Here is a 115,343-nt window from a genome sequence, read left to right as displayed (position 1 = left end):
ACATCTAACAAGATCATGTATGTGCTATGTCGCGGGTTGTACTCTTTGAAATAATTTTGGCGTTGTAAAAATTGCCGGTAAAGTTGTGCGTTGATATCCATAATCTGTCATTAATAATATCAATACCTGATTTATTGCAGTGGTAATGATTATAATTATGAATCGATATCTATTAACTGTACGTACTGCTTATCGGATTGTTTTCATCTAATTTTTCTTGTTTGATGTTTTTAATTATGAATAATATGACCGTTTTCTTTTTTGATAAGATAATAACTAAATCAGTAAATTAATCGGCCATATTCAATTTAGTTTTTGCAGTAATAACTAAATAATCAATGAAAGCGCTCTTGATTGCTCTGGCAGGTAATTTGGTATTTCTCTGTCTTAGACAGTTCTGCATATTAATAAGGCTCAATGCTTATGTCGCTATTCTTCGTGTGAATCTGGTTAAACACGCATGAATACTGATTAGCTCTAGTTACTTTGGCATCAGAGTAATCTATAAAATTAATTCTGATTGGTTGATTGTGTCTCTTTTTAAATAACTCGGATGCATTGTACATTTTCATTACTGGTACAGTAGAACCGATGTCCGCGAGTTTGGTACCACACACGTAGGCCACGGAGCGTTGATAGTGAATACCAAGAAGTTATATCTGTGTTTATTCATCTTTATCATGTATATTTTATCGGAAGCTTTGTCAATATTGGAGATCTATGGGGGTTTTAAGGTAATTTAGGTGATTTGATCACATCAATGTCTTATGCAGTTACTAATGTCCATTGTTCCAAGATATTAGTAGTAGTATTAAACAGATGAGTTTTGCACTGACATCTAGAATTAAGTAATGACAATATCATATATCTTAATTATATATCTTAATAAAATATTTTATGCGAATTTCGGAAAAATCGTGTGAGTTGGATAGTTTCTGTAACTTCAATGATGATCGGGACAGGATGTAGTGCTAGTGTGAGGACAGGATGTTTAATACAAATTTCTGATAATCAGTCCACATGTATAAACAATAATTCCGACTAGCCATTTAATATTTTTAACAGGCCATACGTTTTCCATTATATCTTCCTCGCTGTACTTGATCATCTTTTAAGACCGCAAATAATGTGCGCGTTTTTATAGACGTATATTCCTAATTTAACAGACACAAGGACAGCTCCTCTTTTTTAGAAATCAGGATAGTATTTTAATGTACTTAATTAATATTTACATTTGGAAAATATTATGATGAATGCAATGGTATATAGTTTTTATTATTATAATTATAATTGCCGAATTACTAAAAATAATTGACCTGAATCTCGTACAACCCTTAATAATAATTGTCTCGGTTTACTTTCCGCAATTTCTATCAATTTAGTTATGGTAGATGTATTCTCGCCATTGGCACTTAAAATAATATCACCGACCTGTAATCCTGCTAGCGCACCATTGCTACCATCAGCAATAGCAGAAACTAATATACCATTAAGAATCGTACTATCTGGCTCCAGATCGTTAAACTTTTGCAAACGCATACCGCCAAGGAAAGGGAGTGAATGTTCCGGTAATATATCTTTAGGATCTGCTACCACGGTTTTAAATTCATGTGTTTTGTTATTACGTAAGATAGTTAAGTGAATCATTGTACCTGGGCGTATCAGTCCCAACATATTGTGTAACTCAGCTGAACTGTGAATCATGGTGCTATTCACAGACTCAATAATATCTTGTACTTGAACACCTGCTTTTGCAACAGGACTACCAAGCATAACTTTTGTAACTAATACTCCTCGATTATACTTTAAGCCCATGGCGTCGACTAACTCAGGTGTGATGTTTTGTACAGTAACCCCTAGCATCCCTCTCTCAACCTGACCATACTTAATTAATTGTTTGATCACATTTTTTACCATATTACTGGGGATCGAAAAACCAATACCAATATTGCCCACTGAAGGTGTTACAATAGCGGTATTAATACCCACCAGCTGACCTTGTAAGTTAATGAGTGCCCCGCCGGAATTTCCCGGATTAATGGGAGCATCTGTTTGAATAAAACTTTGGAAGTTATCAATGTGAGGTTCTTGGCGATTTAAAGCACTAATGATGCCGGAAGTTACCGTTTGAGTTAAACCAAACGGACTGCCGACAGCTACGACGAAATCACCAACTTTTAATCGATTAGAATTCCCAAAGGGAAGTTGGATTAAATGGTTAGCGTTAATTTGAATAACGGCAATGTCAAATCCATCATCTTTTCCAACGATTTTTGCGCGATAGCGACAACCGTTTTTTAATGTCACGATCATGATATTTTGATCTTTTATAACGTGAGTATTGGTTACAATATAACCTCTTTTAGCATCAACAACGACTCCAGATCCGACACTAAGGATTTTTATGGGAGTCGTATCTTGATCAGCGTTCGGTTCGTTGGGATTGATTAGACTAGGGATCAGCTTTTCTACAGCAATATTGACGACACTTGGAGTTGTTTGGTCTAGCATGGGGGCTAAACTGGATAACGTCTTACTATCTGTTCTTGCAAGAAAATTGGCATACGTATCTAGTGATAATACTAGATGGAATGTCGCTATGATAACACCGTTGAGAATAACACATGATAATCTGTGCATAGTTTACTCTGTAATTTTTATAGACTCATAGTTTAACGTTTTCTTAAGGCTTGATCCACAAAAACTAAAACACTATGAAGCTTTTGATCTTGTTAATTCATCGTAATATGCCTTGTTTTCAGCAATAGATGCTGTAATGTATAAAATATTGAGCTATTAAATGAGTTTTTTTCTAGTTAAATAGGAGTTTAGGTTACACTGCTATAAACATTATTCTTCTGTATAATAAGTAACTGTAAACCCGTAAGTATTTCATAATATTGATCTAGCTTTTTGTGAGATAAACGAGAGAATAATGGCAAAGGACATTTATACATGATAACATCTGTCATACGAACGCCCGTTACCAACTTATTAAGCCGATTTATAAGTGTTTATTAAACCTTTTTCTTCCAAAAAAGACTATTTTGGATTGGGGAAATGGAAGTTTTACTATTGCACTTGTTTGGAATGCTGAAAATAAGTCACGAACGCATTATGATTAGTCAAAGATATACAAGTTGCTTTTGACTAATTAGTATTGTATAGATGAGGGTAGAAAGTATTTTGATAAGGTGATATATCACAATACAAGAATGTATAAACATCTAAGTTATGAAATAAGCACGTTTGATAGTGTCTATACTACAAACTAGCTGCACTTCACATCAAAACAGATTTTACCAGCAATAGCGTTGCCACTATGTTGCCACTATATTATACTATATTATTCTATTCCGTGCCCATTTATCCTTAATAAGGACTATGAATTTAATGTTCGTTAATATTTTGTTTAAGTTTTAGTTAATGATATTTTCATAAGAGTATTACTCTTAAAAGGAAGCATCGTGCGTCAACATCTAGATTTAACAGAGTTGCTAACAGGTCATTGATTACTAATTTAGAGCGACATATGAAAAGCCAAGTGTTCATTTAAAGATTACAAGATTGCAGCAAATTAAAACAATTAAAATTTAAAGAATTCCTAATGAGTGCTTTTCCGATCAATATCATCCTATTGTTTGAGAATCAATATGATGATACAGAAAAATATCTCAGATTCCATCATCACTTCCGAAACTTGGGTAGTGATGGGTTGCGCTTAACTAAATGAAGCAGTTTGGTGAATGAGCTTTAAAAGAGCGCTAGAGTCTAATTGATGATACCGCCCCAAGCCTCATCAACCGAATGTTGCTGCCATTTCTTTTTCTTATTTATCAATGAATAGGCTATTCGTAGCATTAGGTTGGATTGACTAGTATAGGGATAATAGTTTGGAATAATCAAATTATTTTACATGATGTTGTTCGTCGTCATTTAAACACTGGATTAAGTACACCATATCTTTTGGAAGAGGAGTGTGACATTCCATCGGTTGCTGAGTAATCGGGTGAATAAAACGTAAAGTTGATGCGTATAGCGCCTGGCGATGTAGGGCTCTTAATGCCGTTTTGAGTGGAGTAGAAAGACAATGTGGAATACTACTAATGTGAGTACCGTAGACAGGATCACCCACAAGAGGGTGATGGATATGTGCCATGTGGACGCGGATTTGGTGAGTACGGCCAGTGTCCAAACGTAAGCGAATATGGGTATGAGCTCGATATCGATGAACGATGCGAAAATGTGTCGTAGCAGAGCGGCCACCTGATGCAACAACCGCCATCCGTGTTCGATTCGTAGGGTGGCGCCCAATTGGTGCTGAGATGACTTGACCAGAAATCAGAATCCCTTTAACGATGGCTTCGTATTCTCGGGTGATTTGTCGCATTTTCATGGCATTAGTCAGATTAAGGTAAGCAATCAGTGTACGGGCGATAATAAGCAGTCCGCAAGTATCTCTATCTAGACGATGGATCATCCCTGCTCGAGGAATAACTGCTAGATATGGGTCATAATACAACAGCGCATTAGCTAAAGTGTGATCAGGAATTCCTGCGCCGGGATGGACGACTAAACCCGGGGGTTTATTAATAACAAATATTGCTTCGTCTTCATAAATAATATCTAAAGGGATGGATTGAGGAATCCAAGGTTTAGAAGGTTTTAGCTGAACAATGATTTTGATAACTTGATTGGTCTGAACTGTTTCTTTAGCTAATATTTTTTTCTGATTATTCACAGTTACATAACCAGCTTGGATCCAATTTCGTAATTGTGAACGAGAATAATCTGGAAATAATTTAACCAATGCCTGATCTAGTCGAGTCCGATTTAAACCAGCAGGAATAACATTTTTTAAAACGATTTTTTGTGGGCTACTCATTGATATATAATATATCTCTCTTGTTAGCTGCGCACTCTTTATATGTTAGCTGCTTTAGTTTTATGAGGTAGGTTATCCATTAATAATAAATAGTGGCTGCATTTATGCGGTGTAGTATAAGGAAGAACTTATGAAAAAATTGATTTTTATCGTTGTCTTTTTGCTTTCTTTAACTAGTTACGCTGAAAAGGATGTGGATCTTTGTCACACATTTTGTAACAAAATTCCAATGGGATTACTTAATGCCGGAGAAAAAGCGTTAGCGAAAGAGAATTATGCCGAAGCAATTAAAAATTTTAAAGCGTTAGATGCTGTTTATCCTTTTGGACCATACGCCAAACAAGCTGCGCTTGATATTATTTATGCTTACTATAAAAATTGTGATACAGCTTTTGCGATTGCGGCTGCCAAGCGATATATTCATCTTTATCCTCGAGATTCACATGTAGATTATGCATATTACATGCGCGGTATTATTGCTTTCGATTTAAAATTATCCTGGCTGCAGGAATTAGCTGACATTAGTCCTGCTGCTCGTGATGTCAGTACCTTACAACGATCGTTTATTGCATTTTCTACACTTGTCCAAGTTTTTCCACATAGTTTGTATACACCTGATGCGCTTGCTCGTATGCGATATATTCGTAATTTAATAGCGCAACGCGAAATTACAATCGCAGAATTTTACATGAAAAGACATGCTTACATGGCAGCAGCTAATCGGGCTAGTTATGTTGTTCAACATTTTCAAGGATCACCTCAGGTTATTAAAGGTTTAATTATCATGATATTAGCATACCGAGCGCTAGATTTACCAAAAATGGCAGATTCAATTTATTATTTATTGCAGACTAATTATTCTAATACACCTGAATTAAAACATTTGAAAACCTAACACTTCGTTTTTCAAGTTTTTATTAAGTTTTTTGATGAGAGTAATACCTTTCAGCACATTGATTAAAGCTTTTTTATGGAAGCATTTAAATTTTCTTTTTAAATGTTTAACGTGATCTTCAATGGAACGAATCGAAATTGATAGATATTCTCTTGTTTTATAATCATTTTCTTACATTAGCAAAACTATCATCTCAAGTTCGCGTTGAGTTAAATAAATTTCAGGATATGTATATGTAGGATCAACATAATATCGTTTGAATGACAAATTTGCGCAAGAGTATTTTTTCCTTAGTTTTTATCTTTTTTTCGTGAAGAGCAATTTCTTTTAGTAACTGATAATGAAAATCTATCAGTTTATTCCTCCTGTATTTGTTAGGGACAGCTTAAGTTTGCTATTTAATCTTAGATGAGACAAAAGCACTATGCGAAGAAGCTATAATTTTAATCTCCTTGGTGTCTTTGATATCAATTACACTTTCTGCCTATACTGGTCCTTCATTGGTTATTGAAACATATTTGAAATAATTGCTAGAAGAATCATATTTTTTATTTCACTCTTTAATTTTTTATGATTCCATGGAACCGCACTTCGTTCCAGGTGAAATTGTAGTAGATATTTGTTATATGAAAAATGTATTTAGAAAAATTAATTAGATTAGACGTTCGTACTTACAAGGAGTGTTTTTCTAACACAGGCTTTTTAAAAAGAAATGTTGAAGATTATTGTTATTTCAGATACACTGCTACGTCGATCATATGATCACGAAGGAAGTAGTAGCCCTAGTAATCTGATCCGGGCGAAAATTACCACTTTCTACGTTAGATTGGTTCCTTGTGCTATGTGCCACATGCAAATAGCTAATGGTTTAAAAGTTCGTATTTTTCGTCGCTTCCTTCATGTAGGAATTTTTCTTGTTTCCTTGTTTTATTTCACTTACGCTAAAGTGATAGCTCGATTTACCAATTTATCCACAAAATATTTACTGCTGATTATTATTATATTGGTTATTATGTTTGAAATTGTGCGATTAAAAAGTGGACTAGTCTTATATGGGCAGCGTGAAAGAGAAGCTAAAAATATTTCCTCTTTTTCATGGACTGTAGTTAGTCTCTGCGTAGTTTTATTATTGGCACCGGGGAAACAATATGCCATCCCGATTACTGCATCGTGTGCCTTTGTTGATCCTTTACTAGGAGAGTTACGTCGAACCCAATTAAACAGGATATTGATTTTCTTTATTGGTGTAATTGTTGCAATGTTGATTTGGTTGGCAACTTTTTTTTGGCTTAAAATCGACTGGTTATTGATTTTATTGATGGGACCACTGGTAGTTATGTTAGAATGGCCTAATTTTCGATGGGTTGATGATAATGCTTTGGTACAATTGGGGACTCTTTTCATCATCTTAGTATTGTATAAGTGATGGAGGAAATATATCTTTTAGAATTCTTCAATACTAAACAAAGAGACAAGAGGAGCTATTATAGTTATTTTTATTATATGGGTCACTTTATTTCTTGGTACTAACGCATTTATGGTGGTACCATAGCATGGTAGCTTTTGGTATTCAATCAGATTAATTTGCTTGTTTATTTGATAATTAATAACACAATTCCTCTTGTTATACTTTTTTTCTTATTTACTTTTATTCTAATATTAAAGTAACATCAAAGGATTTATATTTGTCGTATTTTATTAAATGTTTTGCTAATGTGTCGCTGGATTTTTTGGTTGACAAAACTGATAACAAAATCTAATATTAGCGCTATAAGGACTGTAGAGCTGCTTATGATATGAATCTAAATCAGTCGAAATAAAGATCATCTACATTAGCACCGTTATTAAGCTTATTGGACTATATTACAATTATATAATTTCGGATAATTTCGGTCACTTAATCGGAGTGCTTAATTATTTTATTATTCAAGAATAGGTGTTGTTAGACATTATCCTTATGTATTAAAAGAAATGAAGATGGCAAACAGACGCATTACAATATTTAACCTAATATTCACGAAATACAGTCCTATTGATTCAATCAATGAGAAAAAAATTATTGCTGTTGAACTGTTAGAAAAAATATAGGGTGTTTATAATAAGCAGATTAAAGGTAAGATCTATATTGATTGAAAAAAATAGTAAGTAATACAATGACGAAATTAATCACTACCGATAGAATTAATCGGTCGTGAGTATGTTTGACACTAGCATATAATATGTTTCAGAACTTCCAATTAAAATATTATTGAGATTAAGTAAAGTTAATTATTTTTGAAAATTTTGTGAAAACAATTGCATATCTATTACAAAAATTTTTATTAAACACACAAATTGTGACGAATGATTTTGTCGTTAAATAAATCAAAGTATAATTCTTAATTGGGATATAAACTTCTTTTAAAAAGTATGAAAAAATCACCTAATTATCTTTGCAAAAGTAGCATCAAACAGCGACGACATTACTTTTTATAATCGTAGATGAAATGTACCATTGGTGTAATCAAACATCAATGCCTATTGCAACGTTAACTAATAGTAAATGATAAAATTTCATTGGTAGCGCTTAGCTTTATAGTGTTTATTAGCAGCTTTTTTCTTTTATTTTATATATTTTATAGGATTTATTTTGTAGGATTATTTTATGGTATTGGGTGTGCTTTCATATACCAACTTTTACTTTTAAATTAATCAGTTAATGCAATATTTCAAGATGTTTACAACGTGTTATTTTTACAATATGCGATACGCTAAATTATTATACGATTCATAAATCGAGACAGGGTGCCGTAGCTAATTTTTATAAGCAAAATGTATCAGAATCGACGGAAAAGAATAACTAAAAAGCGATTGGGGTGCTAATAATTTAGCTGTTGCACAGCTTATCACAGAAATGCTATGTTATTGTTATCTCTCTTGTAGTGGGCACGTAGCTCAGTGGTAGAGCGCCACCTTGACGTGGTGGAGGGCATTGGTTCGATACCAATCGTGCCTACTGTACATTCCAGGATCGAGTGTAGTAGTCATTTTTTAGGCTCTAGATTTTGTACCTAACTTTCTATTTTAACTATTTTAATGAGTAAGCTATTAAGTAGTATTGTTCTCATATCTATTTCATAGATATGAGAACAATACTACAATGCATCATCTCTCGTACAGTTATTGCTAAATGATATCTTTAGTAGAGAGAGGCTTTATCAACTTTTTCAAAAATAATTCTACTACGACTTTATTTAGTTTATCAGGCAATACTATGATGGTGGTTTTCTATACATATTTTGCATAGAATTGATATTAATAACGTGCTGTTGATTAATGAGGTACTTGGTACTTTATAGGTTATTCTCGTACACCAAAAAAGGTATTTAAAAAAAGCTCTTAAATTCTTATGTAGAATAGACATGTTGTTAAGAGTTAAACGACCTTTTTAGACTATAGCACTTTTTTTAGAATTTAAATACAATGGTTAAATATAAAGATTATTACCACCTATATTATTTAATCTCCTAATAGGTAGGTTGCATAGTAATTGAAATTTTGAAACAAAACTAGATTAACACTGCAGGTATATAATCCACTAGGTTTAGAACGCGATATGCATATTGGCCAATAAAATAGAACATTAAGTATTCGATACATTATTTAGAAAGAATTTTAAATCTAATTTTACTTATCATAAAATTGGAATATGTAATTGATTCATACAATTACACGGTAAGTGCTGAAAAATAATTGTTTTCATCTAAAGATTTAACATAATTAACATAAAGAATACTTCTTGGATGTGATATAGTATTTTCCGCAGACATATCAAGAGATTTCTCACAGTCCTGTAAAACGAGGAGCATAATCTTTGTACATCTACTAATGTAGACACACGTGGTACATATGAAATACGAATAGTGTGTTGATCGAATTTATAGTTCAATAATAAGTTGATATTAAATGTACCGACTAAAGCTACCCATAAAGACTTAAAAAAGACTTGATATTTATTTCATGATAGAATTTGAAAAACGAACCTAATGAGATAAATTGCTTAATTATCTTTACAGTAAGGTTTTTAAAGGTTTTTAATGGAATTTTTCTATATTTAAATTTTCAAATCGAGCTTGAGTTTGGTTGTTTTTTTAACTATATATCTCCATGCTAAAAGTAGATAGCATGCTAAATGTTTTATTCTTCTCGCCTTGTTCTCAAAGAAAATCTAATGCTACAAATTACGAAGATTCTATAATCCAAAATAAATTTTTGTACTTTGTTGATAAAGCTTAAAAATCTTTAATCTTTTGTAAGAATCTTGCATAAAAAAATACTTTGTATTTTTGGGAGAATAAGCGTGAACAGGTTTGATATACGTTCGTACATTACTTTTACCTATACCACAGAATAATGGTAAAAGAGTTATAGTTATTCTTGAAAATTATAACATTTTTCTTCTAACAAGCATATATTGGATTAAAGAATTACAAAGAATTATAATGTTAAAATCAAGCCATCAGTTGGATTTCCAAAAGTATTACTTTTAATGGTTGATTTACGTACTGCAGTAAGATGATCAATAATATATTAGTTTTTCTTTTCCTATCAATGCTTCTTTGATAATGAAGCCGTCATTTTATGGTATAAATAAACAAAGTTTCCTGGTCATCAATTAAGAATCATACAGAAATAATTAAACGTAAGGCCATCTGCTTTAATAAGTCTTCCTTCTTTTTAATTAACTACTTTTACTGCTATATAAAATCTTGAGAACTAAATCATTCGATAATTGTGGTTCTTCATTCATCATGACATTTGCTATAAAGAGAAAAAACAATAGTCATTAGTTTTTAATCAGCACTAATAAGAAAAATTTAACTTTACTTGTTTTTGTCAAATGTTATTAGTATACGATATAACGCTTCAACATAACATAAAAGCGCTTGCCGTCTTGTCTCGTTTAATTAAGCTAGTATCGTGAATAGACTTGGATGTATAGATTTTATCCATCTAAGAATTATCGTATACTACTTTTACTTTTACAGGCATAAATTTTGCAAGTATAAAAACGCTAGTAGTAAATTTTTCTTGTGGAAAATAAAAGATTGAATGAGTTGTATTTATATTTTTAATTTTTGTGCCCACTTCTTCTTCTACAGAAGAATGATTTTTCTTTGATTTTTTGTCAAGCGCATGAAGAAGCACATTAAGTATTTTGGATACTTCTTGATATAACGTTTTTTACACTCTAATATAGATAATCTTAACCAGAGATTTACCGTTATTTTAGTATATTGTTTCACTTCCAAGAGATATTCTACATTTTTCTAAGAAAAATAATGAGTATTGTAGAAAGTTTGTTTTTAAGGAATGCATTAAATTTTCTGCTAATCCATTTTTTCGGCTTCTAAACGAAAATATGTTAGAATTAGTGAGCAAACTAAATATAGTAGTATCCATCTTCGATACTACGTATCTTCTAGAAATTAGTTTATATTTATCAAGAAATGCAATTTTTCTACGTAATCTTTTGCATCGAAAGTTGCTTGCTTGTACAATGGAAGTCCCATCAAACAATTTGTTACTTTTTGGATAGAGATTCGATAACACTATCTTATCCATTTTATCCTCCGTCTGGTTAGCTAATGGAAAAAACGGATTATTGAATTTATATCTATCAATAATGAAAAAATAACATCTTAATAATCCAACTAAAGCGTCTAACGCATTGACAAGACATGACAAAACACTCGCCAACTTTCAGGAAAATAATTGATTGAAAAAGGAAGCACTAAGCAGACTCCATTCTCTAATTTCGTAAAAATGGACAACTTATGCTACCATTTTGAATTTCTTGAGGAAAGTTTATTATGCCAATGGTCCGATTTCCTGACGGGAGTGTAAAAAAATTCGTAAAGCCGATAACCATTCAAGCTATAGTAGAATTCATCGAGCCTTCGTTTTTGAAAGCGGCATTGGCTGGTAAAGTAGACAATCAATTAGTGGATTTATCTTATCTTATTGATAGAAACGTTGCACTTGAAATTATTACGGATAAAGAGCCCATTGGATTAGAAATTATTCGCCATTCAACCGCGCATTTGTTAGCACATGCTGTTAAAAAGTTATTCCCTACGGCTCAATTGACCATTGGTCCTGTGATCAAAGATGGTTTTTACTATGATTTTGCTTTCGAGCGATCTTTTACGCCAGATGATCTTGAAAAGATCGAAGAGAAAATGGAAGAATTAGCCAAGGCTAATCTGGACATTGAGAGAAAGGTATTAACCCGCGAAAAAGCCATGACCCTTTTTAAAAAACGGGATGAGAAGTATAAGATCCAAATTATTCGTGAGATTTCCAAAGAGGAAACACTTACCGTTTATCAACAAGGAGATTTTATCGACTTATGTCGCGGTCCACACGTTCCTCATACTGGCTATTTAAAAGCCTTTAAACTTACGAAACTAGCAGGTACTTATTGGCGAGGAGATAGTAATAATGAAATGCTACAGCGGATTTATGGAACTGCCTGGCCTAATATTAAAGCTTTAAAAATTTACCTCTATTATCTTAAAGAAGCCGAAAAACGAGATCACCGTGTGCTTGCAAAGAAAATGGATCTTTTTCATTTTCAGCAGGAATCACCAGGCAACGTGTTTTGGCATCCTAATGGCTGGAGCATTATTCTTCAAATGCGGGACTATATTCGTTATATGACACATAAATATGGTTATCAAGAAGTAAACACTCCACAGCTTATTGACAACATTCTTTGGGATAAATCCGGACATCTAGAAAAATTTAGCAATGATATTTTTACGTTACCTTTGAATTTTCAGCGGTATGCTATCAAACCGATGAGTTGTCCTGCACATGTACAAATATTTAATCAAGGCATTAAAAGCTACCGCGATTTGCCAATTCGTTATGCCGAGTTTGGTACATGTCATCGTAATGAACCTTCAGGTACATTACATGGTTTAATGCGATTAAGAAGTTTTGTGCAAGATGATGCGCACATTTTTTGCATGGAAAATCAAATTCAGTCCGAAGTACTTGCTTTCATTAATCAATTACACGAAGTTTACGCCGATTTTGGATTCACCGAGATTATTTATAATCTTTCTACCCGTCCTGAGAAACGTGTTGGTAGTGATGAGGTATGGACCAAAGCAGAGCAAGCGCTAACAAAAGCTTTAGATCGAAATGGAGTCGAATGGCGTATACTACCAGGTAAGGGTGCTTTTTATGGTCCTAAAATTGAATTTTCCTTACGAGATTGTTTGGGACGTATATGGCAATGTGGCACAATCCAAGTAGATTTTGCTGTACCCGAGCGATTAAGCGCTTATTATATCACTGAAGATGGCTCCAAAAAGCCGCCTGTTATGATCCATCGTGCCATTTTAGGGTCTTTTGAACGGTTTTTGGGGATTGTATTAGAAGAGTATGCTGGTAAATTACCTTTGTGGTTGGCGCCCGTTCAGGTTGTCGTAATGAATATCACGAATTGCCAAGCGGATTATGTACGTCAAATAGTAGCGAATCTTCAAAATCTCGGTATTAGAGCTAGATTAGACTTGAGAAACGAGAAAATCAGCTTTAAAATTCGTGAACACACTGTTGCGCGTGTGCCTTATCAGGTTATCATTGGTGATAAGGAAGTTGCTAATAAACTGCTGGCAGTACGAGAAACATTAGGGAATAATAAAAAAACGATAATAATAACGCTTGAAGCGTTTACACATCAATTGCAGACTGAAATTAGTCAGCGAAGTCGAAAGAGGAGATAACGTATCAGATCAAAACGAATACGTGCCAACAATCAAATTCGTGTCTTGGAAGTTCGGTTGATTGGTAAAAACGGTGAGCAGGTCGGGGTGATAAAAACTGATCGAGCTATCATGATGGCCAAAGAAGCTGGGCTGGATTTAGTTGAGATTTCTCCTACTGCAAAACCACCGGTTTGCCGTATCATGAACTTCGGTAAATACCAGTTTGAGCAAAGTAAACAAAAAGCTGTGCAAAAGAAAAAGCAGCGATTAATTCATCTCAAAGAGGTGAAATTTCGTCCCGCCACGGATGTAGGTGATTATCAAATAAAATTGCGTAAAATCGCTGTATTTTTGGAACGTGGTGATAAGGTAAAGGTAAGTTTGCGTTTTCGAGGACGTGAAATGCAACATCGTGACTTGGGGCTTGAGCTGTTAAATCGGGTGAAGCGGGATTTAGGAAGTATTACTATTGAACAGGAGGCAAAGCTGGAAGGTCGCCAAATGGTAATGATAATTATGAAAAGTAAAGGCGAAATTAACATTAAAAAGAAGAGCGAGAATTATGCCAAAATTGAAAACTAACCGAGGTGCTGTAAAAAGATTTGCACGCACAAGCTCTGGTGCTATCAAGCGGGCATCTTCGAATCATAATCATATTTTAACAAAGAAATCGCAGAAGCGCAAACGCCGCTTGCGTGCATTACATACAGTTGCTAAAAGTGATTTAAAAGCGATTAAGGAAATATTGAGGAGTTAAGTGAGTGATTACTTGTAGTTTCATCATAAGATCGAATGCATGTCGCATTTGGATGTTTTTGTGCCCGTGTTAGATCGCGATAAGATAGCAGCAAAGAGGATAGTGGAGAAAGAGTTATGCCAAGAGTGAAACGAGGGGTTAACGCGAGAGCGCGGCATAGAAAAGTATTCAGTAAGGCAAAAGGTTATTATGGTGCGCGTAGCCGGGTATATCGAGTTGCAAAACAAGCGACGATTAAAGCAGCGCAATATGCTTATCGCGATCGTAAGCAACGCAAGCGCCAATTTCGCGCTTTGTGGATTGTGCGTATAAATGCAGCTGCTCGTGAGTATGGACTTTCCTATAATCGCTTAATTAATGGTTTAAACAAGGCTGGCATTCTTATTGATCGAAAAAATTTGTCCGATTTAGCAGTCAATGATAAAATCGCCTTCGGTGAGTTAATAAAAAAAGCCAAATTTTTATTAGCTGGATAACGACACGCAACTTATGTGGCATCGACTGACCTCTCTTTTACAATCTAGCAAAAAAATGATTGAAGAAACGCAAGATGAGACTGCACTTGAAAGAATTCGTTTAGGTTTTTTGGGAAAAAAGGGAGAATTGGCTGCATTGTTGAAATGTATGAGCGAGCTACCAGTTAGAGAACGACCACTACTTGGAAAAGCTATCAATGAAATTAAGTATGAAGTTCAAGCCTTACTCAATAAAAAATCATCTCAGCTTTGTGAACGAAAACTCCAGGAACAATTAATCAAAGAAAAAATCGATATCACTTTACGTGGTCGATACGATGTTCAAGGAACAATTCATCCAATCACTCGTGTTGCAGAACGAGTTGCCCAACTTTTTATGACATTAGGATTTAAAATCGTGGAAGGTCCTGAAATTGAAGATGAATATCATAATTTCGAAGCATTGAATATTCCCCCTGAGCATCCAGCCCGCACTATGGCAGATACATTTTATCTTTCGAGTGGTAAATTACTGTTGCGAACACATACATCAAATGTTCAAATTCGGGAAATGGAAAAACAAGGTGTTCCAATTTGGTTAATTGCAATAGGACGTGTTTATCGTCGCGATATTGATCCAACACACACACCGATGTTCCATCAAGCAGAGGGACTGGTGGTAGATAAACATTGTACTTTTTCCGATTTGAAAGGTTTATTACAGCAATTTTTGAATTGCTTTTTTGAAGCAGAATTTCGTTTGCGTTTCCGTCCCTCTTATTTTCCTTTCACAGAGCCATCGGCTGAAGTTGATATCTATCAATCAAGCGCAGATAGATGGTTGGAGGTGTTAGGTTGTGGTATGGTGCATCCCAATGTTTTATATAATATGAATGTAGATCCGGATGAATATAATGGATTTGCTTTTGGCATTGGTTTAGATCGACTTGCTATGTTACGGTACAACGTGCCAGACTTGCGTTCATTTTTTGAAAATGATCTACGATTTCTAAGGCAATTTTAGTCTATGAAGTTTAGTGAAACATGGCTGCGTGAATGGGTGAACTTACCTATTGATACCGAACAACTAGTAAAACAATTGACGATGTCTGGATTGGAAGTTAATTCTGTGCAACCAGTTGCTCGCCACTTAGAAAAGGTAGTTATTGGAAAAGTAATATCAAAGGCAAAACATCCAAACGTAAATGAATTATCTTGTTATCAAGTTGATGTTGGTGAACATGAGCCTTTAAAAATTATCTGCAGTGCACCCAACGTTCGTGTAAACTTAAAAGTAGCTGTAGTTTTGGTAGGAGGTCGTGTTGGTGACCGTAAAATCAAAAAAACTAAATTGTGCGGCGTCACATCAGATGGCATGATTTGCTCAGAACGCGAGCTTGGATTATGCAATGATTCAGCTGATGTCATGGAATTACCAAGCGATGCTCCTATTGGAAAAGATGTTTGTAAATACTTACAACTTAATGATCATATTATTGAAATTGGATTAACACCAAATCGTGGTGATTGTGCCAGTTTACGAGGTATTGCCCGCGAGCTAAGTTCGATTAATCAGCTGCTTTTAAGAACATCAGAATTGATAACTATTTCGCCTACGATTAATGAAATTTTCCCGGTCAATGTAGAAGCAACAAAAGCATGTCCGCGTTATCTGGGGCGAATTATTCGCAATATTAATAGTGGTGTATCGACGCCGCTCTGGATGTGTGAACGATTGCGCCGTTCGGGATTCCATGCTATGCATCCAGTGGTAAATATTACTAATTACGTTATGCTAGAATTGGGACAACCGATCTACTCTTTTGATTGGGATCGATTGTCAGGAGGCATTGAGGTGCGCTTTGCGAAATCTAATGAAAAAATCATTTTAATTAGCGAAGCAGAAGTAAAGTTAAACGAGCATACCTTGATCATCGCTGACAAAAATCAGCCTAAATCTATCGCAGGGATTATGGGTAATCTTGAGTCCGCTGTTAGTGAAAAAACGAAACATATTTTTTTGGAAAGTGCTTATTTTTCGCCATCGAACATCGCATTAACTGCACGACGCTACAATATGCATACAAATTCTTCCTATCGTTTTGAACGTGGTGTTGATTTTGAACTTCAAATCCTTGCGATGGAAAGAGTGAGCAAATTACTATTATCCATTGTTGGAGGAGAAGCAGGGCCCATTGTTGAAAAATGTACTAATGAAACTCTTCCAAAAATATCTACTATCACACTGCGACGCAAACGGATTAAACATCTACTTGGCATTGAAATTAATGATAACGAAATTCAGCTCATTCTCGAATTGTTAGGGATGACAGTAGTTAAATATCAAAAAGGATGGCAAGTCACAATTCCAAGCTATCGGTTTGATATTACCCAAGAAGTTGATTTAATCGAAGAGTTAGCTCGTCTGAAAGGTTATGAGCAAATTCCACCAACCTCTATGAAACGTTCCCTAACGGTGCCTCCTTTATTGAAAGAGCAGCATGTGAATACCGCGCGGATTCGACACTTGATGGTAGATCGCGGTTATCATGAGATAATTACTTATAGTTTTGTTAGCGATAAGATTCAGTATATGCTCAATCCTGGTATTATCGCGCTGCAGCTTGCGAACCCAATTACTCATGACATGAATGTCATGAGGAACAGTTTATGGCCGGGGCTTATTGCTGTCCTTAAATACAATCAAGCTCACCAAATTCAGCGCGTTCGGATTTTTGAAATAGGAAGATGCTTTTTTACAGAAGAAGGTGAGAGGAGGCAGATAACAAAATTGGGAGGTTTGGTATTTGGTAGTGTACATAGTCCTCAATGGGGACAGCGCGAGCGTTTGGCAGATTTTTACGATTTAAAAGGAGATCTCAGTGCACTTATCTCCTTGACGAGAGCTGATTTTTGTTTTGTTCAAGATAATCATCCGGCTTTACATCCAGGTCAATGTGCAGCTATTTATCGAGAAGATCGTTGTTTTGGTTATTTGGGTGCTTTACATCCTACTTTAGTGCGAGAATTAGGCTTAACAAGGACCCCTTATCTCTTTGAGATTGAGCTTAAGGCGATAGAAACAGCTATGTTACCTCGGTATGAAGCCTTATCAAAATTTCCGATGATACAGCGAGATATCACGGTCATAGTGGATTGGGATATAGAAGTAGCGAGTATTGAAAAAGAAATTGTTAAAAACGCTGGGCAATTATTGATCATGACAGAAATTTTTGATATATATAAGGACGCTGAACGTATTGAATTTGGCAAAAAAAGTGTCTCTTTGAGGTTGACCTTTCAAGATTCATCACGCACTCTAAGAGACGAAGAAATCAATCAAGTCATTGAACGAATAGTTGTTAAGCTTCGGCACAGGTTCAATGCAACGTTAAGGACATAGCCCAAATGGCACTTACAAAAGCTAAGCTTGCAGAGCATTTGTTTAATGTTATTGGATTGACTAAACGAGAAGCGAATGAAATAGTCGAATTATTCTTTGAGGATATTCGTCTTGCACTAGAACAGGGAAAGCCAGTAAAATTGTCAGGATTTGGTAATTTTAATTTGCGCGATAAAAGGCAGCGCCCCGGCCGCAATCCCAAAACAGGTAAAGAAATTCCCATTACGGAACGACGCGTAGTAACATTTCGTGCAGGGCATAAACTAAGATCTAGGGTAAAGAAGAATGTTCAGCCACAAGAAATGGGTTTTAATAATCGATTGATTTGACCCACATTTCTGAAGCATTACATTTCACCATAGGCGAGATTAGGAGACTTGGTCATTTACGTCCCCATGTTTTGCGTTACTAGGAACAAGAATACAATCAACTTTCTCCATTAAAGAACGCAGTGATCGTCGTTATTATCAATTGAAGGGACCCTCATTATACAAAAATTCACCTCTTGCTTTATGAAGAGGATTATACGATTGAAGGAGCAAAGCGAAAATTGTTCAAAAATACTTCTAAAGATTGTAGCTGGGCTAGGAACAGTTAATAACCGACTGTCTGGATGGAATGCACTGTTTACAGCTCTCCACTAAGACACCATTGTTCATAGTCTCCTCAAAGTTTTTATAAATGGCAAATTTGATAATATATTACCGGGAATGATACTACGCACATGTATTCGGGGCGTAGCGCAGTCTGGTAGCGCACTTGCATGGGGTGCAAGGAGTCGCAGGTTCAAATCCTGTCGTCCCGACCAATTGATCATAGGGCTTGTCTTGTAGTAGTTTTATGTACTATGATTGATTAATCTGTTAAAACTTATTCCAGTTCATCGTTTTTAACAATGATTCTGGTGGAACTTTACATGTCGGTTGGGACTTTACATGTCGGTTTGAATCGCAACCATTCGTTATCATTAGAGTTATTTAACCTTTCTTATTTGAAATTCAATTGTTTTTAAATCGGTTATGCCTTTGATAGAGATTGTCTTTTAAGACAATAAAAAAGTGTTTTCAATTGTCGTATTTGTAAGCATATTTAATTTATATCTTCATATAAGAAGCCTTATACTTTATATATGATATTTCATATATTTTATCATTTGCTTGCACGAAATGCTGTATTTAGTATTTCCATATTATATAAGATAAATCTTATTTTTAAAACTATCGAATATTTTAAAAGTAGAATAAGGATTAATTTTTTTCTTCGCTAAACATCATATGTACGGTACGGTGTATATGCATTAATTGTGATTAATAGTTTCAGATGCATTTAGTTTAATGTTTAATGGGATTTTTACAGGGATATTATTTCTCTCTTTAATTACAAATTACGATGAATGACGACGAATTATTTTGTGTGTTTATGTACAAATTTTTTTAATTTTATAGCAATTGAAGCAATTTTTGGTAAGGTAGTTTTCTAATACAGATTTATCACGAATTTCCCAATTTATGAGCAAAGGTCATGGTGAGTTACAATACATATTTTTTTAGCATCTAATCATCTCATTATCTTTAAATAAGTATTAAAAGCACCTGACACTGATCTGAAACCGAAGGTATCTTAAAAAGTAATTTGCTTAAACCTTTATATCTCGAAATGGTCATATTTTGTGCTAATGAGTAATTACTATAAAGACAAATTAAGAGAGAATATCTGTTTTCAACTAAAAATAGTCATTTTTTAGATCTAAAAGATACATGTAAATATTAATGATATTTCCAACACTATCAGCAATTTTCAATTTTTAAGTAATGCTTTCAATTAATATTTGACTTTTATCTATAAGTTTTACTGTAGTTTTAGGATTGAAGTTTTAGGATTGAAGGTAGGCATTAAATTTACTAATAGTTACAGATGTAAAATAAGTTTTCTTGCTTGAATAGCCTTGTCAAAGATTTTTGAATGTAAAATGAGTGCATTTGTATCATTATCAATTAGGTTAGTGGAAGATGATAAGCCAATATTCCAATGAAGAAAATAGTAATTTATTTATTGATGAGTAGTAAGACAGTGAAGAGTACTACTATATACTACATTGGCTACTATATACCACATTGGATAGTATCAGGTGGTTCATTAAAGGTGTGAGTATGATAAATTTTCTAAACCGTTATTAACAGAGCAACTATAATACTACATAATACTAGTTACTAGTCTTGCAATTCGAGAACTGTATTGTTTAAATTAATACATAGTTTCTTTAAAAAAGAAAAAAGTGGTAATAGTGGTGAATTGTAATCTGCTATTCTATAGATAGTATGGCCTGGAAGAACTATATCACTAAACAGTGATTCGATTAGGAGAAAGTTGTTGGTAGTTGGAAGAAAAATAGAAATAAAATGAAGTACCAGTATGATTAGCATTTTAATAGCTATGTTTATTTCCACTAGTACATTACTCTCAATGAAACAAAATAAATTTTTAAAAATAATTTAGTATTAAGACCTCTAATAAAATTATAATTATATTTCGTATTAAAATTAAGAGTTTTACTATAAATTTTAATCTAATAATAATTTAGAATATAAAGATTATTATATTATTAGGGAAATTATGTGGTTCACTTCTTATATTCTTTATCCTCATCCTCTACGTCTTAAATATCTTCTGCGCTATTCATATCTCTATTTCAGAATTCTCGCCGGCATCACTTTGACATTTTCTCTTAAGAAACTTTAAGTATCATTTCTTGCTATACCGGATTTATGGGACACAAATACTAAAGATAAGATTTTCATTGTAATCATTATAATAAAAAGTAAAAGCGTTTTAAAAGAGTCTTAACCATCAGAGATATTAGGTTATTTTTTTGTGAGTAGGTAATTTGCTTTAGACGTGATTAATTTAGAAATTGAATATTGACATAGCTGTAGATAATACGACCTCTTGTTTCTTCTTTTAAAGATGATAAATTATTTTCGTTAATATTTCCGTGAGGTAATATATGGATAAAAAGTTATTAAAAGTATTAGCTTGCCCAATTTGTAAAGGAAAGTTGATTTGTAGGCAAGAACAAGATGTAGAAGAGCTAATCTGTCATTTTCATAAACTAGCTTATCCTATCTGTAATGGTATTCCTGTTATGTTAGTTGACAGAGCTCGTCGATTAATTGAGGAAGTGTAAAATGGATTTTCGTGTCATCATACCTGTTCGTTATAACTCTTCTCGCTTACCCGGTAAAGCGCTTGCTGATATCGCTGGTAAATCTATGATGCAGCACGTCTATGAATCCGCTATGAAAAGCGGAGCTGAAGACGTTATGATTGCTACTGATGATCAACGGATTTGCAAAGTAGCAGAAAAATTTGGAGCTACCGTCTGTATGACTTCATCGGATCATCAATCTGGAACAGAACGCATCGCAGAAACGGTCGTTGCCTTAGGGCTGGAGGATAACGGAATCGTGGTATGTTTGCAAGTGGACGAACCACTCATTTCACCAGAAACTATTCGTAAGTTGGCTAAAGATTTAGATGAGCATGACAATGTAAAAGTCGCCTCACTTTGTACAGCTCTAACAAGTGTAGAGGAGTTATTCAATCCGAACACGACGAAAGTTATTTTGAACCGTCGAAATTATGCCCTTTATTTTAGTCATGCTCCTATTCCATGGGATCGCACTATGTTTGTTAATAAGAAAAATGTAAAATTGAATGGTGCTCACTATCGCCATATTGGCATCTATGCTTATCGTGTAGGCTTTCTAGCAGAATATCTTTCCTGGGATGCTTGTTTTGCAGAAAAGTTGGAATCTTTGGAACAATTACGTATTTTGTGGCATGGAGGACGTATTCATATGGTTGTTATTAAAGAAAAATATTTTTCTGGCGTTGATACGAAGGAGGACCTCGAGAAAGTCAGGGCATACCTAGACAAATAAATGAGTTGATTACCTTAAGTTTCTACATTCCCGAATAATGCTTATATTGCTGTAAGCGCTTTTCGAATCTGTTTAATAGATTTTAGTTCGATAAAATTGGTATCGTCACCAACAATGGTGGCGAGATATAGAAGAATCTTTTTAGTTACAATCAAGCAATATGACAGTCAACGAAGCTGAATTCAGAATTAGTTTTGATAAATATTAATGTTTCATTAATCATGATCTTAAGAATCAATTGAGTTAGAGAGTCTTTTGTAGAGGAAGGAACGGGTTCTTAAAGCAAACTATAAACGGTTTATCCAATTCCATTTTTGACCCCCATTGTTGTATGTTGATTAATGAGCTTGAATTTCGATTTTCATCTTCAACAAAAATCAAATCGACAAAGGCTCATCAATTTACGCAGTAAAGTGGGAATGATATTCCAACAATTTCATCTTTGGACTCATCAAAAGATTTTGCAGAATTTAATCGAAGCGCTATGTCAAGTGTTAAAAATGCCAAAATTACGGGCGATCACGAAAGCTAAGATATTGTTCAACAAGTAGGATTTTATCAACACAAAGTGAACATCCAGCACGATCAATCATGGGGCAGCAACGAAGAACTGATATTGCGTGTGCGGTTAATGATGGAACCTGATTATGACATAACAAAGGAAGATGCTATTTGCAGTTGATCGTAATATTTGTGTTTCATCAAAACGTGATAAAAATTTCTTTGTTAAATAAGGAGATTCTATCTTAAATAGCGCATGGTAGTTTATACAGGATCTTCCAAAGTAAGATTAAAAGATCTGATATGATATGTTGTCTAAATGTGCATCTTTTCTTCCTGAAAAGCAAGTTTATCGAATTTTGAATATAGGTAGTTGATGCAGATCTCTGCTCAAAGGACAACGAGCACACCATGATGCGATATGAAAATTTTTCAGCACAATTTGTTATCAGAGATAGCGATTAATGTTCATGTCAGTGTCGGCTCTGGTATTCCGATGTAATGTGTTACTTACTGATTTTCCAGATTAAATTATTGACATCATTGCCTTCATCAATATTTTTAGAATTACTGTCAGTACCCAAGTCATTGTGACGTAGGCAATTTTCGGCTTTGCTATAAAAGTCAACGGAAGAAGCAAGTGTCATTGGTACTGGCAATTTATTAATGTTAGCCATCTCTATCGACATTACTCTACAGAAGGTATGCGAAGATGGTACATAATAATCAAAACTAGCATCCCCTCCTCTTCCACAATCGCGTTGACCACCACGTGGTGCTCTACGTGAATGCCATCTCCTTCCCTCTCGCGAAGGGCGGCGTCGTGGACTTTGATGATTTCCAGTGCCAGTTGGTTGTCTCCGTTTATTGTCGCTACTACTTTGGTAGCTTTGCTGTTGAGGTATATGCTCTGTTGTTTTCGAAGCAGGTGGTTTTGGAGGTTCGTCACTACCAAACATCTTCGTCATCAATCGCTTAAATAAACCCGTACTTCCTGATTTGCGAGGAGGCGTTATTATTGATGTTGATGTAGTTCCTGTTGTCGTTAAAAATCGTTGAATGACTGGTTCAGTAAATGGTTTGATTTCCTGTCTTTGTGGGACTTCAGTTTTATATATTTTAGCGAGTTTATAACTGGGCATCCCTTTAGCGTGATTTAAATTGGATGGATCAATTTTAATCTGCTTCAGTTGATATGTCGGCGTTTCCATATATTGATTAGGAATGACCGTAATTTTCACTGGATAATGTTTTTCAATATTTCTCAAAACTTCGCGCTTTTCATTAATTAAATAAGTAGTAACATCCACAGGAGCTTGTAATTGGAAGTGAATATTTTTTGCTTTAGAAGCTTGTTCTTGAATTACATGAACGATTGATAAGCCTAATGATTCAATGCTTCGGATTGTGCCTTCACCATTGCATCGTGGACAGGGTACCTGAGTCGATCTTGTAAGAGAAGATCGTAAACGTTGACGTGACATTTCCAATAAACCAAAACGTGAAATCCGACCAATTTGAATTCGAGCGCGATCTTGTTTTAATGCTTCACGAAGACAACCCTCGACGTCACGCTGATTGCGTATAGGTGTCATGTCAATAAAATCAATAACGATTAAACCACCAATGTCACGAATACGCAATTGACGAGCAATCTCCTCAGCTGCTTCTAAATTAGTTGAAAATGCTGTCTCTTCAATGCTGGTTCCTCGTGTAGCACGGGCGGAGTTAATATCAATGGCTACTAGTGCTTCTGTTTGATCAATAATTAAAGATCCACCTGATGGAAGGTAAATTTCACGTTGGTGAGCGTTTTCAATTTGCTGCTCGATTTGAAACCGACTGAAAAGAGGCAAATAGTCACGATAAAATTTTAAACGTTCCACCAAATGAGGACGTACCTGACTAATATAATGTCGAGCATTGTTACATGCTTGTTCATCATCAATAAGAATTTCCTCGATATCTTGACGTAAGTAATCACGGATGGCACGAATGATTACATCGCTTTCTTGATGAATTAAATAGGGTCCTGATTTTGCCACAGCTGCTTGTTTTATCGCTTCCCAATAACGCAGCAAGATTTTCAAATCCCAATCTAATTCTTCTCTAGGACGACCCAAGCCTGCCGTTCGAACAATGAGACCCATGCCTTCCGGCAATTCCAGTTTACTGATTATTTCACGTAGTTGGTCTCGCTCTTCTCCTTCGATTTGCCGCGAAATCCCGCCTGCTCGTGGATTATTAGGCATCAGAACCAAAAAAGAACCAGCGAGACTGATAAAAGTCGTTAGGGCGGCTCCTTTTGTACCACGCTCTTCTTTATCTACCTGAACGACCAATTCCTGACCAACTTTAAGTACCTGGTTAATATTGGTGAAATTGAAATCCTGCTGGATTTCCTGAAGAAAGTATTCCCGTGAAATTTCTTTTAATGGCAAGAATCCGTGACGTTCACTTCCATAATCAATAAATACTGCTCCTAAGCTAGGTTCTATACTACTAATGACACCTTTGTAAATGTTCGATTTTTTTTGTTCTTGGCCGGAAATTTCGATATCAAGATTAATTAGCTTAGAATCATCCATAATAGCCACGCGCAACTCATCTGGCTGAGTAGCGTTAATCAGCACTCTTTTCATTATCAAAAACCTATCTCTTCATAAGGCGCTCAACCGCAAACTTAAAAAAGCTTATGGGAGTTCGCCAGAAATTGCTCTCGGGAGCGTGTATTAATCAAAATTGATTTAACCAGCACAAGGTGGTTATCGTTGTTTATAGTAATTTTCATTTTGAGTTTTTTGTTGTTATTTTGCTATTTGTTATTTTGTTATTTTGCTATTAAAGTAAAACCCAGAATGCGAATGCGTCATCCGCCTTCCTCACAACTCATTGGATCCTTATTTTACATAAGGAAGGTGAATCTCAAGAGTAAAATAAGTACTGTTATTTCATTCGCACCAATTTCTCATGTCTGTAAATCATGATATTATGATTTACAGGCGATAATTATAACAGGCTTTACTAAATAAATCCATACGCATTATCTCTATTACAGGATATAGTTTGAGTGTAACTCTTATTAAAATCAATAAAGCACATGCTTGGCAACGTTTAGATAACTTCCTTATTGGCCAGCTTAGAAGTGTTCCTAAAACTCGCATTTATCGAGCTATTCGCAATGGTGAAGTGCGTGTAAACAAAAGGCGGGTTCATGCAGATTATCGTTTACTTATAGGCGACATTGTTCGTATGCCACCAGTACAAAAAGTAGAAGGGAGAGTCTTGTCAATATTAGATCAAAGTTTATTGCTTACATTGGAGATGCGAATCCTTTGCGAAGATTCAGATCTTCTGGTTATTAATAAGCCTTCAGGATTGCCGGTACATGGAGGTAATAGAGTGGTTCAACCAGGTTTAATTGAAGCATTACGTGTCATGCGTCCCGGGGCGCGTATGGTAGAGCTTGTGCATCGATTAGATCAAGAAACATCAGGTTGTTTAGTAGTAGCTAAAAAACGTAGTACACTTATCGCGTTACACGCGCTTTTAATAAAACGGAAGATCAATAAGCAATATTTCTTGCTCGTCAAAGGTCATTGGCAAGGAGGTAAGCGGCGACTTGAGGTGCCGCTTCAAAAAAATATTTTACAAAGTGGAGAACGAATAGTGAAAGTAAGTCAGAATGGAAAATCTGCCATTACATTTTTTCGACCACTTAAATTTTTTTCCAACTCCACTTTGTTGGAAGCTAGACCACTCACAGGAAGAACACACCAAATTCGCGTTCACGCTGCTTATATGGGACATCCTATTGCGGGTGATGAAAAATATGGAGATAAATCATTTAATCGAGAAATGCGGAAGCTCGGTTTGTGTCGGTTATTTTTGCATTCTGCTGGGATTTATTGTAAGTGGGAAAATAAATCTTTAGGTGTGTGCGTTATTTTAGATATTGATCTAATTAATTTTCTGAAAATTTTTAACGCAACAGATTCGACAAGTATAGATTAAAACTGTTTTATCTTAAAGCATCAAGAAAGCAATCATGAAAGAAGCATTAAATTTTAAAAAAACCACAAAAAAGGCCCTAGTGATGAAGTATGCAGATATACAGCGTTAAACGAATTTGTTTTTAAAGTCTACTCAGTGTAGACCAATGATTGGTCTATGAACTTAGAATCTTACAATGTCTTCTAAAAGCTATCCTGAATTTCAATTCAATGTACATTGTCAACTGCAGACTATTTTTACTTACACTAGTTTTAGTTTACCCTAACAATCCTTTGAAAATAAAAGAAAGAATACTTATTGTAGATTTAGAGCGAATTTTTATATTCCATAACACTCCAAAGAAAGTTTTTAAAAACTGACCTTCTATGGTTATGAGATAAAAAACCTGACATTTACTCCTATTGTATCTTAACGAATAAAATACAACCATTTTCATACCAGAAAACTGGTTTACGTAGTATTAAAAGCAAAAGACTTTTTACAATCAAAAACTCTAAATAATTCTTAAGTTAAGAGAACAAAAATAATAAAATAGCGATATTAACACACTATTAAAGACTAAAAACATAGAGGGCACGTAGGTTGATAAAACAGTTACTATAACAACCTCATACTCCAATACTATAATATGTGTGGTGATGGTACTATCGCATTCTACTATTAAGTATGTATGGTTGTTAAGAAGCACTGTGATCTAATTTGAAACTAAAATTTATATCTTTAAATATCCAGCTTATAGCAAGCGAACATAAAATCAATAGCTGATTTAAATTCTCTTTATTTAGACTCTCTTTAAATTATCTTTCATGACTATTTAACCAATAAATAATATTAATTGTTTCTAATGTGTTGAGAAAAACTATCCATAAAAATAGTTAGGGTTCATAATTAGTTTCCAATGTAATGATAAAATTGTTAATTTATAGAGAATTAGTTGTGTTTTAGGATGCATTCAATGAAATTGCATTATTAAATCAAATTTGTGCATACTGTAAAGAAAAATTGAAAGCTCGTTTGATTTTGTAAGTTTGTGATATCGAATTGGTTGATTATTTAGATCATATCATCTTTATAGATTTGATAGTAGCACAAGTAGGCTCGCAAAAAAGATTGACTGCGCATGTTTCCATAATCTAGCGTTAGCGAGCCCGTCTGTCTTTCAATAAAGATTGTTAAACCCGCTTTCACGAATCTAGCATTGTGTTTACTTGAATTGTAGAAGATGAAATTACATTTTACGAACGGTTATATAACGAAATATCTAGCTTTTTGAGCGTATCATTTAGTGAACTCTAAATGGTTGATGCAAGCAACATGTTGAAGATTAGTGATTTTTTTCCATTATTCCCACCCATTTCCTTGCATGAGTGTCATAACAAAATCTTTCAAAGACTTAAGTGGAAATATAACTACTATAAATCTAACTACTATTATTGAATATTTGGACCTTATGAATTAGGTGAGAGGGATGACGGTAACACTCGATCCTACCCCAATTAATATACTTTATTCTCAATATGCCATTTGTTATCAATCCATTTTTCTATTTTTCGTTATAAGTGATTGTCCTTAAAAATAAATCTTTTTAAATTCTGTAGTAGATAGGTCATGCTAGAAGGTTAGTTGCCTTTGAAAGCACTTCCTCGTATAGTACTTCATCATTGAAAATTTGATGACTATGATGGAGGTTCATTCAATATGTTCTTACAAGACATGAGTTTAAAAAATGAATGTATAAAAAACTATTTAGTGCTGATATGTTAGTGTATGATCGCCTCACAAATTGTTATTGTGATATAAACGTAAGCCTTTAGCTAACATAATAGTACTAGTGAACGATGCTATGACAAGGCGATTATCGAAGGTTTGTCAACTGTTTCATGACTGATGAAAGGATAGTCATTGCATACTTTGTAGGAGAAAAATTATTGTCTAGTTACTAATGGCTTTCGACAGTATGAACAAGAAGGATATGTCCCTTAAGTATTGGAGTAGAGAAGATGGCAGTACAAAAAAGTCGTAAAACACGTTCGAGACGTGACATGCGTCGCTCGCATGATGCACTGCGCCCTAAAACTTTATCAAAAGATCCAGTAACTGGTGAAACGCATTTGCGCCATCATGTTAGTCCAGAAGGTTATTACAAAGGCCATCAGGTTATAATACCAAAAGAGTCTTACAAAGACGAAGAGTAGTGCAATGATAAAGACAATTGCGCTCGATGCCATGGGAGGAGACCACGGTCCAAAAGTTATTGTACCTGCTGCCTTACATACTTTAAAAAAGCATCCTAATGTCAATCTCATCTTAGTCGGAAAAGAGGCTCAATTGGTGCCGCTTTTTCAAGAAACAGGAAAGTCTTTTGAAAATCGTTTGGAAATTGTTCATGCCAGTGAAGAAGTAGCCATGAATGAATCACCTTCTCAAGCATTGCGTAGTAAAAGAGATTCTTCTATGCGTGTTGCAGTCAATTTAGTCAAGGAAGGAAGAGCGGAAGCTTGTGTAAGTGCAGGAAATACTGGTGCTTTAATGGCAACTGCGCGTTATGTACTAAAAACTCTCCCAGGAATTGATCGGCCTGCGATTATTGCTTCTTTTCCTACGAAGAATGAACACGAGGTGCGTGTGTTAGATTTAGGAGCGAACGTTGACTCAAGCCCTAAGAATTTATATCAATTTGGCGTCATGGGTTCTATTTTAGCTTCTGCAGCAGATAACATTCCGAATCCGAAAGTAGGTTTATTAAATGTCGGTGAAGAAGCAATCAAAGGTAATGAACTAGTAAAAAAAGCGCATGAGCTTTTGGGGAAAAGTAAGGCTATTAATAATTATATTGGTTATGTAGAAGGAGATACAATTTTTGATAATGTCGCTGATGTTGTTGTTTGCGACGGATTTGTAGGTAATGCAGTCTTAAAAGCCACTGAAGGTGTAGTGAAAATGATCGCACAATACGTAAAAACGGCTTTTAAAGAAACCTGGTGGATAAAATTAGCCTTGATGCCCGCTTTTCCTATTTTTAGACGCTTAATTAAACAACTCGATCCTGAACGCTATAATGGGGCAACATTGCTAGGACTAAATGCAATTGTGATTAAAAGTCATGGTAGCGCTAATATCAATGCGTTTACTTTTGCTGTGGAAGAGGCGATTTTTGAGATTGATAAAAATATTCCGCAATTAATTAAGGATAAAGTTAGTAATCTTTTAAAGGAAGATCAATGAATTATTCGCGCATTCAAGGTATCGGTAGTTATATACCAAACCAGATATTAAGCAATGCCGATTTGGAAAAATTAGTGGATACATCACATGCATGGATCATGCAGCGAGTTGGTGTGTGCGAGCGTCATATTGTGGCTAACAGCACTGATAATACAACTACAATGGCGGTTGCTGCATCTCAAAGAGCTATTGAGATGGCAGGCATTAGCTCAAAAACTATTGATAAGGTGATTGTTGGTACAGCGACCGCAGAATATTTTTTTCCGAGCACTGCTTGTTTAGTTCAGCGACATTTAAATTTAAGAAATGATATCCCTGCATTCGATTTAAATGCGGCTTGCGCAGGCTTTATATATGGTTTAAGCGTTGCTGACCAGTATATTCGCACAGGTGAAGCTAGAACGGTTCTTGTTATCGGAGTTGATACGTTATCTAAGGTAGTGGATTGGAAAGATCGTAGTACATGTGTTTTATTCGGTGACGGTGCAGGAGCTGTTATCTTACAGGCAGACAAAAAACCTGGTATTTTAAAAACTGTTTTGCATGCTAATGGTAATTATGCTGATTTAATTACTTCAAAAAGTACTATCTGGAATTCGGAATTTTCATCCTTCCATCTCAAAATGCAAGGTAGTGAAGTATTCAAAACGGCCGTTACTAAATTAGGTGAAATTGTGGATGAAATCATCGAAAAAAGCGGCATTAAAAAGTCTGATATAGATTGGTTGATTCCACATCAAGCCAATATGCGTATCATTAAAGCGACAGCTAAACGGCTAGATTTACCACTAGAACGCGTCATCTTAACCATCGAAGAACACGGCAACACCTCTGCAGCTTCGATTCCTCTGGCCTTAGATGCTGGAGTTCGAGCAGGCAAAGTAAAACGCGGTGAAATGCTATTGCTTGAAGCATTTGGAGCAGGCCTCGCATGGGGAGCAGTGTTGTTAACTTTTTGATATACAGGATTAATAATGTTGGAGTCATTTGCTTTTGTATTTCCTGGTCAGGGATCTCAGCAGGTGGGTATGCTGGCCGAATTGGCAATGGAACACCCTATAGTTAAAGAGACCTTCCAAGAAGCATCTGTTTTACTAGGTTATGATCTTTGGGAATTATCTCAAAAAGGACCAAAGGAAAGACTCGATCAGACTGAATTTACTCAACCGGCTTTGTTAGTGGCGGGTGTTGCTATTTTCCGTTTTTGGGAAAGTTTGGGTGGTGAAAAACCAAAAATGATGGCAGGACATAGTTTGGGTGAGTATATTGCTTTAGTATGTGCTGAAGCCTTAACGTTTAAAGATGCAGTCCTATTAGTGGAAAATCGGGGACGTTATATGCAAGAAGCGGTCCATCCAGATGAAGGCGCGATGGGCGCTATTATTGGGATGGATGAAGCACAAGTGCAAACCGTATGTAAGCGATCAGAGAAAGGAAAAATCGTGAAGCCAGCAAATTTAAATTGTCCAGATCAAGTCGTAATATCTGGTCACACTGATGCAGTCGATCGTGCTCTTGCATTAGCTAAAGCAGAAGGGGCAAAAATAGTGATCAGGATTTCAGTTAGTGTACCTTCCCACTGCCCATTAATGCAGCCTGCGGCCGATCGTTTAGCTCAAGATCTCAAAAAAATCACGATTTCTTCACCTGTAGTACCGATTATTCATAATATGGATGTAACTTTCCATGTAGAACCTGAAGCGATTCGTGAGGCTTTAGTCCAGCAATTAGTGAATCCCGTACGCTGGATAGAGACCATACAGATGATGGTGAAGCGAGGTATTAAGCTCTTTATAGAATGCGGGCCAAACAACAAATTAGCGGGATTAAACAAACGAATCGATCCACATACTGAGACTCTGTCGTTAAAAACAATGAATATGATTTCAGGAATCATTCGGCGTTTAAGCTAATCATGATAAGTGGGGTATATAAATGTCTGTTCAAGGAAAAATTGCTTTTGTGAGTGGAGCATCGCGAGGTATCGGAGCTTCTATCGCAGCAGAATTAGGTCGACAGGGAGCAGTAGTTTTGGGTACTGCAACGACAAAATCAGGAGTAGAAAAGGTGATGCAAATATTGCTTAAGGAGGGTGCCAAAGGTAAAGGCTATCTATTGGATGTTTGTGATAAAGAAGCAATAAAAGTTACTTTAGCGACAGTACAAGCAGATTTTGGATCACCAGAAATTTTAGTAAATAATGCTGGTATAACCCGAGATAACATCATGCTGCGCATGAAATCGGACCAATGGAATGCGGTCATTGAGACAAACCTAAATGCTATTTTTCATCTGACCAAAGCTTGCTTAAAATCAATGATCAAAGCTCGTTTTGGACGGATTATTAACATTAGCTCTGTGGTTGCCGTTACAGGCAATATGGGGCAAGCAAATTATGTTGCAGCAAAAGCAGGGGTAATCGGTCTCACTAAAGTTATCGCTATAGAGTATGCTGCCTATGGCATCACCGCTAATTGCATAGCCCCTGGGTTTATTGAAACTGAAATGACAAGGGCATTCTCACGGAAACAGCAAGAAGTTATTCTTGCCAAAGTACCTATGCAACGAATGGGGAATTCACGAGAAATCGCTCAAGCAGTGGCTTTTTTGGCTTCTGGAAATGCAGGTTATATCACTGGGGAAACATTGCATGTTAATGGTGGAATGTGTATGTTATAACATGTGGATTAGAGGCTTATGGATAAAAAGGACCAATCTCTATGTCTGCTAATTGATTGAATACCAGTGCCAAAATGTTATCATTCATCGAGTCAATTTTAAGTTAAAAAGGGGAGCCCAAACATGGCAACAATTGAAGAGCGAGTCAAGAAGATCGTCATTGACCAATTAGGTCTAAGCGTTACTAAGGAGCATGAGGTATCTAACGATGCTTCTTTTGTTGATGATTTAGGGGCAGATTCTCTAGATACCGTAGAGTTAGTAATGGCACTGGAAGAAGAGTTTGAAACCGAGATCTCTGATGAAGCAGCAGAAAAGATAACAACAATCCAGCAAGCGATCGATTATATAAAAACGCATTCGGCGAATGTATCAACTACTGATTGATGAATTACCGATTTGGTAAAGAACACACAAAAATTTGCTCATGAAATCGTCTTCTCTTAGTCTATCACCGCGAGAAGGGATAGGAATTTTGAGACGGTGGTATATTGTCAAACAGTTCTTGATATAAAACTGAAGAATACGTTTCTCTAGAAACTACTTTGAGGAGTACGGTATTGGAGGGCCGACGGGTTGTTATCACCGGCTTGGGAGCAGTCACCCCTCTAGGGAACACCGTTGCCGATACATGGTGTTCGCTTTTGGAGGGAAAAAGTGGTGTGGGACTCATCACTCGTTTTAACGCTTCTGCTTTTTCTACGAAAATAGCAGCTGAAGTGAAGAATTTTGATCCCACTTTAGCGCTGACACCGAAAGAGGCTCATAAAAATGATGTCTTTGTGCAATTTGCAGCAGAAGCTTCTCGACAAGCATTTGAAAGTTCAGGATTAGTGATTGATGATAAGAATGCACATCGTATTGGTGTTGCCATTGGTTCAGGGATTGGTGGTATGCCGTGGATTGAAGAAAGTCACAAGAGACTGCTGGAATTAGGTTCTCGAAAGATTTCTCCATTTTTTATTCCTGGAGCTATTATTAATATGGCTTCCGGCATAGTTTCGATGAAATTTAACCTTAAAGGACCGAATATTTCGATCGTTACTGCTTGTGCTACTGGTCTTCATAACATCGGGCACGCGTTTCGAATTATTGCCCATAATGATGCAGATGCAATGATTGCTGGTGGCACTGAAATGGCAACTACACCTTTGGGTATTGGTGGATTTGCGGCAGTACGTGCTTTATCTTGCCGGAATGATGAGCCAGAAAAAGCGAGTCGACCGTGGGATAAAAACCGTGATGGATTTGTGTTAGGAGAAGGGGCAGCTTGCGTAGTGCTTGAGGAATTAGAATATGCAAGGAAACGTAATGCGACAATTTATGCTGAAGTGATTGGCTTTGGAATGAGTGGAGATGCTTATCATGTGACAGCACCCAATCCGAACGGCGAAGGTTTTCAGGCTTGTATGAAAAATTCTCTCATAGATGCCGGTATTTCTTTAGAAGGTGTTGATTATATCAATGCGCATGGCACTTCAACTTCAGCTGCAGACCCTCTTGAAGCATTAGCTATCAAAAAAACCTTTGGAGATTATGCCTATAAGTTAGCTATCAGTTCTACAAAATCGATGACAGGACATATGCTTGGGGCAGCAGGGGCTGTTGAAACGGTCATTTCTATTTTAGCCATTCAAAACAACGTTGCTCCCCCAACCATCAACCTTGAAGATCCAGCTGACGATTGCGATTTGGATTTTGTGCCTAAAGAAGCACGTCAAATGAGAATTGATACAGTGATGTCTAATTCATTTGGATTTGGTGGAACTAATGGAACAATCATACTAAAAAGGACGTGATATTTGTAGGTATTTGTATTGGTAGGAAAATTGTTCTAATCATTCCTACTATCATAAATAGTGATCCTACTTGGAAATGTGGTTTACTATACGTATGTTTACTATACGTATATATTTAATCAGAAAAAGAAGTCAAATAGACAATAAATAACTATCTAAATATCATCTAGAATAGGATTGTGCTACTTCACTACTCCTAACAAATCATTTATTCCTAACAAATCATTTATATTAACTCGTATCACTTCAATACCCCCAATTCCATCTATAAATTAGCCAGGATTAGCCAGAATCGATAAAAGACCCGCTTTAAAACGAGGCACATCAAATAACACGAGCGTGACACCATGAAATTTATCCGGACAACACTGTGCTGTAAAATCAAAATAGCACAGTTCTGCTTGTATTGAAAGAGGTAGACATTGAAGATTGTAGATATTCCATTAGGAAAAAGCAACACTTAATGAAAATTCACATCTTTTTAAACACATAATCACTATCCTAACAAATTAATAATGACCAAATTAGGTCATTTCAATTAGCTAGTATCCGAAAAATTATTTCTCCTGACTCGTGCTTGTTTGCTCGAGATTATGCTCTAGATTATGCTCTGTAAAGTTTGTTAATATACGCAGCAATCTTAATATCACAAGGCAGAACACAAAAAAGTATTGTGCTAAATTAGCTCGTATCATAACCTACACATCATGCAAATTCCTATCAAGTTTCGATTGTGGTTTTATTAATGAAAAAATTGCATTACCAACTATAAGTTAGAAGATCACCCAAAATTTCCCTGGAATTTTTGCGTTTCTTAAGAAAGAAAAATACCGTCATACAAGCAGATCTGGTGATTTTATATGGTTTAGGTCACCTTACCGATAGCCTTTTGCGCAAGATTATATATTTTAAAGAAGATTTAATAACAAATACGGCTTATAATGTCTACTGGCATTATAGCTTAAGTACCTACGCTGACGCTTATTGATATGTCGTCGTGTGTATCCGCACTCCGGCTGCGCTCAAGTAGCAAGAGGTGATGAAAGTCATATCTTTTAGTAAGATATAGAAATCACTAGGTAGTAAATAATGTAGATAAGGAGAAGTACGTATGGCACTATCACCTTTTTTAGGGGCAATTTTTAGGGGCAATGCTATTTTGAATTGATTGGGGAGAAGGATGGAAAGAACTGAAGGAGGTCGTTTTATTTCATTTGAGGGAATTGAAGGGGTTGGAAAAACAACAGCACTTAATTATGTGCGTGAGCAACTGGATTTAATGAATATTCCTTATATCATTACGCGAGAGCCGGGAGGAACGCTGATTGCGGAAGCAATTCGTCGTATTTTATTGGATCATTACACAGAAATGATGTGTCCTGACACCGAATTATTACTCATATTCGCGGGACGTGCACAGAATATTGCGCAAGTGGTTTTGCCTGCTTTGCGGAGAGGGAAGTGGGTATTATCAGATCGTTTTACTGACGCCAGTTTTGCGTATCAAGGTGGTGGACGTGGAATTCCTGTTAACCATATTAAAAAATTAGCTAAATGGGTGCATGGAGACCTAAAACCAGATATAACACTATTATTAGATGCGCCAGTTTCAGTAGGGTTAAATCGAGTTAACAATCGAGGAGCTAAAGATCGTATTGAAACTGAAGGTTTGGAATTTTTCAAACGTGTACGAAAAAGCTATTTAAAAATGGCCAGACAGGAGCCTCAGTGGTTTCGAGTAATTCATGCCGATCAAAAAATATCTTTAGTTAAAGAACAAATACTAAAAGCGATTAAACCATTACTAACATTATGAAATAATCTGAGAGAAACATGATTTATCCCTGGCAACAAAAACAATGGCAAGAAATAAAGTCGTCTTATCTACAAGGACGGCTGCCACATGCGCTACTTTTAGTAGGTAGTCGTGGTTTAGGTAAAGTTGGATTTGCGAAAAAAGTAGCAAAATTTATACTCTGTGAAAACAAAAAGGAAGTGGCTTGTGGTACTTGTCACAGTTGTCGACTATTTTGCGTTGGTAATCATCCTGATTTTTTCATTGTGACACCGGAAGAGAAGAGCAAAATGATTAAGATCGATCAAGTGCGGGCTCTTATAAGCGATCTTAATCAAACATCTCATTGTAATCATCATCAAGTAGTCATTATTCATCCTGCCGAAGTAATGCACCACGCCTCTGCCAACGCTTTTTTAAAAACATTAGAAGAACCCACTGGACAGATACTATTACTTTTAGTTAGCCATCGGCCAGATACATTGTTACCAACTATCACTAGTCGTTGTCAACGATTGACATTTAACCCATGTGTAAGTGCTGTTACTACTCAATGGCTGCAAAAAAAGATAAATATCGATCTTTCTCAAGCTGTCCAATTACTAAAAATTGCTAATCAGGCTCCCTTATATGCACTTGAATTAGGGGTAACAAACTTTTTATCATTACGCGACCAATTGTTCAACTTAGTATTAAATAGTGTTGAACAACGCGAAAATGCCATTGATATAGTGGATACTATATTAAAAGAAAATCTCCAGCTAATTTTACAAATATTAATAATTATTTTCATGGATATTTTACGGCTTCAACTAAACGCTGATGATTTTGTTGTAAACAAGGATCGTTTAGCGCTATTAAAAAAACTAAAGATGGTATTTCCTCGAAGAAAAACGCTTTTGCTACTCCAACAGTTGCAAAAAGCATGGCAGCTAGTGGAAAGTGTGGTTGCAGTCAATCTACGGTTATTATTAGAAGAAATATTTTTAACTATAGAAATAGATTATGTTTGTTGATTCTCATTGTCATTTAAATATGCTTGATTTGAGGCCTTATGAGGGAGATCTAGGCGCGTTAATTGAAAAAGCAAAAATTGAAGGTGTAGAACATATTCTCTGTGTGAGTGTTGATTTAGTGGATGCGCACACCATCATTGGAATTGCAGAACGTTTTAAGAATGTATCTGCAAGTGTTGGATTACATCCCAGCAAAAAAGTGAATTATGAACCTAAGGTGCAGGAAATAATAGAACTAGCAGATCATCCTAAGGTTGTTGCGGTTGGAGAAACAGGCTTAGATTATTATTATCATACCAGTAGACTAGAAATAATGCGTGATCGTTTCCGATCTCATATTCAAGCAGCACTGCAATTGAGAAAACCCTTGATTATTCATTCGCGCGGTGCACCTGTTGATACAATGCAAATCATGCAGGAAGAAAATGCTAAGGTGGTGGGTGGAGTGATACACTGTTTTACAGAAAGTTGGGATATGAGTAAGCAAGCACTGAAATTGGGTTTTTATATTTCTTTTTCGGGTATTGTCACTTTTAAAAACGCAACCAATGTTGCTGAAATTGCCGCAAGAACACCGCTTGAGAAGATGCTTATTGAAACGGATGCGCCTTATATAGCACCAGTCCCTCATCGAGGTAAAAAAAATGAGCCACGATATGTACGTTATATAGCAGAGCATATTGCTAAATTGAAAAATATTACGGTTGAAGAGATCGCGCGAAAAACGACGGAAAATTATTTTAATCTCTTTAAATCCTATTATCCTAGCGCTTTTTGATGTAAGTATAGCGGAACAGACATAATTTTTTTATCAAGTATTATATGTTTTCGAGATTTATTGCTGATAATCCGATTTTATAAATTATCTTCAACAAAATAGTGACAATTTGATAAGAATCCGTATTGGCACTAAGTCATTGATCTTCTGAATAGCCGTATCCGAAAGTTGCTATCGAGCAGAGAATTCAAATCTAGGAAATGTGAATGAGATTTTCATCGAACCAGCCGCTAACAAGCGTTGCTTTTTCCAAAAGGGAGCCGTGTTCATAGATAGCAATATGGGTTCTCATGGCACTTCGATAATCATTCAATAGCCTTCTCTCTCAATGTACCTTTCACTGTACCTTTCACCAATTTTTAATGTAGAATAGTGATGATGTTACAGTCTTCGCTGATTCGATACAATACGCTAAACGTGCTAAAATGTTGCACGGGTGATTTGATTTTGGAATAGATAACACCCGACTTTCGAATGTATGGCAGCTAAAAAAAGTGAATACAGCAGTAATTATCTTAGTTCCAACAGTGATAAAAGTAAGGACCTAACTGCATACCTATTGAATGAAGCTTGTACACTACCTGGAGTAAGGAGACCATCTAAATTGACGCCGATATAAAGCAAGGTGAATCCTGCATTCCGGAGAGGATCGTCTTCGCAATAAAATTCCCATAAAAAATGGAACTACTTGGTTTTAAAAGTTTATTACTGATGACTAGAACGGAAATGATGCCCAAATAAACCAAGTAAAAAATAATCGATTCCTAAAAGATAGTACCAACCAGGATGGAATAATGAAGACCTAGAATTCGGTCTGAAAAGTCTTCAGCAAAAGGTGCAATATAAAAAATAATAAACTTAAGGTGATAAGCTCACTGAGCATCGTAAGCACGTGAGTTGAAAAAATTAAGCGTACTGGTGAGATATAGAATTAATAGGCCTTGAATAAATAAAACGTTTTCATATCTCAGTGAGATACAAGGAAATAAGTACGTGTGGTTGTCTCATCAGCGGCCCTTGCTATTTATTGCCAATGTGAGGGAAGAATTTTGTTGGATTTTTTATCCGAGATTCAATGGTGAACATCTCAATATCATAGGAACGGCCGTTGAAGTAACGATAATTTTTCATTGAACCTTCATATACAAATCCCACTTTTCTAAGTGTCGTAACAGATGCGCTATTTTCTTTTAATGTAACGGCTTCGATTTGCTTAATAGGAATGTGATGGAAAGAAAAATCAAGAACTATTTTAATGACTTTTGTCATAATGCCTTGATTCCAGTATTGATGGGAAAGATCGTAACAAATTTCAGCCCGATCATGCTGATTATTGATGTAAAGACCGATAGCACCAATCATATAATCATCTTCTTTTCGGGCTAATGCCCAATAAATTCCACATTCATTCTTGAATAAATTTCGACAGTAATGAATTTCAGCGATAGCTTCAGTTAAGTTTCGAGGATTAAAGGCAAGAATATAACGAGTTACTTCAGGATGTGTATAGTACTCGAAAAAAGCTTCTGCGTCTTTAATAAATTGTTCGCGCAAGAAAAAATTCTCATCAACATCTAAGATGGGGAATTTTTTATTATAGAAAGTACTAATCATGACGAATCAAACTCACTTCATTTTTTAAGCTGTGCGTCACAACTCTTATAGCGTAAGAGCATAATCTAAAAACTTAAAGAAATACTTCAATTGGAGGGGTCTCAATTGACATTTCCCACACGACAAAACACAAGTATGTCATATTTACTTATACAATAATATTATTTACTCACACAATAATAATATTGATCAAAACTACGACATACCTGTTAATGCTAAATATTGCACTGAAATTTATTTCAAGAGGTTTACCTTTAATAAAAATAAAGTTTTAAAAAGTAAACTTGAGTAATAAGGTTGTGTTTTAAGCATAGTTATTGCTACGATATCACGATATTTAGAATATCAAAATGATGAAAGTTAAATTGATGAAAAAGGAAAGAGAAGTGCTTGTGTATAAGAAAGTTGTACGACGTATAATGCCTAAATCGAATGGTAGATTTAAGTATTTTCATCCTGTCTTACAACGAATTTATCAACTGCGAAATGTAGGCTCTACTAATGAATTATCCAGAGATCTAAACAGTTTATTATCGTATTCATCGTTATCTAATATTGATAAGGCGGTCTCTCGCTTGATACAAGCGTTAAAAAAACAAGAACATATTGTAGTTATTGGCGATTTTGACACCGATGGCGCGACAAGCACTGCGTTAATGGTCAGCTCATTGCGCGCATTTGGAGCAGAAAATGTTTCCTATTTAGTGCCAAACCGATTTACGTATGGTTATGGTTTAAGTACTGAAATTGTTGATATTGCCGCATCTGGTCGATCAGAATTAATTGTTACGGTTGATCATGGGATTTCAAGTCATGCTGGTGTAGCCCGTGCCAATCAGTTAGGGATAGATGTTCTAGTAACTGACCATCATTTGCCTGGGGCGGTATTACCAGCTGCTTATGCTATCGTTAACCCTTATTGTAAAGGAGATCAATTTCCTAGTAAATGTTTGGCAGGAGTTGGTGTAGCTTTTTATCTTATGCTTGCTGTTCGCGCACAACTTAAAAAAAATAACTGGTTTAAGTGTCATGGTATTGATTCTCCCAATATGGCTAGATTTTTAGACTTTGTAGCGTTGGGAACTATCGCTGATGTCGTCCCACTTGATAAAAATAATCGAATACTGGTTTATCAAGGATTACAACGTATCCGCGCGGCCCAAACACATCCGGGAATTTTAGCTCTTCTGGAAGTAGCTGGACGAAAGTATGAGAAGTTACGATCCGTAGACTTAGGCTTTGTCATTGGCCCACGATTAAATGCAGCGGGACGACTGGATGATATGAGTTTGGGTGTTGCCTGCTTATTAGCAGATAATATGGACGCTGCTTTGGATATTGCTTATCAGTTAGATGCTTTGAATAAAGAACGTCGGTTAATTGAGTCACAAATGCAAAAGGAAGCTTTTGAAGCAATCGATACATTATATTTAAATCAAAACTTACCTGTTGGTTTATGCTTATATCGTGAAGAATGGCATCAAGGTGTCGTAGGATTGATTGCTTCGCGAGTTAAAGAACGCATCCATCGTCCAACGATTGCCTTTGCAAAAACGAACGATGATACTCTAAAAGGTTCAGCTCGCTCGGTGACTGGACTACACATTTGCAATGTATTAGAAGCAATTGCAACAAAATATGCTGGATTAGTTAGTAAATTTGGAGGGCATGCAATGGCAGCAGGTTTAAACTTACCTGCTAGTCGATTTAAAGAGTTCCAGCAGGCATTTTCTCAAGAAGTTGCAAATCAATTGAGTGAAGATGATCTTCAAGCCAAGTTAATTACTGATGGTGAGTTAACTTCGGATGAGCTAACACTTGAGTTGGCATTACTAATACAGAATGCAGGTCCTTGGGGACAAGGATTTCCTGAGCCTCTCTTTGATGGACATTTTAAATTAATTAGCCAGCGTGTAGTAGGACAGCGTCATTTAAAACTCATTTTTCAACTACCTGGTGATAGCTATTGCTTAGATGGTATTGCTTTTCATGTTGATCTTAAACAGTGGCCTAATTTTCAGTGTGAATATGTTCATTTAGCTTATCGTTTGGACGTTAATGAATTTCAAGGTTATAGAAAATTACAATTGTTTGTAGAACACATGAATATAGTAAATTGACTTATTCATCTAGTATTGTCTAATATTCCCTATAGAAACAGACAATGTTTATAAAAATAAAATTAAAATTTGAACATGAAAAGGTTGAAATGTGGTCCAATTGTGTTAAAAACGGGAGTAAAAATCTGATTGCATGAATCATTTGATTTCTTCATGACGGAAGAAGAAAAATAGCTAGTTATGCATACGCAGTTAGTTTGGTGATTGCTGAAAGTAGAAAAATACAGCATGAAATTTTTTGGTGGTTTAAATATAACATTGCAAACATTATTCGAGAGTTATTACAATATCTACTAATAATAGAGTAAATTGTGTTAAAAGATCATTTGTAGTTTTATAGAGGTCATATCATGAGTACTTTAGGTAAGAAATTTGATTTTCAAAATATTTTAAATAATATAAAATCAATGATTAGCCCAGAAGAAATGATTCCTAATCCCAATCCTGATGACGCTATTGGAATAAAAATTGCTGAATTAAGTGTGCTGACTCAACAGTTAACGAAAGTGCATGAAGAACAGGTAAAAGAATTAACGAAAATGAATAGATTGCTTAGTGAGTTAATGAGGGATGTTGAAACGTTACGCAATTCTCTGAAACCTGAGCAGGGAACCAAAGAAGAAAAAAATAAAATTTAAAATGAATTAAAGGAATGCTCAATGGTTAACACGATTAGTACATCAAAATCGGCGTTGTATTTGTGCTATCTAAAAAGATTGTCCTTAAAGTATAGCAATTAGAGTTTTATCTCAGTGTCAATGTGATGGGTTCCATTTTTTTGCGCGCCAATGCCAATGAAATCCTAAAAAATAAATGCTGATTCTAAATTAGCTTCAGCAGAAGATGTCAACTGAGTAAATAAAAGTTGTGGGTCTATAAGCGAGAACTAGTAGAGGACATTTGTGTCCGAATTCCTGTGTATTTTGCTACACCTATTGCGAATCTATTGCGATAAGCTACGCTGAGCTGATAGAGAAAAATATTTCTGAATTCGCAGAAAGACTAACTAGGCATTCATAACCAATATCAAGCTGTAGTTCACTTTTAGGGATGTGGTGGGTGTAGAATATGGTTAAGTAAGATATTATTAATCATGAAAGCCTTAATGAAAATTCTTGTTTTTAAATAGGTAAATTACGTTCCTTTACTCAATAATTTAATAAAATGAAAAGGAATAATATATCGTTACTTATTGATTTTCCAAGGTGAAAAATACTAAGGGTGATTTGTAAATGAAGTTGTTTTAGGATTAAGCAACTTCCAACAGTTGCTGTATGAAGATTTACTTTGGAAAAACATTATTATCAATTTTTGTGGGGAGTGCTGCAAGATATCGTTAGCTTTTAAATTCGAATCCTATATAGGTGCTACAATCAGTGTTAGTCATACGGATTATTGTGGAATTTCTTTAGAATGTGAATGTCAATCGATTTCTTGCTTTTATAGGAATTACAGAGCATACCCCGACAAATCTGACCTGTTAGGAATTACAGTAGTTGTGTTACCTTCTGAGATGATGACTAATTTTGATGCATTGGATGCGGAAAACCAGAAAATCATACTTTCAAAATTTCGCTTCTTAAACAACCAGTATTATGACCTATTTAAAACCGATTTAAAACCGAAGGATTTAGTGTGCGCTAAAAATCTCATAACAATTGCCATTACAACTAAAAATACTGACTCACAGAAAAATTATATCTTCAAAAGCTGCTGCTGGTGAAATTATCTATGTTAAAATAAGTGTTTTGTAGATATTTATTTTAACTAGTTGAGTTATAAAAAGCGATAAGGGAATACTATTCATTAAAGTCTGGTTTTAATACCGAGAGGGGGAATCGAACCCCCACAGCGTTGCCACTACCGAATTTTGAGTCCGGCGCGTCTACCAGTTCCGCCACCTCGGCTGATGGAGTGAGTTGGATAGGAAGTATATCTTAACATCTAAGTAAGCTCAAAAATTCAGAGCGAGTGCGATCGTCTTTTCGAAACATGCCAAGCATCATGGAAGTCTTCATATCTGAATTTTTTTTTTGAACACCACGCATGATCATACATAAATGCTTAGCTTCAATAATAACACCAACTCCTTTAGCCTTTGTTACGGTTAATATTGATTCGGCGATTTGCTTTGTTAAATGTTCTTGTACTTGAAGACGTTTAGCAAACATATCGACAATACGGCCAAGCTTTGAAATACCGATAATTTTTTTGTTCGGTAGATAAGCAACATGACATTTACCAAAAAAAGGCAATAAATGATGCTCACAAAGAGAATAAACCTCAATATTTTTAACGATAACCATTTCGTCCATATCAGATTGATATATGGCTTCATTAATTAAGGTGTCAAGACTTTCCTGGTAACCCTTGGTAAGATGTTTTAACATTCCTAGAAAACGCTTAGGTGTTTTTTTTAAACCTTCGCGATCAGGATTTTCTCCAAGCGATGCGAATAACGTTTGAATATTTTTTTCGAGTACATCGTTCATCATGGATAATCCTCAACCAGATAACTAGCACATTTGATGGCCACCCATTAAATGAAGATGGATATGAAACACTGCTTGTCCTCCACCACGATTACAATTTAACACTAGACGATAGCCATTTTCCGCAATATTATTTTCTTTTGCCAATTGTGTTGCGATAACTATCATATGCCCTAAAAGTGTTTCATCATGGTAAGTGCTGTCATTAATGGTGTTGATATGGCGATACGGCATTACAAGAATATGTACTGGCGCCTGTGGATTAATATCGTGGAAAGCCACAACCTGATCGTCTTTATAAATGAGTTTGACATCTTCTTCACCGTTAGCAATTTTGCAGAATAAGCATGCCATTCATTTCTCCTGCTACGCAATTCGATTATCTTTATCAATAGAATAATGGTATCAATAAAAGAAGCACAATAGCAACGTTTCTAAAAGCAATTAGAATTAACACATTAGATTTTTCTTGAACATTAATGCCTAATCGTACAATATTCTCTAGAGGATATTTAAATAGCAGTTGCCGATGACTAATTTATTGAGCAGAAATGCCGACATAAAGTTCCTAGCATAGAATGAAGGTTTAAAAAGCATCCTTTGTCGTGCCAGTTGTGACTTTTATTACTAAAGCAGGCGATCTAGTGTATCGTGAGCTTGTACTGAACTTCAATCTTTATTGATTAGAGACGTGTCTAAGTTAGAATTTCATTAATCATATGTAATACATCAGCAGTGTTAAATATTATACCGTCAAAATAATTTTTAATATTAATTTATAGCACACTAACGTTGGATATAGTAGTAATATACTAGAGAGACAAAATTAAGTATTTCATGTTTTCACTAATCATATCACTGATAACAGTGTTGCCTTTTCTAGGGCATGAGGAATAAGGAGATTTAGATTGGTAGAAGATAATGTCTTTTGTCGAAAAGTGCTGCGTTACTTATAATCTGATTTCTGGAAGAAAATTATTGTACGGATTGATGTTTTTCTTTACATCGTCCAGTGCTGTTACTTTAACAGCAATGTTTGACTGTTATAAGACCAATATGAAAGACACAGCATTAGTTTCAATAAAGATATCTTTTCCATGTTTTCGTGATTTCAGACATGCATTATGATTTAAAATTATAATCTAACGTGCCATTACTTCTGCGAAGTAATATTACTAATATTTACTTGTGCAGATAATATGCTTCCTGTACATAGTTGTTGGATATCTTCTGTATTTCAAGGTATTGTTATTGATATCGCTAGTATATAAGTATACAGGGTACCTCGAGTGGCTTTTTAAGGAAAATGGCTTTTATGAGGCTTCTCTGAAAATACCCATTCTATAAAGTTCCGTCGACTAGAAATTAACTGATGTTTAGATAACCAACGGAAATAATTAGAGAAAGTGATTTTTCCCACACTTTTATCTGAGAAGACAAAATTCCAAATAGAAAATTGTTGTTGACTTTTTGAAAATGGAGCATTTTGTTCTAAAGTCATTGCAACAGCAGAGGCAAATCCTGAACGATCGGCGCCGCCAAGGCAATGGATGAGGATAGGTTTAGGTGCATATAGTAAAAGTGAAACTAATTCTTTTAAACGTTTTTGAGAGGGTAGGTTACAAGAAGGAAGTGGAAGATTAAAATATTTTACTCTCATTACTTTTGCAAGTCTTAATTCGTTCCAATACCATTTCCTACAAGGTTGAGCTCCGCGCAGATTAATTATTGTCTTTATGTGTTTTTCTTGAATAATTTCTTTTAGTTGTTGGAAATTAAGTTGACCACTACGATAAATTTTCTGTTTAATAACTGCATGAACGGTATTGCGCCACCAGAGATAATCTATCCCAAAAAAGCTCAATAATAATAATAACGAGCTAGTCACTATACCAAACCAAATCAGCCAATTTCGTTTATTTTTTTGTAGAAATGTCATAATGTTACTTCAGATGTAATTTCTCTAATTAAAGTGAAATAGCTTAAGAGATTTAAATTTTTATTTAATTTTAATAATTTTAATAAAGTTATGAAAAGATATCTTGATAATGGTTGGTTTGGTAAGCGTAACTATTTGCAATTGATGGACATTGATGTCTGGCAAGTCCGAACTTTCCCTTCGATGAATTATTATTGCTATAGTTTATATAATTTAAAAAATCGTCTAGTAGGGGTTTTGCTAGCTGATGCGATAGTTCGGAATGATGCTGAAAATCAACTCATTAAAAACATTGCTAAAGCAACTAGAAGACAAGTTTGCGAAGGTTTTCGATTAAAATTATTAAATCACAATGATCTCAAAGAGTGTATTATGATTTTATTAGGTTCTCGTGTATCTCAATTATTTTCTCATTTCGATCCTTTGCGAATGATTGTTAGTTATGCACCAGCCGAATTATTGCGTGATGCAACATTAAAAGTGAAAACATGGAATGCTTTAAAAAAAGCAATGCGGTTGATGGAATTTTAAAATTTGGCTTGTTTACCTTGTTAATTTAAAGAGGCTATAAAACACAGTAGATGCAATACCAAAGTCAACGCTAAAATTAATATGCTGCTTCGATAAGATACTATGGCTATTAGGTTAAGTATCATGATTAGATTATGAGGTAGTGATCATAAGAACCTATTAATGCGTTAGAAAGAGGACAATCTACAAAAATGTTGCTAAAGATGAAAAAGTATATAACTTAAAATAAATGAATCAACTGACTAGATTTTTCGAAACTTGGTAGCATTAAGTTAAAGCCTAAATTAGAAAAGATCTTATCTTAGCCTAAAATAAGACGTAAGAGCACAGCACGTCGTCGTATATTATTTTAATAATTTAATACAAGTGTGAAACGAAGGAAGCATAGCGCCAAAACCGCATCAGCTTCAATGCAGCTCTTAGCAGATACTGGAAATACTAACCACCATCTCTATAGAAATCTATAATTCTATATAGCAATCTATAGTCTATTACCGATTCTGAATTCTATTCTCTCAAGAAATACACTCTATTTAAAATATAAGTATTAAACCAATCTGCTATTACGGCATATTTTTAAATTGTGAGTCGATATATTTGCTAAAAGGACGTAATACGGTGAATGAGTTACCAAAACAACATCCCGGAACAAATAGTGAGTTGTCCAATTTCTAAATTATTATGTATTTTACCAACAAAAGCTTTCTGATCTCTTCTATATTTATTATATGAAAATATATGAAAATAATCGAACCGGTCGAGGGGAATTTTTGAATTTCGAAAATGTCTTTCGGAATGAGTAATCCCTTAATTAAGTTGCGATCTTCTTATACATAAAGAAGATTATTCAATTTCACTAAAAACATTACGATTCACTGTCTTCAATTTATACTAGAAGTATGTATCAACAGTACTCATTTTTATGGCATCATTCCTTATTTATAGATCTCACAGCAGCAATTCATTCACAATTTCTACCTCATCTAGAGCACGTTGCTTTGCTTTTGCCGCATCGTTACGTAATTCAGCTAATTCATCTAAATATTCCTTAGTGATGTTACCAACAATATAGTTTCCAGTAAAAACACAATCTTCAAAGCGCTCAATTTTAGATTTATTAGGAACCATAGTAGCATTGTTAATCGCTTCATAGACATCTTTGAGATTTTGATAGATCAACCAATCTGCCCCAATTAAACGTATAATATCTTCTTCTGATTTATCATGTGCAATCAATTCAGCGGCCACTGGCATGTCGATCCCATATACATTGGGGTAACGAATAGGTGGTGCTGCTGAAGCAAAATACACTTTTTTAGCCCCGGCATTGCGTGCCATTTGAATAATTTCTTTAGACGTCGTTCCACGCACCACCGAATCATCTACTAACAAAACTGTTTTATTCACAAATTCGGACTTAATGGCACTTAATTTTAAACGTACTGAACTACGTCGCATTGCCTGTTCTGGCATGATAAAAGTTCGACCAATGTAGCGATTTTTGACAAATCCTTCTGAATAGGGAGCCTTCAAACTGTGTGCTAAGGCATGAGCTGCATTCCGACTTGTGTCAGGAATGGGAATAACTACATCTATGTCATGATTAGGACGTTCACGCAAAATTTTCTTTGCCAGACTTATACCCATCCCTGCACGTGCTTGATAAATGGAGATTCCATCCATAATGGAATCAGGACGTGCCAAATAAATATATTCAAAAATACAAGGAGAGTAACTAATTGGTTTTGCACATTGTTGTCGATGCATATTCCCATTAAAATCAAAATAAATAACTTCTCCCGGTCCTACATCATCGATAAGTTTAAAACCTAACACATCCAATGCAATACTTTCAGAAGCAAACATATACTCAAATCCATTACCATTTTCCCGTTTCCCATATACCAAAGGACGAATAGCATGAGGATCACGAAATCCCAGCAAACCATAACCTGTGATCAGTATCACTGCTGCAAAAGCACCTTGCACACGTTTATAAACTTTACTCATTGCTTTAAATAATTGTCTTGGTGTGAGCTCAATCCCTCCTACTCTCTGCAACTCATGAGCTACAACGTTAAGTAAAATTTCAGAATCAGAAGTAGTATTTAAATGACGTAAATCTGTTCGAATTAAATCGTTCATTAAGTTTTTTACATCAACAAGATTACCGTTATGCACTAAACTTAAACCATATGGATAATTGACATAAAAAGGCTGCGATTCTGATGAACTTTCAGAGCCGGCTGTAGGATAACGAACATGTCCAATACCTATGTTGCCTCTTAAATGTAGCATGTGAAACGGACGAATCGCATCTCGCACCAACCCATTCGCTTTACGTAGAAAAACCTGTTCGCCATCACTGGTAATGATGCCGGCTGCGTGCTGACCTCTATGCTGTAAAATAGTGAGGGCATCACAAAGCGCTTGATTGACAACACCACTAGTAAACATGCCTACAATTCCACACATCGTTAAGTACACTCATTTGTCTGATTAAACAACCATTGAAAAAAACATTTAAGTTGATGTGGTAAAAACTGCTTAAGCCAAATAACCGTGGGCTTAAAGTCGGGGACAAGTTGCGATTGTGCTAATGCACTGCCATCCTGAATATTTCTTACATTTATAAACATCAATAAAATGACAATAATGAGTAAACCCCGAACCGTTCCAAAGAAGATTCCCAATAATCGATCAATGATCCCAAACTTTGATTTATTAACTAACGCATGAACCAGCATATTTAAAAACATACCTATGATAAAAACAGTTAAGAATAATCCTATCAAAGTTGTTGCATATCGCACAGAATCTGATGTAATCCAAGATTTTAAATCTACCTGTACAAAGTTAACATATTTAAATGCGACTACAACGGCAGCTATCCATGTGATTAAGGAAACTACTTCACGTAAAAATCCACGGAATACACCGATGACAATAGAAAAAAAAACAATACCAATAATTGTAAAATCGACCCAATTAAAATACGACATATTTTCCAATGGCACTATTTAACTGTAATTATTCTTTTAACTGCTCTGAATCTGATCAATTTTATTTTATGATCAATGACAGAGCTAACGAAAATTCTAATATTTAATAATCATGTGTTTTCCTTTATTCTGAAAGAGATAAACATCAAATTGTTATATTCATCGGAATCTAAGAAACTTACTATATGGATTATCCACGCTGCCAACAATGGGATAAATAAAAACAATTGGATAATAATGTGACACTTTGATTTTTCAGAGTTTTTTACATTTTACTCTCCATGGCACTAAAACTAATACTGTCAACACGGCTCTTTCTGTATTAGGTACTTGCAATAGCTGTGTTTTCAGTGCAATTAGTTTAGTTGCTATCAACTGAGTTGATAGAGGAAATAACAGAGTTGAATGTTTTTCTCTTACGGAAATCTTTGTTGATGCAAATGAGAGAAACTGCAATTAAAAAATCGGTTTATTTCGTACTAGTAAAACAAGAATAATTATCATCCATGGAGAAAGATCATGAAATAACAATAGTAAAAACATCGCATTGGTTCTAACTTTCATCGCTCATTTTCTCTGATGAATACTAGATAAATATTGTTTTACTATCCCTACTGTATGAAAAGAACCAAAAACAACAATTCGATCCTGTAACCTACAATTATTAAGTGCTCTTTTAAAAGCTTCTGTAACAGAGACAAAATTATAGCAGGTTTTCACACTATCTACCCCTCTATATTCCACTAAAACTTCCATCAAGCTCTCACCTGTCGCCCCCCGCGCTTCTTCTTGCAGTCCTCCTATATACCATTGATCAACGCAAGAAAGCATCGATTCAAAGATGCCCTTAATATCTTTGTCCTGTAATATTCCTACCACAGCTAATGTCTGACCAGCGTGCTTAGTTTTCTGTAGCTTCTCTGCTAAATAACGAGTTGCCTGTGGATTGTGCGCTACATCAAAAATAATTGATACTGGTATTTGGACACATTCGAATCGTCCTGGCAAAGTAGCCTTATTAATTCCATCTCTAATAGCGTCCAACGACAATGGCAAACATCTCTGTAAGCAATGTAGTGCCATTAAACTTGTTGCCGCATTTTGGATTTTCAGATCAGGCAATGGTAATTTCTCAAAAAAGGTCTCTGGACCTTGCCATTTCCACATGCCATCATCAACTTTCGCGAAAAAATCTATTTCAAATTGAAAAAATGGCGCTTCTAATTTTTTTGCCGTTTCATACACGCTTTGAGGAGGCTTTGGATCCCCACAAACAATTAGTTTATGCCACCGAATAATACCTGCTTTTTCTCGCCCAATAGATTCACGATCTTTTCCTAGCCAATCAGTGTGATCAATATCAATATTGCTAATAACAGCCACACTAGGCTCAACAATGTTTACCGCATCCAGACGGCCGCCCAATCCTATCTCTAATAACAAAATATCCAACGGTTGTTTTTTACATATATAAAAAATTGCTAAAGTAGTGAATTCAAAAAAACTCAGGGGTTGGTTATCACGATTCTTCTCAATAAAAGAAAATGCACTAACTAGTACCTCGTTAGCTACCGCATTACCATTGATACGTAACCGTTCATTAAATTGCAGCAAATGAGGAGATGTATAAGCAGCTACCCTATATCCTGCAGTCAGATAAATACTTTCCAAAAATTTAATTACTGATCCCTTGCCGTTCGTTCCCGCCACTGTTATTACAGGACACGAGAAATTTCTCAATGATAATTTTTCTGCAAGCGCAATAATACGCGACAATCCCAAATCAATTTCCCGTGAATATAGTGTATCAATGTAAGCAAGCCAATCTTCCATTAATAAAAATTTATCTGTTTTAGAACGTAAACTCAATAGAAAAGTAGAATGTAATTTTTTTGCCTATGACACGATTTCTTTTAAAAGAAGATCAGCTAAAGTTTGATGGGTCAGTTTTGCAATCAAAGAAGCAATCGTTCGTTTGAGTTCACGGCGATCGACAATCATATCGATGGCTCCATGCTCTAATAAAAATTCACTGCGCTGAAAACCTTCTGGTAAAGTTTGATGTATAGTCTGTTCAATAACGCGAGGTCCTGAAAAACCAATTAGCGCTTTAGGCTCAGCAATAATAATATCCCCTAGTATCGCCAAGCTAGCTGATACCCCACCCATGGTGGGATCTGTTAATACCGAAATATAAGGAATCTGACATTCAGTCAAACGTGCTAATACCGCACTTGTTTTAGCCATCTGGAACAATGAAAATAAACCCTCCTGCATTCGTGCTCCACCACTCGCTGAAAAGCAAATAAAAGGTAACTTTTCATCTATGGATGTTTGTACACCTATTACAAATCGCTCTCCAACAGCAGCACCCATTGACCCTCCAATAAAATCGAAGTTGAATGCAGCTATTACCACAGCAATACCATAAATTTTCCCTTTGAGAATAATAAGCGCCTCTTTTTCACCCGAAGTTTTTTGTGCCGCACTTAGACGATCTTTATATTTTTTTAGGTCACGGAATTTTAATCGATCAAAGGCAACAATTTCCCGAGCTAACTCCTCTTGTTCTAGATTATCCAAAATTTGCGAGATTCGTTTACGCGCATTTATACGAATATGATAAGCACATTTGGGACAAACTTCTAAACAATGCTCTAAGTCTGCTCGATAAAGAACAGCAGTACAAGAAGGACACTTTCTCCATATTCCTTCAGGCACTCCTTTTTTTATTGGCGTTGAGATTTTTGGTAACAGTTTTGTAAACCAACTCATTTTTAAAAAATCCTAGTCTAAAAATAGCAAATTATAATAAAAAGAACGGTCCCAAAGGTGTTTGTGGTAGTTTAAATTTATAAGGGTAACTAACTTCTACCAAATAAAGCCCATTCGGAGATACGGTTACTCCCCCTTGTTGCCGATCTTTCGCCTTTAAAACATGTTCTGCCCATTTTGGTTCTTTTTCACCACTCCCAATAGCTACTAACACTCCTGTAATGTTACGCATCATACGTAACAAAAAAGCATTTGCTTGAACTTCGATGACCACCATACACCGAATTCGAAAAATTTCAATCTGAAAAATAACACGCATCGGCGTTTTGGACTGACAACCTGCTCCTTGAAAAGAGCTAAAATCATGCTCTCCTAATAAAAACTGAGCAGCTATCTGCATACGTTTTTCATCCAACGGACGAAAATACCAGCCAATTGCCTGGTACAAAATCGCTGGTCGAATCTGATGATTATAAATGACATAGCGGTAACGCCTGGCAAACGCTCCATAACGGGCATGAAAATGCTCATTTACCTCTTTAGCCCAAGTGACGCTAATATCGTGCGGAAGATGACTATTAACACCAAATATCCAGGCGTGATTGCTTCGATAAGCCGTTGTATCAAAATGAAGAACCTGACCGCTGGCATGCACCCCAGCATCTGTCCGCCCTGCACATGCAACCACTATCGGCTGATCAGCCACCATAGATAATGCTCTCTCCAGCTGTTGTTGAACTGTGTCCAAACCATCCTGTGCCTGCCAACCGTGGTAAGCTGATCCGTCATAGCAGATTCCTAAAGCAATTCGTGACATTCGCTAATGCTTAACAACAGTTTTTGTAACAATCTACCTTTCTCTTTCGCCTTCTCGTCTAATTTCGCAAGATGATCCTGTTTCATTGTAACGCAATTAACTATCTATACTAACAAAAAAAATTACAATATTCTCATCAAGAGTATTTTGTAACCTGTATAACCCATCGTATATCACAAGAGAATGAGAAATAGTAAGTAGTCTCACAGATATTGATACTAAAACCAATTTTCTGTTGAAAGTACAACAGATTATTCTTGTTTAATTGTATCGACTTTATTTACAAAGTAGCGACAAAATTATAGTTCAAGTAGAACATTACTTCACAATAAAAACGTGATTATTGTTTTGATCGCTTGACAGTAACTTATTGTTTTAAAAAAGATTGCACCAAAACGGAGCTTTGTGACCTATTTTCATAGTGGGCAATTCATTCGGAAGTCAGGTTGCAAAAAGAGGTAACGGCGGATTTTTAACTGTCCACTTCTTGAATGAATTATACCAGAGCACTATACCTTTTGCTTTCTTACTACAGCAGCTACAGTAGTTATTAACACTACACAATACAACCACAAAATATCATCGTTTCACCAAGAATCTTGTTACATACCAAATTTTACCACTCGCCTTAGGATCTAAGTTTACTACTGAATTGAGGTATAACATATTGTGTAAAGCAAACGTGTTTCACAGCTTGAATATTCCAATCTTCGTTATATGCGTGGTCATGTCACTAAATATTACCTCAATATAACAAACCTCAAAACATAACAGCCATTTTAACTCATTATTTTCTCAGTCGGAGCTAAAATTTCGTATTACACAAAGCAACTCAAAATTCTATTCACATTATTGTCTTCATTATCTTCAAAATCTTGAATGGCCTAATTACTTATAATGTGATACTGGGCTTACTCCACCTTAAGAAAAAACATCGACTATATATGTTTATATAACTTTATACGAAAAGAATAAAAATTACTTTTTCCCTTTTAGCTCATCAAGTTATGTTTTCTCAATGAAATAACATATATAACCTCTACTTTACGTGATTGATGGTATGCCGATACACACTCCCATTTTTCTTCATTTTAGCATCATTCACAATACACCTGTTTCCAATCTTTGTATTGTTTATATTTATTCAAGCGAGATATATCTCCTACCAAACAATCGTGATGTGATTATAAAATACACGTTATTAATTATTCTCGATTACATTAGAAATGTTCAAGATTTATTATCTTACCTTTCTTCATCATTATAAATATGTGAAGCACGGAATTTCTTTTAAGACAGCTGTTGACTTAAGAATTTCATCAGTTCAATCGCAATATATGTTTTCGACGCTGAAAAATTTTTCATTTGTTTTAAACGATCGATAACTGTTACCACATTTTGATCGCTATTTAACGCACTTTCACTATTAACTACAATCATATCCATATTTTTTTTGCGCAATTTAGTTTTCGCACTTATAAGATTATTATCGGTTTCTAAAGCAAATCCAACAATGAAAGGCTTATTAGATAGCTTCCCCACTGACGAAATGATATCGGGATTACGTACTAAATCTAATGTTATATTCTTGTCTGATTTTTTTATTTTTTGAAAAGCTTGCTTTTTAGCACGATAATCACTCACTGCCGCCGCACCAATAAAAACATCACAATTAGTGACACGCTGCATAACTGCATCGAACATTTGCATTGTTGATGTAACATTTATGCAATTAATTTTATGAGACGTAACTAATTGAGTTGGTCCACTGATTAATGTAACTTCTGCTCCCATCGCAACAGCTGCTTCAGCTAAAGCATAACCCATTTTTCCAGAACTATGATTTGTTAAATAACGCACGGGATCAATTGCTTCTTGGGTAGGTCCTGCAGTAATTAATATACGTTTCCCCAATAAAATTTTTTCCATGTAAATAATTTTTAATTGATTAATTAATTCTTCAGGTTCCAATAGTCGACCAGGTCCGTATTCTCCGCATACCTGCATACCAATGGTTGGGCCAAAAACACAAATGCCATATTCACGCAATCGATTAATATTCACTTGCATGATTTTATTAAGCCACATTTGTTGATTCATTGATGGCGCTACAGCAATTGGTACTTGCGCTGCTAAACAAAGCGTTGTCAACATATCATCAGCTCTCCCATACGCCAAACGTGAAATGAAATCTGCACTGGCAGGTGCAATCAATATAAAATCACACCATCGTGCCAAATCGATATGCGTAATTCCTGAAGTACTTGCAGAAACAAACAAATCGTTAGCTATTGAATGTCCTGAAACTGTCTGAAAGGCCAATGGGGTAACAAAAGCTTTCGCTGATTCAGTCATTACCACACGAACTAAAGCTCCCTCATCGCGCAGTCGACGTATTAATTCTATACTTTTATAAATAGCAATAGCACCAGTTACACCGATAAGAAATTTTTGATTGGTTAGCATAGTTGCAAAGAATAACCTCGGTGTGCTTCATGTATCAAGCCCAGTTTGAACAGCCAGTTTTTTTTTAGCTTTTCCTGATCATTCAAAGCACAACGAATGAATTTTTTCTTTGCTCCACAAGCTTTTTAACAGTTTTGTTTATGCATTTCATTTTCTTCTTTAATAGAAATCCTCTCATTTTAGGATTAATACCTTCAACAACTTTGTTGTTACATAAACAATGTATTGTATTCATTGGGACTTTCTGTTCTCATACACGAAACTATATTTAAAAATATCTCTAAATAAATTTGATTTTATTTCAACTAATCATGCAATAAACAATATTCATGGTTTTCATTCTATTGAAAAGAAATTATTATTTTCCGATGCGATAACGTTCGTATTCTCTATTATGATTCTTCATACAAACGAACATTTTTAGAATGACTTCCATCAATTCTAAAAAGAGGCTTACATCATCGTCGCTACCAGAACATCTATTAAAGGTTAGTGAGCTTTATTAGTAAGCTATTTCTCACGCAGAAACATTAGCTACCGAATTATTGCCCTCGATTTTAAGATGAGAATCGAAAATTGAACATAACCAGATCGCATTGGTACTACATAATCCAAACGCGTTCGCATCTATTCTTTCTATCCTATCAAAATAGGTATATTTTCACGCTTTTGCGTTTGATAATGCTTATTATAGCGTCTTAAATTTTCTTGTTCCATTGCCACACACTACAAAACCTTCACAAGTTTTACACATAATATCTCGATAATTGTATAAAGACTTTAACTTGCCAGAAACTTCCACTTCTTTTCTCACAAAGGATGAACTATTTACTTGGACAGACTTCTTAGACAATAGTCTCATGAATAATCAAGAGCAGCAAGACCACTTATTTGAGAGTACCATTATTTATCCATTTACTGTTTACTATAATCCTGAACCCTAACGGTTATAACATACGTATCTTAATATTGTCTTTTTCTATTCGCAACTAGTCTACAACAATAATAGAATTTCATCCCCCAAAAAATGTTTTGCATGTCATAAATTGCATTTCAATATTGATCCTTCTATATCTCAATAAACAATAAAACAGAATATATTTAACTTCTCTTCTAAATAATAAACCCGCATAATTTGATAGTATCACGATACTAACGCGATGAATTCTGTCTCCGGATGGTTTATTTAATTAAGTCTCGTTCAACCTATTAAAATTTATCTTTCTTCCACGAGTTTAAGCACGATCTTTGGTATTTTGCCCAGGATTGCTAAAAATCTGTTGTTTACGATGGTAACCACACGATTGACGTAAATGATAATGGAAATATTGATGATGCATTATTCACACATACGCATGCACCAATATCAAGTAAAAGAGAAATATAATTAAGTAATTAGTGGAACATACTATGCACATAGAAATTTTTGCTGATAAGCATTTCTGCAATTTGTACAGCATTAAGTGCAGCCCCCTTTCGAATATTATCTGCTACAATCCACAAATTTAATCCATTAGGATGTGAGATATCCTGACGGATGCGACCTACAAATACAGCGTCAGCATTTGCTGCATGACTTATTACTGTCGGATAAGCGTTATCTTCATCAATCAAGATTACCCCAGGTGCATGGGACAAGCACTCTTTCACCTCTTCTACACTAATGGGATCGCGCGTTTCGATATGCACGGCTTCAGAATGTCCAAAAAAAACAGGTATACGCACCGCTGTAGGATTCACTCCTATATTAGGATCATCTAGGATTTTTTGCGTTTCCCACACCATTTTCATTTCTTCTTTACTGTAGCCATTTTCTTCAAAGACATCAATTTGAGGAACCGCATTAAATGCGATTTGAGAGGGGAAAACTGAAGATTCCATAAGTTGTCCGTTCAAAAAATGAGCTGTTTGTTTCGCTAACTCTTTGATCGCTTGACGGCCTGCTCCTGAAACTGACTGGTAAGTTGCTACATTAATTCGTAAAATTCCTACCGCATCATAGATAGGCTTTAATGCAACGAGCATTTGAATCGTCGAACAATTAGGATTAGCGATGATATTGCGATTGCGGTAACCTCCTAAAGAAGGCCCGTTAACTTCTGGTACGACTAGAGGAATATCCGGGTCATGTCGAAAATATGAGGTATTATCAACAATAACACAGCCAGCTTCGACAGCACGAAGTGCATACTCAGCTGATCGCTCCGCACCTGCTGAAAAGAAAGCCAATTCTACTTTAGAAAAATCAAAATTAGCGAGATTACTTACTTTTTTGCGTTTCTTCCCAAAAAAAACGCTTTTTCCTTCAGAGCGCTTACTTGCTAGCGGATAAATCTTTCCTATGGGAAATCGGCGCTCATATAAGAGCTGTAAAATCATCTCTCCTACTATTCCAGTAGCTCCGACTACCGCTACATCGTAGCCCACTGTCGTTTTATACCTCATAAGGTGAGTGACAGAAAAAATTGAGTGATAATTTTCATAAATTCTGTGCCTTATGTCGCAAGTAGTGATCCATTAAAACCAATGCAAGCATTGCCTCGGCAACCGGTACAGCACGTAAACCTACACAAGGGTCATGGCGGCCGGTTGTAATCACCTCTACTTCCTTACCACTAACATCAAGTGTCTTACCAGGTACACGAATACTCGAAGATGGCTTAAAGGCTAGACCCACCAAAATATCCTGCCCAGACGAAATTCCTGCCAATGTACCACCAGACCGGTTAGATAAAAAACCCTTCTGACGAATTTCATCACGATGAGTTGAACCTTTTTGATTCACTGCTGTAAACCCCTCCCCAATTTCAACGCCTTTAACTGCATTAATCCCCATCATAGCTGAAGCGATATCAGCATCTAATTTATCAAACACAGGCTCACCTAATCCTGCCGGTACACCTTTTGCAACAATATTAACACGAGCTCCAATAGAGTCACCTTCACAACACAATTCTATAATTAACCGCTCTAATAATGGAATTTTTTCTTGATCCGGAAAGAAAAAAGGATTTTGTTCAACAATCGCTAAATCGATTTTATCTGCTTTAATAGAACCTACAGCTGCAGTATATCCCTGAATGATAACATTCACTGTTTCTCTCAAATACTTTTTTGCAATCGCTCCTGCTGCTACCCGCATAGCCGTTTCACGCGCTGATGCTCGCCCACCTCCTCGATAATCACGTACTCCATATTTTTGAACATATGTATAATCCCCATGCCCTGGGCGAAACAGATTTTTTATTTTTGAATAATCATATGGTTGTTGATCAGTATTTTCAATCAAGAGAGCAATGGGCGTACCGGTCGTTTTTCCCCTAAAAACACCAGATAATATTTCTACGTGATCGGTTTCACATCGTTGAGAAGTAAAATGAGATTTACCGGTTTTACGCCGATCCATATCAGGCTGAATATCTGATTCTGACAAAATCAGCCCAGGTGGACAACCATCTACAATAGCCATTAACGCTAATCCATGACTTTCGCCAGCTGTCGTCACTGTAAACATTTTTCCAAACGTATTTCCAGCCATCTACTTGATAAAATAGTATTATTATTCAGTATTGTCCATGTGTAACAAAGCTAAATATGACATCATAATTAATTTCTATTACTCAGATAGAGTGGATGCCACAGATAGTTCTATAATAACATAATAGTAATAACAACATAGGAGATCCTAAAAATTAATTTAAGAAGTATCAGCACTTAATATAGAGTGTAGTAAAAATAGATTTTCAGCTATTATTGAAATTAGAACGATATATTAAAATAATTAACAAAACGGGAAGCAACTGCATTATTTTTCGGTAAATTACTCTCCGACTTTCTCAAAACGGCCTCCTTGACCTTCGTTAGCAAATCTATCTCAATGTAAAAATTAACTAATACACAAGATTCAGTTCACTTTTCCAAAGTGAACTCAATACAAATTGATACAATGATTGAAATGAGGATGCATGTTCATTGACACCACGATAGATCTTAATCAAAAAATAATCAATGAAATGATAAAGAATGTGTTACAATTGACTAAATAATTACATAATTGTCAATAAATGGTCAGTTATAAAGAAGAGAGATGTTGAAAATTTTTTAAATCAATAGATACGCTGACTAGATGTTCTTGCTTTACACTTTATATCATTCCACTATGGTGGTGTGGGGTATTAACTGCTTTATTGGAGAAACGGTAGTAAAGTCGTGCAAAATGATATCATGATCATTAGTATTTTTAGACTTACTACTTCAATTAAAAATTTATTGATCAACACCATTGCTAGTCAATTAGGTTCTAATCAAATTGTGTTTAGATTTATATTTAAGTGATGTATCTTTTTCAGAACGAGAAGAAGATAATTATAGTCATTCTAAACTTAGATCATCCGCTGTTATGTCAATATTTATTTTATGATAGTTATAGGTATGATATCGATTCGTACCTCTACTACGATCATGACAGACATATTTTGCATCAAGAAAATGATGAGTTAAGGTGCATCCTATTTTATTGTTTTAAAGGCATTGATCGTTTCTAGCATCACAACTCTATGGGAACTATGGACTTGTTTGTACCTCTGTGTATCTATAATTGACTACTCATTCTCTAAAACGCTGCGCTAATACCATTACCTTATACAGTAGGGCGGTAAATCCGGATTGCCGCATAGAAATAATTCAAGTTAACATGCAAGAGCTTTCGGGTCATGAAGTTTTTGTGTATGTTAGTTAAGTATCTCTAAATCGTAGAAATTTCATATGAGTATGAATAATGATATTTCTAGAGATCTCATAGAAAAAAACTATATCAACGCTGCCACCTATATAATTAGTTAAATTGGCTTGTAAATCTCACGACAAGCTAGTTCATTCCAAAAGTTTTTTTTTAGGTAAGATTTTTCCTACGATAATTTTAAGCTGCCAATCATGAGGCACATCATGACCAAAAAACCAATCATATAATGACAGGTCTGATTCATCCAATAACTTGTCAAACAAATTTTTCTCATCTTCAGTCAATGTTTGAAAATTGTGCTCGTAAAAATTTTCCAAGATAATATCTAGCTCCACCATACCACGACGACATTTCCAGCGAATTTTTCCCGAATCAATCATTGGATTCATCTTCTACTTCAATAAAATGCACCCGATGGGTGATATTACACAATAGTTCATAACTAATGGTATGTGCCTTTTGCGCAATTCTTTCTATAGGTAATCCATTTCCCCATAAAATAACTTCATCTCCTATCTGTACATTAGGTTGAGAACGCAAATCAATTGCGATCATATCCATTGAAACACGACCGATCAAAGGACACACTTTATTATTTAACAGGGTAGGTGTTCCATTTGGCGCATGACGTGGATAACCATCACCATAACCAATTCCTACAATACCAATTGGCATTGTTTCAGGACAACGCCATATGCATCCATAACCTACGACATCATCCTTACGACATTGTTTAATTGCCACTATTGTTGCTGATAACGTCATCACTGGCCGCAAATTTCTTTCTACGACGCTCTCAGAATTGAAGGGTGAAATTCCGTAAAGCAGAATGCCAGGCCTCACCCAATCAACCAAAGCGTTTGGATATGAAAGTAATCCCGCTGAGTTGACAATACTCTTAGGACCTTTCATCTTTTTTGTGATAGTGAAAAATTGATTAATTTGAAATTCTGTGAAAGCACGATCAATATTATCAGCATCAGCTAAATGTGTCATCAATCCAATTGGCTTTCGCACAGAAACAGATTTTTGAAGGCTTTGATAAATAGAAGCAACCACTTCTACCGAAAAACCCAGTCTGTGCATACCGCTATCAATTTTTAACCATACAGACAATGGCGAAGTTAAATGACAGTTTTCTAAAACACGGACTTGATCTGGCTGGTGAATAACGGCCACTAAATGGTGACGAATAAATTTCAATAGCTCTTTTTCGTTGCTAAAACCCCCCATTACTATGATAGGTGTTTTAATACCCGCTTCACGTAATACTATAGCTTCTTCTATACAGGAGACGCCAAACGCATCTGCTTCCGATAGTACTTGCGCAACCCGCAACAGTCCATGACCATAACCACTACTCTTTATCATTGCCCAAATATATTGGTGCGACGCTACTTTTTTAATCCACGAGAAATTATGTTTTAACGCTGTTAGATTAATAGCAGCAACCGCACGAGTCACACTCTTATCCCGCCAAATGATGTTCGCGATGGAATTGTTTCGGGAGAAAAATTATCAAACCGCGTATATTGTCCACGAAATGTTAATATGATTTTACCAATCGGGCCATTCCGATGTTTAGCAACAATAATCTCTGCCTTCCCTTTATCTAGGGAATCATTACAATAAACTTCGTCCCGGTAAATAAAAGCAATCAAATCTGCATCCTGCTCAATAGCACCTGAGTTATGAGAAACTAATCCATCTGCAAGCCAAGATGCATACCTAGGCACAGTTAAATCATATACTTCTTCTACTCCCTTACTTTCTATAGAGACGATTTGGTCCCAAAGCAAATCGTTTTGATAATGCTGCAATAAGGGGTCATTCTCTAATAAAACTGCATATTCCGTCGTAATAGTTTGCGATGAAAAAAATTGAAGCGGCTGAAAAGAACCATCGCACGATTCCCTCCTCAATGCAACCATACGGCGATTTGGCATTCTTTTCTGGCTTGCAATAACAAGGAGCACTTCTAGTACTTCCAATAAAAGCTCCATTTTTTTTTCCACTTGTAGTTGTCGATAACTAAAAAAACCTATTTCCCGCAGAAATTTTTGCAAACCTTCTGTGCCTATAATTATTACCGTAAAAATAGGATGACAATTTTTCTTTTGTACTGTCGTAATGCGTGACACGATACCAAATCGCAACAATAACGCTGCAACATCAAAAGCTAATTTATTACTACTAGTGCTATAATAAATGATTCCTGTTCTGTTCTTTCCTATACAAGCGTTAATAGTACCATGTGTTGCCCACAAGTGCTTTAATAAAAGTGCAATCTGACGATTTTTTAGAGAAAAAACCCTGTGAGGAATGTGTTTTTCGTAAGAGCGTTGATTAAAAATCCCTAATTCCCGCAACCATTTATTTATACTACTTAGATGAAATCGATTATTATTATCACTGATAATAAGTTTATACTGGTTATTAGCGTAACTATATCGCTTGATTGTATTGCCAAATTCTTGTATCACTATTTTTTCTACTATTTCAAGATTATCCTGATACATAGATGTATATTGAAGAGGCTGATGTTGGATATAATACCCATCTCCAATCATATGACCTAGCAGAATAATTTTATTATCTGACCATTCCTCTCCCTTTTCTGGTTCCGGCAAACGATTAACAATTGCAAGGTAATCCCCTATCCTAAAATCTTGTACACATTTCCAATTTTTAAATGTTAGAAGTTGATGTTTGTTTGTTCCTTTGATACAACGGCCACTGGACAATTTAATTTCATAAATCGGACGTTTTCCTACCTTCCACACAATTTCGCTTTGTGCAGAAACCAAATTACCCTTATCATCTATCGCGATAACTTCAGGACTTTGACCAACAAGATCTCGTATCGGCATTCGCTGGCCATTCGCTAAACAAACTAATGTATTTCCGCTCACGCATTCACGTAAATCCGACATAACGGGACGTTTGTCAGTTCGTGTTTCGAGACTTCGATTAAGTTGGGATAAAACAATAATGGGAATGTTTAACTCTTTTGCTAATGCTTTTAAGGAACGAGAAATTTCCGAGATTTCAGTGCTACGATTTTCTTTGGTTCCTGGAATATGCATCAGTTGTAAATAATCTACGGTAATTAATCCCAAATCTCCATGTTCTCGTGCTAAGCGTCTTGCTCGAGAACGAATTTCCCCGGGAGTTAGCGCTGGCGTGTCATCGATGAATAATTTAGTTTCTGAGAGCATTTCAATAGCGCGAGCAATCCTTGGCCAATCATGATCTTTTAATTGGCCAGTGCGTACCTTATGTTGATCGATACTACCAAGTGAAGATAAAATACGCATTACTAACGCTTCAGCAGGCATTTCCATGCTAAACACTAATACAACCACATTGCTTTTTATTGCGGCATGTTCAGTGATATTCATCGCTAATATAGTCTTACCCATCGAAGGCCGTCCTGCTATTACTACTAAATCTCCTGGCTGTAAGCCGGAAGTTAATTTATCTAAGTCAGAGAAACCAGTAGAAAGTCCGGTGATCTCCTTATTGGAATGATAAAGCATATCAATCTTTTCCGTGGCTTTTGTAAGTAATGTACCGATAGCTACTGGACCAGAGCCTCGTGCGTGACTTGCAGCAATATTAAAAACTCGTTGTTCTGCATTATCTAAAAGTTCTTTAATGTCACGACCATCTGGATTAAAAGCATTATGAGTAATATCAGTACCTGCCTCAATTAATCGACGGAGCATAGCATGCTCACGGACGATATCAGCGTAAGCAGTAATATTAGCAGCACTAGGTGTGTTTTTCGCTAATTCATAGAGATAAATTTCTCCCCCTACTGTGGTTAACTCATGTCTTGTTTTTAATGCTTCTGTGATCGTTAGTACGTCTAATGGTTTATGTTGGTCAATTAACTGGGTCATTGTTTCAAAAATCAATCGATGGTCGGATTGGTAAAAATCATGTACATCAATACGATCTGTAATACAATCCCACGCGCGATTGTCTAGCATCAAAGCTCCTAGAACCGATTGTTCCGCCTCTTTAGAATGAGGTGGCACTTTTGGAGATAGATCCTGTATTTTCTGACGTGGCGACATTGTGCATTAGTGTAACATTGTCGCTAGATAGCGGGAAGACTCTCAAGCATTCGTTAGGTTCACTTGCATGTGTTATCATGTGTAAAGGTAAGATAAAGTAACGAAGATTATAAAATGACTGGATTTTCTATCTGATAGAAAGATTTTCTGCCTAATAGAAATAGAAGCAGCTGCCCATACTCATGATGACTCTTTTTCTATTAATGCTTGCTTACAATTAGACAACATTTGATACTGAGCTTTCTTTAAGTTGAGAATCCACACCATCCTAAGCTTTTGATCTAAGGTTCGGTTATGGATGATACATAGAAACTCTCTTTTCTTCATATTTTCTGACGTCCAGCATGCTATAGACAGACATTTTGATTTGTGCTCTACTCATTACAGGTTATACTATTTATGCGGTATTACATGATTGGGATGTGTAAAAGAAGATCATCTCACACTCATCTGCTCTTTCAAAATAGACGCAAAATGGATAAGATTTTAACCTCCCACTTTGGTTTCTTTATTAAAATTTACTTATGAATCTACTTCCACAATAAATACACAGAAATCTAAGAATTTAAAATAATTATGAACTACCTAGATATACTATGCGTTATTTGTTAGATCTTTGACTTCTATTTATTTATTATTTTTATTCCTCTTTTCTTTCTCATTATGTATTATTTATTGCAAATTGTGTATTGCAAGTGATAAATAACCTGGGATCACTTCTATATTACTAGCCTCTTAAAACGTCCCAATTCTAAAAGACTTATCTATGGAAAAGAAACTTTTATTATCTTCTGATGTTTTTATGGTCATAGGTATTGTCAAGATCTCTGCAATTACCAGACAGATAAAGACAAATTCAAGTAGCTAGATGTATTTTAGTAACTACAGATAAAGAATATAAACTGTCCGTACATAAGAAATTCATTTAATTAATGCTATACGTGAGTGGGTATACCTTATCCTAAGGAGCTTAAGAAACCGAAAATTCCTTTCAAGTTTGTTGTACTATAGAAACGACGTGCTTTGTTCAAGTGGTTTATAGTGTGCAGATTAATACTCATTTGACTGTGGAAACTGAATACAGCTATTAAAGATATCACGCATGTTTTTAAGTCTATACTTAAAAGGCATAGGCACTTAGCAGTAACCACGTTTTGAGTATACAAAACCCTTTTATTTCCTTTCCTTTTGTGTCCTTCAATAAAAGGAAAAGGCTGGCTATTTAGCAACCACTGCAATTTTCACGATAGCTGAAACATCCGTATGAAGACGAAGGGAAATATCATACTCACCTACTTGGCGAATTGGTTCTTCTGATAAATCAACTTCTCGTTTTTTAACATTAAAACCATTTTTTGAAATGGCTTCGGCAATTTCACGAGGACCCACTGAACCAAAAAGCTTGCCTTCCTCCGTCGCATTAGTAATGATTTTAAAAGCTTTTGCTGTCAGTTCTTTGGCTCTAGCTTTGGCTGTTTCTAACGATTCAGCAGCTGCTTTTTCTAATGCAGCGCGGTGTTTTTCAAATTTAGCAATGGATTCAGACGTAGCCAGTACGGCCTTACCATAGGGCAATAAAAAATTACGTGCATAACCTGGTTTCACCACTACCTGATCTCCAATATTACCGAGATTGCTCACTTTTTCTTGTAGGATAACTTTCATATTCACAACACCTCTTTAGTAATTTTAACTAACGCATGATAGTCCCTAAAAATTAAAAATCTATAAAAAATCCAATTAACGAAGAAGTAATCACTGAAAAACATTATCGTTATGTACAGCAGCAAAGTTATGTAGCAGCGATTACCACTACCACTACGATATCACTTTCTTGCCAATGCAAAAGGCATAGCGAGTTGATGATAAGATAGCATTCGAAAACCTTAAGGCTCTGTAAATTGTAAAAGCAACTATATTTTTATCATCAAAACAAAAGGACTAATAATAAACGACCACTTAAATTGGAGATATCGGTGCGAAAATTATCGGCCAATACACACAACCCATCCCTAGAATAATCTATCTCTAGAATTTTCATTTGCTTAGAGAGCACTAAATATAACGATGTGTATCACAATATGGTAATAGTGCTAAATAGCGAGCCAACTTAATAGCACGCGATAGCTGACGCTGATATTTAGCGCTAGTTCCCGTAATACGACTCGGGACTATTCGTCCTGATTCCATCGTGTAATCTTTTAATATATCGATATTTTTATAGTCGATTTCCCGACTCTCTCTTCCCTTGAAGGCACAAAATTTTTTACGACGAAAATATGAAATAATAATCTCCTTCTTTAAGTTTCTTTAGGTATTTCAGATATTCTTTCAACGAGCGTTTTCATTTTTTCTTTCCGAGAATTTTTATCCTTCTCAGCATCTTCCATGAAGCTTGAAGGTGAAATAATTGCTTCATTTCGTTTTAAAATTAAATTGCGAATCACTGCATCGTTATAGCGGAATGAATTTTTAAGCTCATCAATGACGCATGTATCACATTCAATATTCATTAGTAGGTAGTGTGCTTTATGAACGTTATTAATAGGATAAGCGAGTTGCCGACGTCCCCAATCTTCAAGACGATGAATTTGTCCATTGCCTTCTTTAATCATCAATTGGTAACGTTCTACCATCGTCGACACCTGACTACTTCGGTCAGGATGAACTAAAATAACAACTTCATAATGTCGCATAAACATCCTCAATTCAGCTTAACAGCCTTCTAATTAGAAAGAAAGCATGATGGTAAAGCAAGGGGCTATCGGCTTATTAGCTTAATAACAGGGTAATATTATAGCACCTGATTAAATTTAGTGCCACTTAAAGTCGTTGTGGGAAATAACTATTTTAAATAATATAATACCAGGAGAGATTCATATTTCTGATGAGAGGTGTTTCCAAATAATTTTCATCAGTCTCCCAATGTTTGACGACAAGAAGAATAGGGTTAAGTTCGTCGTGCTATCATGCAAATAAACGTGAAAACTCATGACTGTATCTTAACGGAATGGTCGTTTGTATACGAAATGCGATTATCTAAATACGCACTGCGGTTACCATAAATGAACTAAAGATACATAACAAACCTGTAATCGCTTTTTCTTTTAATGCATAAATTAATAAATTGATAGGAAATTGGAGCTTGCTTATAAGGAAACAATTTAGCTCTAGAACTGAATCGTTTTAAATATGAATATGAATAAACTTGACCATGCTGTTTAAAAAAACAATTCATAATTTTTTTGAGAAATGCGAATCAAAATCGAATTGCACGGTACAGTATGGTACAGGTGCTACTTGTTGATCTACAACGCTATCATCTATTATTGTGTTCGAAAAGTAAAGAGCAGCAAGTTGTTGCAGCATTACATTATTTTAGGAATTAGATTGATGAAACCATTAACGATCGTTGGTGCACAAATTAATTTACTAGTTGGTGATATTGAAGGCAATACTCAACTTATTATTGACACCGCAAATCGTGCTTATAGCGAAAATAAAGCTGATTTGGTTTTATTTCCAGAGTTAACCATCACAAGCTATCCGCCTGAAGATTTATTATTCCGCCCTGCACTTTATCGGCGTGTGCATCAAGCATTGCATCGAATTGCTGATAATATTAAACATACGACAGTTATCGTTGGATATCCTGACTGTATAAAGGATAAATACTATAATAAAGCTGTTGTTATTGCAGATGGAAAAATTTTAGCTACTTATGTTAAACATGAATTACCTAACTATCGCGTTTTTGATGAAAAACGTTATTTTGTAGCAGGAGATCAGCCCTGCGTAATTGATATCAAAGGTGTTAGAATCGGTATTTTAATTTGTGAAGATTTATGGTTTGAACATCCCATCAAACAGGCAATGGCTGCGGGATCTCAATTGATTGCCTGTATTAATGCTTCTCCTTTTACGCGGAATAAAGCTTGCTATCGACGTAGCTTATTGGCTAAACACGCTGATCAATATCACGTACCAATAATTTATTTAAATTTAGTAGGTGGACAAGATGAATTAGTTTTCGATGGTGGATCAATGGTATTTGATCAGAACGGCGCTCATGTGCAGCAGGGTGCTTATTTTAGAGAAGAATTGATGATAATTATTTTTGATATTGAACGCTCATTGAAATTATTGACAACAACACCTATACTTTCTGAACCACTAGATGAAGAAAAAGTATATAATGTCCTAGTGTTAGGTGTTCGCGATTATATTGAAAAGAATAATTTTCCAGGTGCTGTTATCGGTTTATCCGGTGGTGTGGATTCTGCTTTGACACTGTCGATTGCTGTAGATGCTATCGGTTATAAACGAGTGAGTGGTGTATTGATGCCATCTCCTTTTACATCAGAAATTAGCATTATAGATGCGCAAGCAGAGGCAAAAGCGCTGAATGTTCAGACGTCAGTCATTGATATTAGTGCCATATTCAATGCCGTCACTAATGTTTTAGCTTCGGAATTTGTCGGACTTAAAAAGAATATAACGGAAGAAAATTTACAGGCACGTATTCGCGGCATGTTATTAATGGCTATCTCGAATAAAAAAGGTTCTATTGTTTTAATTACAGGCAATAAAAGTGAAATGGCTGTTGGTTATACTACCTTATATGGAGATATGGCAGGAGGCCTTGCAGTATTGAAAGATGTCTATAAAACGATGGTATATCGTTTATGTCGTTATAGAAATACAATTTTTCCCGTTATCCCCGAACGCATTCTAACACGACCTCCTTCTGCCGAACTAGCACCTGCTCAGGAGGACCAAGACATTTTACCACCTTACCCAATATTGGATGAAATTTTGGAACGTTACATAGTTAGAGATGAAGATCCCAGTAAAATTGCTGAGGCGGGATTTGATATTACTATTGTAAAAAAAGTTGTTCGAATGATTAACCGAAATGAATATAAACGTCGTCAAGCGCCTATTGGTATTCGCATTACGGAACGTGCCTTCGGTAAAGATCGGCGCTATCCAATTACTTCAGGATTTACCAAAGACATTTAAATTTTAAATTTAATTCTTAAATCTGATGATCATATGGCTCGCTCCGTCTCCGTTCTCACGTAGCTTGATTTTAAAATCAAGCTACGTGAGAACGGAGACGGAGCGAGCCATATGATGAGGACAATAAGTGATAGTCATTCTTATCTAGGTAGGAATAATCAGCAAACAATAGATTTAATATCTTAAAAAATTCTTGTTGAAATTGATCAGGAACCACTAAATCTACGGACAAGCAAAATAAGCGCGCATTGTTAATGAATCTGCATTTAATAGCATCTTTTTCTGACATAATAATTAATTTCTTATCATTAAAATTGAAATCTTTAGCTTGATAGACATAATGATCTGGAAAGGGATGTGCTATTACATAGGCACCCAATAATTCGAGCTGGTAAAAAAAACTTTTTGGATTCCCTAAACCAGCTATAGCATGCACAGTTCTCCCTTTTAGTGCATTCAAACTTATTTTCTTTTCTGGATTATTCAACTGATAAATTTCAAGCGGCCATAATTGTTTTTCAACCACAAAATTAACGGTTTTTAAACGCGATTTTGGCTCTCGTAAGGGGCCGGCTGGTAAACAGTATTCATTCCCTAATCGACAATTGGGATCGAGAATGATAACCTCAATATCTCTTCCCATGGCATAATGCTGCAATCCATCATCGCTGATAACTACATCACAATGATAATCTCGCAATAATTGCGTAACAGCAGCAGAACGATTAGCAGAAACCACCATGGGACAATTTGTTTTTATCACTAGTAAAAGTGCCTCATCTCCTACAACCCGTGGATCACTGCCTACCGTTACCGAAACAGGTGATTTTCCCCTTTTCCCACCATATCCACGACTCACCACGCCAGGATTAAAACCGCAATTTTTTAATCGATTTACCAACCAAATAACAAAAGGCGTTTTCCCTGAACCACCAACAGTAATATTCCCAACAACAACAATTGGCACAGAAAATTGATTTGTTTTTTTAATGCCAACCTGATACATCCATCGTCGAATAGCGATAATTCCTCTATATAAAAAAGCCAATGGATTTAAAACATAACTAAAAAAAGAATGGAAAGGTCGATACCAAAAACGTGGAGCCATCAGCACTATTCTTCTCCAACCATGGCTATAGGCACTTCACTAAATTGCATACGATACAAGTCTGCATAGGCACCATCTAAAGTAAGCAATTGTTGATGAGTACCCTTTTCAATCAAATGCCCACCCTTTAGTACAATAATCCAATCTGCTTTTTCAATTGTCGATAAGCGATGCGCAATTACAAGTGTCGTGTATCGCTGCATTAAACTATCTAATGCAGCCTGGATATGGCGTTCAGAATGAGTATCTAGTGAAGAGGTCGCTTCATCCAGAATTAGTATCGATGCATTTTTAAATAATGCACGAGCAATAGCAATCCGTTGGCGTTGGCCACCGGAAAGATGTATTCCATTTTCCCCTACGATGGTGTCTAACCCATCTGGCAATTGTTCGATAAATTCTGTTGCGTGTGCAGCGTTCGCTACTTCGATAATTCGTCTCTTATCAATACGTCCTGCTTGACCATAGGCAATATTGTATAAAATAGTATCATTAAACAAAGCGGTATGCTGAGAAACCAACGCAAATTGACTTCGTAATTCTTGTAACTGAAAATCTTTAATATTAATCCCATCTAATTTAATTTCACCATTAGATACATCATAAAAACGAGGCAATAAATTAATTAAAGTAGATTTACCAGCGCCTGATTGGCCTACAAGCGCAACTGTTTGACCAGGTTCAATCCTAAAATTAATATCCTGCAATATTAACTTTTTAGTCCTTCCATAAGAAAAACGTACATCACGATATTCAATAATACCTTTTGCGCGTAATAGATAGCGAGTTCCTGTATCTTTTTCTACATCCTCATCTAATAAATTGAAAATACTTTCTGCACCAGCAATACCTTTTTGAATATAACTATTAACCATCGTTAAGCGCCGTACTGGTCGAAGCATCATGATCATCGCAGATACTACAGATGTGAAACTCCCCGCCGTAACGTGTAAGGCAGGTTGGATAGCAAAAAACAAAATAATCGAAATAGGAATAGCAATAAGCAATTGAACTAAAGAAGTATTCACGCTATTAGTTACAATCACTTTCAATTCACGTTGCTGATTAGATTTAGTTGCACGATAGAATTTTTCATTTTCATACTTATAGCCACCATAAAGCCGAATAACTTTATAAGCTTCTATTCCTTCACTAGCAATGTGAGTTACTTCCCCTACTGATTTCTGCACGCTCGTACTCAAATGACGTAAACGCGTGCTACAAATCTTCATCACCCACACAATTACTGGTGTCACTACCAGAAAAAATAAAGTCAATTCTGAATTCACCAAAAACATAACTACTAATAAGCCGATAGCTAGAGAAGCTTCCTGTAAAATAGTCACTAATGCATCGGAGCTCGCTTGCGCGACTTGTTCGACATTATAAATTATCGTCGATAATAAATGCCCAGAATTATGTGTATCATAAAATTTAGCAGGCAAGCGCAACAAATGATTAAATATCGCACGACGAAAATCCATCACAATATTCCGTGCTACGCGATTAATAAAATAAGTCGATAAAAATCCAGCTATCCCCCGCAGCAGAGAAACACACACAATAATTAAAGGTAGGCAGCGGATAAATTCTTTATTACGGTCAATAAATCCTTTATTAATAATAGGCTTAATGAGCCACGCAAGACCAGCATCAGTCAACGAAACCATGATTGTACCGATGATGCCAAAAAGAAAAATACTCCAATGTTGTTTAGTCGCTTGAAGCAGCCGTTTATAAGTTTCAATACCTTGCGCTGTAAGTGTTTTCATTGCCTCTACATAATAGCGAACTTACTATATGACTATTATTCTATCGCCTGAAGAAATCTATATGCAAATGGTCCCTTCCTTTTAGGATTGCAAATTATCTTTTGTCCATGCATGCTAAATTGATCAATAATAATCCAGCTTGAAAATAACAGCGATGATAAACAACTATAGTGGAAAACAATACATAATGAGGTAGATTACTTCTACTAAACGTTCATATAATCTAAAGAAGTTTCTACTATGATGTAGGTAGTATAACTATCATAATAAGAGAAGACCCGCATCACAAATTAGAATTATGGTGTTATATAACGTTTTACCATACTGCCGTTTGAATCTAAACTGGATACTATTGGATACTAACCTAATTAGCACAAGAGAATCTATCAGGCTAAACTCATTGACAACACTACAACAGTTTATAGCCTAACTCGTATTGTTATGCATTGTAAGATACCTACGATAAACATGCGTATCAAAAACTCAAAAGGTTTTATGAAAAGACATCCTCATTTATAATTAAATAATCATCGGTATACAGTTAACACTATGAGTCCACAATATTGTGACCAAATTATTAGTACATACGGTATAATCAACCGCGAGTCGCAGGTAACACCTTTCATAAAAGCATAAAACCAGAAAAAGGATCATCGGAAAATAAATAAGAAAATAAATAAATAAAATTATAGAGTCAACATGAGTATCACAATTATAAGACAGTTCGTTAAATAGGAGAAACGAAAATCCAGCTAACAAAGCATCTATGAACATCTCTGCGATAGCAGTAACCAGCAACTGTGCTACCAATACTATGATACCATGATACGATTAAAAAAAAGAAAATATTACTGCAACTCTCCATAATAAATACTATTCCCAGATATCACCTCGTTGAAATAGCCACTAACTGAAAAACTTCTAGCTATTTGAAAATTCCTATAGTAACAAATAAGCTTTGGTAATCTGCGTTTTTAAAGAGTAGACGATCAATCGGATATTTTGTGATAGGAATATGATGGATAAATAACCATCACTCATGCCTACCGGAATTATACAATCCTGAAGTTAGCACCTGAACAAAAAATAGTAAGTTCATATTGTTGGCAGTCTAGTCCTAATGTATTAATAAACTTAACCACAAATTTATTTTTTGGATTTCGTAATCAAATTACTAAGATAACAAAGAATTCAATATATAATATGACAACTAAAACATGAGTACTATTAAAATATGAGTACTATCATAAATCACCGTCGTTTGGGATTTATTCGTTGCGTCTAATTTCCAATTAGACAGAGAATATTTACACTGAATCCGCTTGTTTCAAACTTAACCGAACACGTCCTTGCCGATCTATCTCAATCACTTTCACTCGAACGATTTGTCCTTCTTCCATATAGCACCTAACATTTTTTACCCGCTCATTAGCAATCTGAGAAATATGAACTAGTCCTTGATAATTTGGTAAAATCTGTACAACAGCTCCAAAGTCTAAAATCTTTACTACTAGTCCTTCATAAGTTTTACCAAGTTCGACTTTTGCAGTTAATTTCTCAATACGATGCCTAGCCGCTTCACCTTCTTCTATAGAAGAAGCTGCAATCTTAATTGTGCCATCATCCGCAATATCAATTACACAATTCGTCGCCTCCGTAATTTCTCGGATGGTCACTCCACCCTTGCCAATAACATCCCGAATTCTTTCAGGATTAATTCTCATCGTGATGTAACGCGGTGCCAACTGAGATACTTGACAACGAGGCTTCTCAATAGTAGCACTCATAATCCTAAGAATATGCAAGCGGCCTTCTTTTGCCTGATCGAGCACCTTTTCCATAATTTCCTTTTGAATGCCCTCGATCTTAATATCCATCTGAAGTGCTGTCACGCCACTTACCGTACCTGCCACTTTAAAATCCATATCTCCTAAGCGATCTTCCTCACCAGAAATATCCGACAAAATGGCGTAATGATCGTCTTCCTTAATTAGCCCCATAGCAATACCTGCTACAGACGCTTTGATTGGCACACCAGCATCCATTAACGCTAAACTGCTACCACAGACGCTTGCCATTGAACTTGATCCATCTGACTCCAAAATTTCTGACACCACTCGAATTACATAAGGAAATTCTTCAAGGATAGGTATTAAAGGAGCTACAGCACGTTTAGCTAATCGACCATGACCAATCTCCCGACGCTTTGGGCTACCCATAAAGCCTATCTCACCTACACAAAAGGACGGGAAATTATAGTGGAAAATAAAATCTTCTCGGTGATCACCATCAAGATTATCGATCAATTGAGCATCCCTCTCAGTACCTAATGTAGTCACTACTAATGCCTGGGTGTCTCCACGAGTAAATAAAGCCGATCCATGAGCACGAGGCAGTATACCAATTTTGACGCTGATTGGTCGTACGGTTCTAGTATCGCGACCATCAAGCCGCAACCCATCTGCTAAAATTTGATTACGAACGATATCTCTTTTAAGATCATGAAAGATAGCAGCTACTTCACGAAAATTAACGGTGTTTTCTTCTTCAGTTCCTTTCTCCAGCTCAATCAACAACTGATCACAAATAGCTTGAATTTGAATTTGCCGTACTGTCTTTTCCCGAATTCGATAAACTTTTTTTAATTCTGATTCTACTTTATCAGCAATCAAGTTTTTTAATTCTATATTAGGAGGAGATGTTTGCCATTTCCAGCAAGTGACACCTACTTCACTCGCAAGCTCAGCAATCGCCTGTATTGCATCTTGCATTGCGAGATGTCCATGCAATACTGCACTTAGCATTGTGGCTTCCGACAGCTCTTTCGCTTCTGATTCTACCATTAATATAGCTTCTCTCGTCCCTGCAACTACTAAATCGAGCTCAGATTGTTTAATTTCTTCCAAGGAAGGATTCAATAAATATTTCCCTTTAGAATAGCCAACCCTGGTAACACCCAATGGACCATTGAAAGGAACACCAGCAACAGCTAACGCCGCTGAAGCACCCAAAATGGCAGGGATATCAGTAGGAACATTTTGGTCTGCCGAAAGGACTGTAGCAACAATTTGGACCTCGTTAGTAAATCCTTGGGGGAAAAGCGGACGTAAAGAACGATCAATTAGCCGGGCAATTAAGGTTTCTTTTTCCGTCGGACGACCTTCTCGCTTGAAATAACCGCCTGGAATTTTTCCAGCAGCGTAACTTCTTTCTTGATAATTAACCGTTAGTGGGAAGAAATCACGACTTTCCTCAGTGTCCTCTTTAGCAACCACGATAACCAATAGCAAAGTATCGCCCATCCGGACAATTACCGCACTAGTTGACTGGCGCGCTATTTCTCCGATTTCAAATGTAACCTGATGTTTACCATATTGAAAGGTTTTACTAATTTTATTCATCATTTTCTTCATGATCGCAATCTCAGTCGTTTGATTAGATCACGATAACGCTCTAATTTATTGTTTTTTCTTATATAATTTAGAAGTCTACGTCGTTGACTAACCATCCGTAATAAACCTCGGCGCGAATGGTGATCATGTGTATGGCTTTTTAAATGCTCGGTGATCTTATCAATTTTAGCACTGAGAATGGCAATTTGCACCTCAGGAGAACCTGTATCATCTTGTCTTAATTGATATTCTTTCACGATTTTTTTAGTTTCTGTAGAAATTAACGACATTATTATTATCCTACGAGTTAAATATAAGTGATTTCCATTATTTTTCACAAATATCATCAAAAAGCAGGGCATTATACTCCGGTATGACTATGGGTGTAAATCAGTAAAAGATAAGTTTATGTGATAAGTTTATGTCAAAAAATAATACACTAAAACAATACAATCAAACAAAGATTACAATGAATATGACTACAATTTGTTGTGCTTCGAAATCACAGTTCAATGTTTGTCAATTTAAGGATCTGTCGCACACTGCAAACGGGGAAGTCAGGTTTTTGAAGTTGAGCTTGCAATTAAGTAGTTCTTCGTTCATGAAGTAAAAACGATACAAGGGAAAAATCAACAAATTATGACTCAATAATCCCAGGATAGCACATTACAAGTGTTCATCGGGTTTCATTATTGACTTTACTGCTCTGGACATCCTTGTGAGAAATCACTCCTTCCTGCTTTATAATCTTGGGAATCGTTGCAACGCCAATATGTTGCAACGCTCCAATATAATGCACATAACTCATTGTATGTATCAACAATGGTTATTTAATTAATACAGTCTTCTTAACAGTCTTTTCGTGTTGTACCTTTTTATTTACACGATTGTTCGTACTAACGACAATAGCAAAGTCGATTACAATAATCTTGATCTATCAGTCAGCCAGTTATTTAATAACACAGTGTTGCTACTGTAAATAAACTTAACCAACACAGTTCACAGGAATACTATCAAAATACACCGCTCTCTCTTTCAACATTATAGCATTCTTCTCCGATGATCATCTCCTGATGCATGTGATATTTCACGCAATCAAAGTAGCTAAAGACCCCATAAACTCATACAATGCTCTCTAACACTGCACTCTCTCTATATTTGTTACTAGGAGCTATGTCATGGATATGAAACTAATGGCTATTTTATTGATACCCTTTGGTGATGCACTATACCTAACAATTCGTTACAAATCTTTCTCACTATTTCGTTGGCTAAATAAGGATGGAATGGTAGACTCAGTACTTGCTGGCTAGCCATTTTTGCTTGTGGACAATCCCACCGCTGTTCCCGTAAATAATCTTGCATAGCAGGTTGTTCGTGCAATGGCTTCGGATAATGAACAGCTGTTGGTATCCCAACTTTACTTAAAGCAGCTCGGATGGCTTCCCTTTCTTTAACACGGATAGTGTATTGAGCAAAAACACTGACATTCTCCGAAGCTACATAGGGAATTGTAAAATGTCCTTGTAGAATCTCCGAATACCAATTTGCTACTATTTGCCGGCGTTTCAATTCATCGGAAAAACGCTCCAGTTTGGCTAATAATACAGCCGCTTGCAAAGTATTAAAACGGGCATTAAGACCAATACGAACATGATTATAATGGTTTTTTTGACCATGATTACGAATGAGTCGCATAGTTTCTGCCAAATCATCATCGTTTGTAAAACAGGCACCTCCATCGCCGTAACATCCTAAAGGTTTAGAAGGAAAAAAACTAGTACAACCAATCGTCGTAAGGCTACAGGACTGTTTACCTTGATGTATCGCTCCTAAACTTTGAGCACCATCTTCAATTACAAACAGCCCATGACGCTTAGCAATTGCATTAATACTTGTCAAATCGGCACATTGGCCAAACAAGCTTACTGGCACAATGGCTTTCGTTTGATTAGTAATCGCTACCTCAATTTGAGAAACATCGATGTTGTAAGTAAAAGGATCAATATCTATAAAAATGGGTTTGGCACCTAAAAAAGTTATTATCTCTGCAGTTGCAAAAAAGCTAAATGATGAAGTAATGACTTCATCACCTGATCCAATCCCTAATGCCATTAAGGCAATTAACAATGCCATTGTTCCATTAGAAACGGTCACACAATGACGTACACTGATCCATTCCGACAAACGTTTTTCTAACTCTATAACTTCAGGTCCTGTGATAAATTGCCCGTGATCCAATACGGCTTGCACGTTTTTATTAATGGCTTCCTTAATTAGAAAATATTGCTGATTCAAATCGACAAATTGCATCATGGAATCATGTCTCCTAAGACGCTTGATGAATACTGACTAAACTCCACATTACATTGACTTCAATTACAAGGAAAACCCAATTCTTCTGCAATCCACCATTCCACAGCTTAGTACTGTAATTAGGACTAAAAATATGTCCGGGGTTATTCTAGAATATATTATTACCCACACTTCTTTAGTAGAAGTGAAGAATAAAAAACATAAAATCTATCGTTTCCACACCTATTCCTAAAAAACGTGGGAATAACGGATTAAGTAAATAAAATATCATGATGCACCAAAATATCACAAGAAGCTGACCATAAAAACATTGTTAAGTAGTAGCATTTTTGTTGGTGATTTCCTTATATATCTTACTGTATCTCGTATATCATTATGATATGGAATTAGTTCCGCTCAGTGCTTTATCACCACTTGATGGTCGATATAAAGAAAAAGTTGATGCTCTACGACCTATTGTTAGTGAGTACGGTCTTGTTCGCTATCGAATTCTTATTGAAATCAAATGGCTTATCTTTTTATCAAATGAAAAAAAATTAAAAGAAATTACTAAATTAAGTAATTCTGATTACAAAAAACTTGAACGAATCGTCGATAATTTTAATTTGCAAGCCGCTCATACTATTAAAGAAATTGAAATAATCATTAATCATGATGTCAAAGCCGTTGAATATTATTTACAGCAGCAGTTACAGCAAGAATTGCATTTTTCATCTCTAATGACTTTTATTCATTTTGGTTGTACCTCTGAGGATATCAATAATCTTGCCTATGCACTCATGGTTAATGAGGCCCGCAAAGTGGTACTAATTCCCGCCATCAAAAAAGTAGGAAAGCAACTACAAAAATTGGCAGAACGATATGCTGAACTCCCGCTACTAAGCCGAACCCATGGACAACCCGCAACACCGACCACTCTAGGCAAAGAATTAGCAAATATAGTTGCGCGTATTCATGCTCAATACCAGGCTTTTATCCATTGTAAATTGCTGGCAAAAATGAACGGCGCTGTCGGTAATTTCAACGCTCATTGTGCTGCTTATCCAGATTTTGATTGGCCTAGCTTCACACAGCATTTTATTGAATCATTGGATTTGGAAACCAATCACTACACCACTCAAATCGAACCACATGATCGACTTAGCGAATTACTACAGTCTCTAGTGCGATTAAACATTGTTTTGATTGATTGCTGCCGTGATATTTGGAGTTATATCAGTTTGGATTATTTCCATCAAAAAGCTATAAAAACAGAAATTAGTTCTTCCACTATGCCACATAAAATTAATCCGATCGATTTTGAAAATGCAGAAGGCAATTTAGGATTAGCTAACGCTTTGGCTAATCATATGATAAATAAGTTACCTATTTCACGATGGCAACGTGATTTAACAGATTCTACTGTTTTACGCAATTTGGGAAGCGTGTTTGGTTATTCCCTGATTGCCTACGAATCCCTTTTCAAGGGATTAAACAAAATTAGTGCTAATAAAAATAAAATTCATAAAGATCTCAATGCTCATTGGGAAGTATTGGCCGAAGCGATACAAACAGCTATGCGCCGTCATCGTATTCAAGAAGCATATGAGAGGCTTAAAGAAATAACTCGAGATAAAGCTATAGGTGCAAAACAACTAAAAATTTTCATTGAACAATTATCGCTTTCAGTACAAGAAAAAGAACGTTTGAAATCTTTTACTCCTAGCAACTACCTTGGCTTTTCCGTCTCATTAGCCAAAAAAATCGGCAATCTTAAGTGGGATTAAAACTCAATACTATCGTTATAGAGATAGGAATCTTATACTTATTAAAATAGACAAAAACTTGTTGATTATTTTTCCATTAACAGTGATACCGTATTTTAGTGAAAAGTAAAAAGAACGACGCTACTTAGTTTCTGGACAACTATTTGCAACGAATAATACAGATAGAATATTATCAAAGATTGGTATTGCTTACCTACAACATAAATCATGCGACAGCGACACCATAATCAGTCTGTTATACCTTCATAATTCAAAACCATCTCCATGGGAGATTACTACATTTACACTCTTAAATTTAATTTCTTCAAATACAAACATTCATACACACCAGAAGTTTCTTATAAAGATCATAACGATATTTAAAGTAAAAAATCTGAATCATCAACTTACTGATATATTTAGTTAATAATGGATTGTTAATACTATTGGTGCATTAATTCATTATAGTCTTTGCCTATAATTAGCAACAATGAATATGAGAAATGCATCAAGAAATTTATTAGAACTATGTAAGAAAATACCTTAGGCATTTTTATATTGGAAAAATTTCTGCTAATGCTTATCTCAATTTAATTAAATGTCAAGATATTATTTGTATTTTTTATTTGTATTTTTAATGATGACATTCAGTGCATAGATGTTGTTACTTTTACTGCGATTTTAGCAGTACTAAGAATTATAAAAAGCATATTGTCTGGATAATAACAGCTTTATGACTTTATAATTATATCCGCTAGCTGATAAATCACTATACCAAAACATGACAATTTCTCCGTCGAGTTTGTTTTACCAGCTTTTGAATGTGAAACAATTGTGAACGTTCGACGCCGTACTGTTCCTTTTTCTCATACTGTTCCTTTTTCTAATGACACTAACCCTTTCAATTAACATCTTGCATAATGCAATAGAATAATACAAACAGTGATAAATAACAGTGTAGGCATTAATGCTGCCATCACAGGTGGAATTTGATAAACCATCGCAAACGGCCCAACAAACTGATTCAACATATAAAAAGCAAATCCAATGATCACACCAGTTAGGATGCGAATCCCCATGTTAGCCTGTCTTAGCGATCCAAATATAAAAGGTACTCCCAAACAAATCATAACTATGGTTGTTAACGGTTGAATAGAACGCTGCCAAAATGCGAATACATATTGACCTGTTTGAAGGCCTGCTGCATAACGACAGCGAATAGTATGATAGAGTCTTATCATGGATTCCTGATCCACCATTTTTTGACCTTGATGCAATAAATCCGGATTAAACAGTACATGCAACAACAATTGCGTCAAATGGTTTTTTTTAATTTGATTGGCACTGAAATGCGATTGTGTTATATTCCTCAAAATCCAGTGCCCATGCATGTATTCACCTTCAGACGCATAATCAGCTGATAACAATTGATTATTTTTAACTACAAAACGGTTTATATCCCTGATTTCCCGATTAGAATTAATAGACCCTATGAAAATAAAAGATTCTGCATCGCGTAACCATATAGGACCAAATGACTCATAACCTACTGTTTTTTCCAGTGCTACAGATTTAATTCTTTCACCGCGGGCCTCTAATAGAGGTGCAATCAATTCTCCCACAAAGGTCATCACTGTAATCATTAGTAATGCAGCTTTCACGGTAGACCAAACCACGCCTGCAATAGAAACACCAGCTGCTTGCATTACGATTAATTGACTACTCGAAGCCAGCCACCCTAATCCGATTAAACAACCCAAAAATCCTGCCATAGGGAACAATTGATATAAATCCGATAATAGCTGCATTAATACATATAAAAAAGCTTTTCCAAAACCAAAATTAGCCAATCCAATCTGAGATAATTGCCCAATAAATTCCATAAAAATTTCAACACCTAACAATATAAGCATCACTAATCCAGTTGCGCCAACCACCGCGTGGCGAATGTACCGATTTAAAAGGCGCACGACGTCCTCTTTACGCGAAAACGTAACCACCATTGCGATTGGAGAAATAGAAAAATAACTGCTATTAGCCCTAATAGAACGTGAACCCACCACAATCCAATCACAGGATTAACAACTCCCTTAATAATCCACACGCGCCCTAAAAACATCAGATTAGCGTAAATGATATAAATCAAAATAGCAGGCAACATCTGCGCGAATTTCCATTTATGTGCTTTTAGTTCACTTAAAGGCACTATCAATAATGCAAATGCCAAAACTGATACAGGCATAGCAATGCGCCACTGTAATTCGGCTGCTGCTTTCAAATTTTTTTTACGAAGTTTCCATAACATAGTCGTTTGCATAGCCTCAATACGCACATCAATACTACTGGATAATGGTGTTAACCGAATGCCATAGTCATTAAATTTCATGACATCATAATTTAATTTGCCTGGTGTCCCAATATAACGAAATCCGTTTTTTAAAAAAATAAAGTGGCCATCGCCAGCTTTATCTAATTCACAAGCTTCACTAGCTAAAATCAAATCGAAAAAAGTTTGATATCCTTTTTTAGTATCTGTTTTTGCAAGAAAGATGTTGATCATTCGTTTTTGATGTTTATCGATACCTCCCGCATAAAAAACTTCGAAAAATCGATTGCTGTTACCAAATATCTGAAAACGCCCAGGAATAATTTTCGTTAGAGAAGCCCTCGTCACTGCATCGGTTAAAATCTTTCCTTGATACCATTGTATTCTTGGCTCTACCCATAACATAAGCCATGCAACAATAATGGTAACTAGTAACGCAAGCATCATAATCATTTTCACAATTTTCATACGACTGACTCCGCAGGCTCTCAGTACCACCAATTCATGATCCACCATCATACGTCCTAATGCTAATAATCCTCCAAAAAATAAGCCTAATGGAATTAAGTAACCCAACAATAAAGGAACTTGTAACGACATGACTTCCATTACTGCTTTCACCGTAATTTTTCCAGCGGCAGCATCGTTGAAATAATGGACAAATTGGTTCATCATGAAGATGATCAACAAGATTAATGTTGTCGCCAATAGGGTTCCCAAAATTTCTTTACACAGATAACGAAATATAATCACTGACAAGTAAGGCCTTTTATGTTAAAAAAGGCATTATTTTATCAGAGTACGAGTCAACATGGAAAAGACATACAATTCAAAAGTTATAGAAAAAAAATGGGTGGATTATTGGGAAGCATATCATCTTAACAAACTCGACCTCAGTCAATCTATCAGCCAAGATAAGGACGTCTCCTATTGCATTATACTTCCACCTCCTAACATTACCGGTACACTCCATATGGGTCATGGTTTTCAGCAAACTCTTATGGATATCTTAATTCGCTATCAACGTATGCGAGGGAAATATACTTTTTGGCAAGTAGGAACTGATCATGCAGGAATAGCCACTCAAATGCTGGTAGAGCAACAGCTTGCTCAAGCAAGCATTACTCGGCACGATTTAGGCCGACAGGCTTTCATTAAGCGAATCTGGCAATGGCGTGAACGTTCTGGTAGCAAAATCACTTATCAAATGCAGCGCTTGGGGCTTTCGATCGATTGGTCACGGGAGCGTTTTAGTATGGATGAAGGGCTATCACGGGCCACTACAGAGGCCTTTATACGTCTTTACCAGGAAGGACTCATCTATCAAGGAAAACGCCTTGTCAATTGGGACCCAGTTCTACACACCGCTATCTCTGACCTTGAAGTCATCACTCAAGAGATTGACGGTGAGCTTTGGTATATTCGCTATCCTCTAGTGGATGATACAAAAACTCTCATCGTAGCAACTACGCGTCCAGAAACACTGTTAGGAGATGTTGCTATTGCTGTTCATCCTGAAGATGAACGCTATCAACATTACATTGGCAAGCAAGTCCACCTCCCTTTAACCAATCGTACTATACCAGTTATCGCAGATTCCATAGTTGATCGTAAGTTTGGTACCGGCTGTGTCAAAATTACACCAGCTCATGATTTTAATGATTATGAAGTGGGGCAACGTCATCAATTGCCTTTAATTAACATCTTTACTCAAGAAGCTTATTTAAATGAAAATGTTCCAGAAACTTACCGAGGATTGGAACGTTTTGAAGCAAGAAAAAGAATTATTGCTGTCCTTGAGCGTAAAAATTTACTCGAAAAGAAAAAACCTTATCGAATACCAGTTCCTCTGGGCGAACGCTCAGGAGCAATCATCGAACCATTATTAACTAATCAATGGTTTATGAAAATGGAATGCCTTGCAAAACCTGCTATTGAAGCAGTTACCCGAGGTGAATTAAAATTCATCCCTCCAAATTGGGAAAAGACTTACTTACAATGGCTAAACCAAATCCAGGACTGGTGCATCAGCCGACAATTATGGTGGGGGCATCGTCTGCCTGTTTGGTATGATAAATCAGAAAATGTATATGTTGGCTATTCTGAAGAAGAAATCCGGAAAAAATATAATTTGACGTTGGATATAAAGTTACGGGCAGAAACAGATGTTCTCGATACTTGGTTTTCTGCCAGTTTGTGGCCTTTTGCAACTTTAGGATGGCCTAAAAAAACAAAAACATATAAGATTTTTTATCCCACATCAACGTTAGTCACTGGTTTTGACATTATTTTTTTTTGGGTAGCACGTATGGTTATGATGGGCTTGAAATTAACTCATAAAGTTCCGTTTCATGAGGTGTATACTCACGGTTTAATTCGAGACAACGAAGGTAAAAAAATGTCAAAATCAAAAGGGAATGTGATTGATCCCATCGATCTCATCGACGGAATTTCCCTCGATACACTCATCAAAAAGCGAACTCGTGCTTTGATACACCCGAGCATGATTAAGACTATAGAAAAAATAACACGTAAAGAATTTCCAAATGGGATACCGAGTTTTGGAACTGATGCGTTGCGCTTTACTTTTGCTGCTCTAGCAAGCAATGGACGTGACATTAATTTCGATATGGGACGCATTAAAGGGTATCGCAATTTTTGTAATAAAATTTGGAATGCCGCACGTTTCGTGCTCATGAACATAGAAGGGAAAGACTTAAACTACAAGAAACCATTGATCCTTAATATCGCGGATCATTGGATCCTCACGCGGCTACAAAAAACTATTAGAAAAGTTGAAAAATCTATATCACAGTATCGTTTTGATTTACTCGCCCAAATTCTTTATGAATTTACCTGGCATGAATATTGCGATTGGTATATTGAATTGGCTAAATGTAGTCTTTGCAACGAGGCTAACGACCTCGCACAATTACGAGGTACTCAGGCGACATTGCTTCAAACACTAGAAATTTTATTACGGCTACTCCATCCGATTATGCCCTTTATTACCGAAGAAATTTGGTATACAGTAGCGCCACTACTTGGACTCAACGGTAACAGTATTGTAACAGAAAGTTATCCTAAATTCGATAAAGTTAAAATAAATCTTGAGGCAGAAAATAAAGTCGAATGGCTTAAACAGCTCACTATAACTATCCGAACATTACGTGCTGAAATCAGTACTTCTCCAACTCAACAGGTTCCTGTTATTTTAAACAAAGGTGACGAAAAGGATAAAAAATGGTTAACGGAAACAGAATCCTATATAAAAATATTAGCTAAAGTAAATCATTTGCGATGGGCAAGAAGTGATGAATCTCTTTCAACCACCGCTATGGATGTGATTAATCATCTCGAACTACACATTCCTCTTGCTAGCTTAATTGACAACAAACAAACCAAACTAGTTTGTCTAATGAAGAAAATTACTAAACTTCAAATAGAAGAGGAAAAATCTATACAAAAGTTAAATGATCCTAGTTATGCTGAAAAAGCATCAAAAAAAATAGTTGAAAAGGAACGTTTTTTTCTCGAGACAACAAAAAACACACTAAAGAAACTGCAATCACAATACAAAAAAATCGAGAATTTATAATGCATTATCCGTCAACATTTCGGTTTATAGGCATTATTATCCTACAACTTTCTTATTCTTCTGCGGAAATTACCCAATTTACCACGCTTTACATCATACTTGTTTGATGTTTATAAAAATTTAATATTTGTAATGAAAGTTCTACAAAGGTTTTACGACCGACTTATTCTTCTGATGTTCTTCCTCATTTTTATGTCTGATATTCACTAGTCCAATCTATTCATTGTCTAGAACTATCAATATCTCCTATTCAAACCCATTGATAGTATTAACAAAGAAACAAGAAATACGATAGAACTTTTTATATAGTATTTCCATCAAAATTATTTACTTCTTTCTCGTTTTGTTTGGCAATTCACTTATCTAGTTTTAAAAAGATTAGTGTCATGATCTTTTTCTATTAGCTTCGGCAACTACTTGTTACCGTTTTAATAAACTTATACGAATATTGTAGTTTTAAAGAGAATACCGAATTGTCAAAACTGCTGTAATTACAGCTTTCGATCAAAACCGTGATCATAGTTTTAGCATGCGTCTCCCCTTTCTTTTTAAACACACCTCGCTGCTAAGCAAGGAATGCGTATCTGCTAGAGTATTACTTATAATATTTTTTGAAGAAAGATCTACCATCAGTGTTTGTTTATGATAATTAATAAGTTCACAACTTACATTTATAGCCAAATTATAGCCAAAGCAAGTAATATTCTGTTTAGTTATATGTGCTATTAATACCCCCTTATGGGGGTTTTTATAAAGTCTTTTGACAAACAAGGGCTCTCATCATGAGCGGAAAGTCCAGAAGTTTGATTTAACAATTCACGCAAGGTCGAAGGTTCTAAATATAAATTAAGAATGAAGATCCACGATTAACTTTAGTAGACTATCATCCAAACGATGTTTATGACTTATGTTTATGACTTATATTATAGCTACTTAATTACAGCTACTATAATTTAGTAACAGTGACCGATGGCCACTATTTTTGTAGTATTTAAGAAGCATACGCGTATGATCGTTATCTTTCGTCATCAAAATATCTCCTTTTGACAGCATGTTCAACGTATTATAGTAACATCCGATAGTGACACAGGTTCATATTAAACAGCAATTTAGTCAACTCGATCGAACTGACCGAAGTGATACGATCCACTATCCATCGACAGCAAGTTTTCAATTTGTGCGCTCATTTGATTTTTCATCAACTAAACATACGTCCCGTCGTGTGTAATCACCACTGTAGTAATTGATGGTTCTAATCTTCAGAAAATCATAGCTCAAGTCTTACTAAAAAAGCAAATACCTAATCTACTAAGCACAATAACAAAAAAGGAGCCGATAGATACAAGTTTTACATAGTAACGTGTGATATTCACCTATTCTTTCCACTTATCCTTGCCATACATATAATCTTTTCATGTCACTCAAAGCCTCTATTGCTATAGAGAAGCTAAAATAAGCTCCTACTTCACCATTTAACTACACTTGCATCATAATGTTTTTGCCTATTTACCGTGATAATTATATCACCTGCTTGTAATTTACTTAACATGTTCGCTTACTTTCGATTGTCGTCGATTCGTATACCAATTTTTCCTACTCTGTTGCTAACTGCTTTGTTATATAAAATACTTTTCCAAAGAATACCCGTCTAACTAATTTCTTCGAGAATCATCGGTATATTTTGCAGCTCATACATAAAATATTCATAGAAATTTTTTTAGAGTAGTCTTTGCTGGAAATTACCACCAGCTGTCTTAATTTAATCGGGAAAAACCTTGACAATCGACAATCCACTTGCAACGACGTATCAACTAACAAGGCTCTATAAAGATCATTTACTTCAATGTAGCACCACCGACTTATATCTTCAACTCTCCAATACTTCTAAACAGGTATTTGGCCATTTTTCCTATTTTTTCTTTCTTATAAAACAGCGAGTCATTCTCAATAGGAGCTTCTTTTCTTTTCATACCTGCTTTAGCTCAGCGACTGCCTATTAAAAATGGATTTGATTCTAATAATAAAATAGTAATTATTTATACCGTACTCGATTTATTCACGAATCTAGAGAATAACCAAAGCAGACGAGACGCAATTGGCGCTAGTTTTAGGTTCGGGCGTGCTGTACTCGTTTAGATGTTCTTTACATCTACGTTTGACCACTTTTGATTACATACTGAGAAATCACGTAATATGCCAACGAATTGTGATGTGTAACATCGACTGCTTGTATCAAGTCTACATAGGACGACAGCCAATAAATCAGGCTGTTAGTCAGTGATACTAGTAAGCTACACACAGGTACAGAAGTTCCGCAACCGCCAAACAAACTAACGCTGCTTTTATTGTATTATTAATTAATTACTTGCAGCTACTCCTCAAGAACTATACTAGAGATAGCAGACGAATCATTAGTTTTATAAGCAGCTAACTCTCCCTTCAGTTAGGCGTTGACAATACAGTCACATACCCATACTGTATCGTAGTAAGACTGACGAAACATTACTTTAGAGTCGCCACGATTTAAACACAAACCTCTCCCTATCGGTGTGTATTGTAGTTTTCAATTAAGCTGCCGATAACAGTTATAGAACCTTAACTTTGGGAGATATATTCCTTGGATGCTTGTCTCAATATCTATCATAGTTTTGTGATAATTTCACACGGTAACACAATAACAATAACAGTATAATTTCCCCACTAACTAGATTGATAGTGAAGTATAATGAAGTATCACATTGTTATTATTCGTGCACGAAGTTAAATATGTAGTTAGGCTTTGTAGAAAGCCTAACTTTTCTTCCATATCTTATTTTTAGATGTTTGTTATGTTGAAGACGATGTTTCTAATAAAGATTTACTTAATACAGGTTTAAAACCATAAAAGTGATTGTATAAGTACCTAATCTAAAACAGATGAAATTTTAAAGATAATGTAGATGAAATCTAGAGGTCGATTTCGACAAAATATATGGATTGGACACCGTAGAGGAGTCGCTAGGTACTGTTTACTCTATTTTGTAAATTGACCATATTTTGTAAAAAAAGCAACGAACAGCCCAAGGATACTTTCTAATATAAGGCATATCATTGTGTAGATAAGTTATTTTAAGGTTACTTCAACACAAAGGCGCCGCTTTCATTGTTCAAAGGGTGTCAAAGAAGAAGAAAAGATTCACAATGATTCAATCAGCACCGACCACGAGAGATGTCATCTTAATTTATAACGACTTCTATTTCCTCTTTCTTGTTTCTTTAGTAGTGGCGTCTAAAGTCTGCCGTTTTGCATATTTTTTACGGAAGCGCTCGATACGTCCTGCTGTATCAATAATCTTTTGTTGACCAGTATAAAATGGATGGCATGCTGAGCAAATTTCGAGGCGAAGATTGTAATTTAATGTAGACCTCGTAAAAAAATTATTCCCACAACTGCAGGTGACCTCGATCTGTTGATAATTTGGATGTATCTCTTTTTGCATGATGTTTTCTCCAAGATAGCTCGTACCATAACTTACATTACGTTGTACTATGCTGTATGATAAGATATAATAAAACACAGATCAAAAATGGGAAGTCGTCTTACTTTCTTCACATCATCTCTAGTTAAGATAGTCTCCTAACCATTTTCAATTTTTATTAAGAATTGTTATCTAACTTTGTTGTTGAACTGTTTCAGTCTACACCTTCTTTTAGCTATAGTATTAGTATTTTATAGTCGTGTTTGACTATTTGTTTTTGTTGTAGGGACAACCGTTTTGTAAGGTTTAGTTCTACGCTTGTTTTTGTAGGTGTTTACAATCATCTATATTTGGTACTAGAAAATTTTTACTTTGCTAAGCATAACAAGTGGTATCACATAGTACCCTACGATTTATCAGATTTTATTGTTGTGAATCATTTTGGTAACGTTGGTTAACTATATTAGTAGTCTATTATGAGTATTTACTAACTGGAAATCAATTGGAAATGGGAATTTTATTTTTAATAATGATATGTGTATTGCATATCTAATTTGCAAAAAGCGTTTTTGGGATTATGATAGCTGCTGATTATGATGACTGCTTCTTATAACTAGATAATTTATAATAATTTTTCCATTTGTTGATCTACTTAGAATGATTAGTTGTGCATCATAGCTGATTTTCCAATGAGATGTATTACAATAAATATCATTGATAATCGGGTGCTATTTTCAGTAGTTTATTGTCTATCGACTATTATCATTATGTGTCTTATGTTTTTAGTTTTGAGTTATCGGTTATCTTTGTTGTTATGCTTTGTATCATTGATTATCATTAAGTATCTAAAATATAGAAATAACAGTAATAGAAATAAAAATAAGCAGTCAAGATGCATCAATAGCATGAATCTTTAAAGCATGAATGTCCGTTTGTATTAAGCTATCTAATACTTCATAAACGATGCGATGTCTTTCTAGTAAGGATTTATTATTGAATGCTTTCGCGACAATTACTATTGTAAAATGTCCTTTACCCTCTTTTGCACCGGGATGACCCTGGTGATAGTGACTTTCATCTGTAACGATTAGTTTTTCAGGATGTAAGATGTTGCTGAGTTGTTCTTTAATTTGAGTAAGGCGTTTTTCTTTCATTTAAGTAGGACTTTGTTGTCGCATCATGGATGATTAGATATCTTTTTATATACCCAATAATTTTGATAATTTGGATACTGGTAATGGAGTTTTCCCATCTTCATTGAGTAAAAAACTATAATTAAAAATCAATTTTCTCTTGATTATAGAGCAATTTTAATTATTGTAAACGTTTTGGTTGCACATTGTGATAGCTATAAGATCGTCTTCTTAATTTTCATAAAAGTCAAAATATTTAATGGTGTAGTATATTAGCAGGTGTCTATTTTTGGATTTTGCAACGCATGTCGAGCAATATAAAAAGCTTGTTCAATAATAAAAATTGATATAAGTCCAGATGTAACAAAAAATTTAAAATTAATCCATGCCTTAGTACTAAGGTAGTAGACAGCGACTATATTTAAAATACCGAGAACCAGAAAAAATAACGCCCAACTTAAATTTAAACGAGACCAAATTTTTGCAGGTAGTGCAATTTTTCCTTTAAATCAATTTTTCTTTTAAATATTTGGTAGATAAAGGTATGTTTTTTAGAAAATAGCTTTGTAATAAAAAAATTGAGAATATCCAGTACACAATAGTGGGTTTCCATTTAATAAAAATAGCTTTGTAGAAAATGAAAGTACATCCGCCTAATAGTAAAATAAAAGTTAAGGTCATTACGTGAAATTTTTCAAATCGATGAAAACGAATCCAATGGGCGCCAACTTGAAAGGCTGATGTTGTCATTATTACGGCTATAGCAACATAAATGCCACAAAATTTGTAAGCAATAAAAAATAAATGACGAAAACACAATTAAAATAAAAATTCCATCAACAATGATCTTGTTCTATTTTTCTAGAATAAAACGGTATTATATTCCTACTAAGTTATGACAACAATTCGTATATCCGTGTACTTATAATAACGTCTGATGAAAGCGTGTCATGAAAGTGATTAAAGTTGAGGATGTTTGTATTTTTTCGATAAAATCGCATGATATTTTTTAGAATATAGATTATGAAATTAAGATTAAAGCGCTTAAAATAAATTGTTTATTCCGCAGATATATAAAATATTCATCTTTATTATTTTATATACCGAGATTTGTCATAAATTGCTGCTTATACGCGCAGATTGATAATCCCAGATTGATAATCTCATTCTGTTATTTACGATTATTATGTGGAAACATATATGTGAGAGATCCTTATGTTTTTGTCCGCTACTTGTGTTTTTCTAAGAAATTTTGGCTTCCTAAATGTAATACCATAGAAATCACGTATCCCTATTATAAAACTGAGAAGTTTTTTAATTGAGCATTATGCTTATTAAATATTGAGTAAATATAGAAGAAAGAAAAGAGAATTCTGCATCAAAATACGATATTTATAGATAAACTGAGGTAGCATGATTACAGTTGTCAATTAGATCAGTGAAAAATAAAACAGTGTACAAACGAACAAATCATTTTATTTTAGCTGGTTATCGTTATCCCATAATTGAAAAACTGATGAAAATTCTGCTATACCCTGTCATACATCTTCCATCATTATTACTTACTAATAGTAGGCCCTATTCATTCAACAGTTGAATTGATCAAACTATCATTTGGCCTATTAATAGCTAAAATATAACCAGTGTGAATTAAATTGAGGAAGATCGATATCGGATTTAATGGATGCATGTCAATAAATAAGGAGAACTAGGAGGAATATTTGAAAAGCTCTTCAGCCCTCTTTTAAGTCTGGTAGCAATATAGTTTTTTATTGAAATTATCCTAATCTGAAACACCTTTGTTTGAAAGGAAGGAAAAGTCTACCGTACGTTAAAAAAGAAATAGCCTAATTGACATGTAAAGAGTATTATGAGACAATATCAGAGTGCTGTGCTTAGTCCTAAGCAATAATAGTGAACTAAATTGTGGAAGATCAAAAAGATGTTAGTTGTACATTAGCATGGAATATTAAAATATCTGGTCGACGGATGACTCGATTGCCGGAAGATCTTTATGTTTCACCTGATGCACTACTAGTGTTCCTCGAGGCGTTTGAAGGACCACTCGATCTCCTGCTCTATTTTATCACAGAGACGTAGCATCGATATTCTGGATATCCCAATTGCGGAAATCACCCGACAATATATTCAGTTTGTATATCTTGTGCGAGAAATGCAAGTTGAACTTGCTGCTGAATATTTAGTGATGGCAGCTACGCTAGCTGAGATCAAATCTCAGCTTTTGTTGCTTCAACCAGCGATAGGAGCAAAAAAATGAGATTAATGATCCACGCGTCAGATTAATACATCGTCTACAGAAGCATGAGCGTCATAAAAAAGTGGCTTGTGCATTAGACAATTTACCACGCATTGAACGAGATGTATTCATTGCAGATGCCGCGATGCCACCAATAATATCGCCAATAGCAGTATGTTCAAAGATCGCATTATCAGAATTGCTAAAAGCATTTAAGAAAGTTTCAGAACGGGCCTCACTTTATAGTGCACATGCGATTGCACGAGAGCCTTTATCCGTCCAGAAACGGATGTCTTGCGTTTTATCAATATATCAAAAAAGAAAATTTTATATTGTTTACTAGTTTATCTACAGAAAAAGAAGGACGAGTGGGAGTGGTGGTAACTTTGATTGCTATTTTAGAATTAATTCGTCAATCAGTTATTGAGTTTATTCAAAATAAACCGTTTGCGCCCATTTATATTTATGCTAAAAGATAAACTATGGTCGAAGTGAATCGGAAATTGATTCTTGAAGCAGCATTATTTACTTCTGCTGAACCTTTAACGATAAGTCGATTACAGCAATTATTTGACAAATGTGATTTACCTTCAATAACTGAAATAAAAAACTTGTTATCCGAACTCAAAGGAGACTATCAGGATCGAAGTATAGAGTTACAGGAAGTCGCAAGTGGATATCGTTTTCAAACAAAAAAGATTTTTCTTCGTGGTTGCAACAACTATGGAAGAAAAAACCAGTGCATTGCTTATAATCAACCAATTTCTTACGGGGAAATCAAAGAAATGCGCGGTGTATCGGTAGGTTCGGATATTGTAAAAAAATTGTTGGATCGTGGATGGATAAAAGTTTCGGGATATCGTGATGTGCTTGGCAGACCTCGTTTATTTTGTACGACTAAATATTTTTTGGATTACTTTAACTTAAAGAATTTAACTGATTTACCACCACTTAAAAAATTACAGATTTGTAAAAAGATGGATAATTAAAAGAAGATATTCTGGAAGACATTGACGTGATCGGATATATCTGGCAAGCGATCTGAAAAATGAGCATTGATATTTTTGCTCATATTGCAGTTAATCAAGTCAACAGATAAGTCTAAAATTAAATGGCTGCTTGTCCTGCCGTAATTTTGTTCATTTATCCGATGGGAAATTATATCTTTCTTCTGTTGCTCTGTAAATGACTACTGTAAAATGATTATAGTAGTGTGCATTATCAATACCGAGTTAGTAGGGCTTCTTCGTCGGAACTGTATTTAGAAGTAATGATGTAAATATCTTTACTTACCATAGGGTCTCTTGTAGCATTGACATAGATAATAGAACTGGTTATTCAAAATGGCTAATTCACCAAGTCAAGCTATTTTATCAGATAGTCTACGATGATGATGGAAATGGACGTCGTTATTAGTAGAGTATAAACTAAAGTAGAGTAAATTAATGCATACAGTTCTCTGTACTAATAAGATTCCAGGAGGTGGGTAAGACCCTGAAAGATCAGGATTTTGTTTACTTTAAATACTCAAATATTGGTGTATCATAATATAGGTATATCTAGTATACTCTAGAACGGTTTGTATTTTTTTCATTACTACTTACCCGTAAAATTCATGTTTAGAAAGCCTGGTGAAAATCTGGTGATCTCCAAGCAGTATTGCTATTATCTTAAAATTCCTGCTTAGCAGGATAGATAGTAATGTTTCTTTGAACTATGGAGTGAACTATAGAGTTTTATGCATGCATCTTAATAATTACCCTTTTAAGTCATCGATTAGGTTTTGCTTTAAAAGCTAAGGGACTTAAATTAGTTGTGGCAGAATCATGCACTGGTGGTGGGTTTCGTCAAATTATTACGCGCGTTTCTGGTAGTTTGGCCTGGTTTGATTGTGGATTTGTTACTTATAACAATAAATCCAAAACAAAATTCCTAGGTGCCAATTTTAAATTAATCAAAAAGGAAGGTGCAGTCAGCGAAGTAGTGGCACGTGAAATGGTATTAGGTGTATTAAAAAGAAGCAATACAAGTATTACTGTGAGTATTACGGACGTTGCGGGACCAAGAAGTATAAGGAAAGACAAACTAGTTGGCACGGTGTGGGTTGCTATTGCAAACAAGGGTGGTTTTATAGAATATCGAAAAGTTTTTTTTTTGAAAATTGGCGCATCGTGTCTGTGATTCTTCAATTAATTATGCATTAAATGGTTAATTAAATGGTTAGTTAAATTAGTTGAAAGATAGTTTACATGATAGCGTATAGTATGTGTTCATGGAATAGTACATTTTGATAGTCATGCATTATTTTTATAACTTGATTGCAAAGTGATGATTAATAAGTGATGGGATGGGTTAATAATATAGTGTTAGAATTTATTGTTGATTAGATATAGTAAGGGGCTAAGAATGGAAGATCGTACTAGAGCACTAGGTGTCGCTTTATCACAAATTGAACGTCAATTTGGAAAAGGGTCGGTAATGCGATTAGGAGATCCCGGTCTCGTACGAGATATTGAAGTTATTTCAACTGGTTCAGTAGGTCTAGATATTGCGTTAGGAGTCGGGGGATTGCCCAGAGGTCGTGTGGTAGAAATTTATGGGCCAGAAGCATCTGGTAAAACAACACTCACCTTACAAACCATAGCTTCGTGTCAAAAAATGCAAGGTACAGCCGCGTTTATGGATGCGGAACACGCCTTGGATGCGATATATGCTGAAAAACTGGGCGTCAAAATAGATGAATTATTAGTGTCGCAACCAGATACAGGTGAGCAAGCCTTAGAAATTACTGATATGCTGGTGCGATCAGGAGCCGTCGATGTAATTGTTGTTGATTCCGTAGCAGCTCTAACCCCTAAAGCGGAAATCGAGGGTGACATGGGTGATTTTCATATGGGCTCGCAAGCTCGTTTGATGTCACAAGCATTACGTAAATTGACTGCAAATATAAAAAAATCTAATACTTTAGTGATATTTATTAACCAAATACGTATGAAAATTGGAGTACTGTTTGGCAATCCAGAAACCACAACTGGTGGTAACGCACTTAAATTTTATTCATCTGTTCGGTTGGATATCCGTCGCATTGGTTCTATTAAAAAGGGAGAAGAAATTATGGGTAGTGAGACTCGTGTTAAAGTAGTTAAAAACAAAGTTGCGCCACCGTTTCGTCAAGTGGAATTTGATATTCTCTACGGGCTTGGTATTTCTCAGGAAGGTGAATTAATTGATCTCGGTGTTAAAAATGATCTCATTGAAAAAGCAGGTGCTTGGTATAGTTACAATGGGTCATGTATTGGTCAAGGCAAAGAAAATGTTCGTCAATTCTTGAAGGAAAATCCGCATATTGCAGAAGAAATTGAAGGCCATTTGCGTGAAAAATTATTATTGAAAGAATCTTTGAAAACTTCTAAGGATGTTGCAACAAAGTGATAAACTTATGCAACATGTACTATTGTGTGTTATTTGTATTTCTAAGTATGTGCGAAACACTAAAGTAGGTTCTTATACTGGAAAATAGAGACTGTGTTATCCTGTCTCTCATCATTTATCTAGGGACAATGTATTATCTAGAGATAATTTTAAAGCGATGAGCATTATGTGAAGGTTCTGTATATAACATAACATGATGGGTAGTCTATTATCAAATAGACTCCAATTTTCTTTGTATTGCGATAGAACTGCAGTAGTAGAGTAGACTATGATACTTCACTGATTGTCGTAGTCTGGTTCAAGATGAATAATTTTACTGAGAACTACTATTCAAACTTCGGCGCAGTGAAGTATCATAATTCAATGCAACAAACATCTCAAGGTCAGATGCATTTTTTAACACAATGCGCCTTTCTGATGTTGCATTAATTTATCGTTGGATAAGGTTTATAGAGAGAATGCCGATATATCTGAATAGCAATAAACTGCGAAAAATATTTACTGACTATTTTAGACAACGAGATCATGAAGTTGTGCCAAGTAGTTCACTAGTACCAACAAACGATACAACTTTGCTATTCACTAATTCAGGTATGGTGCAATTCAAAGATGTGTTTTTAGGTATTGAGACCCGTCCCTATCAACGAGCTGTTTCTGTGCAGCGTTGTATGCGTGCAGGAGGAAAACACAACGATTTAGAAAATGTAGGATATACCGCGCGCCATCATACCTTTTTTGAAATGCTTGGGAATTTTAGCTTTGGCGATTATTTTAAACGCGAAGCAATTGAATATGCCTGGTACTTTTTAACAGAAGTTTTAGAATTACCAAAAGAACGTTTGTGGATAACAGTGTTTCGTAATGATTATGAAAGTGAGTCTATTTGGCTAAAAGAAATGAAAATAGACCCTACGCGTTTTTCTCGTTGTAGTGAGAAGGATAACTTTTGGCAAATGGGGGATGTAGGACCTTGTGGACCTTGTACAGAAATATTTTATGATCATGGTCCAGAGGTAATCGGAGGGCCTCCAGGAAGTCCAAGCGCTGGCGGCGATCGTTACGTAGAAATTTGGAACTTAGTGTTTATGGAATATAACAAAGACTTAAATGGAAAATTACATCCCTTATTGAAGCCCTGCGTTGATACAGGCATGGGACTAGAACGCATTGCTGCGGTCATGCAAGGAGTTCATGATAATTATGATATTAGTCTATTTCAGTCTTTATTAAAAGTATTGGGTAAGCTAGTAGGAAAAAATGACTTTCGAAATACATCTATGGGTGTCATTGTTGACCATATTCGTTCTTCGGCTTTCCTGATTAGTGATGGTGTTGTTCCTTCAAATGAAGGAAGAGGTTATGTTTTACGACGGATTATTCGACGTGCAGTTCGCCACGGATATAAATTAGGACAACAAGAACCTTTTTTTCATAAATTAATAGGACCATTGGTTGAAGTCATGGACGATGCTTATCCAATGTTTTCTAAAGCTCAACTTTTAATTGAACAAGTGATTGAGCAAGAAGAAATGCAATTCTCCAAAACCTTATCGAAAGGTCTTAAAATTTTAGATCATCAACTATCGAAGTTGTCATCGCGTAACATCCCAGGTGAGATAGTTTTCCAGTTATATGATACATTTGGTTTTCCTCCAGATTTGACTGCTGATATTGGCAAAGAGCGTGGATTTTCCGTAGATTATGCAGGTTTTAATAAAGCTATGAAATGTCAACGTGAACAATCACAGCAAGCTCGTCATTTTAGCATTAATCATACACAAACGGTGTATATTAGTGGAAAAACTGAATTCGTTGGCTATGAAACGTTTGAATCTGAAGCTCGAGTCATCACCCTACTGCAAGATGATAAACCGACTAGTGCTTTATGCGAGGGTAAAAGAGGGATCGTTGTACTGGATCGCACACCTTTTTATGCAGAATCAGGTGGACAAATTGGAGATCAAGGCTATTTATTTTTTGAGGGTGGTCATTTTCGTGTTAAAGATACTCACAAACAAGGCATCGTTTATTTGCACCTAGGTGAAGTCATTAAGGGGAAGTTGCAAGTTAACCAAAAAGTTTATGCTAAAATTGATAGTTCGCGTTTAGATGTCATGCGAAATCATTCAGCTACACATTTACTGCATGAAGCTTTGCGGCGCGTGTTGGGTGAGCATGTTATGCAGAAAGGTTCATTAGTGGAAGCTAAGCGTTTGCGCTTCGATTTTTCTCATCCTAACACGATGACAAGGCAAGAATTATACGCAGTGGAACGATTAATTAATCAACAGATCCAAGCTAATTTGGTTTCAAATGTAAAAGTGATGACAGTGAAAAAAGCAAAAGAGGTAGGAGCACTTACGTTATGTGGAGAGCAATATGAAGGAGTGGTGAGAGTACTCGAGATGGGACATTTTTCGACAGAAATTTGTGGAGGGACACATATAAAACAAACGGGAGAAATTGGTCTTTTTAAAATTATTTCTGAGTCAGGTTGTGCGTCTGGTGTTCGTCGTATTGAAGCGGTGACTGGACAAGCAGCCACAGCGTATATTGAGTCTGAAGAAGAGCAACTGCAAACATTAAGTGGTTTACTTAAAACAAACCGAAATAATTTAATCAACAAGTTGGATCAATTGTTAGAAAATCATCATAACCAACAGAAAGAATTAATAAAACTAAAACAGCAGGTATTTTATCAGAAACTGGAAAGTTTATCAAAAAAGATGATAGATATCCAAGGAATAAAAGTACTTGCTATCCAATTAAATGGGATTAATTGTAATACCCTACGCTCTATTGTGAAACAATTGAAACAAAAATTGGAAAAAGCGGCGATTGTATTAGCCCTTAAAGAAGGTAAGCATGTACAATTAGTAGCGGGAGTTACTAGGAATTGCTTAGCATATTTTAGTGCTACAGAACTATTAGCACCCATTGCAGAAAAAATCGGAGGACGTAGCGGTGGTTGTCTTGATATGGCACAAGGGGGTAGCAATTCTCCTGAGCGATTAGAAGAAGCGCTCCAATTCGTTTCCGAATGGATTAAAACGCGAATGGGATAAATTAGAAGAATAACTTATGTCATTAATCGTTCAAAAATTCGGTGGAAGTTCCGTTGCAAATATAGAAAGGATCCAAAATGTAGCTCGCATCATTTCCGAGGCACGCCAGGAAGGACATGCTGTGGTGGTGGTAGTTTCCGCTATGTATGGTGAAACAGATCGCCTTATTAAATTAGCTCAAACAATTTCTGATTCTAATTTACGTGAATATGACGTCCTGATTTCAACCGGTGAGCAAATGTCGGCTGCCTTATTAAGCATGGCTCTAGAAGCGAGAAATTGTCCTGCACGTTCTTATACAGCTGCACAAATTCCTTTACACACAACCAATAAACATAGGAAAGCGCGTATTGTAGATATCGATCCAGAAATTTTATGTCACGACTTACAAGATGGTTGTGTTCCTGTTGTTGCTGGTTTCCAAGGGATTAGTGAAACGGGTGAGATCACCACCTTGGGGCGCGGTGGCTCGGACCTCACCGCAGTTGCACTAGCAGCAACGTTACAGGCCGATGAATGTCAAATTTTCACTGATGTCGATGGGGTTTATACCAGTGATCCAAAAGTAGTCCCACAAGCTCAGCGTATTCCTCAAATTACATTTGAGGAGATGATGGAAATGTCCAGTTTGGGCGCAAGAGTTTTGCAAAATCGTTGTCTCGAATTGTCTGGTAAATATAAAGTACCATTACGTGTATTATCAAGTTTACGAAAAAGTCCGGGAACATTAATTACCTTTGAGCATAATGCAGCCGCCGAGCGACCATTAGTTTCTGGCATTGCTCTTGATCGACGACAAGCGAAACTCACTATTCAGGGCATACCTGAAAGACCAGGATTGGTGAGCCATATTTTAAGCCCACTCAGTAAAGCAGATATCGAAGTTGATATGATTGTTCAAAATGTACCCACCACTGATACTAAAATTGACTTTAGTTTTACGTTACAACGTGATGATTATGTAAAATCTTTTTTGATTATGAAGCAAGTGGCCTCTGAATTAAATGCATGGGAAGTATTGGGTAGTGATGCCGTAGCGAAAATTTCTCTTGTGGGTGTTGGTATGCGTTCTCATGCCGGAATTGCTTCTCATATGTTCAGTGCACTAGGTAAGGAAGGAATTCATATTCACCTAATTACAGCGACGGAAATCAAGATCTCTGCGGTAATCGATGAGAAATTTATTGATCTTAGCGCTCGCACTCTCCATTCAGCTTTCAAGCTAGATCAGTCAAATTTTCTCGTAAAAGGGTGTTAAAAGTATAAGTGTGAAATCTTTGTAGTTTACACTGAAAAAAGAAATTACTTGATTTTTCAGTAAATTCCTATATTATTTCAAAGCCTTTACTAGTAGGCAACTAGTAAGCCGTAACTTCAATTGTGTACTAAAGCTAATTATAGAGAAGTTGCGCAAAGAAGGCTTGTGGTAGGGATTCCTCAAAAAAGGAGAGGAATATGTTAATTCTAACAAGACGTGTTAGCGAGTCGGTGATTGTTGGAGACGATGTCAAAGTGACAGTGCTTGGAGTTAAAGGTAATCAAGTTCGTCTAGGGATAGATGCACCGAAAGAAATTTCTATCCATCGCGAAGAAATTTATGAACGTATTCAACAAGAAAGACTAACGAAGTTGGAAGGCAAAACTGTCCAAAAGACTATTGAATCTGACTGAACCTGTAACTTCGTTACTAGCGAAGTTGGTATTTGCTTCAGCAAATTGTAGGAATAAGATTGTAGGGATAAGCTCGAGAAGATAAGATAGATTAAATATAGATATCAACTTCTACAATTCTCTCGATGTATTTTTATCTAGCAGGAATTTGTTAATTCGTTTGCGTGTTAACATCCTTAATTTGGGCGGCTATCATATTCTCTATTACTAAGGTAGGGTGCTTTCGAAAGTATTGAAATTATAATTAAGTTAAAAATTAAGAACCCGAAATTAGAGCTAATCTAATGGAGGAGAGATGGCCGAGCAGGTTGAAGGCGCTCCCCTGCTAAGGGAGTATGGGGTGAAAACTCCATCGAGGGTTCGAATCCCTCTCTCTCCGATAGTTTTTACGCATTACTTCTGAGAGAGAGGTTTTCCCGCATTAAAGAAAAAGCGCCTTAAAGCCTTAAGGTGTTTGCTTTAGCTCCTGTTTCAGGAAAAAAAAAGGAGATTTTCATTTTTCTTATAATTAATTAACAATTATAAGTAGATGGTATTTCGTTGCCCGAAGCTATTCCATACTGGCTGCAATGCTAGACAGTTCGGTAACTGTAAACGATAATCTTCCAAGGTTTTTCTTACAGGATCAATATCTGAAAAAGATAATCACATTTTTAATATTTAGGAATTTCAATTAAATTTTTTAAAAATCTCAAAATAATGCGATTACTTATATTTAGAAAATAGCTGATTCCTATCTTGCTTAAACATGCGTCAGAATGGGGTTACAGAAATATAGTGGCATAGGAGGTTCAGGACGAAAATGATAACGAGTAAGTGTTTAACTGATAAGTGATGGATTTAAGAAGTCTTGGCATCTGCTTTAAATCGAGCATTGATAATTGATGACCAGAATGCGGTATTATACGAAAAATGGCAATATGTAGTTGTACTCTAATACCTAAAGCAAGTACTTTCTTCGGAATTTGGCTCAGAAAATACGTTTTTCGAATTAAATGCTCTGTGTATTAGTCATACTTCTGGAGCATTAGCAATAGGATCTTGTGTAATTCTTGGGATTGGAAGGGGCTATCAAGAAATACTATCGGCGATGCAATAATAGTTCAGGTACTGAATGTAGAGATGTTATAGCACGGCTTTTCTACGGTAAATGGTCATCATCTTAATTTTACTGGCAATAGTACAAGAGTCTGATCAAAGGGTAAAATGGGAGAAACTTTTTAATCGTGTGAAATCCTCTTTGCAATAATTTAGAGTAATTAGTCCTAAGCGTTGGCAGGAGTTATTAAAATATTTTGGAGGACTGCAAGGGCTGCGGAAAGCAAATGTTGAAGAAATTATCAGAATTGATTTATGAAGTATTTCACTTGACCTCTGAGTGAATCACCGTAGAATCTGATAATATGAATGTCGCGACGCTTTTTACGCTTCTTCGTCTGTCCGCTATTCCTATTTTCGGTCTTTTTTATTATTTACCTTTTCGCTGGGCTCATCCCGTTGCCGCGATTATTTTTATTCTAGCTGCAATTACCGATTGGTTAGATGGATATCTAGCCAGAAGTTTATCGCAGATGACAGATTTTGGCGCTTTTTTAGATCCAGTAGCTGACAAGTTATTGGTAAGTGTTGCTTTAATGTTCGTTGTTAGGGACAATTATGTTGCCTATTTGGCAATTCCTGGTGCTGTTATTATTTGTCGAGAAATCATTATTTCATCGCTGCGTGAATGGATGGCCGAATTAGGGAAGCAAATGAGTATCGCCGTTACTTTTTTGTCAAAAATCAAAACAGCTCTGCAGATGGTCGCTTTAATCCTATTAATATGGTACACGCCCAATTCAGATCCACTAGTGTTAGCAAGTGGTGTTATTCTATTCTGGGTTGCTGCAATATTAACTGTCTGGACGATGGTTATTTATTTAAAAGTTGCTTGGCCAGACTTGACAATGCGTCGCGAGCAGTAATAATAACCAATTAATTGGCTTATGGTTTGTAGTTCTAGAAGCCAAACTTAAAAAAATCTCCTTTCTGATCACAGACGCGGGAATAGCTCAGTTGGTAGAGCACAACCTTGCCAAGGTTGGGGTCGCGAGTTCGAATCTCGTTTCCCGCTCAGATATGTAATCTAATTTATATTGGTTTTCTTTGTAGTAATCTCAAAGAATAGAACTCTCCATTTGAGAGAAAATAAGGGAAATATTGTATTGATATGCGATTGTAATAGAGTATTTTGAATAGGGTGTTGTATAGCGGAAATTGGATCGGAAAATTTATAAAATGCTTTTAAATTATTTGAACTATTAACCCGTTTGCCAGTTTTTGGTTTTATTGTGTTATTTCTGTTTGAAGTCATGAAATTCTCCAATTATCTGAAGAAAAGGAATAGTTATAAATAAGGGTAGCTTTAACTTTGTAGCTTCTGTGATAAAAATCAACTTGCTGTTTCTTATTAAGTTCTTGTTAAGTAATCAGCTTATTATTTCACTGACTATTTTACACTTTAATTTAAACTGCAACGTTAGCTGGGATAAACATGATATCATTAAGCAAAGTGAAAAGGATTAGAATTTGATTGAGTCAAATTAGAGAGTAGGCTATATTACTATCTCCCCTTGTGATATGGCTGGGTGGCAGAGTGGCTATGCAGCGGCCTGCAAAGCCGTGTACGTCGGTTCGATTCCGACTCCAGCCTTGTGCTTGAAGAAATTAGGCTGGGTATTCTTCTATCTTTCCGTGCCTGGGTGGCGAAATTGGTAGACGCAGGGGACTTAAAATCCCCCGGGAATTAAATCCTATGCCGGTTCAAATCCGGCTCCGGGCACTCTAGGTGTAGACCAATTACTTATTTAGATATACCTCACGTGATACACCTTATAGTATATATAGTTAGGAATAACAGATTTTAAAGAGGATGAAATTATCACGGAGTGTGTGGCATGGGTATATTTGGCTATAGCACAGACACACAGGAAAAATAAGAACGCTTGTACATGCAAATGTTGCACGGTAGGGGTTCTTCCTGCGTTGGTTGATAGCGAAATTTATGGCAATAGAAAGCTTTTGAGTTTTTGGTATTGGATTAAAAGCAATTTGATGAAAGTAAAAAAATAACTGGTAACTCTCTGTGGAGAAACGTATTAATTATATTGATTTTTCTGAAAAATTCGCGATTATTATTTTCATGGGAAACTTATTTTTATAAATTTCTAAAAAATAATAAATATATTATAACAAAGAAGATTAAATTGGTTTGGTTATGAAATGAGAAAATGAAATAAAGTTCATATTTCTATTTGATTTAATGATACTCCAAAACAAAAATTTAGAAGGATATGCATTTAAATTAAATGAAAGAAGGATAGATTACTCTATAGGCACGTCACATTATAGTATTGTATAGGGGGCATGTTACTTTTCATAAAGGCCTTAAGGTATTTAACTGATTTGTTTAGATAATATTGGATGTTGGATGCACAGCAACTAAATAAAGTATCTAAAAGGTTTGGAGTATCATAGCTGTTGCAGGATGGCGTTGTTCTGAGCCTTGGCCCATTCTTAAATAATAGCTGCTTGATGTATGCCAAACTTATATGAGAAAATAGATCTGCTTGTTTGCCTAGAATTTTTTAAATTTGTCGATTCTACAATGATAAGATATTACGGGATAATGATTGTATCTAGTAGATTGGTAGATTTTCATTCGTCTGGACCTCAGCTTATTGATGTTAAAATATGCATTGCTATGCCACGAGTTGCTATGAATTAGTTATGAAAGCTTATTGTAAAGTAGTTGACAAAAGGTATCGTTTTTTAGCTATGGCGTGCAATGTTAATTTTGTGATATTACTTACGATAAATTTACCATTGTTACCGATAGCTTGACGACAAATGACGAAGATGAATAGTAAAAATTATGAATTGAAACTTTAGCTGCTGGAAATAAGTCTATGACCTATAAATATATCAAAATACCCATACAAGGTGAGAAGATTGTAATTAACAAAGAAAAAAAGTCTGAACACCCAATTATTCCTTTTATTGAAGGAGACGGTATTGGAGTGGATATTACTCCAATTATGAAAAAAGTTGTGGATGCAGCAGTGGATAAGGCGTATGGAGGAAAACTCAAAATTGAGTGGATGGAAGTTTATGCTGGAGAAAAGGCAACAAAAATTTATGGAAATGGTTTTTGGTTACCTGACGAAACCTTACGAGCCATTAGGGAGTTTCAAATTGCGATAAAAGGACCACTGACCACTCCTGTTGGTGGCGGTATTCGTTCCTTAAATGTGGCACTGCGACAAGATTTAGATCTCTATTTATGTCTTCGTCCTGTGCGTTATTTTCATGGTGCACCTAGTCCTATTAAAATGCCTGAAAAAGTCAATATGGTGGTTTTCCGGGAAAATTTGGAGGATATTTACACTGGTATTGAGTGGCCAGCAGGGAGTCCTGGGGCAAAAAAACTGATTTCTTTTCTTCAAAAGGAAATGGATGTGAAAAAAATTCGTTTTTCTAAAACAGCAGGCATTGGTATTAAACTTATTTCTGAAGAAGGAACAGTTCGTCTGGTACGTCGCGCTATACAATATGCCATTGATAATAACCGTGATTCGATCACGTTGGTCCATAAAGGTAATATCATGAAATTTACAGAGGGAGCTTTTAAAGAATGGGGATATAAGGTAGCTATTAAGGAGTATGGAGCAAAACCGATCAATGGCGGCCCCTGGTATGTTCTCAAAAATCCAAAAACCAATAAAGAGATTGTTATTAACGATATTATTGCTGATGCTTTTTTGCAACAAATTTTATTACGTCCAGCTGAATATAGCGTAATTGTTACTTTGAATTTAAATGGTGATTATATTTCTGATGCGCTTGCTGCTGAAGTAGGTGGTGTTGGTATTGCACCTGGAGCTAATTTAAGTGATACCATTGGGGTTTTCGAGGCCACGCATGGCACTGCACCGAAATATGCTGGACAAAACAAGGCTAATCCTAGTTCGTTGATTTTATCGGCAGAAATGATGTTGCGTTATATGCAGTGGAAAGAAGCCGCCGACCTTGTTATTAAGGGCATTGAAGGCGCTATTAATAATAAGATAGTGACTTATGATTTTGCTCGTTTGATGGATGAAACTAAGGCAGTTAGTACTGCGCAATTTGGAGAAGCAGTGATTCGTTATATGCAAAAAGCGTAAAATACGCCGTGGTGGGCATTAAGCTTATGTCATTAATCTCCACACGATAACATCTGTTTAGAGTTGACTGTTATTCTCATTACTAAAGAGCGATACATTTAATGTAATAAAAACACTTTTAGAGCTGCTAGAGTGATTATTCTTCAAATGATTTTTTCCAACCAGCTTCGCGATACACGATTCGACCTCGAGTCAAGTCATAAGGCGTTAGTTCGACTGTCACTGCATCACCTATTAAGATGCGAATATAATGCTTACGCATTCGCCCAGAAATATGGGCAGTCACAACATGGCCATTTTCAAGCCTAACCCGAAAGGTTGTGTTAGGTAGTGAATCGATCACAACTCCTTGCATTTCGATAGATTCTTCTTTTGGCATAAGTTTTAATAAAAGTTATGAGACGTCATAATGCCTGAAATATTTCTTACAATCAATGGATTCTGATGATTTTTCAAAAATATTGACATAAAAATGTTAATATTAACATTTTAATTAAAATATTAGTATGGATGATGCGGATACAGAAGAGGAGTGTGTGAAACTCAGGGATATCACAATGAATAAAAAATAGTTAAGATGCTTGAAATAACATGGAATGTTTATTTATAGAGTAGTGCATAGAAAATAGTATGCAGCATGTTGGTTCCGCTATTTTTATAAGGAATTTAAGCGACTTTTGAGCAGTAACATAATAGCTATTTAGGTGTCGCGAATAAGCGTGGGACGTACCTTCTCATCTCTCTCTGGAATACAATTTAGAAAAACTAATCAGCTAAGATATGATATATAGACGTCTTGGATCACTGAGATATGATTTTCACGAGGTTAACATAATATCGTGATATTAGATTTAAGAAGAACATTGGCAAAATACATTCAGAACCATCATAAAATGATGGAAATGAGAGATTTTAAATCTAAGTAAGTAATTTCAATTTATAAAAATGCGCGTGGTTAGATGCTGCTTTTGAAGAGTCAGTCATGATTAACAAGATGTAGGATTTTAATTTTAACACATTGAATAAAGGCATATCGCTGACTGTAGGGTATAGATTGTAGGACATAGAAGCGCGGCGCGACTCACTTGCTTATAGTGGATTTAAATATCGTTCCACGTCTAATGCTGCCATGCATCCCATGCCTGCAGCGGTGACAGCTTGACGATAAACACGATCCGCTACATCGCCGGCAGCAAAAACACCACGGATGCTAGTGGCAGTAGCATTGCCTTCTAGCCCAGATATTACTTTCAGATACCCGGATTCTTTCATCTCTAATTGTCCTTTGAATACTTTTGTGTTGGGATCGTGACCAATGGCGACAAATAAACCGTTAACAGTAACATCTTTAGTTTTTTCGTCTCTAATATTTTTAATACGTATACCGATTACGCCTTGTGCATTACCTAAGATCTTTTCAATCATATGATCCCATTCAATCGTAATATTTCCTTCGTCAACTTTCTTATTTAATTGTTCTATTAGCATTTTTTCAGCACGTAATTTATTTCGCCGATGAATTAAAGTTACATGAGAAGCGATATGACAAAGATAAAGAGCTTCTTCAACGGCTGTGTTCCCACCACCAACGACAGCAACTTTTTTGCCACGATAAAAAAATCCATCACAAGTGGCACACGTAGAAATACCTTTTCCTATAAAAGCTTTTTCAGAAGGTAATCCTAAATAACGGGCAGAAGCACCGGTAGCGATGATTAAAGCATCACAGGTGTAAGTAGCAATGTCACCAGTGAGTATGAAAGGACGCTTATTTAAATCGGATTTATATATATGGTCAAAAATAAATTGTGTATTAAGACGTTCTGCATGGCGTTGCATTCTTTCTATTAGTTGAGGACCTTGCAATCCAGATACTTCTTCACCTGGCCAGTTGTCAACATCAGTCGTTGTCATGAGTTGTCCACCTTGTTGGATACCAGTGATTACAACTGGTCTGAGATTGGCACGAGCGGTGTAAATAGCTGCTGTATAACCAGCGGGTCCAGATCCTAAAATAATAAGACGATAGTGTTGTTTATTCATTTTATTCATAGTGCCTTCGGTATTTGTTAATGATATTCAAACGTATAATATTAACTAAACTCACTAAGTAGTGCTACTGTTGCAAATCTTATATTGCAAATCTTAAGAGTAGGAGGAAGAATAATTGAAACAATGTAAAAGAAAAAAATCGGTAAATGAAACAAAAGGAGTTACATATATTCAGCTACGTTATCGTCTACGAGAAGGGTGTCTTATTCTGGCGGTCGCATTTTCCACTTTTCTCTTGATTGCTTTATTAAGTTATCACAAATCAGATTCTATCTGGCCCGATAGTGTTGTTGTTAAAACGGTGACCAATGCAGGAGGGCGTGCTGGTGCGTGGGTATCTAGCATTACCCTATATACAGTAGGTTATTTAGCGTATACATTTCCCTTTATAATTTCATTTACTGCGTGGATTTACTTTCGTAAGTGTCATGAGGAAAACCAAAATTCTATTATTAAATTTTCTTTGGTAAGCTTGAGTTTCGTAGGTTTTTTGTTGGTATTATTGTCGAGTTCTGTTTTAACTACTCTTCATTTGCCAAAATTTTTACCACATTTACCTTTTAATGCCGGAGGTATTGTTGGAACCGTGATTGCACATATGTTACTTCCTATCTTTGGTTCTGTGGGAACTACATTGATTTTAATTACTGTTATATTGATTGGTTTCACATTATTTTCTGGGCTTTCTTGGTTCCAGATTTTAAAATCTCTAAGTAGTGTTGTTATAAAATTAATTAAATGGTGTGTGATGCAACTACGTGAAATTGCATGGGGGAATGTATTCCAATGTTTGTTGCCAGTGGATAATTTTAATAAAATAGTAACAGTCCGGGAAATGAAAAAAATTAAACCAGATTTTCTTTCAGATCCAGCCATTAACGTCATAAAACCTAACATTACAGAACCACCAAAACTTGAAGTTATGGACAGCGAATTTAGATCTCCTCGGTTTAAAAGTTCAGCAGTGCTACCCAGACTTTCTTTACTGCACAAACCACTACATGATCATATTTTGAATTATTCTAAAGAAGAACTACAACAAAAATCAAAAGACGTGGAATTGCAGTTAGCAGATTTTAATATTCAAGCCAAAGTAGTTGCAGTTCATCCTGGACCGGTAGTTACTCGTTTTGAGTTACAACTGGCAGCAGGAACAAAAGTTAGTCGGGTAACGAATCTAGCAAAAGATTTAGCGCGTTCATTATCTGTGCTTAGTGTCCGTGTTGTTGAGGTCATTCCTGGTAAATCCGTGATTGGTTTGGAATTACCGAATAAGCATCGGAAAGTTGTTACAATTTATGAAGTACTGGCTACCAAGCAATATCAAAATGCGTGTTCCAGTCTAACGCTTGCTTTAGGCAAGGATATTGGTGGACATCCCGTTATTGTTGATTTAGCAAAAATGCCTCATTTATTGGCAGCAGGAACAACTGGTTCAGGTAAATCAGTAAGTTTAAATGCTATATTATTGAGTTTATTGTATAAGGCGACACCCAAACAATTGCGTCTTATCTTAATTGATCCCAAAATGTTAGAGCTTTCCGTTTACGAAGGAATTCCACATTTACTGACACCAGTAGTTACTGACATGAGAAATGCCGCTTCAGCGTTACGATGGTGTGTGATGGAGATGGAACGGCGCTACCATCTTATGGCTTCATTGGGAGTTCGTCATATTTTAGGATACAATATTAAAGTGAAAGCAGCTAGTAAAGGAGGTACACCGTTACTGAACCCTTTGCAAAAAGGAAAAGAAGAAATTCCTGAATTGCTGGAAGAACTACCACAGATTGTTATCATTGCAGATGAATTTGCGGATATGATAGTAGTGGTTGGTAAAAAGGTGGAAACATTAATTGTGCGGTTGGCGCAAAAGGCACGGGCGGCTGGAATTCATCTAATTTTTGCTACACAACGCCCATCGGTGGATATAATTACAGGACTTATTAAAGCTAATATTCCGACTCGCATTGCTTTCCAGGTTTCTTCTAAAATAGATTCTCGCACGATTTTAGATCAACAAGGGGCTGAACAATTATTGGGACAAGGGGATTCATTGTATTTAGCACCAGGTATGGGAGCACCGGTTCGAGTGCATGGGCCTTATGTGCATGACGAAGAGGTTCACCGTGTCACTGAATATCTAAAAAGTTTCAGTGAGCCAAATTATGTTGAAGGAATTTTAGATCAAATGAGCACCCGAGATTTAAGTGGGTTTGCGAGGGCAACATTGGGTGATCGTCTAGATGAGAAAGGAACAAAAGATCCTTTATATGATCAATCGGTAGAAGTGGTCGTGCGTACGCGTCGAGTTTCAATTTCAAGTATTCAACGTCGATTTAAGATTGGATATAATCGAGCGGCACGGATTGTTGAAGCTATGGAAGCGGCTGGTGTGGTTAGTGCTATGGGGAACAATGGAACTCGTGAAGTACTTATGCCATCACAGCAATAAGAAAATGAATTCAAAATGTGCAATCAACTTCACCATATTTGTTTGTGATTTCTTTTTCGAGCGCTACTGCTACAAGTTTAGATGTCACGCCCTGCAATTAAAACAGCTTGTAAAGCAAGAGGTTGAGTTATGATTATTCGTTCTGGTTGATGCGATAGGAAAGTAATTCACCTACTTAGTAGTCATTTTTACGAATGGAAAAATGTTGTTTTTAGATTTATGACATATCAATAGTAGTGCAAGTAGTGCAAGCGACACAGCAACCGTTAATGGAGGAGGAGAATATGCGTCTAGATTCAAAGACGTTTTTCTTTTTTTCTCTTTATAGAGATGCTGTGACATGCCAATTAGATTCAAATAAGGAAAAAGATCGGTATTTTAACTGGCTTCGTTGAATTTTTAAAATTAGCTAACAGAAAAAGTATGGTTCTAGTAAAAACTACTCAAGGTATCTGCTGTTTGTTATGTAAAATTACTTTTCAACCCTTTACAGCGGACGTGAAAGAAATTCGTAAAGCGTAACAAAACAATTAACTACGATATGTAAATAGCGAACATAAATTTTATTTATTAAAATAACAAGAGCAGGTACTATTGGATGAAGAAAAAAGATGACTAAGTAGAAATCAAATCGTTGGACATCCGATAGTGACAGAATGTTATAGCGGATAAATTTGTGTAGTAGTTTTATTAATGTATAATGCATTTTTTTAGACTCAACAAGCCAAGGTGACGTTTTGCTGATTCGTACTTCGGTTCATTGAAATATGGCATCGAATATGGTGAACGTCAATGAAGATCGATTATAAGTGTATTGGCGGGAAAATATACGAACGTAAGAAGTTCATCATATTTTTTCAGTGTATTTTATCTTAGTAGTGATTGATAAAATCGACATCCGGTAAAAGTACTCCTATCACTTGCTAAAAACAAAATCTGACTGAAATGTCAAAGAATTTAAATAATTTCACATATAAATATTGACTTAACAGTAGGATCAATATATAGGAATGATTATTATCTATTACCACTTTATTTTAGATTTGGATATAAAGAAAAATTGTGTATAGATCAGTCATGTTTTTCTGGTAAAACAAGATTAGGTAATTTTAGCCGTTATTATATTATTGAAGTGATTCCTGATTATGACGACGGAATTGTTTCTATAGCTAAACCAACCATAATTATTCCTAATTAATTCAAGAGAAATCTTACTTACCAGAACAAGCGATGGAACCTCTTCATGGATTATTATTTTTATTAATTTTTATTAAATAGTAGTAAAAATTAGTTATAAATATGGAACTTGGCATTCAGTAATTCATCAGTAAACTTTTAGAAATAAAAAGTAAAAACGAAATTAAAATGGAACTAATTTTAGCACTATATTTTTTTCATAAAACAACCAGCTCTAGCTCTATCGATATTTATGATTCATTAAATCTCCTTGAAATTGAAAATATTTATCGATCTGAAGATGTAGTAGGAAAATAGTATTAAAAGAATCATTAAGTTAACTACTCGATTTATTGTGCCTTTAGTTGAGTGGGTTTTATATACTATAGTATGATGTGAAATCGGAAATAAAATGGACACATAAAAAACATCATCTAAAATTGTTTATTTTATTAGACGTCATGCTTTTAAAAATACCAACTGTTATTTGCTCTAATGAATAAAAATAATTTGCACTGATGACTTTTGTTCAACAAACCCTACACATTTTCATCAGACAAATTTAATAATTTCTAATTCGGTAATTATCATATCAGAACTATTCGCACTACTGGTATCATTGGGTTTCCTTAACAGAGGACATAACCACTTCTTTAGAAAGTATAGAAACGAATCTCTGTTTATGATAAAAATTCTTTGTTTATTCAGTAGCGATGTGGCACATGAAAGTGTAGGGATAATCTGATTTGGTGTTTACGTCCATTGACCAATGTAATTTTCTGATAGCCTGACGAGAAGGAAAATTAGGCGTTTTAGAGTAATATAATAATGAATCGAACCTACCCAAAGCGGAAAATACTATCATTAAAAACAGCACTTGATTTCCATAAGTTCGGTGCAATCATGGTAGTTACCTTAGGTAGATGTTTTATCATAAATAGTATCAGTGGTTGGTCGCGTAAAGCTATGGAAGTAACGAGAAACGATGCTCCCGCTTTATAGCTTCTTACAAAACGGCTGAAGATACTCTTTATCTATTGTGAATGAATTTCTCTATCCATACTATTTGAGAGCATGCTTGATACTGCTTAATCTAGTAGCCCACTGTATTATGTTAAAGGGTTGCACAAAATGTTCAAAACGATTCATCCGATAAATGAGCATATAGTGCATTGGATGTTTCCACCGTTGAGTGATGCTTACCTGTCGCGTTAGCCAGAGGGAAGAATATTGATGTAAAGCCGTATAAAATTTTGCTCTCGTGAAACTCATCCATGGCATCGCGATGACGATGATCAAATAGAAAAGCCATTTGAGGTTACCAAAAGACTCAAAAGGATATCGTCGATAAGAAATAATAACGAGTAACAACAAGGTTAATCCAATAAAAAGACTCGCTAATACGTCTTCCAGCCAGTGAGCACCTAAATATAAACGAGAATATCCAATTAACATAATCAAAACGCTTATTAATGTATAAGGGACCCATCGCCATTTTTTAGATAATGTTTGTGCGACTAAGAATGCGATAAAACCTAAAATGGTGACACTAAAACCCATATGACCGCTAGGAAATGAAGAGGATCGATCAATAATTAGAAATTCTATAGGGCGAGGAGAGTAGACGAACATTTTTAAGAAATAGAAGATCAGACCAGTCAATAAGGTAATTACTAGTAAATGAGAAGCAGACCGCCATTGTTTTTTAACTGTTAAGACGATAATCGATAACAAACTGGTGCTTATTATAACTATTTTGTCACCAAACATGGTTATTACTATGAAAAATCTATCAATTTTTGGCAATCTCAAGCTTTGTAAAAAATGAAATAACGGTTCATTGAAGCTAGTATGCGGACCAAATATGATTGTGACAATTAATAATATTAAGAACGCAATAAATGACAATAGTGCTAATAACACCATTGTTAATTGATGATGATCTATGAGAATATGACGATTGCTGATTAGACGCAATAAAAAATGAGAAGAATGGTGATGATAAAAGGAAACCCATAGACGATTGATCCAACCATTGATCACTGTTGCTAGAAAAGAGAGGCATCGTTGAATGACAAAAAATAAAAGCCAAAGTAAGATGATAATTCCGAAACCAATCAATATAAATTTCGTTGTGACACCCTGTGGTAATTTAAGAGAAACGCTGCCAATTAAAACACCGGGTAATAAATAGGCGATTGCCCAAAGAATTACAGAAGGAATTGCCGCAACGAAAAAACGAAACCAAGTCATTTTTAATAATCCAGCGATTAAAGGCACAGAGCTTCGTACTGGTCCCACAAAACGCCCAACTAAAATACTTTTACCACCATGTTTTCTGAAAAAATCTTCACCGAGCGCAAGCCATCGAGGATATTTTTTAAAAGGCCAAATAGTACGTAAATATTCATTGTAATATTTTCCAATAAAAAATCCGATAGTATCGCCTATTAATGCACCCAAAGCAGCCCAAAAAATAGTAGCATCCAAGGTAATTATGCCTCGTCCAATCAAAATACCCATAATAGACATTGTGATGGAGCTAGGAATGATAGTGCCGACGAGAGGTAGTGATTCTGCAAAGGCAACAACAAAGGAAAATATCATGTTCATATAGGTATGTGCTTGTAAATAATAACTTATGATCGTTAAGTAATTTTCCATCATTGGGCTATATACGATTCAACTACCCATTAGTTATTCTTATTCTCACGGAGAGTGCCTCTATGAAACTATTTTTCCTTGTGCTTGTAAATCTGCGTGATAGGAAGAACGTACAAAAGGACCACTGGCGACGCTACTAAATCCTAATGTTTTCGCCAGTTCACCTAGTTCTTTAAATTCTTGAGGGGTCACATAACGATCTACCGACATATGGTAACGAGTAGGTTGTAAATATTGTCCGAGTGTCAGCATATCGACTGTATGCCATCGAAGATCATACATAACCGCTTCTATTTCCTCACGAGTTTCACCTAATCCCAACATCATGCCAGATTTTATTGGAATTTTAGGGAAGCGTTTTTTAAACGCTTGGAGCAAAGTAAGCGACCATTGATAGTCTGCTCCTGGGCGCGCTTGTTGATATAGACGTGGGACAGTTTCAATGTTATGATTGAAAACATCCGGTAGAGCTGTAGCGAGTGTATCCAACGCTTTTTCCATGCGTCCGCGAAAATCAGGCACTAATATTTCAATTTTCGTGTCAGGGTTTTTTTGGCGTATAGCATTAATACATTGAGTATAATGTAGAGCACCACCATCTCGTAAATCATCTCGATCTACCGATGTAATGACGACATACTGTAATGCCATAATGTTAACAGTCTGCGCGAGATTGATCGGTTCTTCGGGATCTAGAGGGAGGGGACGACCATGACTCACATTACAAAAACTGCAACGTCGAGTACATCTATCACCCATGATCATAAAAGTTGCAGTACCGTGTCCAAAGCATTCATTTAAATTAGGGCAAGATGCTTCTTCACAAATGGTTACTAACTGATTTTTCCGCAATAGTTTTTTTAATTGACTAACCTTGTTGTCAATCGATAACCGAATACGGATCCAATCCGGTTTTTGAAGATGTTTATCGATCATTTCAATTTTAATAGGGATACGAGAAAGTTTTTCTTTGCCAAAAGCCTTTTTTGTGGGATCATAGGATTGTTCTTTACTA

The 115,343-nt window shown here is 35.6% G+C and carries 76 protein-coding genes, 7 tRNA genes and 1 pseudogene (2 of these 84 cut by a window edge); 47 read left to right on the top strand and 37 right to left on the bottom strand.

The genetic code is table 11. The annotated features are described in order from the left end of the window. Nucleotides 1-1,284 precede the first annotated feature (1,284 nt). Together CEAn_RS02935 and rluD are read right to left on the bottom strand one after the other, a co-directional pair. Nucleotides 1,285-2,640 (bottom strand): trypsin-like peptidase domain-containing protein, encoded by a 1,356-nt coding sequence (locus CEAn_RS02935; protein ID WP_211923717.1) that lies wholly within the window; start codon nt 2,638-2,640, stop codon nt 1,285-1,287. 1,267 nt (nt 2,641-3,907) lie between these two features. Then, complete coding sequence (rluD, locus tag CEAn_RS02930) at nt 3,908-4,885, bottom strand: 23S rRNA pseudouridine(1911/1915/1917) synthase RluD (protein ID WP_211923716.1); 978 nt, start codon at nt 4,883-4,885, stop codon at nt 3,908-3,910. Nucleotides 4,886-5,015: 130 nt separating this feature from the next. Here rluD and CEAn_RS02925 point away from each other — a divergent pair, with 130 nt between their 5' ends. The 13 genes from CEAn_RS02925 (at nt 5,016) to kdsB (ending at nt 22,096) form a co-directional block, all read left to right on the top strand. Further along, nucleotides 5,016-5,780 carry an outer membrane protein assembly factor BamD gene (locus CEAn_RS02925; RefSeq protein WP_211923715.1) on the top strand — a complete coding sequence of 255 codons (765 nt, stop codon included), beginning with the start codon at nt 5,016-5,018 and terminating at the stop codon, nt 5,778-5,780. Nucleotides 5,781-6,492: 712 nt separating this feature from the next. Next, nucleotides 6,493-7,206, top strand: a complete 714-nt coding sequence (locus CEAn_RS02920) for a hypothetical protein (RefSeq protein WP_244670057.1) — start codon at nt 6,493-6,495, stop codon at nt 7,204-7,206. A gap of 1,497 nt (nt 7,207-8,703) precedes the next feature. After that, nucleotides 8,704-8,775, top strand: a tRNA-Val gene (locus tag CEAn_RS02915). 2,857 nt (nt 8,776-11,632) lie between these two features. After that, nucleotides 11,633-13,558, top strand: coding sequence for a threonine--tRNA ligase (thrS, locus tag CEAn_RS02910; protein WP_211923714.1), 1,926 nt, complete (start codon nt 11,633-11,635; stop codon nt 13,556-13,558). A gap of 3 nt (nt 13,559-13,561) precedes the next feature. Further along, complete coding sequence (gene infC / locus CEAn_RS02905; RefSeq protein WP_244670117.1) at nt 13,562-14,122, top strand: translation initiation factor IF-3; 561 nt, start codon at nt 13,562-13,564, stop codon at nt 14,120-14,122. After that, nucleotides 14,103-14,297 (top strand): 50S ribosomal protein L35, encoded by a 195-nt coding sequence (rpmI, locus tag CEAn_RS02900; RefSeq protein ID WP_211923713.1) that lies wholly within the window; start codon nt 14,103-14,105, stop codon nt 14,295-14,297. Before infC ends, rpmI begins: the two co-directional genes overlap by 20 nt. A 116-nt stretch (nt 14,298-14,413) precedes the next feature. Next, nucleotides 14,414-14,773 (top strand): 50S ribosomal protein L20, encoded by a 360-nt coding sequence (gene rplT / locus CEAn_RS02895; RefSeq protein WP_211923712.1) that lies wholly within the window; start codon nt 14,414-14,416, stop codon nt 14,771-14,773. Between the two features lie 13 nt (nt 14,774-14,786). Then, entirely contained in the window at nt 14,787-15,776 is a 990-nt protein-coding gene (gene pheS / locus CEAn_RS02890) for a phenylalanine--tRNA ligase subunit alpha (protein WP_211923711.1), read from the top strand. Nucleotides 15,777-15,779: 3 nt separating this feature from the next. After that, nucleotides 15,780-18,155 (top strand): phenylalanine--tRNA ligase subunit beta, encoded by a 2,376-nt coding sequence (gene pheT, locus CEAn_RS02885; RefSeq protein WP_211923710.1) that lies wholly within the window; start codon nt 15,780-15,782, stop codon nt 18,153-18,155. A 5-nt stretch (nt 18,156-18,160) separates the two neighbouring features. Beyond that, on the top strand, nt 18,161-18,484 hold the full coding sequence (locus CEAn_RS02880; protein ID WP_211923709.1) for an integration host factor subunit alpha: 324 nt from the start codon (nt 18,161-18,163) through the stop codon (nt 18,482-18,484). Between the two features lie 402 nt (nt 18,485-18,886). Next, nucleotides 18,887-18,963 (top strand) — tRNA-Pro (locus CEAn_RS02875). Nucleotides 18,964-21,159: 2,196 nt separating this feature from the next. After that, nucleotides 21,160-21,339, top strand: a complete 180-nt coding sequence (locus CEAn_RS02870) for a Trm112 family protein (RefSeq protein ID WP_211923708.1) — start codon at nt 21,160-21,162, stop codon at nt 21,337-21,339. Between the two features lies 1 nt (nt 21,340). Further along, nucleotides 21,341-22,096 (top strand): 3-deoxy-manno-octulosonate cytidylyltransferase, encoded by a 756-nt coding sequence (gene kdsB, locus CEAn_RS02865; RefSeq protein WP_211923707.1) that lies wholly within the window; start codon nt 21,341-21,343, stop codon nt 22,094-22,096. A gap of 1,007 nt (nt 22,097-23,103) precedes the next feature. On the opposite strand, the gene CEAn_RS02860 is transcribed toward kdsB, so the two are convergent. Continuing rightward, nucleotides 23,104-25,239, bottom strand: a complete 2,136-nt coding sequence (locus CEAn_RS02860) for an Rne/Rng family ribonuclease (RefSeq protein ID WP_211923706.1) — start codon at nt 25,237-25,239, stop codon at nt 23,104-23,106. A gap of 424 nt (nt 25,240-25,663) precedes the next feature. On the opposite strand from CEAn_RS02860, the gene CEAn_RS02855 reads away from it, so the two are divergent. The 11 genes from CEAn_RS02855 to CEAn_RS02805 all read left to right on the top strand — a co-directional run bounded on the left by CEAn_RS02855 (nt 25,664) and on the right by CEAn_RS02805 (nt 37,903). Further along, entirely contained in the window at nt 25,664-26,611 is a 948-nt protein-coding gene (locus CEAn_RS02855; protein ID WP_211923705.1) for an RluA family pseudouridine synthase, read from the top strand. Between the two features lie 2,000 nt (nt 26,612-28,611). Beyond that, nucleotides 28,612-28,806, top strand: a complete 195-nt coding sequence (rpmF, locus tag CEAn_RS02850) for a 50S ribosomal protein L32 (RefSeq protein ID WP_211923704.1) — start codon at nt 28,612-28,614, stop codon at nt 28,804-28,806. A gap of 4 nt (nt 28,807-28,810) precedes the next feature. Beyond that, nucleotides 28,811-29,836, top strand: coding sequence for a phosphate acyltransferase PlsX (gene plsX / locus CEAn_RS02845; RefSeq protein ID WP_211923703.1), 1,026 nt, complete (start codon nt 28,811-28,813; stop codon nt 29,834-29,836). Continuing rightward, entirely contained in the window at nt 29,833-30,795 is a 963-nt protein-coding gene (locus tag CEAn_RS02840; protein ID WP_211923702.1) for a beta-ketoacyl-ACP synthase III, read from the top strand. Before plsX ends, CEAn_RS02840 begins: the two co-directional genes overlap by 4 nt. A gap of 15 nt (nt 30,796-30,810) precedes the next feature. Continuing rightward, nucleotides 30,811-31,749: an ACP S-malonyltransferase gene (gene fabD / locus CEAn_RS02835; RefSeq protein WP_211923701.1), complete on the top strand. Its 939-nt coding sequence runs from the start codon at nt 30,811-30,813 to the stop codon at nt 31,747-31,749. Between the two features lie 22 nt (nt 31,750-31,771). After that, complete coding sequence (gene fabG / locus CEAn_RS02830; protein WP_211923700.1) at nt 31,772-32,515, top strand: 3-oxoacyl-ACP reductase FabG; 744 nt, start codon at nt 31,772-31,774, stop codon at nt 32,513-32,515. 123 nt (nt 32,516-32,638) lie between these two features. Then, nucleotides 32,639-32,902, top strand: a complete 264-nt coding sequence (gene acpP, locus CEAn_RS02825; protein ID WP_211923699.1) for an acyl carrier protein — start codon at nt 32,639-32,641, stop codon at nt 32,900-32,902. Between the two features lie 173 nt (nt 32,903-33,075). Continuing rightward, the gene (fabF, locus tag CEAn_RS02820; RefSeq protein ID WP_211923698.1) at nt 33,076-34,314 is read left to right on the top strand and encodes a beta-ketoacyl-ACP synthase II; all 1,239 of its coding nucleotides are present in this window, start codon (nt 33,076-33,078) and stop codon (nt 34,312-34,314) included. Between the two features lie 1,180 nt (nt 34,315-35,494). Then, on the top strand, nt 35,495-36,130 hold the full coding sequence (gene tmk / locus CEAn_RS02815) for a dTMP kinase (RefSeq protein ID WP_211923697.1): 636 nt from the start codon (nt 35,495-35,497) through the stop codon (nt 36,128-36,130). 17 nt (nt 36,131-36,147) lie between these two features. Then, nucleotides 36,148-37,125, top strand: coding sequence for a DNA polymerase III subunit delta' (locus CEAn_RS02810; protein ID WP_211923696.1), 978 nt, complete (start codon nt 36,148-36,150; stop codon nt 37,123-37,125). Beyond that, nucleotides 37,115-37,903: a TatD family hydrolase gene (locus tag CEAn_RS02805; protein ID WP_211923695.1), complete on the top strand. Its 789-nt coding sequence runs from the start codon at nt 37,115-37,117 to the stop codon at nt 37,901-37,903. The genes CEAn_RS02810 and CEAn_RS02805 overlap by 11 nt, the downstream gene beginning before the upstream one ends. Before the next feature lie 1,020 nt (nt 37,904-38,923). Here CEAn_RS02805 and CEAn_RS02800 read toward each other — a convergent pair. Next, entirely contained in the window at nt 38,924-39,517 is a 594-nt protein-coding gene (locus CEAn_RS02800; protein WP_211923694.1) for a GNAT family N-acetyltransferase, read from the bottom strand. Between the two features lie 392 nt (nt 39,518-39,909). Between CEAn_RS02800 and recJ the strand changes: the two genes are divergently transcribed. Continuing rightward, entirely contained in the window at nt 39,910-41,637 is a 1,728-nt protein-coding gene (gene recJ, locus CEAn_RS02795; protein ID WP_211924175.1) for a single-stranded-DNA-specific exonuclease RecJ, read from the top strand. A 350-nt stretch (nt 41,638-41,987) separates the two neighbouring features. Then, nucleotides 41,988-42,275 carry a hypothetical protein gene (locus tag CEAn_RS02790; RefSeq protein ID WP_211923693.1) on the top strand — a complete coding sequence of 96 codons (288 nt, stop codon included), beginning with the start codon at nt 41,988-41,990 and terminating at the stop codon, nt 42,273-42,275. Between the two features lie 1,185 nt (nt 42,276-43,460). On the opposite strand, the gene CEAn_RS02785 is transcribed toward CEAn_RS02790, so the two are convergent. The 4 genes from CEAn_RS02785 to CEAn_RS02770 form a co-directional block, all read right to left on the bottom strand. Further along, nucleotides 43,461-43,544 (bottom strand) — tRNA-Leu (locus tag CEAn_RS02785). 30 nt (nt 43,545-43,574) lie between these two features. Then, on the bottom strand, nt 43,575-44,132 hold the full coding sequence (folE, locus tag CEAn_RS02780; protein WP_369804509.1) for a GTP cyclohydrolase I FolE: 558 nt from the start codon (nt 44,130-44,132) through the stop codon (nt 43,575-43,577). A 21-nt stretch (nt 44,133-44,153) separates the two neighbouring features. Continuing rightward, nucleotides 44,154-44,483, bottom strand: coding sequence for a histidine triad nucleotide-binding protein (locus tag CEAn_RS02775; protein ID WP_211923692.1), 330 nt, complete (start codon nt 44,481-44,483; stop codon nt 44,154-44,156). 943 nt (nt 44,484-45,426) lie between these two features. Further along, a complete protein-coding gene (locus CEAn_RS02770) occupies nt 45,427-46,068 on the bottom strand; it encodes a tyrosine-protein phosphatase (RefSeq protein ID WP_211923691.1) in 642 nt (213 codons plus the stop codon). A gap of 90 nt (nt 46,069-46,158) precedes the next feature. Between CEAn_RS02770 and CEAn_RS02765 the strand changes: the two genes are divergently transcribed. After that, nucleotides 46,159-46,599 carry a hypothetical protein gene (locus CEAn_RS02765; protein WP_211923690.1) on the top strand — a complete coding sequence of 147 codons (441 nt, stop codon included), beginning with the start codon at nt 46,159-46,161 and terminating at the stop codon, nt 46,597-46,599. A 948-nt stretch (nt 46,600-47,547) separates the two neighbouring features. Here CEAn_RS02765 and purF read toward each other — a convergent pair. The 14 genes from purF to rpsF all read right to left on the bottom strand — a co-directional run bounded on the left by purF (nt 47,548) and on the right by rpsF (nt 67,178). Continuing rightward, the gene (gene purF / locus CEAn_RS02760) at nt 47,548-49,074 is read right to left on the bottom strand and encodes an amidophosphoribosyltransferase (RefSeq protein ID WP_211923689.1); all 1,527 of its coding nucleotides are present in this window, start codon (nt 49,072-49,074) and stop codon (nt 47,548-47,550) included. 2 nt (nt 49,075-49,076) lie between these two features. Next, nucleotides 49,077-49,601, bottom strand: coding sequence for a CvpA family protein (locus tag CEAn_RS02755; protein WP_211923688.1), 525 nt, complete (start codon nt 49,599-49,601; stop codon nt 49,077-49,079). A 567-nt stretch (nt 49,602-50,168) separates the two neighbouring features. Beyond that, the gene (gene folC, locus CEAn_RS02750) at nt 50,169-51,434 is read right to left on the bottom strand and encodes a bifunctional tetrahydrofolate synthase/dihydrofolate synthase (protein WP_211923687.1); all 1,266 of its coding nucleotides are present in this window, start codon (nt 51,432-51,434) and stop codon (nt 50,169-50,171) included. Between the two features lie 63 nt (nt 51,435-51,497). After that, complete coding sequence (gene accD / locus CEAn_RS02745) at nt 51,498-52,376, bottom strand: acetyl-CoA carboxylase, carboxyltransferase subunit beta (RefSeq protein WP_211923686.1); 879 nt, start codon at nt 52,374-52,376, stop codon at nt 51,498-51,500. A 31-nt stretch (nt 52,377-52,407) separates the two neighbouring features. Continuing rightward, a complete protein-coding gene (truA, locus tag CEAn_RS02740) occupies nt 52,408-53,193 on the bottom strand; it encodes a tRNA pseudouridine(38-40) synthase TruA (protein ID WP_211923685.1) in 786 nt (261 codons plus the stop codon). A 1,290-nt stretch (nt 53,194-54,483) separates the two neighbouring features. Further along, complete coding sequence (gene coaBC, locus CEAn_RS02735; RefSeq protein ID WP_211923684.1) at nt 54,484-55,659, bottom strand: bifunctional phosphopantothenoylcysteine decarboxylase/phosphopantothenate--cysteine ligase CoaBC; 1,176 nt, start codon at nt 55,657-55,659, stop codon at nt 54,484-54,486. Between the two features lie 1,395 nt (nt 55,660-57,054). Further along, entirely contained in the window at nt 57,055-58,104 is a 1,050-nt protein-coding gene (locus CEAn_RS02730; protein WP_211923683.1) for an aspartate-semialdehyde dehydrogenase, read from the bottom strand. Between the two features lie 34 nt (nt 58,105-58,138). Then, nucleotides 58,139-59,197 carry a chorismate synthase gene (gene aroC, locus CEAn_RS02725; protein ID WP_211923682.1) on the bottom strand — a complete coding sequence of 353 codons (1,059 nt, stop codon included), beginning with the start codon at nt 59,195-59,197 and terminating at the stop codon, nt 58,139-58,141. A 1,334-nt stretch (nt 59,198-60,531) separates the two neighbouring features. Beyond that, on the bottom strand, nt 60,532-60,789 hold the full coding sequence (locus CEAn_RS02720; protein WP_211923681.1) for an FAD assembly factor SdhE: 258 nt from the start codon (nt 60,787-60,789) through the stop codon (nt 60,532-60,534). Then, a complete protein-coding gene (gene alr, locus CEAn_RS02715; RefSeq protein WP_211923680.1) occupies nt 60,773-61,864 on the bottom strand; it encodes an alanine racemase in 1,092 nt (363 codons plus the stop codon). The genes CEAn_RS02720 and alr overlap by 17 nt, the downstream gene beginning before the upstream one ends. Further along, a complete protein-coding gene (locus CEAn_RS02710) occupies nt 61,861-64,482 on the bottom strand; it encodes a replicative DNA helicase (RefSeq protein ID WP_211923679.1) in 2,622 nt (873 codons plus the stop codon). Before CEAn_RS02710 ends, alr begins: the two co-directional genes overlap by 4 nt. Before the next feature lie 1,218 nt (nt 64,483-65,700). Next, nucleotides 65,701-66,147, bottom strand: coding sequence for a 50S ribosomal protein L9 (rplI, locus tag CEAn_RS02705; RefSeq protein ID WP_211923678.1), 447 nt, complete (start codon nt 66,145-66,147; stop codon nt 65,701-65,703). A gap of 390 nt (nt 66,148-66,537) precedes the next feature. Beyond that, nucleotides 66,538-66,771, bottom strand: coding sequence for a 30S ribosomal protein S18 (gene rpsR, locus CEAn_RS02700; protein WP_211924173.1), 234 nt, complete (start codon nt 66,769-66,771; stop codon nt 66,538-66,540). Nucleotides 66,772-66,782: 11 nt separating this feature from the next. Continuing rightward, on the bottom strand, nt 66,783-67,178 hold the full coding sequence (gene rpsF, locus CEAn_RS02695; RefSeq protein WP_211923677.1) for a 30S ribosomal protein S6: 396 nt from the start codon (nt 67,176-67,178) through the stop codon (nt 66,783-66,785). Between the two features lie 697 nt (nt 67,179-67,875). Here rpsF and CEAn_RS02690 point away from each other — a divergent pair. Continuing rightward, a complete protein-coding gene (locus CEAn_RS02690) occupies nt 67,876-69,504 on the top strand; it encodes an NAD+ synthase (protein ID WP_211923676.1) in 1,629 nt (542 codons plus the stop codon). A gap of 76 nt (nt 69,505-69,580) precedes the next feature. Here the strand turns inward: CEAn_RS02690 and lpxK are convergent, their stop codons facing one another. The 5 genes from lpxK to CEAn_RS02665 form a co-directional block, all read right to left on the bottom strand. Then, nucleotides 69,581-70,618 carry a tetraacyldisaccharide 4'-kinase gene (lpxK, locus tag CEAn_RS02685; RefSeq protein WP_211923675.1) on the bottom strand — a complete coding sequence of 346 codons (1,038 nt, stop codon included), beginning with the start codon at nt 70,616-70,618 and terminating at the stop codon, nt 69,581-69,583. Further along, nucleotides 70,618-72,384 (bottom strand): lipid A export permease/ATP-binding protein MsbA, encoded by a 1,767-nt coding sequence (gene msbA, locus CEAn_RS02680; protein ID WP_211923674.1) that lies wholly within the window; start codon nt 72,382-72,384, stop codon nt 70,618-70,620. The genes lpxK and msbA overlap by 1 nt, the downstream gene beginning before the upstream one ends. Nucleotides 72,385-73,691: 1,307 nt before the next feature. Continuing rightward, entirely contained in the window at nt 73,692-75,785 is a 2,094-nt protein-coding gene (gene pnp / locus CEAn_RS02675; RefSeq protein WP_211923673.1) for a polyribonucleotide nucleotidyltransferase, read from the bottom strand. An 8-nt stretch (nt 75,786-75,793) separates the two neighbouring features. Further along, the gene (gene rpsO / locus CEAn_RS02670; RefSeq protein ID WP_211923672.1) at nt 75,794-76,066 is read right to left on the bottom strand and encodes a 30S ribosomal protein S15; all 273 of its coding nucleotides are present in this window, start codon (nt 76,064-76,066) and stop codon (nt 75,794-75,796) included. Nucleotides 76,067-76,973: 907 nt separating this feature from the next. Beyond that, nucleotides 76,974-78,089 carry a DegT/DnrJ/EryC1/StrS family aminotransferase gene (locus CEAn_RS02665; protein WP_369804527.1) on the bottom strand — a complete coding sequence of 372 codons (1,116 nt, stop codon included), beginning with the start codon at nt 78,087-78,089 and terminating at the stop codon, nt 76,974-76,976. 383 nt (nt 78,090-78,472) lie between these two features. Between CEAn_RS02665 and purB the strand changes: the two genes are divergently transcribed. Further along, the gene (purB, locus tag CEAn_RS02660; RefSeq protein WP_211923670.1) at nt 78,473-79,858 is read left to right on the top strand and encodes an adenylosuccinate lyase; all 1,386 of its coding nucleotides are present in this window, start codon (nt 78,473-78,475) and stop codon (nt 79,856-79,858) included. Nucleotides 79,859-80,742: 884 nt separating this feature from the next. On the opposite strand, the gene lptG is transcribed toward purB, so the two are convergent. Both lptG and lptF read right to left on the bottom strand, forming a co-directional pair. Continuing rightward, nucleotides 80,743-81,807: an LPS export ABC transporter permease LptG gene (gene lptG, locus CEAn_RS02655; protein ID WP_211923669.1), complete on the bottom strand. Its 1,065-nt coding sequence runs from the start codon at nt 81,805-81,807 to the stop codon at nt 80,743-80,745. Beyond that, entirely contained in the window at nt 81,795-82,916 is a 1,122-nt protein-coding gene (lptF, locus tag CEAn_RS02650) for an LPS export ABC transporter permease LptF (RefSeq protein ID WP_244670056.1), read from the bottom strand. Before lptF ends, lptG begins: the two co-directional genes overlap by 13 nt. A 58-nt stretch (nt 82,917-82,974) precedes the next feature. Between lptF and CEAn_RS02645 the strand changes: the two genes are divergently transcribed. Beyond that, nucleotides 82,975-85,761 (top strand): valine--tRNA ligase, encoded by a 2,787-nt coding sequence (locus tag CEAn_RS02645; protein WP_211923667.1) that lies wholly within the window; start codon nt 82,975-82,977, stop codon nt 85,759-85,761. 3,233 nt (nt 85,762-88,994) lie between these two features. Here the strand turns inward: CEAn_RS02645 and rpmE are convergent. The 3 genes and pseudogenes from rpmE to CEAn_RS03730 all read right to left on the bottom strand — a co-directional run bounded on the left by rpmE (nt 88,995) and on the right by CEAn_RS03730 (nt 91,171). Beyond that, complete coding sequence (rpmE, locus tag CEAn_RS02640) at nt 88,995-89,240, bottom strand: 50S ribosomal protein L31 (protein WP_211923666.1); 246 nt, start codon at nt 89,238-89,240, stop codon at nt 88,995-88,997. A gap of 866 nt (nt 89,241-90,106) precedes the next feature. Continuing rightward, nucleotides 90,107-90,373, bottom strand: a complete 267-nt coding sequence (locus tag CEAn_RS02635; protein ID WP_211923665.1) for a BolA family protein — start codon at nt 90,371-90,373, stop codon at nt 90,107-90,109. 251 nt (nt 90,374-90,624) lie between these two features. Further along, nucleotides 90,625-91,171: pseudogene (locus CEAn_RS03730) on the bottom strand (inner membrane-spanning protein YciB). Between the two features lie 1,107 nt (nt 91,172-92,278). Here CEAn_RS03730 and CEAn_RS03690 point away from each other — a divergent pair. From CEAn_RS03690 to icd, 16 genes are all read left to right on the top strand, one after another. Then, complete coding sequence (locus CEAn_RS03690; RefSeq protein ID WP_244670055.1) at nt 92,279-92,452, top strand: hypothetical protein; 174 nt, start codon at nt 92,279-92,281, stop codon at nt 92,450-92,452. Further along, nucleotides 92,406-92,630 carry a segregation/condensation protein A gene (locus CEAn_RS03685; RefSeq protein WP_244670054.1) on the top strand — a complete coding sequence of 75 codons (225 nt, stop codon included), beginning with the start codon at nt 92,406-92,408 and terminating at the stop codon, nt 92,628-92,630. Before CEAn_RS03690 ends, CEAn_RS03685 begins: the two co-directional genes overlap by 47 nt. Nucleotides 92,631-92,691: 61 nt before the next feature. Beyond that, nucleotides 92,692-92,952: a hypothetical protein gene (locus CEAn_RS03680; RefSeq protein ID WP_244670053.1), complete on the top strand. Its 261-nt coding sequence runs from the start codon at nt 92,692-92,694 to the stop codon at nt 92,950-92,952. Further along, entirely contained in the window at nt 92,942-93,088 is a 147-nt protein-coding gene (locus CEAn_RS03675) for a hypothetical protein (RefSeq protein WP_244670052.1), read from the top strand. The genes CEAn_RS03680 and CEAn_RS03675 overlap by 11 nt, the downstream gene beginning before the upstream one ends. 3 nt (nt 93,089-93,091) lie before the next feature. After that, complete coding sequence (scpB, locus tag CEAn_RS02620) at nt 93,092-93,598, top strand: SMC-Scp complex subunit ScpB (protein WP_211923664.1); 507 nt, start codon at nt 93,092-93,094, stop codon at nt 93,596-93,598. Nucleotides 93,599-94,424: 826 nt separating this feature from the next. Beyond that, complete coding sequence (locus CEAn_RS02615; protein ID WP_244670051.1) at nt 94,425-94,790, top strand: CinA family protein; 366 nt, start codon at nt 94,425-94,427, stop codon at nt 94,788-94,790. A gap of 225 nt (nt 94,791-95,015) precedes the next feature. Continuing rightward, nucleotides 95,016-96,041, top strand: a complete 1,026-nt coding sequence (gene recA / locus CEAn_RS02610) for a recombinase RecA (RefSeq protein WP_211923663.1) — start codon at nt 95,016-95,018, stop codon at nt 96,039-96,041. 470 nt (nt 96,042-96,511) lie between these two features. Then, nucleotides 96,512-99,106 (top strand): alanine--tRNA ligase, encoded by a 2,595-nt coding sequence (alaS, locus tag CEAn_RS02605; protein WP_211924172.1) that lies wholly within the window; start codon nt 96,512-96,514, stop codon nt 99,104-99,106. Nucleotides 99,107-99,122: 16 nt separating this feature from the next. Then, nucleotides 99,123-100,364, top strand: a complete 1,242-nt coding sequence (locus tag CEAn_RS02600) for an aspartate kinase (RefSeq protein WP_211923662.1) — start codon at nt 99,123-99,125, stop codon at nt 100,362-100,364. Nucleotides 100,365-100,561: 197 nt separating this feature from the next. Continuing rightward, entirely contained in the window at nt 100,562-100,777 is a 216-nt protein-coding gene (gene csrA, locus CEAn_RS02595) for a carbon storage regulator CsrA (protein WP_211923661.1), read from the top strand. Nucleotides 100,778-101,066: 289 nt separating this feature from the next. Continuing rightward, a tRNA-Ser gene (locus tag CEAn_RS02590) sits at nt 101,067-101,156 on the top strand. Nucleotides 101,157-102,180: 1,024 nt separating this feature from the next. Next, the gene (gene pgsA / locus CEAn_RS02585) at nt 102,181-102,741 is read left to right on the top strand and encodes a CDP-diacylglycerol--glycerol-3-phosphate 3-phosphatidyltransferase (RefSeq protein ID WP_211923660.1); all 561 of its coding nucleotides are present in this window, start codon (nt 102,181-102,183) and stop codon (nt 102,739-102,741) included. A gap of 76 nt (nt 102,742-102,817) precedes the next feature. Then, a tRNA-Gly gene (locus tag CEAn_RS02580) sits at nt 102,818-102,890 on the top strand. A 508-nt stretch (nt 102,891-103,398) separates the two neighbouring features. After that, a tRNA-Cys gene (locus CEAn_RS02575) sits at nt 103,399-103,469 on the top strand. Between the two features lie 43 nt (nt 103,470-103,512). Next, nucleotides 103,513-103,598 (top strand) — tRNA-Leu (locus tag CEAn_RS02570). A 1,126-nt stretch (nt 103,599-104,724) separates the two neighbouring features. Continuing rightward, nucleotides 104,725-105,981 (top strand): NADP-dependent isocitrate dehydrogenase, encoded by a 1,257-nt coding sequence (gene icd / locus CEAn_RS02565; protein ID WP_211923659.1) that lies wholly within the window; start codon nt 104,725-104,727, stop codon nt 105,979-105,981. Nucleotides 105,982-106,117: 136 nt separating this feature from the next. Here the strand turns inward: icd and infA are convergent, their stop codons facing one another. Together infA and trxB are read right to left on the bottom strand one after the other, a co-directional pair. Continuing rightward, entirely contained in the window at nt 106,118-106,360 is a 243-nt protein-coding gene (infA, locus tag CEAn_RS02560; protein WP_211923658.1) for a translation initiation factor IF-1, read from the bottom strand. A gap of 710 nt (nt 106,361-107,070) precedes the next feature. Further along, nucleotides 107,071-108,024: a thioredoxin-disulfide reductase gene (gene trxB / locus CEAn_RS02555; RefSeq protein ID WP_211924171.1), complete on the bottom strand. Its 954-nt coding sequence runs from the start codon at nt 108,022-108,024 to the stop codon at nt 107,071-107,073. 124 nt (nt 108,025-108,148) lie between these two features. Here trxB and CEAn_RS02550 point away from each other — a divergent pair, with 124 nt between their 5' ends. Next, a complete protein-coding gene (locus CEAn_RS02550; protein WP_211923657.1) occupies nt 108,149-110,488 on the top strand; it encodes a DNA translocase FtsK in 2,340 nt (779 codons plus the stop codon). Between the two features lie 2,238 nt (nt 110,489-112,726). Here the strand turns inward: CEAn_RS02550 and CEAn_RS02545 are convergent. Further along, entirely contained in the window at nt 112,727-114,331 is a 1,605-nt protein-coding gene (locus CEAn_RS02545) for a bifunctional DedA family/phosphatase PAP2 family protein (protein WP_244670050.1), read from the bottom strand. Nucleotides 114,332-114,388: 57 nt separating this feature from the next. Beyond that, a protein-coding gene (lipA, locus tag CEAn_RS02540; RefSeq protein WP_211923656.1) for a lipoyl synthase crosses the window boundary here: on the bottom strand, nt 114,389-115,343 show its 3' portion. It continues 5 nt past the right edge of the window; only the last 955 of its 960 coding nucleotides appear in the window; its start codon lies beyond the right edge, outside the window; the stop codon is at nt 114,389-114,391. After that, on the bottom strand, nt 115,341-115,343 hold the 3' end of the coding sequence (gene lipB / locus CEAn_RS02535) for a lipoyl(octanoyl) transferase LipB (protein ID WP_211923655.1). Its footprint extends 648 nt past the window's final position; 3 of the gene's 651 nt are visible here — the last part of the coding sequence; its start codon lies off the right edge, out of view; its stop codon occupies nt 115,341-115,343. The genes lipA and lipB overlap by 8 nt, the downstream gene beginning before the upstream one ends.

The sequence above is a fragment of the Coxiella endosymbiont of Amblyomma nuttalli genome (assembly GCF_018107685.1).
Lineage (GTDB): Bacteria > Pseudomonadota > Gammaproteobacteria > Coxiellales > Coxiellaceae > Coxiella.
Note: the sequence above shows the minus strand (reverse complement) of the source record. Positions and strands in the feature narration are given on the sequence as shown.

What these genes read in the sequence shown, in the direction of transcription:
- CEAn_RS02720 (WP_211923681.1), bottom strand. Translation starts at nt 60,789, where the DNA reads ATGAATCCAATGATTGATTCGGGAAAAATTCGCTGGAAATGTCGTCGT.
- CEAn_RS02545 (WP_244670050.1), bottom strand. Translation starts at nt 114,331, where the DNA reads ATGATGGAAAATTACTTAACGATCATAAGTTATTATTTACAAGCACAT.
- CEAn_RS02880 (WP_211923709.1), top strand. Translation starts at nt 18,161, where the DNA reads ATGGCACTTACAAAAGCTAAGCTTGCAGAGCATTTGTTTAATGTTATT.
- truA (WP_211923685.1), bottom strand. Translation starts at nt 53,193, where the DNA reads ATGTCACGAATTGCTTTAGGAATCTGCTATGACGGATCAGCTTACCAC.
- CEAn_RS02925 (WP_211923715.1), top strand. Translation starts at nt 5,016, where the DNA reads ATGAAAAAATTGATTTTTATCGTTGTCTTTTTGCTTTCTTTAACTAGT.
- rpmF (WP_211923704.1), top strand. Translation starts at nt 28,612, where the DNA reads ATGGCAGTACAAAAAAGTCGTAAAACACGTTCGAGACGTGACATGCGT.
- CEAn_RS02755 (WP_211923688.1), bottom strand. Translation starts at nt 49,601, where the DNA reads ATGTCGTATTTTAATTGGGTCGATTTTACAATTATTGGTATTGTTTTT.
- CEAn_RS02775 (WP_211923692.1), bottom strand. Translation starts at nt 44,483, where the DNA reads ATGGCATGCTTATTCTGCAAAATTGCTAACGGTGAAGAAGATGTCAAA.
- rpmE (WP_211923666.1), bottom strand. Translation starts at nt 89,240, where the DNA reads ATGCAAAAAGAGATACATCCAAATTATCAACAGATCGAGGTCACCTGC.
- CEAn_RS02665 (WP_369804527.1), bottom strand. Translation starts at nt 78,089, where the DNA reads ATGCAATTTGTCGATTTGAATCAGCAATATTTTCTAATTAAGGAAGCC.
- trxB (WP_211924171.1), bottom strand. Translation starts at nt 108,024, where the DNA reads ATGAATAAACAACACTATCGTCTTATTATTTTAGGATCTGGACCCGCT.
- coaBC (WP_211923684.1), bottom strand. Translation starts at nt 55,659, where the DNA reads ATGCTAACCAATCAAAAATTTCTTATCGGTGTAACTGGTGCTATTGCT.
- aroC (WP_211923682.1), bottom strand. Translation starts at nt 59,197, where the DNA reads ATGGCTGGAAATACGTTTGGAAAAATGTTTACAGTGACGACAGCTGGC.
- CEAn_RS02790 (WP_211923693.1), top strand. Translation starts at nt 41,988, where the DNA reads ATGAGTACTTTAGGTAAGAAATTTGATTTTCAAAATATTTTAAATAAT.
- pnp (WP_211923673.1), bottom strand. Translation starts at nt 75,785, where the DNA reads ATGAATAAAATTAGTAAAACCTTTCAATATGGTAAACATCAGGTTACA.
- CEAn_RS02770 (WP_211923691.1), bottom strand. Translation starts at nt 46,068, where the DNA reads ATGACATTTCTACAAAAAAATAAACGAAATTGGCTGATTTGGTTTGGT.
- folE (WP_369804509.1), bottom strand. Translation starts at nt 44,132, where the DNA reads ATGATGAACGATGTACTCGAAAAAAATATTCAAACGTTATTCGCATCG.
- CEAn_RS02840 (WP_211923702.1), top strand. Translation starts at nt 29,833, where the DNA reads ATGAATTATTCGCGCATTCAAGGTATCGGTAGTTATATACCAAACCAG.
- folC (WP_211923687.1), bottom strand. Translation starts at nt 51,434, where the DNA reads ATGGAAGATTGGCTTGCTTACATTGATACACTATATTCACGGGAAATT.
- CEAn_RS02920 (WP_244670057.1), top strand. Translation starts at nt 6,493, where the DNA reads ATGTTGAAGATTATTGTTATTTCAGATACACTGCTACGTCGATCATAT.
- acpP (WP_211923699.1), top strand. Translation starts at nt 32,639, where the DNA reads ATGGCAACAATTGAAGAGCGAGTCAAGAAGATCGTCATTGACCAATTA.
- rluD (WP_211923716.1), bottom strand. Translation starts at nt 4,885, where the DNA reads ATGAGTAGCCCACAAAAAATCGTTTTAAAAAATGTTATTCCTGCTGGT.
- CEAn_RS02870 (WP_211923708.1), top strand. Translation starts at nt 21,160, where the DNA reads ATGGATAAAAAGTTATTAAAAGTATTAGCTTGCCCAATTTGTAAAGGA.
- rpsO (WP_211923672.1), bottom strand. Translation starts at nt 76,066, where the DNA reads ATGTCGTTAATTTCTACAGAAACTAAAAAAATCGTGAAAGAATATCAA.
- scpB (WP_211923664.1), top strand. Translation starts at nt 93,092, where the DNA reads ATGGTCGAAGTGAATCGGAAATTGATTCTTGAAGCAGCATTATTTACT.
- rplI (WP_211923678.1), bottom strand. Translation starts at nt 66,147, where the DNA reads ATGAAAGTTATCCTACAAGAAAAAGTGAGCAATCTCGGTAATATTGGA.
- purB (WP_211923670.1), top strand. Translation starts at nt 78,473, where the DNA reads ATGGAATTAGTTCCGCTCAGTGCTTTATCACCACTTGATGGTCGATAT.
- CEAn_RS02810 (WP_211923696.1), top strand. Translation starts at nt 36,148, where the DNA reads ATGATTTATCCCTGGCAACAAAAACAATGGCAAGAAATAAAGTCGTCT.
- rplT (WP_211923712.1), top strand. Translation starts at nt 14,414, where the DNA reads ATGCCAAGAGTGAAACGAGGGGTTAACGCGAGAGCGCGGCATAGAAAA.
- fabG (WP_211923700.1), top strand. Translation starts at nt 31,772, where the DNA reads ATGTCTGTTCAAGGAAAAATTGCTTTTGTGAGTGGAGCATCGCGAGGT.
- rpsF (WP_211923677.1), bottom strand. Translation starts at nt 67,178, where the DNA reads ATGCGACATTATGAAGTTGTTATTTTAGTTCATCCTGACCGAAGTAGT.
- CEAn_RS02935 (WP_211923717.1), bottom strand. Translation starts at nt 2,640, where the DNA reads ATGCACAGATTATCATGTGTTATTCTCAACGGTGTTATCATAGCGACA.
- rpmI (WP_211923713.1), top strand. Translation starts at nt 14,103, where the DNA reads ATGCCAAAATTGAAAACTAACCGAGGTGCTGTAAAAAGATTTGCACGC.
- CEAn_RS02710 (WP_211923679.1), bottom strand. Translation starts at nt 64,482, where the DNA reads ATGTCGCCACGTCAGAAAATACAGGATCTATCTCCAAAAGTGCCACCT.
- icd (WP_211923659.1), top strand. Translation starts at nt 104,725, where the DNA reads ATGACCTATAAATATATCAAAATACCCATACAAGGTGAGAAGATTGTA.
- tmk (WP_211923697.1), top strand. Translation starts at nt 35,495, where the DNA reads ATGGAAAGAACTGAAGGAGGTCGTTTTATTTCATTTGAGGGAATTGAA.
- kdsB (WP_211923707.1), top strand. Translation starts at nt 21,341, where the DNA reads ATGGATTTTCGTGTCATCATACCTGTTCGTTATAACTCTTCTCGCTTA.
- pheS (WP_211923711.1), top strand. Translation starts at nt 14,787, where the DNA reads ATGTGGCATCGACTGACCTCTCTTTTACAATCTAGCAAAAAAATGATT.
- recA (WP_211923663.1), top strand. Translation starts at nt 95,016, where the DNA reads ATGGAAGATCGTACTAGAGCACTAGGTGTCGCTTTATCACAAATTGAA.
- infA (WP_211923658.1), bottom strand. Translation starts at nt 106,360, where the DNA reads ATGCCAAAAGAAGAATCTATCGAAATGCAAGGAGTTGTGATCGATTCA.
- CEAn_RS02805 (WP_211923695.1), top strand. Translation starts at nt 37,115, where the DNA reads ATGTTTGTTGATTCTCATTGTCATTTAAATATGCTTGATTTGAGGCCT.
- pheT (WP_211923710.1), top strand. Translation starts at nt 15,780, where the DNA reads ATGAAGTTTAGTGAAACATGGCTGCGTGAATGGGTGAACTTACCTATT.
- msbA (WP_211923674.1), bottom strand. Translation starts at nt 72,384, where the DNA reads ATGAAAACACTTACAGCGCAAGGTATTGAAACTTATAAACGGCTGCTT.
- CEAn_RS02690 (WP_211923676.1), top strand. Translation starts at nt 67,876, where the DNA reads ATGAAACCATTAACGATCGTTGGTGCACAAATTAATTTACTAGTTGGT.
- plsX (WP_211923703.1), top strand. Translation starts at nt 28,811, where the DNA reads ATGATAAAGACAATTGCGCTCGATGCCATGGGAGGAGACCACGGTCCA.
- CEAn_RS02600 (WP_211923662.1), top strand. Translation starts at nt 99,123, where the DNA reads ATGTCATTAATCGTTCAAAAATTCGGTGGAAGTTCCGTTGCAAATATA.
- CEAn_RS02860 (WP_211923706.1), bottom strand. Translation starts at nt 25,239, where the DNA reads ATGAAAAGAGTGCTGATTAACGCTACTCAGCCAGATGAGTTGCGCGTG.
- CEAn_RS02800 (WP_211923694.1), bottom strand. Translation starts at nt 39,517, where the DNA reads ATGATTAGTACTTTCTATAATAAAAAATTCCCCATCTTAGATGTTGAT.
- fabD (WP_211923701.1), top strand. Translation starts at nt 30,811, where the DNA reads ATGTTGGAGTCATTTGCTTTTGTATTTCCTGGTCAGGGATCTCAGCAG.
- pgsA (WP_211923660.1), top strand. Translation starts at nt 102,181, where the DNA reads ATGAATGTCGCGACGCTTTTTACGCTTCTTCGTCTGTCCGCTATTCCT.
- CEAn_RS02635 (WP_211923665.1), bottom strand. Translation starts at nt 90,373, where the DNA reads ATGAAAGAAAAACGCCTTACTCAAATTAAAGAACAACTCAGCAACATC.
- CEAn_RS02645 (WP_211923667.1), top strand. Translation starts at nt 82,975, where the DNA reads ATGGAAAAGACATACAATTCAAAAGTTATAGAAAAAAAATGGGTGGAT.
- accD (WP_211923686.1), bottom strand. Translation starts at nt 52,376, where the DNA reads ATGAGTTGGTTTACAAAACTGTTACCAAAAATCTCAACGCCAATAAAA.
- csrA (WP_211923661.1), top strand. Translation starts at nt 100,562, where the DNA reads ATGTTAATTCTAACAAGACGTGTTAGCGAGTCGGTGATTGTTGGAGAC.
- purF (WP_211923689.1), bottom strand. Translation starts at nt 49,074, where the DNA reads ATGTGTGGAATTGTAGGCATGTTTACTAGTGGTGTTGTCAATCAAGCG.
- thrS (WP_211923714.1), top strand. Translation starts at nt 11,633, where the DNA reads ATGCCAATGGTCCGATTTCCTGACGGGAGTGTAAAAAAATTCGTAAAG.
- CEAn_RS02730 (WP_211923683.1), bottom strand. Translation starts at nt 58,104, where the DNA reads ATGAGGTATAAAACGACAGTGGGCTACGATGTAGCGGTAGTCGGAGCT.
- CEAn_RS02765 (WP_211923690.1), top strand. Translation starts at nt 46,159, where the DNA reads ATGAAAAGATATCTTGATAATGGTTGGTTTGGTAAGCGTAACTATTTG.